Source organism: Gordonia aquimaris (assembly GCF_026262595.1).
GTDB classification, from domain to species: Bacteria; Actinomycetota; Actinomycetes; order Mycobacteriales; family Mycobacteriaceae; genus Gordonia; species Gordonia tangerina.
Window position 1 is genome coordinate 56967 of the sequence record NZ_JAPKFM010000012.1, and the last position, 89896, is coordinate 146862.

An 89896-nucleotide genomic window follows, 5' to 3' on the forward strand; every position below is an offset into this window, starting at 1 on the left:
CCGAGTGGACCGATGGATGGGATGCGCACGCATGACCGAGACCGAACCCCACGACGCGGGGTATCACGAACCGATTCGGCCGCGGGTCGGATTGATCATGGGCAGCGATTCGGACTGGCCCACCATGGAAGCCGCCGCCGAGGCGTTGGCCGAGTTCGAGGTGCCCTTCGAGGTCGGTGTGGTGTCGGCGCATCGCACGCCGCAGCGGATGCTCGACTACGCCTCCGGCGCAGCCGATCGCGGGATCTCGGTGATCATCGCGGGCGCGGGTGGTGCGGCGCATCTGCCCGGGATGGTCGCCTCGGCTACCCCGCTGCCGGTGATCGGCGTGCCGGTGCAGCTGCGCACCCTCGATGGTCTGGACTCGTTGCTTTCGATCGTGCAGATGCCGGCGGGTGTGCCGGTGGCCACCGTGTCCATCGGCGGGGCGCGCAACGCGGGGCTCCTGGCGGTGCGGATCCTGGGTTCGTCGGACGCCGGATTGCGGTCGCGCATGGTCGATTTCCAGCAAGGGCTCCAGGCCATGGTGCTGGAGAAGGACGAGGCGCTGCGCACCAAGCTGCTCGGGGACGACTGAGCGGTCACCGACGGCCACAAGTGCCGTAGATCGGTGTCGCCAGGTGACTCAGATCTACGGCACATTCCTGTCCGCAGCCCTAGTGGCGCAACTTCTCGGCGAAGAAGTCGAGCACCTGTTCCCGTGCGTCATACGTGGGCTGCCCCGGCTCGTCGATGAGGTCCTCGGTCAGCACCGAATGTGGCTGCGGCAACATGGAATCCGGGCTGGCCGAGGAGTCGGGTAGCTCGACGGCCAGGAACGCGTCACCGAGTTGGTCCCGGAGGAAGTCGAAGCGCGACCGCGGGGCCAGACGATCACCCTCGAACCGTAGGCCCATCACCTGCAGCCCGGCGGCGCACCGACTCTTCACCCGCGCCAGGTCGGCGTCGCTGAGATCGATGGACCGGTTGCGTGCCGGTATCACACCGAACGGTAAGGACGGCTGGGACAGCACCGGGGCAAGCAGACGGTCGTCGGTGGCCATTGCCAGTGCGAAGCCGCCGGTGAAGCACATCCCGACGGCGCCGACGCCGGGTCCGCCGCACCGATCGTGTTCCTGGGCCGCGAGTCCACGCAACCAGTCGGCGATCGGTGAGGTCTTTCCGGTGGCCAGCACGGTGAACTCCCGGCTGATGCACGCCCGGGTGATCGTCTCGGCCATGTACCGCGTGGATCCGACGCGGCCGAGCGCGTCGGGCCGCGGATCTCGGCCGTCGACACCGAACAGTGAGGGCATGACCGCGGTGAGTCCGCGTGCCGCCACCTTCCGGGCGAAGTCGGCGACTTTTGGGCTGATGCCGGGCATCTCGGCGATGACGATGACCGCTGGGCCCTCACCCTTGGCATACACCGTCTTCGTGGCCGTTCCGACGGTGACATCGCGCGCGGTGAAATCGTCGAGAGCATCGTCGGGCACCGCGGTCACCCTTCGACGAGAGTGCCGATGAGGACGGACTCGAACATGCGGGCCGGGATGCGCGCACCGGACGCCACATCCGGGGAGTCCGACGGGATGATGCGCGGCCGAACCACCTTGTAATGCTTGGATTTGCGCACCAAACCGAATTCATTGGCAGCCTGCACGTTGCGTACCCAGTCGGTGTGGCGTCCGTAGGTCAGCACGATCGAGAGCCGGTCGTCGTCGACCCAGGCGAGCACCGGGATCGAGTACTCCTTTCCAGACTTGCGCCCCACGTGTTCCACCATCGCCCACGGCGCCAGCCGCGGAGCCCATTGGCGCTGGATCGGATTGGTCACCTTCTTGTTGAATCGCGCAACTGCCTTGGGGATCTTCACGCCTACGAGGATGCCCCACGCGAGCGGACTTGAGGGCCCTCTTCGGACGAATCCGCACGCGTCAGCGCAGTGTGATGTCCGCACGTTCGGTGTCGGCGAGTCCGGCCAACCGGTCGTCGTCGGGATGCGACACGGTGACGAGAGAGGCGCCAACGGCCAGCGGCGCAACGAGATTGCCGATGACGCCGCGAGCATCGTGCCACCGGCGGGCGGTGAGGACACGTGTCCCGGCCGAGACGCCGTCGGCGGCTGCGGCGCGCCGTGCGGTGGCGAGCACCGTGGCGGTGTCGTCGTCGTCGAGCACCGGTCCGGCGGGGACGTCGGTCGGGGAGTACTGGTCGCCGTGGACGCGTACCGCGGTCGCGAAGTCGGTGACCCCAACGGGCAGGTCGCGCACGCCCATCGCGAACGGGTCTAGTGAGGCGACGAGCAGCTCATCGACATCGTCGTGAGCGTCGATGCGTTGCGCCGACGTCACGGCGACGCCGACAGCGCCGGTGTCGCCGGAGCTGCCCGGCAAGCGGACGCGCGCACCGGCCCACCACGCGCCGAGCAGGATCGCTGCGGTCTGCCAATGCTCCGGAAGGTCGACAACGACCTCGTCGCCGGGCGCGAGGCCGAGTTCGTCGACAAAGAAGTTCGCCGACTTCGCGGCCCAATTCCCCAGGGTGGCACCAGAAAGCTCGGTACGTTCACCGCTTCGGTGGTCGTAGTAGGTCAGCAACGGTTGCGACCAGTCGGCGACGGCGGCGAATACGGCGGCAGTGATGGTGGTGTCGGTCATCGATCAGTTCACACAGGTCGGGCCGTCGGTGCCGGCCGTGATGGGTGGGCGGTTGTTGCCGACGCGCTCGCTGGCCGGGACGTTGTCGACCTGGGTTCCGGTGTCGAGGATCGAACCCGGGCCCTCGTAGGTGTTGGTGAGCACGGCCTTCAGATGCTTCTCCGGTAGTGAGGAATCCACGCGCACCTCGGCGCCGCCGAGATCCTTGGCCAGTTGGCGGGCCCCGGCGTCCTCGGCGTGGGTGTACACGACCGTGTCGCGGTCGTCGGCACTGCCGCTGAGGGTGTCGCCGGACTGGAACCCCTTGGTGGTCAAGATATTGGCGACGTTCGATGCGAGACCGTCGATAGTGCCGGCGTTGACCACGTCGACAGTGTAGTCGGCGCGTTCCGGTGTGCCGTCGTCCTGCTTGCGGTTGAGGAGGTTGTCGGTGAAGGTCCGCACCTGGTTGGGGTCGACCTCGACGACGCTCTGCTGGCCGTCCTCGCTCCACCCTTGCTCGGTGACCACCGGGATGGTGGCGAACTTGACGCGTCCGCCGCTGAGGTCCTTCAGTTGTTCGGCGAGTTTCACGACATCCCAGTTGTCGTCGATCACGACCGACCGGGAGACCGCCCGCTGCAGTTCGGACAGCTTGCCGGGGTCGGCGAGCATGTTGGCCGACAGCATCTTGTTGGCCAGCGAGGCCATGAACACCTGCTGCCGAGTGATGCGATCGAGGTCGCCGCGCGGCAGCCCGTGGCGTTGCCGGACGAAACTGAGTGCCTTGGGGCCGTTGAGGGTTTGTTCGCCGGCGCGGAACCGTGCCCCCGAATACGGTTCGTTGACCGCGTCTTTCAGGCAGACGTCGACGCCGCCCACGGCATTGGTCAGCAGCACGAAGCCGAGCAGACCCACCTCGGCGTAGTGGTCGACGTGCACGCCGGTCAGGCCGGTCACGCTGTCGATGAGGGCCTTGCGTCCGGCCTGCGTGCCGTCGTTCTCGGCCGCCGCGGGCGTCGCACCGGCCTCGACCGCGCGCTGGCGCACACCCTCCTTGGTGGTGCCGTATGCCGCATTGATCTTCGACATCCCGATGCCGGGAACCTCGACGTAGGAGTCGCGAGGGATCGAGATCGCCGTCGCCGACGATCCGTCGTTCGGGATCCGGATCAACAGGATGGTGTCGGTGTTGGTGGCGACTTCCTCGCCCGAGCGCAAGAGTTTGAGTTCGTCCGCCGACAGCGGATTGCCCTTGGCATCGGTGCGTGAATCGGTGCCGACGAGCAGGATGTCGACCGCGCCGTCGTCGGCGCCGCCGAGACCCAGGCCACCCAACTGGGTGATGTTGGAGTTGAGATTGTTTACGTTGTTCCACGCGTAGCCGGTGCACAACAGCACCGACACCGAGAGCAGCGCGACGAGCCCACGACCGATGCCGGCCCGGCTGGTCTTGGCCCGCCAGGACGGGCGCGACGGCGGGGTCGGGCCGGTTCCGTCTGGACGCGGTTCGCGGGGGCGCCGATTGGAACCCGATGTCGCGGTCGCTGCTGCTGCCGGCCGATCCGGTCGGTCTCGCCGTTCGGGCTGCGCCGCCCGACGTCGAGAGCGCGGGTGTCGGGGGTCGGAGGGGCCGCCACCACGTTGATCGGCCTCGGCTGCCGGGCGTCGTCGCCGCCGCGGTGAATCTGTGGCGCCGTCGGTGTGGATTTCGTCGGATGCGGTCGAGACGACGTCGGGCCGGCGGCCCCGGACACCTCGGCCCGCGGGAGGTGAGGACACGGGTCGCCGGCGTGGCGGAGGTGCCGACACATCATCAGGGCTCGGTCGGCGGCGCTTCGGCTGCCCGGACGCGCGCGGGTCGACGCGGTCCTCCGGAGAGGGCCTGCGGCGGCGTTGCTCGGGTCCCGACCCCGGGGCCTGTTCCGGCGGCCGCCGGCGAGGTGTGCGTGGCTGCTCCCGGCCACCTGTCATCCTCCGGTCATCAGCCGGCGCCCCCTCTGGCCTCTTTCGGTCGGTTGGCTTCCGGTCCGTCGATGACATGGGACGTGGCGTGGACTCGTCGGGGCGTGTGCGACCACCGTGACGTCGGCGTGCATCACCAGGTCGAGACTCCACGAGCGGGTCATCACCTTTCGTCGTCGGTCACCACGGCTCTGCTTGCCTGCCGGTCACTGTTGGGTGTGACGCATGTGTGTGCAGATGTCGGTGATGTTGGCGTTTCAGATGTTGCAGTTCTGACGCCAGGCTATTGAAGTGGCGTAGGAAATCCGGGAACGCCACGCCGTATCAGTCCCGCGAGACTCACATCACCGACCGCCATCGCGTCCCGGCGGCCCGCGTGCGGCACGATGGCAGCCATGAGTCCGACGTTCTTCGTCATCGGTGCGACCGGACAGCTCGGCACCGCGCTGCGGGCCGACGCGGATGCGCCCGCCAACATACGTGCGCTGGGGTCGGCTGACGTCGACATCGCCGACGCGGCGTCGGTGTCCACGGCGTTGTCCGATCTGGGGCCGGGTGATGTGGTGCTCAACTGTGCGGCCTACACCGACGTAGACGGTGCGGAGTCCGACACCGCCCGCGCCTACGCGATCAATCGCGACGGACCGGCGAATCTCGCGCGAGCAACGCGTGCGGCGGGGGCCTGGCTGATCCACGTCTCGACCGACTACGTCTTCGCCGGCGCGGCGGCGACCACCACCGCCCCACGCCGCGCGCAGCCGTACCAACCCGGCGACGCCACGGGTACCCCGGAGACGGTGTACGGCGCGTCCAAACTCGCCGGCGAGCAACTCGCCGTCGAGCTCGATCCGGCCACCACGATCGTGCGGACCGCGTGGGTCTACACCGGCGGTCCGAACAGTCGTGACTTCGTCGGCACCATGCGGCGCCTGGAGGCGTCCCGCGACACGGTGTCGGTGGTCGACGACCAGACCGGATCGCCCACCTACGCCGCAGATCTGGCGGCCGGGCTCTGGGAACTCGCGGCGCGCGGCCGCGACCGGAGGGTGGCCGGCGCGGTGCTGCACGCCACCAATTCCGGCAGCGTCACCTGGTTCGCCGTGGCACGCGCGGTGTTCGCCGAGGTGGGGGCCGATCCGGACCGGGTGCAACCGTGCACCACCGCGCAGTTCCCTCGTCCCGCGCCGCGACCGGCGTACTCAGTGTTGTCGCCGACCGCGTGGGCCGAGGCGGGCCTGGCCCCATTGCGTGACTGGCGGGCAGCCCTGCATGCCGCCGTGACGCTCGATCACGCTTCGGTGGACTGACACGTGTCGCAGCCGCGCAGGACATCCGTCGACGTTGGTTACCCTTACCCGGTGACCGCTGAGTTGGCCGTCGTGACGGTGACGTATTCGTCGGGGAGGCATCTCTCGACCTTCCTGGAGAGTTTGGCGAAGGCCACGTCGGCGCCACCGCCGCGAGTCGTCATCGCCGACAACGGTTCCACCGATGGCGCGCCGGAGACGGCAGCCCGCGAACACGACAACGTGACGCTGGTCCACACCGGCGGCAACATCGGCTATGGCGGCGGCATCAATCGGGCCGTCGCCGAACTCGACCCGTCCGTCGAGTTCATCGCAGTGGCCAACCCCGACGTCGAGTGGTCGCCCGGCTCGCTCGACGAACTCCTCGCGGCGGCCCGACGGTGGCCCCGTGCCGGTTCGCTTGGTCCGCTGATCCGCGAACCGGACGGCTCGGTCTACCCATCCGCGCGCCGGGTACCCGATTTGATCTCCGGCGCCGGACACGCCGTTTTCGGCTCGATCTGGAAGTCGAATCCGTGGACGACGGCCTATCGCGCCGACAACGCCGAGCCCAGCGAACGGTCCGTCGGGTGGCTGTCGGGGTCGTGCCTGCTGGTGCGGAGGGCGGCGTTCGACTCGGTGCAGGGCTTCGACTCCCGGTACTTCATGTACATGGAGGACGTGGATCTCGGCGACCGGCTCGGTCGGGCCGGTTGGCTCAACGTCTACGTGCCCGGCGCGGAGGTCGTGCACACCAAGGGGCATGCGGCCGGACGTGATCCGGACGCCATGTTGCCCGCCCATCACCGCAGCGCGTACCGCTTTCAGGCAGACCGACACCCCGGGGTGTTGCAGGCGCCGGTGCGGCTCGCGTTGCGGATCGGACTCGCACTGCGTTCGCGGGTCGCGGTCATCGCGGCCCGCAGGTCTGGGGAACGACACCGAGGAGGAAGCCATGACCAGTGACAACCCAGTCGACGCGCCGTCGGGAGGCGACGGCGTGCAGGCCGTGGTACTCGTCGGCGGGAAAGGCACGCGGTTACGTCCGCTGACATTGTCGGCACCCAAGCCGATGCTGCCGACGGCCGGCGTGCCGTTCCTCACGCATCTGCTCTCCCGCATCAGGGAAGCCGGCATCGTCGACGTGGTGCTGGGCACCTCCTTCCAGGCCCACGTGTTCTCCGAGTACTACGGCGACGGATCGAAGCTCGGACTGAACCTGACCTATGTCACCGAAACCGAGCCGCTCGGCACCGGTGGGGCCATCCGCAACGTGCTCGACCAACTCACCGCCGACACCATCCTCGTGTTTAACGGTGACGTCCTCGGCGGCACCGACGTCCGTGAGGTCCTTGCCACACATCGGCGCAGTGGGGCCGACGTCACCATGCACCTGGTGTCGGTGAGCGATCCGCGCGCCTTCGGCTGCGTGCCCACCGACGACACCGGCCGGGTCACCGACTTCCTGGAGAAGACCCAGGACCCGCCGACCGATCAGATCAACGCCGGTACCTACGTTTTCCGGCGTGCGGTGATCGAGGAGATCGAACCGGGCCGACCGGTGTCGGTGGAGCGCGAGGTGTTTCCCAAGCTGCTCGCCGACGGTCGGCACATCCAGGCTCACGCCGACCACGCCTACTGGCGGGACATGGGTACGCCGGAAGACTTCGTCCGTGGGTCGGCCGACCTCGTCCGCGGCATCGCCCCATCGCCGGCGCTCGGTGACCGCCGAGGTGAATCGCTCGTGCACGAAGGTGCCGGCGTGGCACCCGGCGCGGTGCTGATCGGCGGCACGGTGGTCGGCCGCGGCGCCGAGATCGGTCCGCGCGCCCGCCTCGACGGCGCCGTCATCTTCGACGGGGCGGTCGTCGAGGCCGGGGCAGTGGTGGAACGCAGCATCGTCGGCTTCGGTGCCCGGCTGGGTCCCCGCGCGCTCGTCCGCGACACCGTGATCGGTGATGGTGCCGACGTCGGCGCCCGTTGCGAACTACTCCGCGGCGCCCGCGTGTGGCCGGGGGTCCAGCTGCCCGACAACGGAGTTCGGTTCTCGACCGACGTCTGATCGACAGGACCGAGGGGCGACTCTAGCGCGCTTTGGCGGCAGCCAGCACACCCGCCCCGAGCGGGATCACCACCGGCAGTAGGCGCTCGTCGTCGGCGATCAGCAATGCGGCCTCGCGTGCGGCGACCGCGGCGGGTTCCGTGCGGGTGGGGTCGGCGACGGCGCCACCCGCGGTCGCATTGTGCACCACCACCACGCCGCCGGGCCGCAGCATGCGCACCGCCTCGGTCACGTGCCGGGGGTGGTCGATCAGTGGCCCGTCGACGAAGACCAGGTCATAGGACTCGTCGGCGAGTCGCGGCAGCACGTCGCGCGGGGTGCCGTTGATCAGCCGAGTGCGGCCCGAGGCGATGTCGGCGCCGGCGAACGACTGGCGGGCTGCGCGATGATGCTCGGGCTCCGGGTCGATGGTGGTCAAAACACCGTCCGAGGCCATGCCGTTGAGCAACCACAATCCGCTCACGCCGACCCCGGTCCCGATCTCGACGACCGCATGGGCGTCGCAGCTGCGCGCCAACAGCGCCAGCAACGCACCCACCGCCGGCGCGACGGCCGCGGCACCCAGCTCGTCGGCCCGGGCGCGGGCCGCCAGCAAGGCGTCGTCCTCGACGATCGCAGATTCGGCATAGTCGATCAGCGTGTTGCCCGCCGAGGCGGCCGCATCGTCGGCGCCTCCTTCTGAATCCGTCACCCTTCGAGGTTATGTCCCCGCGTGGCCTTTCCGTGCGCGGCGCGCCACTCGTGGTACAGAACGGCGTGGTCAGGCCCCATTTGTCGACCGGCCAGACATCCTCAGCGAAACCTCAGGTCTCTCATACGGCGACCACAACACGATGGGAGAGGGTTTCAATCAGCGATGTCCTCGCCCGGCGGAATAGTTTGGCGAGGGTCCTGGTTTACCATCGTGAACATCCGTCATCCGATGAGATGACCGGGGAAGGGAACTGGCCACTCAACATGACTGATCCCCTGGGGTCTGCAGACGTCGTCCCCGCCGGCACTGCCGGCTTCGACGCAACCGGCGACGGCAATCTGATGCCGTCATGGGACGAACTGGTGCGCGAACACGCCGATCGTGTGTACCGGCTCGCCTATCGGCTGTCCGGCAATCAGCATGATGCCGAAGACCTCACGCAGGAGACGTTCATCCGGGTCTTCCGGTCCCTGTCCAACTACAAGCCCGGCACATTCGAGGGCTGGCTGCACCGCATCACCACCAACCTGTTCCTGGACATGGTGCGCCGGCGGAGCAAGATCCGGATGGAAGCCCTGCCCGAGGAGTACGACCGGGTGCCCGCGGACACCCCCGATCCGCAGCAGATCTTCCACGACGCCAACCTCGACCCCGACTTGCAGGACGCGCTCGACGCGTTGCCGCCCGAGTTCCGCGCCGCCGTGGTGCTCTGCGACATCGAGGGGTTGTCCTACGAAGAGATCTCCGCGACGCTCGGTGTGAAACTGGGTACGGTGCGCAGCCGCATCCATCGTGGCCGCCAGGCGATCCGTGACCACCTCAATGCCCGCGGTCACACCAGCAGTCGCTCGGTCGCCGTCGGTTCCTCCTAGCGGCCTCGTCCCTGACACCTGCGGACGCCAGGCATCTGCAGATCCCGGGAACCGCGGCCGCCCGGGCTTCGTTGTCATCTTCGGATAGGCTGGGTGGCCGCGCGTTGTCACACTCCGCGCGATTGCCATCGGAGTATCGGTGGCGGCGCCGCCGATCAGCAGGTGACGTGAGGCACAGGGCGAGAGAGGTGAACGTCAGATGGAGATGAGCCGAGGAAGGCCAACCTCGGGGCAACCGGACTCGCGGCAACCGGGATGGGGCATCGATGGCCCGCTTCCCACATCCGATCTCCGACGACGCCGACGATCCTCATGGAACCCCGCCACCTGGACTCCGGTGACCGCCTCGTTGGCGCCCAATCGCGACTATCGAGCGCCGGGAACGGCCGGGGGACGCCGATTCGCCTCCACCGAGCATCTCGCCGCGGAGGCGGTGGCCGCCTTTGTCGACGCCGAACTCGGGATGACAGCTCACCTGCGCGCCACGCAACATCTCGCGCAGTGTCGCGAATGCATGGCTGCGGTCGACGCGCAGGTTTCCGCTCGCACCCGGCTGCGGGCCGCCGGCGACGTGTCCATGCCCGCCGGGCTGCTCGGTCAGCTGAGCCAGATCCCCACTCGCGAGATCGACGTCACCGCCATGTCGTCGGATACGCCGACCGATCGCGTCGGTTTCGATCCGGCCGACGGCGGATCGGCGCAGCCGAATATGCCCACCGATGCCTTCGAGTCGGGTCCGACGCGTGCGCGGATGAGCCGTTGGCGGGGCCGCTGACAGGTGGACGGTAGTAGGGACGACGCAGTCGATCAGGCGAACGGGGCCGCCGAGGACGCCACGACTGAGCAGACGGCCGGCGCGCAGCCGACGAACGACGCGCTCAGCGAAGCCGACGACTCCGTGTGGGGCGACGACGCCACCGGCGACATATACGGCGAGACCACCCACACATCGGCCGGCGGCCCATCCGGTCCGCATCGCGCCGCGGTCTCACCCCAGACTGCAGCGGTGTTCGGCCGGCCCGACGGGGTGGCGGGTTCCTTCACGGAGTCACCCGAGTCGCCCAACGATCGGCCGGTCCCGGAGATCTCCGCGCCGGATCCGGTACTCGCAGAGGCGTTCGGCCGTCCGGCCGGGGAGACCGAGACCCTGCAGCGTGATCCGCTTGCGTCCTATGGCCGGGACGAGGCTCCGTCGGCCCCGCCGGATCCCTGGCGTGACCCGGAGTCCATGGTGGCCCTGGCCGATCCGGCGCTCACCGCACCGACGAGCGCCGAGCCGACCGAAGCCGGACCCAGGCTCGGTATCCGGGACATCCTCTTCGGCCGACGTGTGAGTTGGCATGTGCTCGCGACAATGGCGGTGCTGGCATTGTTGGTGGGCCTGGTCGGGGGCCTGATGGGTCGATGGACGGCCGAGGTCGTCTCACCACTCAACTCCGACTCCGTACGGCTGTCCACCGGCGAGTCCGACGATGACGCCGAACCCCGGTCTCCGGTCGCGAATGTTGCGCGGGCGGTGGAGAAGTCGGTGGTGGCACTCGATGTCCGGACCTCGAGTTCGGTGGGCACCGGATCCGGCTTCGTGATCGACGAGAACGGCTACATCGTGACCAACAACCACGTCATCGCGATGGCCGCCAACGACCGCAACGCGAAACTCGAAGCCGTCTTCTTCGACCGTCGGCGGGTGCCCGCGCGCATCGTCGGCCGTGACACCAAGACCGACCTGGCCGTGGTCAAGGTGGACAATGTCGACAACCTGACGGTGTCGACGATCGGCAATTCCGACGATCTGCAGATCGGGCAGGAAGTCGTCGCCTTCGGCTCGCCGTTGGGTCTCGACCGTACTGTGACCAGTGGCATCGTCAGCGCCTTGCACCGACCGGTGCCGCTGCGACCCGATGCGGAGTCCGACACCGACGCCGTGATCGATGCCATCCAGACCGATGCGGCGATCAACCCGGGTAACTCCGGCGGCCCACTGGTCGACGACGACGCCGAGGTGGTGGGTATCAACACCGCCGGACTGGTGCCCGGCGGCGGGTCGATCGGCCTCGGCTTCGCGATCCCGATCAACCAGGTGGTGCCGATCGCGCAGACGTTGATCCGCAACGGCGAGGTCCGTCATCCGCAGATCGGTGTCAACGCCAGTTCGGTGCGCAACGACCGGGTGTTGGGGGCACAGGTGCGCAACGTGGTCGCCGGCGGACCGGCCGACCAGGCCGGTGTGCGCGAGGACGACGTGATCACCTCGTTCAACGAGCGGACCATCGAGAGTGCCGACGAATTGACCGTGGCGGTCCGCACCGCGAAGATCGACGACACGGTGCCCTTCACATACTGGCGCAACGGGCGGACCTTCACCGGTACGATGACGCCCGCCAGTGATTGACCAGACCGCCTGACGGTACGGCAGCGGGCACGAGCGATGGGGAAGCACAATGTTCAGCAGCATCGGTTGGGGTGAGATCGCCGTACTGCTGGCCGCCGGTCTCATCATCCTCGGGCCGGAACGGCTCCCGGGTGCAGTGTCCTGGACGATGAAGTCGTTGCGGCAGGTCCGTGATTACGCGACCGGCGCCACCGACCAACTCAAGAACGAACTCGGCCCCGAGTTCGACGACCTGCGCAAGCCGTTGTCCGATCTCAACGAACTGCGCGGCATGACTCCGCGCGCCGTGGTCACCAAACACCTGCTCGACGGCGACGACTCGGTGTTCAACCTCGGACTCGACGCGACCACGGTGGACCGCACCACCACCGAGACCCCGCAGATCAAACCGGTCTCCCGGCCGCTGCCGGATCCTGTCACCGATGCCAGGTCATCGACGGACGGTGACGCAGACTCATCGGCGCCGACGGTGCGCGGTCACCGCGTCAGCGACTGGGACGCCACCTGACCCGTCTGTTGCCGGTCAGGCGTGCCGAGTGGTGTCGATACCGAGACTCATCCCGGCGAGCCCACGGCGCCGGACCGCCAGTTTTTCGGCGATGGCACGCAACGCCGACCCCGACGTCGAGTCCGGGGACGAGAGCACAACCGGCACACCGGAGTCGCCGCCTTCGCGCAAGGTCGTCTCCAGCGGAACCTGTCCCAGCAGCTCGACCTGGGCGCCGACCGCTCGGGTGAGCCGTTCGGCGACCTTCTCCCCGCCACCGGACCCGAACGGCTCCATCCGGGAGCCGTCCGGCAGCTCCATCCAGGACATGTTCTCCACCACGCCCAAGATCTTCTGGCGGGTCTGCAACGCGATGGCACCGGCACGCTCGGCGACTTCGGCGGCGGCCTGCTGCGGCGTCGTCACCACCAGGATCTCCGCCCCGGGGATGAGCTGAGCGATCGAGATGGCCACATCGCCGGTGCCGGGTGGCAGATCGAGCAGCAGGACGTCGAGGTCGCCCCAGTAGACATCGGCGAGGAACTGTTGCAGTGCGCGATGCAGCATGGGGCCACGCCAGGTCACCGGGGTGTTGCCGTCGGTGAACTGGCCGATCGAGATGAACCGTACGCCGTGACTCTGCGGCGGCATGATCATCCGCTCGACCTGGGTCGGCTTGGCATCGCTGCCCAGCATGCGGGGTACCGAGTGCCCATAGATGTCGGCGTCGAGGACACCCACGCTGAGACCGCGTTCAGCGAGTGCAACGGCGAGATTGACCGTCACGCTCGACTTGCCGACGCCGCCCTTGCCTGAGGCGACCGCGTAGACGCGGGTCAGCGAGCCGGGCTGCGCAAACGGGATCACCGGCTCGGCCTTGTCGCCTCGGAGCTTCTTGCGGAGCTCGGTGCGCTGTTCGTCGTCCATCACGCCGAGCTCGACGCGGACCGTACCGACGTCGGGCACGTCGGCCACTGCGCTTTCCACCCGGCCGCTGATCTCGGTACGCATCGGGCAGCCCGAGGTGGTCAACAGGACGACGATGTCGACACTCGCATCGTCGTTGACCGCGACGGACCCGACCATCCCCAGGTCGGTGATGGGTTTGCCGATTTCGGGATCATTGACCTTGCTGAGCGCGGCGCGAACCGCCGATTCGGTGGGTACAACTCCGGTAGTCATCACCTGCCAGCTTAACTGTCGGGCAGACGGGCATCGGCAGACGTCCACGTCCACCGGTCGGATACCGCAGGGCGGTCGGTCAGCGGGGCGCTCCGGGGGCAGGGGTGGTGCTCGGAGCGCCGGGCTTGCGGTTGGTGCCCGAATCGCGCGGGCCTGCCGGTTGCTGCGGCGCGGTCTTGGGTCGTAGTTCGGGCGGCAGCAGTTCCGGCGGCACCAGATCCGGTGGCAGACACAGCTGGCCGAGACAGGTCGGTGCCGGCGTCGTCGTCGACGGCGGGCTCGACGGGGCAGACGAACGCTCGCTCGGGGTGGATGGCGTCGAGGACGTCTTCGACGACGACGACTTCTTCGGCTTGCGCTTGGGTTCCGGGATGGGATTGGTCGGCATGACGCCGGTGGCGTAGGCGCCTGCCCAGCTCAGTACGTTCGCCACGTACTCCATCGAATGGTTGTAGCGCAGCACCGCCGACACCTTGTTCTTTTCGGCCATGATGTCGCTGACGCCCGCACACAGGTAACGCCCGGCCGAGTACGTCGCGTCGAAGACGTTGTTCGGATCCGACTTGCCGTCGCCGTTGGCGTCGGAGCCCCAGCTGGCCCACGTACTGGGGATGAACTGCATCGGGCCCATCGCGCGGTCATGGGTCGCATCGCCGTCGATCCGACCGCCGTCGGTGTCTCGGATGACGGCGTTGCCGGCCAGTGAGCCGTCCAGGACGGGTCCGGCGATCGGATTCATGGTGGTGCCGTACTGATCCACCGAACCGTTTGATGCGTGATTGGACTCGATGCGTCCGATACCCGCGAGCAGGAACCAGGGCAGTCGGCACTGGGGAGATTCCGCGGCAACCCGGTTGGCGGCCAACTTGTACGCCTGCAGGACGACTCCCGGGATGCCGAGCGGACCGCTCGGCAGGGCCGCGGTGATCCGGAACTGCGGCGCCACGGCCGGCTCGGCCGCCTTGGGGGGCGGGGCGAAGCCGAGCAAGGTCACCGGCGCGCCGGGAACGATCTCGGCTGAGGTCGGGGGAGCGGCTGCGGCGACGGCTTCGGATTGGGCGGAGATCGCACCACCGGATGCGCTCGACGTCGCCGCACCGAGGAGCATCGCGCCCACCAACAGGCCGCCGCTTCCGACCGTCAGGGCGCGACGAGGTACGTGTGCGCGCCGCGGGCCCCGGGCGCGACGGAAAGGACCCGGGCTCATCGGCGCAACCTCGGTGACGCCGCCCCGTTCATCGTCGGCGTCCGCATCTGCGTCACCGATATCGCCTGCCTGTCCACACCCACTCCGATGGTCCACCGCTCATGCATGTCCGCCCCGAACCCTCGCGGCTTGGTGTCGGCATCGACCCTGTGTGTGCCGGGTGTCCCGGACGTCTCCCCGGGGCCGGCCGACGTGTGACCCACGATACATATGGGTCGACCGCCCCAATACCGGAACCCGACAATTCTTGGCCACGCCCATCTGATCGGTGGGTGAACGGTCGGGCGTTACCGACGCGCGTCGTTCCGAGCGCCGCTGTCGGTCTGCTCGCCGTCCTCCTCGTCGGCCGACGGCGCCAAGCGTTCGGTGAGTTCGGTCAGCAGGTCATCGAGTTCGCGGCGCAGGTAGTCGCGGGTGACGGTGTCGCCGACCGCGAGCCGCACCGCGGCGAGTTCGCGTGCGAGGAACTCGGTGTCGGCCTTGGTCTGCGCCGCGCGCATGCGGTCCTCGTCGAGCGCGACCTTGTCGCGGTTCTCCTGACGGTTCTGCGCGAGCAGGATGAGCGGCGCCGCATACGCCGCCTGCGTGGAGAATGCCAGGTTGAGCAGGATGAACGGGTAGGGATCCCACCGCCAGGACACCGCCACCAGGTTCAGGGCGATCCACACGATGACCACCACGGTCTGGATGGCCAGATAGCGTCCGGTACCCAGGAACCGGGCGATCCGTTCGGCGTGGACGCCGACCACGTCGGAGTCCAGATTGAACGAGAATCGCCGGCCCCCGCGGGGTGTGTCGAGGCGGCGACCGCTCTGTTCGGGGCTCACGCACCTGCTCCTGCGGTGTCGGCGCCGGTGATCCGGGGGATGGGTCCGGTGTCGTCGGTGTCGGTCTCCCGCCAGTCACGGGGCAATATCTCGTCGAGCAGGTCGTCGACGCTGACGGCTCCGACCAGGTGACCTTGGTCGTCGACGACGGGCCCGCACACCATGTTGTAGGTCGCGAAGTACCGGGTGACGGTCTCCAGTGAGTCCTCGGGGTGCAGCCGGGACAGATCGGTGTCGATGATCCCGCCGACGAGGTGGGCGGGGGGTTCGCGTAGCAACGCCTGCACGTGCGCGCAGCCGAGATACTTGCCGGTCGGTGTCGACGTCGGCGGGCGGACCACGAACACCAGACTCGCCGCCGCCGGGGTGACATCCGGATCGCGTACGCGGGCAAGCGCTTCGGCGACGGTGGTGGAGGCGGTGACGATGATCGGCTCGGGGGTCATCAAACCGCCCGCGGTGTCGGGGGAGTGGGTCAGCAGGCGGCGGACGGGCTCGGAGTCCTCCGGGTCCATGCGTTCGAGCAGCGACTCGGCCTCTGCGTCGGGGAGCTCGCCGAGCAGGTCGGCCGCGTCGTCGGGATCCATCGCCTCCAGCACGTCGGCGGCACGCTCGGGCTCGAGATTCTTCAGCACTTCGGTCTGGTCGTCGGGTGGCAGTTCCTGGAGCACGTCGGCGAGGCGCTCGTCGTCGAGGGCGGCCGCGATCTCGTCCCGGCGCTTGCCGGGGAGCTCACGCAGCGCGTTGGCGACGTCGGCGGCCCGCATGCCCTCGAACTGTTGCAGCGCCTGAGCGACGCCCTGGCCGGGCAGGTTGAGGTCGGTCGGGGTGAGTCCGTGCACGTGGGTCCAGTCCACCACGTGGGTCTCCCCGCGCCGCCGCAAACCCCGACGCCCGGTGCGAACCGCCACCCGCGACACCACCCAGTCGCGGGTGCGGGTGCGTTCGATGCCCAGGTCGACCACGGTAACGTCGATGCCTGCCAAGTCGGTCAGGTCCGGATCATCAACGCGGACACGGGAATCCAAAATCTGACCGACTGCCAACGCCTCGCCCGGGCGTAGGTGGAGCCGACGGAGACTGACCGTTCCGGTGTTGAGTGTGACCGCCTGGGGCTCGATGGTGGTGACCCGCAGCATGGGGACGAAGATCCGTCGTCGGGTGGTGAGTTCGACCGCCAGGCCGAGCGCTCGCGGCTGTTGTCCGGTCAGGCGGACCGCGACGACGACATCACGCACCCGGCCGATCGACTCGCCATCGGGTCCGAGCACGGCCAATCCGACCAACCTGGCCACGTACACCTTGCTCACCACCGCCATGGGAGTAAGGGTAGTGGTATCGGGATGCGCCCTGCGCGCGTCCCGACCCGCCGCAGTGCCTCCGCGGCGGGGCCGATCCTGCCCGCCGCGGTGCCGAATGAGTGTGTCGCGGGCGCCTGACGAACGCGCGCCGCAGGCGCCGAAGAAAGAAGGACGCGAGATGACGAACCCGATGCGCCCCGGTCGCGAGACCCCGGGTCTGCCGACGCCGCCGACAGGATGGCCGATCGGATCCTATGGCACCTACGCCGAGGCGCAGCGCGCCGTCGACCACCTTTCCGACCAGAACTTCACCGTGCAGGATGTGACGATCGTCGGCGTTGACCTGATGCAGGTCGAGCGCGTCATCGGGCGTCTGACCTGGGGAAAGGTGATCGGCGGTGGCATTGTCTCCGGTGCCTGGCTGGGCTTGTTCTTCGGTCTTCTCGTGTCGTTGGTGGTAACCGGCGCCGGCTTCGCGCCGATCGTGTTCGGCTTGATCGGCGGCATCATCTTCGGTGTGATCTCGACGACCATCCCGTATGCCGCGACCCGGGGGCAACGCGACTTCGCGTCCACCATGCAGCTCGTCGCGGGCCGCTACGACGTGCTCTGCGACCCCCGTACCGCCGAGCGGGCGCGGGATATGCTCAGCCGCCTGTCCAACTGACCCCGATCCGGTGGGAAATGGGCGCGGGCCAGATCACGATTCTCCTACGTTCTGGCACGCCCTTACCGAATGTGTTGCATGTCACGAACTGTGACGGCTAACGTAGCGCCTCAGACGCTGACCGGTGCGGCCTCGAAGTCTTGCACCGCGAACGACATCGAGGAGGCTGCGTGCGGTTCCGGGCTGGCAGTTCCGAATCCGGTCTATCGACAACCCATCTGAGGCGGCAGCGCGGGCTGCGGCGAAAACTGGTGGTGGCGGCGGCCGCGCTGGCGACTGCGCTACCCATCGTGACCGCCTGCGGCTCGGGCTACACGCCACGGGTGATCAACATCTATCCACCCGCCGACGGCGCGTCGTTCATCGACAAGGTCGGGCAGAAGTGCTCGGCCGAATCCGACGGCGCCTACCAGATCGTCACCACCCCGCTGCCCAAGTCCGCCGACGACCAACGCCTGCAGCTGGCACGGCGGCTCGCCGGCAACGACCACGGTCTGGACCTGATGGGCATGGACGTGGTGTGGACCGCCGAATTCGCTGACGCGGGATGGATGGTCCCGGTGCCCGATGACCTGGCCGCCGACGTGGAGCGCGACACCCTGGGGGGCCCGCTGGAGACCGCGACGTGGAAGACCGACGATGACGCGGAGAAACGGCTCTACGGAATCCCCACCTGGACCAACACCCAGTTGCTCTGGTACCGGCCGGACGTGTTGCGTGAGTACCTGAACAAGAACCGTCCACCGACCACGTGGGACGAGATGCTCGCCGACACCCAGGCGGTGCTGGCCAAAGGCGGGCCGAGCTACATCATGGTGCAGGGTCGTCAATACGAGGGCCTCATGGTGTGGTTCAACTCGGTGCTGGCCAGTGCCGGTGGGGAAATCGTCGATCCCGACGATCCGAGCAAACAGACACTCAACGACACCCCGGCCCATCGTGAGGCAACGCTGCGGGCCCTTCGGACACTCAAGGCCGTGGCCACCGCGCCCGGACACGACCCGTCGCTGACCAACTCCGACGAGTCGGCGGCCCGTCTGGGTATGGAGAGCGGCAACGCCCTCTACCAGGTCAACTGGCCGTTCGTCTTCTCATCCATGCGCAGCAATGCCGCGGCGGGCGACGTGCCGTTCTTTCCGGAGATGACGGAGTTCGGACCGATGTTCGCCGATCCGGACAATCCGCCTGCGGACAGCGATCTCGCTCCGGTCAATCGGGTGGTGCGAACCAAGTTCGACTTCGCGCCCTATCCAGGTGTGAGTCCGGATATGCAGACCAAGACGACACTCGGCGGTATCAACATCGCAGTGGCCAGTACCTCGCAACAGCAGGACCTGGCATTCGAGGCCGCGGCCTGCCTGACCAATCGTGATGCGCAGCGCGTGTATTCGATCGAGGGCGGCACCCCGCCCACGATCGCGTCCATCTACGACGACCCGGACTTCCAGGACGCCTACCCGATGGGCGACGACATTCGAGACCAACTCAGCGATCAGACCGCGGCGTTGCGTCCGGCATCGCCGGATTACCAGGCCATCTCGACACTGGTCACCGCCACGCTGAGTCCGGTCGGAGCGTGGGATCCGGAGACGATGGTCGATGAACTCGCCGACCAGGTCCAACGCGCGATTGACGGGGAGGGGCTGATCCCATGACCACGGGAGACAACGACGATCCGCGGACCCGGCCGGGTCGGCATTCGATGCCCGACGACGCGACCCCGCGTGAGCCCTCGGTTCGGCCGCCCGAGGTGACGCGCCGTCCGGACTCGGGCGCACCGGCATCGGGGGGCTGGGTCCCGCCGCAATCGGGTGCCGCGGCAGGCCGTGCGCCGGAGTTCCCGGCAGCGGCCTCGACCGCGCCGCAGGGTGCGGTCGCGACGGCGACCCGTGACCCGGCAGAGCCGTCGCGGCGCAAGAGTGCGATCAGTGAAGGCAAATCCGCCGAGCGTCGGCTGGCGTTCTGGCTGGTGGCGCCGGCCGCGCTGATGATGCTGCTGGTGACCGGGTACCCGATCATCTACGCGTTCTGGTTGTCGCTGAACAAGATGAGTCTGTCGGCGCCAGGCGAGCGCGAGTTCGTCTGGTTCAGCAACTATCTGACGGTCCTGAGTTCGGATTACTGGTGGACCTCCTTCTTCGTGACACTGGGCATCACCGTGGTGTCGGTGGCCATCGAGCTCGTGCTGGGTATGGCGATCGCGCTCGTCATGCATCGCACCATCTTCGGGCGCGGCACCATCCGGACGGTGGTGCTGATCCCGTACGGCATCGTGACGGTCGCCGCTGCCTTCAGCTGGTACTACGCATGGACGCCGGAGACCGGGTATCTCGCCAACCTGTTGCCCGACGGCAGTGCACCGTTGACCGAACAGTGGCCTTCTCTGGCCATCATCGTGCTGGCCGAGGTGTGGAAGACGACGCCGTTCATGGCACTGCTGCTGCTGGCCGGTTTGGCGCTGGTACCCGACGATCTGCTCAAAGCCGCCCAGGTGGACGGCGCAGGAGCGTGGACGCGGCTGTGGCGCATCATCATCCCCTTGATGAAACCCGCCATCCTGGTGGCCCTGTTGTTCCGCACCCTGGATGCGTTCCGGATCTTCGACAACATCTACGTGTTGACCAGAGGGTCCAACAACACCTATTCGGTGTCGATGTTGGGTTACGACAACCTGTTCAAGGCATTCAACCTCGGAATCGGTTCGGCCATCAGCATCCTGATCTTCATCTGTGTGGCGCTCATCGCGTTCATCTTCGTCAAGGGCTTCGGCACCGCCGCGCCCGGCTCTGACAACGAGGGGAGGTAGGGCCGGACATGTCGCAGAGTGTGTCCAATCGGGTCTGGTGGACCGTCGCCAACGTTCTGGTGGTGCTGTACGCCGTCATCCCGCTGCTCTGGATCATCAGCCTGTCCTTCAAGCCGCCGGGCAGTATCAAGGACGGCAACTTCATCCCGCAGCAGTGGACCTGGGACAACTACAAGGGAATCTTCGAGACCAGCGCGTTCACCAGTGCGCTGCGCAACTCCATCGGTATCGGGCTGATCACCACGCTGATCGCGGTGATCCTCGGCACGATGGCCGCCTATGCCGTTGCCCGGCTGGACTTCCCGGGTAAGCGCCTACTCATCGGTGCCGCCCTCCTCATCGCCATGTTCCCGCAGATCTCGCTGGTGACCCCGTTGTTCAACATCGAGCGCAGTATCGGCCTGTTCGACACCTGGCCCGGCCTGATCCTGCCGTACATCACCTTCGCGCTCCCGCTGGCGATCTACACGCTGTCGGCGTTCTTCCGGGAGATCCCCTGGGAGCTGGAGAAAGCGGCGAAGATGGACGGAGCCACGCCGTGGCAGGCGTTCCGTAAGGTGATCGCTCCGCTGGCCGCACCGGGTGTCGTGACCGCCGCCATCCTGGTGTTCATCTTCGCCTGGAATGACCTGCTGCTGGCGCTGTCGTTGACCTCCACCGAGCGGGCCATCACCGCGCCGGTGGCGATTGCGAACTTCACCGGCGACTCACAGTTCGAGGAACCGACCGGGTCGATCGCTGCGGCCGCCGTGGTCATCACGATTCCGATCATCATCTTCGTCCTCTTCTTCCAACGTCGAATCGTTGCCGGCCTGACCTCCGGCGCCGTGAAGGGATAACCCGTGGCCGAGATCACCCTGAGCAAGGTAACCAAGCAGTACCCCGACGGGTCGACGGCGGTCCACGGGGTCGACATCGACATCGCCGACGGCGAGTTCATCATTCTGGTCGGGCCGTCCGGATGTGGAAAGTCGACCACGCTGAACATGATCGCAGGACTCGAGGACATCACGTCCGGCGAGCTGCGGATCGGCGGGGAGCGGGTCAACGAGCGCGCGCCCAAGGACCGCGACATCGCGATGGTCTTTCAGAGCTATGCGCTCTACCCGCACATGTCGGTACGGGAGAACATCGCCTTCCCGCTGACGTTGGCGAAGATGAACAAGTCCGAGATCGCCGCCAAGGTCGATGAGGCGGCCAAGATCCTCGACCTCGGACCGTATCTCGACCGCAAGCCCGCCAACCTCTCCGGTGGGCAGCGTCAGCGCGTGGCGATGGGCCGTGCGATCGTCCGCTCGCCCAAGGCGTTCCTGATGGACGAGCCGTTGTCGAACCTCGATGCCAAGCTGCGCGTGCAGATGCGTACCGAGATCGCGCGACTGCAGAACCGGCTGAACACCACGACCGTCTATGTCACCCACGACCAGACCGAGGCGATGACTCTCGGCGATCGGGTGGTGGTGTTGCGCGGCGGATACGTGCAGCAGATCGGTACCCCGCAGGAACTCTACAACGAGCCGGCCAACCTGTTCGTCGCTGGATTCATCGGCTCTCCGGCGATGAACTTCCTGCCCGGGCGGCTCGGTTCCGACTCCATCGAAACGCCGATCGGCTCGATCTCCGTTCCCGATCACCAACAGGTGGTCGCCAATGCCCAACGCGCGCAGAGCAATGGCGAGGTACTCATCGGCATCCGGCCCGAGCATCTCGAGGATGCCGCACTCGTCGAGACCTCGGTGCGGGAGAAGGGCGCGACCTTCAGCGCATCCGTGGATGTCATCGAGAACATGGGGTCGGACAACTACGTCTACTTCTCGGTGGACACCCCGCACGCGACGAGTGACGCGCTCAGCGAGTTGTCCGCCGACGCGGGCGGTGTGGACATCGGTGGCGGGCAAATGATCGCGCGGGTGTCCCCGGAGTCGTCGATCAGTCGCGGCAGCAACGCCGAACTCTATTACGACACCTCGCGTGTCGCGGTATTCGACCAGTCCTCCGGCGCGAACCTGCGTCTCGCCTGAGGGGGAGTCACTCTTACCGCTCAGCAGGTAGCTTCACCTGGTCGGTGAGGAGCGAGCGTGCGGCGTCACGAAGGGCGTTCACCGGCGCCGACGATGCCCCTGTTCGTGCAGCTTGCGGATGATCTCGTCATCCCAGATGTGCTTGCGCACCAGGCGATACCGTTCGCATGCGAGCCACATGTACAGTTCCGCGTCGCTCTCGAGGTCGGTGCGGATCTCGGCTCGGCGCGCCATCCGCACCACCGGTAGGAACTCCTCGCCGAACCAGCGGCGGGCCACCTCGGCTCGCCCGAGATACTCGCCGAGTTCCTGGCTGAGGCGAAACCCCCACGCCTCCACGTTCTCCGCGAGTTCCGCATAGTCGAACGGGTCGGCGAGCCTGATCGCCTCGGCCTGCGCGCTGGGCAGTGGAACCCGCGACAGGAACAGCCGCCGATGATCCTTGAGCAGTAGGTCCGAGGTGACGTTGATGCCGTCGGCGGAGATGCGGGTGTGGATCTCGGTCACATACGCGTCGATGGTGCGGAAGTGCCGCGCGATGGCGATGGACACACGGTGATGGCCGTCGAGGACGAAGTGCATCGACCCCACCCGGTACAACTGCACCGGCGGCACCGATTCGCCACGGCGCTGCGCCGCGGCCAGTCGCTGCCAACGCTCCCGGATCCGGGACGACGTGGGTCGGAAGTACCGATCGAAATCCCTGGTACGGTCCACGCTTCCGACGATCGTACTGACCTCGACCTGTTGTAGGCCCAACGCCGTCTCGCCCACGCGGCCGAGTGCGGCGACGACCTCGTCGAATGGCAACACGGTGTTGACGTCGGCCGGTTGGCGCGTGAACCACGCCATCAGCCGCGACATCTCGGCATGCCTGCGCATGCGGGTGAAGTCGTTCTCGGCGTCGGCGTCGGGAAAACCGGTGTCACGAGCCATGTCGTCGCCTCACGACCTGGAATTCCCGGCTGCCCGGCTCGATGTCGAACTCGCAGTAGCCCACGACATTCATGGAGATCGTGTCGTCGCCGATCATCTTGTCGGCCGGCCGCATTCCGTACGGATGCACATGCCCGTGCACCAACAGGGTGGGGCGCAACGACCGCACGAGGCCGTGATAACAGTCGAATCCGCGATGCGGGGCGTCGTCGCCGTCCCCGACCCCACGTGCCGGGCTGTGGGTCAACAGAATGTCGGGCGTCGGCCGCGAGCAGGTCAACCGCCAGGAGCGCAGCCGCTGATGGACATCGGTGTATTGGTTGGGGCCGCTGTTGTAACGCCGACAGCCGCCGAGCCCGCTGATCCGCAGACCGGCGACGGTCGTGGTGCGGCCGTCGACGTTGATCGCGCCACGTGGCCCGGGTTCGGCGGCCGGTAACCCGGCACGGACCCAGCCCGCGCGTGCCTGCCGGTAGCCCGACAGATCCCGATCGTGATTGCCGGGTACGAAGACGCACGGCGCGTCGCAGAGCGTGGCGAGCACCTCCAGGTATTCGAACGGAAGGTCGCCGGCACCGAGGATGACGTCGGGCCGACCTTCGATACCCACACCGAAGGTCAGCGACTCCACGACCTCGTCGGCCACCGCCAGCACACGAACCACGCCTGTCAGGTTACGGGGCCGGTCAGCGCGGCGACTACGGTTGGAGCCGTGAGCGATGCAGTCACCGACCGGATCAGTGAGTTCCTCGGCGAGCGTATGTCCACGCAACCGCAACGTGCCTCGGTCACCTTCCTGGGAGTGGAGCCGATCGAGGTACTGCGGTTCGCCGGCGGCGACGATGTCGTCTACGTGACCCTCGGTTGCGCCCGGCACCCGATGAGCGAACCCAGCGATCTCCACGCCGACCCCGTCACGGGGCCACGCGCCGAGGTCGTGGTGCGATTGCACGCGTCGACCCCGTTGCCCGGCCTGCACAAGCGGATGGCGACGGTGGCCGCGGCGCCGGCCGTCGAAGGCCTCATCCTGGCCCCTGATGCCCTCGTCGACCTGTCCGAACCGGTCTGGGACGGGGCGGCACCGACGGCGCTGCTCCTCGAACCCGATGACCTCGGCGACCTGGTGTTACCGGAGCCGATGGATCCGGTTCGATTCCTGCGTGCCGTGCCGATCACCGCGAACGAGGCCGCATGGGTACGGCTCAAGGGCGCCGACGCCCTGCGTGAGGCCTGGCGTGAAGCCGGAATCGACGTGATGTCGCCGGAGCGAGCCGCCGCGAAGCTCTGAGCGGTCCTAGGAGGAAAACGCCGGTCGGCGTCCGGCGCTACAGCCAGTGGTGTCGGCGCAAAATCACCCACAGCGCGGAGCACGCGACGAGCAGTCCGACGATCACCGTCGGATAACCCCAGCGTTCGTCGAGTTCTGGCATGTACTCGAAGTTCATGCCATAGATCCCGGCCACCAGGGTCGGCACGGCCGCGATCGCGACCCACGACGAGATCTTGCGCATGTCGGTGTTCTGCTGGATGCCCACCTTCGCCGCCGCGGCACCGAGCAACGAGGTGAGAACCTCGTCGTACTCCACGACCCGGTCGATGACAGTGGTGAGATGGTCGGCGACGTCACGGAAGTGCCGCCTGATCTCCTTTGGCACCATCGGATTGTCGGCGGTGAGCCGGGCCAACGGCCCGGTCAACGGGGTCACTGCGCGTCGCAACTCCAGAACCTCGCGTTTGAGCAGGTAGACGGGGTCGATGTTGAGGGAGCGCTGGGTCCCGAACACCGAGCTCTCGATGGCGACGATGTCGGTTTCCATCCGATCGGTGACCGCGAGATAGCTGTCCACGACGAGGTCGGAGATCGCGTGCAGCACCGCGGTCGGTCCCAACGCCAGTCGTGTGGGCCGGGCCTCCAGCCGCCGACGCAATCCGGACAGGTGCGTGTGATCGCCGTGGCGGACGGTGATGACGAAATCCGGACCGACGAAGATCATGATCTCGCCGGTCTCGACGACCTCACTGGCCTTGTCCATCGACTCGTGCTCCACGTACTTCACCGTGCGCAACACCAGGAACTGGGTGTCGTCGTAGACCTCGAGCTTCGGTCGCTGGTGGGCGTTGACGGCGTCTTCCACCACCAACTCGTGCAGCCCGAAGACCCGCCCGACGTCCTGCATCTGTTCGTCGTCGGGGGAATGCAGGCCGAGCCAGACGTACCCCTCGCCACTCGCGCGCACCTCGTGCAGCGCTTCGCGGTAGGACACCCGCCCGGGGCGGCGATCGCCGTTCACGTAGACGGCACAGTCGACCACCGCGCGGGCCGCGGGCACCGGGATACGCGGCAGCGGACGCTTGTCGCGGCGCGGCGTGACGAATCCGCCGGGCCGCAGATGCGGCATCGAGGGCACGAGGTGGATGCTACTCGTAGGATCACCGCGTGCCCTTCGACGTGACCGTCTACACCACCACTTTGATCACGCTGATCGTGATCATGGATCCGCCCGGCCAGGTACCGGTGTTCCTCAGCCTGGTGGGCCACCGATCGGCGGAGTACCGGCGCCGCGCCGCCTGGCAGGCTCCGCTGGTCAGTCTGCTGGTGATCAGTGTGTTCGCGATCGGTGGCAAGGCGATCCTGAACTATCTGCACATCGGGATCCCGTCCCTGCAGGGTGCGGGCGGGCTGCTGTTGCTGCTGGTGGCGCTGCAGTTGCTGACCGGATTGGGCTCTGCGGGCAAACCCGAGGCCAGCGACGATGTCAACGTGGCATTGGTGCCACTGGGGACCCCGCTGCTGGCCGGACCGGGCGCCATCGCAGCGGTGATCGTGGCGGTGAGCGCCGAAGCGGGTAACGCCGGGGGCTATGTGGCGATCGCCGCGGCCATCATCAGCGTCCACTTGATCGTCATGATCGTGCTGCGCTATTCGACGATCCTGATCCGCCTGCTCGGCATCGGCGGTATCACGTTGTTGGCGAAGATCGCGGGTCTGTTGCTCGCCGCCATCGCGGTCCAATTGATCGCCGACTCCGTCGCCGGGTTCGTCGCCGCGGGCGGCTAACGTGGGGCGCGTGATGAAGCGCGCACTGACGGCTGTTTTGACGGTCTGTGCCCTTGCGGCGACCCTCCTGGCGTGCTCTGAGGACACCTCGCCGGGCCGAGAGGTGACGTTGGGCGCACCGGACTCATCGGCGATGATCGTGATGGCCCAGGTCTATGCCGGCGCACTCCGACATGCGGGTAGCCCGGTGTCGACAGAAATACACACCGGTGACTACCGGCAACTCCTCGACGAGATGGACACACTCGACGTCGACCTGTTCCCGGCATTCAGCGGAAACCTGCTCAGCCGGCTCGCGCCGCAGCTCGAGCCACGAACCGCCGAGGAGGTCTACACCGATCTCAACCGGTCACTCCCGCAGGGGGTGTCGGTGGGTGACGCGACGATGGTGACCGCCACACCGCAGGTCTTCGTCGCTGCTTCGACGGCCGACGACGGGCAGGTGAGCGACCTCGCCGACTGCGGCCGGCTGCCCGCCGACCTGCCGGTGGTGATGATCGGTGCGCCACAGCAGGGTGTGGTGGCGGCGTTCGCTGCGGCCGGATGTCGCTTCGGTCCGGTGGAATCGGTGGACTCGGTGTCTGCGGCCGCCGACCGGATCGCCTCGGGGCAGGCGGTCGGCGTCCTGACCCCGCTCGACGTCGCGGGTGACGACGCGGAGGGGTCGGTCGGTGACATTCGTGCGCTGCGGGTGTCGGTGCCCGACGCCACCGCATCGGCGACAGCCTCGGCCGCGCCGTCGGCGACGGCCGTCGTCGACGTTGGGCCGCGACCCGAGGAACTGGTGCCGGTCTATCGCAGCGCGGCTCTCACCCTCGACGAGGTCAAGACGATGAATGTGGTCGCCGGCGAGATGACCACGGCGGATCTGGCAACGCTGGCTCGCGCCGTGGACACCGGCGCAGACCCGGCCGAACTCGCGGGCGAGTGGTTGGCCGAACACGGTCTGTGAACCGGTCCGGCCAATCGCCTGGTCAGCGGGCCTTGGACAACGCCCAGCCGGCGATCCGGGCGACGACGCCCTGATAGCCCGAGGCGACGACGCGGACCCAGAGGTCGAGCAGTTTGGCGTCGGTACCGACGAGCACGCGGGCGCGGTTGCGGCGGACGCCGTTGATGATGACGTCGGCGGCGTCGGCCGACGTCATCCGGGCGAGGTAGCGGTCGAAGAACTCGGCAGTGGACTTCTGGTTGTGCTCACCGGACGTGGTGGCGTTGCGCGCGATCGCGGTCTTGATACCGCCGGGGTGCACGCAGGTGACCTTCACCGGGTGCTTGGCGACGATCATCTCTTGGTTGAGGGCCTCGGTGAAGCCGCGGACTGCGAACTTCGCCGAGTTGTAGGCGGCCTGCCCGGGTTCGGACAGTAGCCCGAACAGCGACGAGGTGTTGACGATGTGGCCGTCTCCGGACGCGATGATGTGTGGCAGGAAAGCCTTGGTGCCGTTGACGACTCCCCAGTAGTCGACGTCCATCACCCGCTCGATGTCCTTGAACTCGGTGCGCTCGATCTCCCCGTGATGGGCGATGCCGGCATTGTTGAAGATGACGTTGACGATGCCGTAATGGGCCACCACGGTGTCCGCGTACTCCAGCACGGCCTCCCGCTCGGCGACGTTGAGCAATTGCGCGTGCACGGGTGCCCCCGTCTCGGCGACCAGCTTCTCGGTGACCGCCAGGCCTTCCGGGTTGAGGTCGGAGATGGCGAGTTTGGCGCCCATCCGGCCCAGCTTCACCGCGAGGTCGCGGCCCATTCCCGAACCGGCGCCGGTGATGACGACGACCTTGTCACGAAAGTCCTTCATGGTGTGTCTCCTTCGACGGCATTCAGGCGGTGACCGAGGCCGGCCGCTTGTCGGTGGTGTCTGTGGTTGCCGGGGCGTTGCGAGTGCGCTCCACATCGTAGGCGGCGATGTCGAAACGCTTGGTGACTCGTCGGAAGTTGAACGTGAAGCCGGGCCACAGCGTGGTGATGTTGCCGTGGTGATCCTTGTACCAGGACGCACATCCGCCGTTGACCCACACACTGTTGCGCAGGCTGTGCTGGATCTCCGCGTTATAGGCGCGCTGAGCGTCGAACTTCACGTCTGTGCGTGTGATGCCCTGCTGGCGAACCGTTTTCACGTAGTCGACCAAGTAGTTCAGCTGCGACTCGATCATGTACACCATCGAGGTGTGGCCCAGACCCGTGGACGGGCCGATCATCAGCATCATGTTGGGGAACCCGTTGACGAACGAGCCCTTGTAGCCCTGCATGCCGATCTCGTCCCAGACCCCGGCCAGGCTGCGGCCGTCGGTGCCGATGATCTTGCCGAACACCGGGGAGTCGGTGACGTGGAACCCGGTGGCCACCACGATGACGTCGACGTCGCGCACACGGCCGTCGGCGGTGCGGATGCCCGAATCGGTGACGCCCGCGATCGGATCGGTGACCAGGTCGACGTTGGATCGGGCGATCGCCGGGTACCAGTCGTTGGAACGCAGAATCCGCTTGCAGCCGACCTGGAAGGTGGGGGTCACTTTTCGCTTGAGCTCGCGGTCGCGGATGGACCGGGCGATGTTGGCGCGGCAGATGAGCTCGACCGGTTTGAGTGACTTGGGGGAGTAGGTGAGTCCGAACGCGGTGACCTCGTTGGCCGCGTAGACGACGCCGCGCATCGCCGTCTGGAACCCCGGCACGTTCTCGAACGCCCAGTGCTCTGCTGCGGTGTACGGACGTTCCGTCCGCGGCACGATCCACGGTGCGGTGCGCTGGTAGACGTCGAGGCGGCCGGCGACCTTGGCCAGTTCGGGCACGAGCTGGATCGCCGACGCGCCGGTGCCGATCACCGCCACCCGCTTACCGGTGAAGTCGTAATCGTTGTCCCACCGAGCCGAGTGCACGATCTTGCCGTCGAAGTCGTCGAATCCGTCGATGTCGGGCAGGTTGGGCTCGCACAGCGGGCCGACCGCGCCGACCATGATCTCAGCGCGCACCTGCTCGGTCTGCCCCTCGCGGACGACGTCGAGAATCCAGCGTTGCTGGTCCTCATGCCATTCGGCGCGCTCGACCTCGGTACCGAAGCGGGTGTGGCTGCGCACCCCGTGTTCATCGGCGACACCGTTGATGTACCGGTGGATCTCCGGCTGATGTGAGTACGAGCGCGACCACCGCGGGTTGTGCGCGAATGAGTAGGAGTAGAGCTGCGACGGGACGTCGCAAGCGGCCCCCGGGTAGGTGTTGTCGCGCCAGGTGCCGCCGAAGTCGGCCCCGCGATCCAGGATCACGAAATCGTCGACACCGTTCTGCTTGAGCTTGATGGCTGCGCCCAGGCCGGAGAAGCCTGCCCCGACGATGGCGATCTGTACATCGATCATTGTCATGGTCTCACCGTAGCGTTCTACTGAATGAGCGTCAATAGTTTGTTGAACTCTGATCAATAGCGGCCTACGGTGGAGTGGACCAGCACGAATACGCGGAAACGAACGCAGGAGAGGACACGTAAGCTGTGACGGTGACCCGAGGTTCTGCGACACAACGTTCCGCCGAGACGGCGAAACGGACCCGGATGAGTCCGGAAGCGCGGCGCGACCAGTTCATCGACCTCGGCCTGCAGATGGTGCGCGATCGTCCGCTGGAACTGGTGTCGATCGACGCCATCGCCGAGGCCGCAGGCGTCTCCCGCGCACTACTGTTCCACTATTTCGCCTCCAAACAGGAGTTCCACGTCGCGATCGCTCGGGCGCAGGCCGACGAGATGCTCGAGTGCACCGCGCCCGACGAGACCCTCGGCGACCCGCTGGCGATGCTGTCGGGGTCGATGTCGGCGTTCATCGACTACGTCAGCGCCAATCGCGAGGCGTATATGGCTTTCATGCGCGGGTCGTCGAGCGCGGACCCTGCCATGCGCGAGGTGTTCGACGGAACTCGCGCGGTGATGTCGGCGCGCATTCTCGACCACGCGCCCGCCCTGGGCATCGACGTCACACCGGTGGTGGAGATGACTGTGCAGGGCTGGATCTCGTTCGTCGAGGAGACCACCATCAGCTGGCTCACCGATCCGGTCGTCACGCGTGACGAACTGCTGGGCGTCATCACCGCGTCGCTCCCGGCGTTGGCCTCGGTCGTCCAGCACCCCTGATCGCCGACAGAACCCCATATCTCGCCGACAGAACCCGGATTCGCGCCGACTGAACCCTCGGCCCTACCGCGGGCTGTGGATAACGGCGTGAATTGTCCCCAGGCGCACGATTGATGTCGTTGTGGAAGCGCCGGTGCCCTGCAATGTCCTCATGGCACGCAATTCACCGAATGGCGACAAGTACCTTGTCCGACGCAAGAAGGCCGTGGCGTCCACTGAAATGTCGGCGGAGCAGTTCGCTGTCGCGTTCACACGGTTGCATGGTGACAGCTACGTCGAACGATCGGCTGTTCTCGCGCCCCGTGAGAGGATCATCGCGACTGCACGGACTGCGCCCGACGACGTGGTCGTCGGTGGGATCGCTGCGAAAGTCATGCACGGCGGCACATGGCATGACGGGGATTTCACGGTCGAGCTGATCCGCGCTCCTGACGCCGGCAACAAGCGAGGGCGCGGACGGGCGGTTCATCGCACAGACCTCGAGCCCGATGATGTCGTGGACATCGATGGTGTGAGGGTGACGTCGGTGTTACGAACTGCCCTCGACATTGGTCGGGTACCGCCGGAATGGCGCGCGCTCGGTCATCTCGACGACCTCGCATCAGCGACCGGCTTCTGCCCCGAGGACCTGGCCGCCTACATCAAGCAGTTCCCAGCGCGCCGCGGTATCCGCCAACTGCGTGCGCTGATTCCGATGATCGACGGCAGATCGGAATCACCGCCCGAGAGCTGGCTCCGACTCCTGGTGTTCCGAGCCGATCTTCCGACACCGGATCTGCAGGTCGAGGTGGTCGATCCGGTTGATGGGCACGTCTTCGCGCGGATCGACCTCGCCTACGAGCAACTCAAGATAGCGATCGAGTACGACGGTGAGGACTTTCACTCGACGCCTGCACAGAAGGCCCATGATGAGGCCCGTGACGCCAAGCTGAGGGCACTCGGATGGATTGTCATACGTATCAATGCTGAACGGATGCGCACCGATCAGTGGGGAATCGTCATGGAGATCGAGAAGGCTCTGCGTGTGCGTGGCGGGTACTTCTGATCACCAGCCTCGGCGAGCGATTCCGTCGCCGCAATTGTGGGTTCTGTCGGCGGAATTTGGGGTTCTGTCGGCGTGAAACAGGGTTCTGTCGGCGAAGACGCAGCCACCCCACTTCGTTGCGGAAGTGGGGTGGCTGCCGTTCGGTTAACCGCCGCGAGGTGCGGTCAGGAGGCCGTCACATCAGGAGAAGCACTCGTCGAGGATCTCCTGCTGCTCCACGGCGTGCACCTTGCTCGAGCCCGACGACGGTGCCGACATGGCCCGACGCGAGATGCGCCGAAGACCGCTGAGCACGTCCGGCAGCACCTCGGGCAGCCACAGGCCCAGGAACGGCCACGGACCCTGGTTGGCGGGCTCTTCCTGGACCCAGCGGAAGTCCTCGGCGTTCGGGTACTGCTCGAGGGTGTTGCGCAGACGGCGGTGCGGCACCGGGTACAGCTGCTCGATGCGCACGACAGCGACATCTTCGCGCTTCTCCTTGTCGCGGCGCGCGGCGAGTTCGTAGTAGAGCTTGCCGCTCACCAGCAGCACTCGCTTGACCTTGCTGCGATCGGCGCCACCGAGGAACCTCGGGTCGTCGAGTACCGAGCGGAACTTGTCGTCGGTGAACTCCTCGATGGGGCTGACCGCATTCTTGTTGCGCAGCATCGACTTCGGGGTGAACACGATCAACGGACGGCTGATGCCGTCGAGCACGTGGCGGCGCAACAGGTGGAAGTAGCTCGACGGGGTCGACGGCAGCGCGACAGTCATCGATCCCTCGGCACAAAGCTGAAGGAATCGTTCGATACGACCTGAGGTGTGGTCGGGGCCCTGGCCCTCGTGTCCGTGCGGCAGCATCAGGACGACGTCGGAGAGCTGTCCCCACTTGGCCTCGCCGGAGGAGATGAACTCGTCGATGATCGACTGCGCGCCGTTGACGAAGTCGCCGAACTGGGCTTCCCACATCACCAGCGCGTCCGGGTTGCCGACCGAATAGCCGTATTCGAAGCCGACCACCGCGAACTCCGACAGCGGCGAGTCGTAGACCATGAACCGGCCCTCGGCGCTGTCGCCGGCGATGGTCTTCAGGTTGTTGAGCGGGGTGTACTCCGCGCCGCTGTCGCGGTCGATGAGCACCGAGTGCCGCTGGGTGAACGTGCCGCGCCGGGAGTCCTGACCCGACAAGCGGACCGTGCGGCCCTCCAACACGAGCGAACCGTAGGCGAGCAGCTCGGCAAAGGCCCAGTCGATCTTCCCGTGACGCGACATCTCGTGGCGACGTTCCAGCACCGGCTTCACACGCGGATGCGCATCGAAGCCGTCGGGGGTGTGGAAGAACGCGTCGCCGATGGCCTCGAGGACCTCCTTGTCCACGGCGGTCACCAGCTTGGTCGGCAGGGTCTGATCGGCCTGGATCGAGGGGCTCGGTTCGGCGTGATACTTCTCGAGTTCCTTGACCTCGTTGAACACCCGCTCGAGCTGACCTTGGTAATCGCGCAGAGCGTCCTCGGCCTCCTTGGTGGAGATGTCACCGCGACCGATCAGGGCTTCGGTGTAGCTCTTGCGGACGCCGCGCTTGGTGTCGATCACGTCGTACATGGCCGGTTGGGTCATCGACGGGTCGTCGCCCTCGTTGTGGCCGCGGCGACGGAAGCAGACGAGGTCGATGACGACGTCCTTGCCGAAGGCCTGACGGTAGTCGACCGCGAGTTTGGCGACCCACACGCACGCCTCCGGGTCGTCGCCGTTGACGTGGAAGATCGGCGCGCCGATCATCTTGGCGACGTCGGTGCAGTACTCGGTCGACCGGGAATGCTCCGGGGCCGTGGTGAAACCGACCTGGTTGTTGACGACGATGTGGATGGTGCCGCCGGTACGGTAGCCCGGGAGCATCGCCATGTTCAGAGTCTCCGCGACCACACCCTGACCGGCGAAGGCGGCATCGCCGTGCAGCATCAATGGCAGCACCGAGAACTGGTCGTCGTCGTCGAGCAGGTCCTGCTTGGCGCGGACGAGACCCTCGAGAACGGGGTCGACGGCCTCGAGGTGGCTCGGATTGGCGGTCAGCGAGACGTTGATCTCGTTGTCGCCGAACATCTGGTAGTACTTGCCCTCGGCGCCGAGGTGATACTTCACATCGCCCGATCCGTGCGCCTGCGACGGATTCAGGTTGCCCTCGAACTCGGTGAAGATCTTCGAGTACGGCTTGCCGACGATGTTGGCGAGCACGTTCAGGCGGCCGCGGTGGGGCATGCCGATGACGACCTCGTTGAGACTGTGTTCGGCACCCTGGTCGATCACGGCATCCATCATCGGGATCACCGACTCGGCACCCTCGAGCGAGAAGCGCTTTTGACCGACGTACTTGGTCTGCAGGAACGTCTCGAACGCCTCGGCGGCGTTCAGCTTCGACAGGATGTACTTTTGCTCGGCGACCGGCGGCTTGACGTGTTTGATCTCCACCCGGTCCTGCACCCAGCGCTGCTGTTCGGGCTCCAGGATGTGGGTGTACTCGACACCCACATGGCGGCAGTACGCATCGCGCAGGATCGACAGCACGTCGCGCAGCTTCATCTTCTCCTGGCCGTGAAAACCGCCGACCTTGAAGCTGCGATCGAGGTCCCAGAGAGTGAGGCCGTAGGTGAGCACATCGAGGTCCGGATGACTCGCACGTGCATCGCTGTCCATCATCAGCGGATCGATGTCAGCCATCAGATGCCCGCGATTCCGGTATGCCGCAATGAGTTCCAGCACGCGCGTGCTCTTGTCCACCAGGCCGGCGGGGATGTCGCGGCGCCAGCGGACCGGCTCATAGGGGATGTGGAACGCGGTGAAGATCTCGTCGTAGAAGGCGTCGTCCAGCAGCAACTGGTGGATGGTCCGCAGGAAGTCGCCCGACTCGGCACCCTGGATGATGCGGTGGTCGTAGGTGGAGGTCAGCGTCATCAGCTTGCCGACGCCGAGATCGGCGATCTGCTCGTCGCTGGCGCCCTGGAACTCCGCTGGATACTCCATCGCGCCGGCACCGACGATGGCGCCCTGCCCCTTCATCAGGCGTGGTACCGAGTGCACGGTGCCGATGGTGCCCGGGTTGGTCAGCGAGATGGTCACACCCGAGAAGTCCTCGGCGGTGAGTTTGCCGTCACGCGCACGTCGGACGATGTCCTGGTAAGCGGTGTAGAACTCCGCGAACCCCATCGTCTCGCAGTTCTTGATGGCGGCGACGACCAGAGTCCGATTTCCGTCCTTGCCGACCAGGTCGATGGCCAGGCCGAGGTTGGTGTGCGCGGGGGTGACGGCGTTCGGCTTGCCGTCGACCTCGGCGAAGTGCCGGTTCATGTTCGGGAACGCCTTGATCGCCTGGACGATGGCGTAGCCGAGGATGTGGGTGAAGCTGATCTTGCCGCCGCGGGTACGGGCGAGATGATTGTTGATGACGATCCGGTTGTCGATCATCAGCTTGGCCGGGACGGCGCGAACGCTGGTGGCGGTCGGGATCTCCAACGACGCCGACATGTTCTTGGCGATCGCGGCGGCCGGGCCGCGCAGGACCTTGTTCTCGTCCTCGCTGGGTGCTGCGGCCGCGGCCTTCGCCGGCTCCTTGGCCTTCTGCGAGCGGGCCGATCCGTCGCGGCTGGCGGTGCTCTGGCCGGAAGCGGCCTTGGTGGCCGTCGATTCCTTGGTGGGTCCGGCCTTGCGGGCGGCAGCCTTTGTCGGCTGCTGGTCGAGGGTCACCTGCTTGCTCTGCTTGGCCGGCGCAGACTTCGAGGTGGACTCTGCCGAGGCCGACGGCGTTGCCGGGGCCTTCGCGGCCGACGAGGTCGCCGGAGCTGCGGTGGCGGGGGCGTCAGTGGTGGCCGCCGCATCGGACGAGCCGTTCGAGTTGGGGTCGTAGTCGGCCAGGAAGTCATGCCAACTCGGATCGACCGACTTCGGGTCCTTCTTGTATTGCTGGTACATCTCCTCGACCAGCCAGGTGTTTTGTCCGAAATCCGAAATCGAACTGCTCACAGCGCCTACTCGCCTCAATTCCCTCTGGTGTCGGGTCGCTTGTCACCACGTAAGTCCCTTGTGAAGACTATCGGTGAACCACCTGCAGATGGTACGCGTGCCGAGTCGGTGGCGTGCGTCTGACCTCACCGAACACAGCATCTTGAGGTGTATGTCACCTGTCACCTGAGGCGGATGTCACCGGCGGTGGCGATACCGTCGGCGTCTGGGGCGACACCGGCATCCCAGAACGCGCGGTACCTTCCGTTCAACGCCAGTAGCTCGCGGTGTGTTCCCCACTCGACGATTCGGCCCCCGTCGACCACGGCGATGACATCGGCCCGTGCCGCCGTGGCGAGGCGATGGGCGACGATGACCGACGTCCGGCGGTGGGTGAGGGCCTCGCCGGCGGCGAGTACGAGCGCCTCGGTCGCCTGGTCGAGGGTGGCGGTCGCCTCGTCGAGCAGGAGCAGGTCGGGGTGAACGAGTTCGGCGCGCGCGAGCGCGATCAGTTGGCGCTGCCCCGACGACAGACCCTGCCCCCGCTCGCCGATCGGGTGGTTCATCGCGCCGGGCAACTCGGCGATCATGCCCGCGGCGCCGACCGCCGACGCCGCCGCGGCGATCTCTGCCCGCTGGGCATCGGGTCGGCCGTACGCGATGTTGTCGGCGACGGTGCCGGTGAACAGATGTGGTTCCTGTGGCACGACTCCGATGCGGGCGCGGTAGGCCTCGAGTTCGTGGTCGCGGATGTCGGTCCCGTCCATCCGGACCGAACCCGAGGTGGGGTCGTAGTAGCGGGCCAGCAACTTGACGATGGTCGACTTGCCCGCGCCGGTCTTGCCGACCAGCGCCAGCGAGGTGCCGGGCGGGACCGTGAGGTCGATCTCGGTCAGCGCGTCGCGATCGGCGCCGGCGTAACGGAAGGACACGTCGGCGAAGTCGACGCGGCCGTCGAAACCCGCTGCCGGTACGGGAGTGTGACTGTCGCGACGGTGCAGCGAACTCGGGGTGCGGATCAGGTCGCCGATACGGCGTAGGCCGACCGCGGCCTGCTGGTATCCGTCGAATACCTGGGAGAGCTGTTGTACCGGCCCGAAGAGCATCGACAGGTAGAGGACGAACGCGACGAGGGTGCCCGCCGACAGCGAGCCCTGGGAGATCTGGTGTGCGCCGACCGCGATTGCGACCGCGGCGGCGAGGTCGGACATGAAAGTGATGAACGGGAAGTAGATCGAGATCGCGGTCTGGGAGACCATCCGGGCGCTCAGCCACTCGTCGGTGCGGCGGGTGAAGCGTGCCGTCGCGGTGGGCGTGTGCCGATAGGTCTGCGTGGTCTTGATACCGGCGATGTTCTCCTGAAAGTCGGCGTTGACCAGGCTGACCAACTCCCGTGACCGGGTGTAGGCCACCGAGGAGATACGGCGGAACACCACGGTGGCGACGATCAGCACCGGAAAGACCGGCAGGATGAGCGCACCGAGTAACGGATCGGTGATGAGCAGGGCCACCGTGACCCCCACCAGGGTGAGCGCTGCGACGACCGCAGTGGACAGGCCCGTCTGCAGGAACGTGGACAGTGCGTCGACATCGGTGGTCATCCGGGTCATGATCCGACCGGACAGTTCGCGCTCGTAGTAGTCCAGACCCAGCCGCTGCAGGTGCGCGTAGCTGCGGACGCGCAGACCGAACAGGACGCGTTCGCCGGCCCGGGTCGAGGTGATCGTCATCGTGGCGGCGGCCAGCCAGCCGACGCCCACCAGTGCCACCCCGACCGCGCTCGCCCACCAGAGCGTCGTTTCGTCGGTGTGTGTCGCGGCGTCGATGACGGTGCGTGCCAGGGAGGGAAAGGCCAACCCGACGAGGGTGTCGATCGCGATGGTGACGATTGCGGCGCCGAGCAGCCAGCGCACCGGCCGCAGGAGTTGAGCCAAGGAGAAGTCCCGGTTGTCCGAGCGGGCAGTGTTCACGTCGATGGTGGGCTGCTCGTCGGCGGGTGGTAGCGCGTCGACTGCGGCGGTGAGTTCGGGCGTCGCCGGCATCGAGCCGAGGGCGCCGCCCATGCCACCGCCGCCCCTGGCGCCGCCGCCACCCGGGCCTCGGGTGGGTGTCACCGGTCGTCGGATGGTGTGATCGGGTGCGGTGACGGGAGTGGGTGGCCACAGGTCGTCGAACGCCGGGCCCCCAGGCACTTCCGGGAGGGTCTCGCCGACCACCTGTTCAGGGTCGGCCGAGGACATCAGGCTGGCGAACAACCCGCACCGCGCGTCCAACTCGTCGACGGTCCCCACGTCGACGATCCGCCCGCCGTCGAGAACGGCGACCCGGTCGGCCAGGGCCAGCGTGGACCGGCGGTGTGCCAGCAGCAGCATCGTGCGGCGCTCGGCGCGCAGCCCGCGCAGGATCCGGACCTCGGTGGAGGCGTCCACCGCTGAGGTCGCGTCGTCGAGGACCAGTACGCGGGACCCGGCGTAGAGCGCGCGGGCCAGGGCCACGCGCTGGCGCTGGCCGCCGGACAGGGTCAGTCCCCGCTCGCCGACGACGGTGCCGAAGCCATCGGTGAGGCCGTCGATGAACTCGAGCGCGTCCGCGCGCTCGGCGGCCGACACCAGTCGGGCGCTCGGTGGCGCGCCGGAGGCGAGGCTGGTGTCGGCGCCGTCGGGCCCGAGCATGATGTTGGCCGCGATGGTGTCGGAGTACAGGAACGGTTCGTCGAAGACCACCGACACCGCGTCGTGCAAGGCGTCGGGTGCCAGTGCGTCGACCGGGTGGACCGTGTCGCCGACGAGCAGCTCGATCGCACCGCGCTCGGGCCGGTAGTAGTGTCCGACCAGATCCGCGAGGGTGGACTTTCCCGACCCGGGGCGGCCGACCACGGCGACACATTCGCCGGGCCCCACAGTCAGGTCGACCCCGTCGAGGACCTGTTGGTCACCGAATGCGAACCCGACGTCGCGTACCCGCAGCCCGATCGGCCCGTCGGGCAGGGTCGCGGTGTTGTGTTCGGCCGGGTCGCGCGGATGGTCGATCACGTCGTAGACGCGATCGACGGCGGCGCGCGCGAGTTGCGCGCTCACCACGAGGTTGGTGAGTAGTCGCGCCAATGCGGTCATCGAGGCGATGTAGGTGGCGAAGGCGAGGAAGGTGCCGGCCGTGATGTGGCCGTGCATGGTGAGGTACCCGCCGAGCGCGATCACGGCGACCATGCCCAGTTGTGGGATGGCGGCCATTGTGGGGGTGAAGCGGGCGTTGATCCGTCCGGCCCGCATCCGCAGCGAGAACAGGCGGGTGCCCAGGCCGACCAGTTCGTCGACTGCACGGCGTTCCTGACCGAACCCCTTGACCACACGGACACCGGTGACGGTTTCCTCGACATGCTGTGCCACGTCGGCGGCCGCCTGCTGGGCAGACCAGGTGGCGGCGAACAGCTTTCGGCGAGTGCGCATCACGACCAGGGCGACCAGCGGGAAGATCGACAATGCGACGCAGGTGAGCAGGGGTGACAGATAAGCCATGATGCCGATGGCGAACACGACCTGGACCGCGGCCCCGATTGAGAGTGGCGCCATGGCCAGCAGGCCCTGCACGATCTGCAGATCCGAGATCGACCGGGAGACGATCTGGCCGGTACGGATCTGGTTCTGCGCGTTGCCATCGAGATGCAGCAGCGTGTCGAGCAACTTGCGACGCAGCCCGTTCTGCACGGTCACCGACAGCCGTCCCGCGGTGAGGCGCCGCCCGAACTGACATCCGTAGCGCACCACCGCCAAGACGACGAGCGCGATGACGATGAGCCGGATCGACAACCCGTCGGAGACGGCGCCGGTCGCGTGGTCGATGGCCGCCTTGGCAAGTAGCGGCGCGATCAGGTCGACCGCGACCGCCACCGCTGTCACCGCCAGTGTGATGGTGACCAGCGCGCGATGGCGTCCACATTCGGCGACGAGTCGCCGGATCCAGCCGCGTCGGGTGGGGGCGTCGTCGGTTGCCGGCGGCGTCCCCTTGTCACCGTGCCGCACTCGGGATTGGAGCGCGGAGATCACCGACGTCCCGGCGGAAGCCCGGTACCGGCGACGACCTCGCCGTCGATCGTCCACGTGGTCGGCGGTGGGCCGAACGCCTCGCGTGCGTTGGCGATGACGCGTTTGCCCAGGGCGCGGTTGCCGACCCCGCCGATCATTGCGCCGATGCCGGCCGGCAGGAGTTTGCCGAACAGCAGTGGCGCGCGCTTGAACGCATACTTCTTGGCCACCTTGTTGACGAGTGTTTTGTTCAGCTTCGCCAGGCCGCCGCCGGGAATGCTCGCGCCGCCCAGCCTTCGCAAGGCCCCGCCCCGGGTGCCGACGAGGCGCCCCAGCGCGACGACGCCCTCCTCGCCGAGCGCGACGGCGAGGACGAGGGTTTTGCGGCGCTCGGAATCGTGCACCGGGATGCCGTGTACCTCGGCGATCGACAACGCGAGCAGGGCCGATGCCTCGAGGAAGAACGCGGTCTCGCCGGTCATCGCGCCCAGTGCGGTCATCGTGCCCACGCCGGGGACGGCGGCGGTCGCGCCGACGGCGCCGCCGGAGCCGGTGACGGCGGTGAGGTAGAGCTTCTCGAGTCGCGCGATGATCTGCGCCGGCGTCTCCTCCGGATTCGCGGTTCGCAGGCTACGCACATATCGGGCAACTGCCGGCGCCTGCAGGCGTTGCGCGCGGTCGAGGAGACCGCCCGTCACCTCCACGGCCTTGCCGGGAGGGCGCTGCTGGTCGCCCGAATCCCCGCTTCCATGGGTCCGGTCGCGATCAGCCATCGGTCGGCACTCCGTCCGCGGCGGGCACGACCTCGCCGGGCTGTGGCGGTCCGGGGGGTGTGCCGTCGCCGAAGGGGCGACCCCCGAGTTCCTCGCGATGATGGGGAGTCAGCCAGTTGTGGAGGTCGGGACCCACCGGGATGACGCCGGTGGGGTTGATGTCTCGATGCACCACGTAGTAGTGGCGTTTGATCTGGGTGAAATCGATGGTGTCGCCGAATCCGGGCGTCTGGAACAGGTCGCGGGAGTATGCCCACAACACCGGCATCTCCGCGAGCTTGCTGCGATTGCACTTGAAGTGGCCGTGGTAGACGGGATCGAAGCGAGCCAGGGTCGTGAACAGTCGGATGTCGGCCTCGGTGATCGTGTCGCCGACCAGGTAGCGCTGGTTGGCCAGGCGCTCGGAGAGTTCGTCGAGCTTGGCGAACAGCCGGTCGTAGGCCTTCTCGTAGGACTCCTGGTCCCCGGCGAAGCCGCAACGGTAGACACCATTGTTGACCTCGGTGTACACACCCCGGTTGACTTCGTCGATCTCATCGCGCAGATGTTCGGGATAGAGCTCCGGTGCGCCTTCGCGGTGGTGGTCGGTCCATTCGAGTTCGAAGTCGATGGTGATCTGCGGGTAGTCGTTGGTGACCACCGCACCGGTCGGGATGTCGACCACCGCGGGCACGGTGATCCCCTTGGGGTAACCGGGGAACCGTTTCTCGTACGCGTCCTTGAGACGGGGGATCTGCAGCACCGGGTCGAGGCCCTCGGGGTCGAGGTCGAAGGTCCACGAGTCGGAGTCATGGGTGGGTCCGCACATGCCCATCGACAGCGCGTTCTCGAGGCCGAGGAGGCGGCGCACGATGATCGTCCGGTTGGCCCATGGGCAGGCCCGGGCGACGACCAGGCGGTAGCGGCCTGCCTCGACGGGGTAACCGTCGCGGCCGTCGCGGGTGATCCGTGTGTCGATGTAGTTCGTGTCCCGGACGAACTCCTGTCCGGTGGTCACATAGACACCCTGCTCGGTCGCCGCTCCCTCGGTGGGGGCGGCCGCGGCGGCGCGGGGGCTGTTGGTGGTCATGTGATCCACAGTAATGACCCCGTCCGACGGTTGGCAGAAGATGGTCGAAACGGTATATTCCATCTGGAATATTTGACTTCGGATAGCGAGCGAGGATCAGCGCATGTCGGCGAACGGGATGTTGCCGCCCCTGGCGGTACTCGTGCTCGGGCTGGTGGCCGAGCGGCCGATGCATCCATATGAGATGTTTCAGACCACGATCGAGCGGCGCGAAGACCGCCTCGTGAAATTCCGGCCCGGCACGCTCTATCACACGGTCGACCGATTGTCCGACAAAGAGCTGATCGAGGTTCACGACGTCGAGCGGGAGGGCAATCGCCCCGAGCGGACGATCTATCGCATCACCGCCACCGGCCGCGCCGCCTTGGCGCGCAGCCTCGAGCAGCTGCTCGAAGGACATCCGACGGAGTATCCACAGTTGTATCTTGCGCTCTCGGAGGCCCATGGTCTGCCGCGGTCGCGTGTCATCGAGCTGCTCACCACGCGGCTGACGCAGATGTGCGCCGAACTCGAGAACCTGCGCGTGGGCGCCGCCGAGGCCGCCGACAGCGGCAAGGCGGAGATGTTCTATCTCGACATCGGCTGTCGCATCACGACATTGAGTGCGCAGATCGACTGGCTCCGTGGCCTGCTCGAACGTTTGACAAACCACTCCATCGCCTGGCTCGACGACCCGGACTTCCGGGCCGCCGCCTCCACCGCACCGCACGAGAAGGACGCCGACGCATGACCTCTCCATCAACCCCCGCCGTGCCGCTGACCACCCGGCCCTGGGCGGCGATGCTGGCGCTGTGTGTCGGCTTCTTCATGATCCTCGTGGACATGACGATCGTCGCCGTGGCGCAGCCGCAGATCCAGACCGCACTCGACACCGACGTGAACGGCATCGTGTGGGTCACCAGCGCCTACCTGCTCACCTACGCGGTCCCGCTGCTGATCACCGGCCGTCTCGGCGACAAGTACGGGCCGAAACGCGTCTACCAGATCGGCTTGCTGGTATTCACGATCGCGAGCGTCTGGTGCGGATTCTCCGACACCATCGGTGAACTCGTTGCCGCCCGAGCCCTCCAGGGTGTCGGCGCCGCCTTGATCACCCCGCAGACGATGGCGCTGATCACCCGCATCTTCCCGCCGGAGAAGCGTGGTGCGGCCATGGGCGTCTGGGGCACCGTCGCCGGCGTCGCGACGCTGGTGGGGCCGCTGCTCGGCGGCATTCTGACCGACGGATTGGGCTGGGAGTGGATCTTTTTCGTCAACCTGCCGGTCGGCGTCGTCGGCCTGGTGTTGGCCGCTGTGCTCGTGCCCGACGTGGAAACGCACGACCATCAATTCGACTGGCTCGGTGTGGCCTTGTCGGCAGTGGGTATGTTCGCGCTCGTCTTCGGAATTCAGGACGGCGAGAAGTACGGCTGGAACGCCTTGATCTGGTCACTGATCATCGGCGGCGTGGTCCTCATGGCGCTGTTCGTGTGGTGGCAATCGCGGATCAAGGGCGAACCGTTGGTGCCGCTGTCGCTTTTCGCCGACCGCAACTTCTCCCTGGCCAACATCGGGATCGCGTCGATGGGCTTCGCGATCTCCGGTCTGATGATCCCCACGATGTTCTTCTTGCAGCTCGTCGGTGGCATGTCACCCACCCGGGCTGCGGTGATGATGGTGCCGATGGCGTTGCTGACCGGTGCACTCGCGCCGATCGTCGGTCGGGTCCTCGACCGGGTGCACCCACGTACGATCATCGCCTCTGCGTTGCTGCTGAACGCCGTTGCGGTCGGCTGGCTCGGCGTGATCGCCCGTCCGGAAACCCCGGTGTGGCTGCTGATCATCCCGATGTGTCTGATGGGCGTCGCGTCGGCCGGGATCTGGGCGCCGTTGGCAGCCACGGCGACCCGCAACCTGCCGTGGCATCAGGCCGGCGCCGGCGCCGGCGTGTACAACACCACGCGGATGATCGGTTCGGTGCTCGGCAGCGCCGCGGTGGGCGCGCTGATGCAGACGCGTCTGGCCACTCTGCTCCCGGGAGTCGACACCGAACACCACAGCGCCGGCGGCCAGCTACCCGACGCGGTCCGGGACGGCTTCGCCACCGCCATGGGTCAGTCGCTCTACCTGCCCGCGGCAGTGTTGTTGATCGGCGTGGCAGCGGCCCTGTTCTTCGTCAAACCTCGTCATCAGGCCGGTGTGCCCGCGCCTGGTGGGCAGGGTGCGCAGGCCGGCGACAGCGCGGCGGCCGGGGCCGTCGCAACGGCCTGATCCGCGCGGCACCGCACCAGCTCACGGCTTCGCCTCCCACAGTGTGTCGGTCCACGCTCGTAGGATGCGGCTCGAGAGTGGGAGGTGAGACATGACCGTGCCGTTGTTCGACCTGCCGGGGTTCGATCCCGACCAGACACAGCCGAACCGGTCCCGGCCAGCGGCGGCGGGCGCAGGCCGGCTCGAGTCGCCGGGATCGGTGGCCGGGTCCGCGCACGAGGTGACCTTCCTGCACACGGCCGATTGGCAGTTGGGGATGACGCGGCGCCACCTCGATGCCGACGCCGCGCATGCCTACACCGCCGCGCGCCACGAGGCCGTCGAACGCATCGGCACACTCGCCGCCGAGGTGGACGCCGAGTTCGTGGTGGTGTCCGGGGATGTCTTCGAAGACCATCGGGTGTCGTCGAAGATCATCCGCCGCACCCTCGACGCTCTCGGCGCCTACGGAATCCCCGTATACCTGTTGCCGGGCAACCATGATCCCTTCGACGCGGCGGGGATCTATCGTTCCCGGACCTTTGCGCAGGCGTGCCCGGACAACGTCACGGTGCTTTCGGGTGCAGGTGTGCATCAGGTGCGCGCGGGTGTCGAGCTGATCGCTGCGCCCTGGTCGCACAAGCAGCCGGGAACCGATCTTGTGGCCGCCCAGGTAGCACGTCTCGCGCCTGCCGACGCCATCCGGGTAATGGTGGGGCACGGCGGTGTCGACGCGTTGACCCCGGGCGGCGACGAGGCGCTCATCGGGCTCGCCGCGGTGGAGGCCGCGGTCGACGGTGGCCTGCTCGACTATGTCGCTCTGGGCGATCGGCACTCGGTCACCTCGGTGGGGACCACCGGACGGGTGTGGTACCCGGGTGCACACGAGGTCACCAACTTCGATCACATCGAGCAGGAGCCCGGCCATGTCCTCGCGGTCACCCTGCGCCGTTCCGGTTCGTCGCGCGATGTCGACGTGGTTCCGCATCGGGTGGGGCAGTGGTCATTTCAGACGGTGTCGGCCGACATCGCCGGACTCGCCGACATCGAGGCGTTGCGCCGGCGACTCGACGACATCGACGACAAACCGAGGGTGGTGCTCGGTTTGCGGCTCGTCGGGTCGGTGTCGGTCACGGAGGGGGCAGCGCTCGACGAGTTGCTCGAGGAGGCCGCCGACCGATTCGCCTCGGTCACCCGGCCGGACGGCGCGGAAGATCTCGTGGTGGTCGCCGACGATGGTGACCTAGCCGACCTCGGGGTCGGGGGCTACGTCCGGGAGGCCGCCGAGGAGCTGTTCGACCGCAGCGGATCCACCGACCTCGACGAGGCGCGCAACGCGCGCGATGCGCTGGCCCTGTTGCATCGCCTCACCGGGAGGATTCGATGAGGCTCCATCGGATGCGTCTGCACGAGTACCGGGGTGTCGCCGACCGGGACATCCGGTTCGCCGAACGCGGGGTGACCGTCGTCGAGGGCGCCAACGAGGCGGGCAAATCCTCGATGATCGAGGCTCTTGAGTTGCTGCTCGACGTCCGTGCCGAGAGCAAAGCGGCGAAGGTCCGTGCGATCATGCCGGCCGGCCGTGAGGTGGGTACCGAGGTCGAGGTCGAGATATCCTGCGGCCCTTGGCACTTCACCTACTCGAAGCGGTTCAATCGGCAGCCGGCGACGAATCTGAGCATCCATCGGCCGCGGCCAGAACAGCTCACCGGGCGCGACGCGCACGAACGCGTACTGGAGATCCTGGGCGGACACGCCGATCTCACGCTGTTCCGCGCTCTTCGGTTGTTGCAGGCCGATGACGCGGCCGGTCGTCCGATGGGCGACAGTGCCGCTCTCGCCCGTGCTCTGGATCGGGCTTCGGAGTCCGACGGTGACACAGCGGATTCCGCGTCGGCGGAGGTTGCCGAACAGGCCCTCATCGACGCCGCCGAGGCCGAGTACCGTCGCTACCGGACCTTGGGTCAGGGCCGGCCCACTGGCGAACTCGCCGCCGCGATGCGGACCGCCGACGAGCTCGACAAGCGTTGCCGGACACTTGCCGACGCCCGAGACGCGGTCGACGCCGATGCGCAGCGCCTTCGCAGCCTCCTCGATCGCCGGTCCGAACTCGCGCGCACCCGGGAGTTGCGTGAGGTCGAGCGCGACGAACTCGCGATCAGCTGGACCGAAATCGAGCGTCTACAGACCGAGCAGGCGGCGGCCGACGCCGAGGTGCGGCATCTGCTCACGGCCAGTCAGCTGGCGCAGCGCGATGTCGTCGATCGGGAGCGGGTCGCGGCGCAGATCGCCGCAGCGACGGCCGATGCCGAACGGCTGGGAGCCGGGATCGCCGACCACGATGCACGGGCGCAACGCGCTGAGACCTCGGCGCGACACCTCGAGGACGAGTTGCATGCCGTCCGCGAACGCTGGCAGATGGTCCAGACCGCGTTGTCGGCGGCGCAGTCCGCGCAGCGCGTTCGAGAACAACGTCGCGAACTGCGCGATCTCGATGAACGGCTCGTTGAACTCGATCGCATCGCCGCCGAGTCGTCGACTCTCGACGAGTCGCTGCGGGCCAACACCGTCGATGCGTCCGCGGTCCACACCGCGGTCGACCTGGCGCGGCGTCGTGCGGTGGCTCAGGCGCGGCTGGAAGCGGTCGCGGCGCGCTTCACCGTCGAACCGACCGGTGCGAGCACTGTCACCGTGGATGGTGAGGCCGTGGCCGACACCGCCGATCGGGTGGCCGTGACCGACGCGGTCATAGAGGTCGCCGGAGTGGTCACGGTCACGGTCCGCCCCGGTGCCGACACCGCCGCTCCGGCACAAGAACTCGCAACGGTAGACCATGAGATAGCGGCGTTCTGTGCCACCCACGGGCTCGCCGGCCTCGACGACCATGCGGATCGGGCGCGAGAGCGCGCGAACCTGGTGGAGCGGCGGGCGAGTTCGCAACGACGGGCACGCGAACTCATCGGTGACCGAAGCCACCGTGCCATGGTCGAACGACGTGACGAGCTGCGCACCATCATTGAGACGGAGTCGGCAGGCGCCGACGTTGACCCCGATGACATCGCGTCGCTCGCGGGGACCGAGCGTGAGCTCTCCGAACTGGTGATGTCGGCGGAACGTGCGGTCACACAGCAGCATTCGGCCGCACGGGAGGCCCGCACCGAGGGGCGTATGGCTCGGGAGGAGCGCGAGCGACTGGCTGGCCGCATGGTCGAGCTGGAAGGACGCCGCGCCGAGATGCTCGCGCAACTCAGCGACGATGATGCGCGACGAACGGTGCAGGCCGCGGCCACGCGGCTCGGTGAGGCACGTGACCGGCTCGGTCGACTCGAGACCGAGCTCGCGCGTCTCGACGTCGCCGAGATCGAGTTACGGCGGGAGCGGGTGACCGCCGACCTCGCCGCGATTGCGCGCGAACATGCCGACCTCGAACGCTCCGCCACCGAACTCCGCGCGCGGATCGAGCTCTACCGTGACGAGTCGCGCCTCGACCTGCTCCAGGACGCGACGGCAGAACTCGAGAGTGCCATCGCAGCCCGGGACCGCGTACAGCGGCGTGCCGACGCGGCCGAGCTGCTGTACCGGACGCTCCTGGACAAACGTCAGCAGACACGCACCCGCTACGCCGACCCCTTCGCCCGGCGCCTGGCGGAGCTGGGTGCCCACGTATTCGGAGCGGGAGTGAGTTTCGATGTCGACGACAACCTGGAAGTGGTGTCGCGCACCGTCGATGGCCTCACCATCGCGCACGAGGCATTGTCCGGCGGGGCGCGCGAACAGTTGGCACTGCTCACCCGGCTGGCCTGCGCCACGCTCGTCGACGAGGCCGACGGAGTGCCGGTGCTCCTCGACGACGCACTCGGCTACAGCGATCCGCACCGGATCGCGGCCATGGGAGAGGTGCTCACCGCGGCCGGGCGCGACGCGCAGGTCATCGTGCTGACATGCAGCCCCGACCGATACCGAGGTGTCGACGAGGCCGAGATCGTCGCCGTGTGACGATCGAGGCCCCTCGCGACGCGCCGCCCCGGTTTTGGGATCACCCCGCCGGGTGCGCTACGCTAGCCCTCGCCCGATGAGCCCCCGTAGCTCAGGGGATAGAGCGTCTGCCTCCGGAGCAGAAGGCCATAGGTTCGAATCCTATCGGGGGCACTGTCACATCCCTGCCGACCTCCGGTCGGTGTGCGCCCACTGTGGTTTGAAAGATTTTTGCGCGGGCGCACTGTCACATCCCTGCCGACCTCCGGTCGGTGTGCGATGCACCTGCACGATGCCAATCAATCTTCGATGAACGTTGCCCGGTTTGCCGCGCCGAATCGGGGTCCGCACCGCAAGATTCACCTATGACTACACAAGCCGCCGCTACCGGACCGGATCGGTACTTCGCGGCCACCGTCGACAAGCAGTGCTGGGGATTCATGATCGGATCCGCATTGTTCGCGCTCGGGTCGGCACCCGGGTTCGTTGCATGGGCGGGTTCGTCAGCCGCAAATGTGAGTTTCTTCGTGGGTGCCTGGTTCTTCACCGGTGCTGCGCTGATCCAACTGGTGCTCAGTGGCGACGCCACCACCGAGGTATCCGGACGAAAACACATTCGCACCGAATGGCTTTCGTCGGCAACGCAGTTCGGTGGAACCCTGTTGTTCAACGTGAGCACCGCAGCGGCCCTGCACGCGGACACCGTCGTGCAGGAGAGGCGGCAGGTCTGGACGCCGGACGCTGCGGGATCGGTCGCCTTCTTGGTGAGCGGGGTGCTTGCAGTGCTGGTGTTCGCCCACGCGGTGCGGATCTGGGCGCCGGGACGACGAGAGTGGTGGGCGGTGCAGATCAACCTGCTCGGCTGCATCGCCTTCGGGGTCTCCGCGGTCGGCGCATACGTGGATTCCACCGGGGTGGTGATCAGCCAGTCGGTGGCCAACACCGGGACGTTCGTCGGGGCGGTGTGCTTCTGGCTGTCCGCCGCCCTGACGCTTCCGCGCTGGGACCAGGATTGACCGTCGGTCACGTCCGATTCAGTTCATCGGCAGGGGCTGTGCGCCACGTTCGCCGATCAGCGCGGTGAGGATCGCGATCTCCTTGGTCTGAGTGCGCTGCATGCCGGCGGCGAGGGCACGAACGTAGTCCTCGGAGACCTGGTCGGGGTCGGTCGCGTACTCCATCATCTCGATCCCGCCCTCGTGATGGCGCAGCATGAGCTGCAGGAAGTAGACGTCGGTGTCGGCGCCCTGTGTCGACCGCAAGCGGTCCATCTCGGCCGGGGTGGCCATCCCGGGCATCGGGGGCTCGGCGGATGGAACTGCGGGCATCGCATCCTCGGGCGCCATGCCTGCGCCGTCGTGCGCCGCGGAATGCTCGTCGGAGGTGCCGTGCTCGCGCCCGTCGGAGGTGCCGTGGCCGCTGTCTGTGCCGTGGTCGTGCGGGGTGCCCGACGACGCCGCCGAGTCGCTCATCTCGTGACCCATCCACGCCATCGGGCTGCTCGGGTTGATCAGAGGTTGACCCCACGTCGTCAGCCACGACTGCATCTGCCCGATCTCGTTGCTCTGCGTGGTCAGGATGTCGAAGGCCATGCTGCGGACCTGCGGGTCGGTACCGTTCTCGAGTTCGATCGCCGCCATCTCGACTCCCTGCTCATGGTGGCGGATCATGTCCTGGGCGAACCCGACCGCAGCGGAATCGGTCGCGGGCGCCGCGTCGGACTCCGCGTCGTCGCTGTGCAGCATGGACGCGATAAGCAGGCCCAGCCCCATCCCCACGAGGAGCACAGCCACCGTGGCCAGGGTGCTCAGCAACATCCTGCGTGATGCGGCAGCTGATTCCGGATCAGGTGCCCGGTCCTCGCGGTCGGTTCCGTGGGCGTCGTGCGCCCCGTCGTTCATACCGTCACCGTCGTTCATACCGTCACCGTCGGTCATGGCGTACCCGTTGCGTCGGTCGGCGCCTGTGCGCCGGTGCCCATGTCCTGACCGGCGCCCGACGTCGCGCCGGTCCCGTCCATCTGCACTGCGTCAGGGCCGGGTTGGCCCTCGTCGGCAGCCGGCGGGTCGCTCGGGTCGAAGGCCCCCGGGATGGCGGCACAGGCGGCCTGCGTCTCGGGGAACGCCGCGGCGGCCGGATTCTCTGAGTAGACGCCGGGCGTGGTGTTGCGTCGCAAGGCGGTGATGAACTGGTCGACGCGCGGATCGTCGGCGGTATCGAGCTTCAGCTGATGTCCCCAGCTCTGCAGTGAGATCGCCTGGTCCAGGCCCGGATACGGCGATATGAACAGGAACTGTTCACCACTGACCTTCTTCGTCAGCACGTCGAGGTCCGCGTCGCTGATCGTGTCCGGGTTGTAGGCGATCCACACCGCGCCGTGCTCGAGCGCATGTACGGCGTTCTCCGAGCGCAATGCGTCCGGGTACACGATGCCGGTGCAGGTGGCCCAGACCTCGTCGTGCGGGCCGCCGAATGGCGGCGACTGGTCGTAGGCCACGCGCTGGTCGGCCCGCACGTGCTGAGCGGCCTGGTAATAGATCTTGGTGACGCCATCGATCGCGTCGGACGGGTCCGGGTTCTGCGCCGATGGCACGAACTCCGCAACCGTCTGCGGTTTGAGTTCTTGGGCTTCCTGCTGGTCGCGGAACTTCGGCAGCAGGTACCAGATCAGACCACCGATCAGCGCGAGCACCAGCACGATGGCCCCGACGATCATCCAGTCGATGCCGCGCCGGGCACCCGATCCTCGGCCGGCCTTGGGGACGTTGGCTCCCGGGGTGCGCGCCATAGCTCTCTTTCACCGATCTCATTCGCCGCCGAACGTCGATCTCCCCGCGGCGGCGGGGAGATCGGCACAGCGACGGCCAGTCTACGCAACGTCGGAAATGCCGGTTTTCGCCCACGCGCACGCCGGGCAGGCGGAGGCGATTATCCCTGCGGGGACATGGGCCAATAGGATGATGTTCCGTGACTCCCGCCGACCTCGCTGCGCTGCTGCGCACGGTGACCGTGACCGTCGTCCGCGACCGCGGGCTCGATGATGCGGCCGTGCCCGAATCCGTCGTGGTCGAGCGGCCGCGCCACGCTGACCACGGCGATTATGCGACCAACATCGCGCTGCGGCTCGGCAAGAAGCTCGGTGTGGCACCGCGCGACCTCGCCGGCTGGCTGGCCGACGCGTTCGCCGCTACCGACGGCATCGCGAAAGCCGAGGTCGCCGGGCCGGGCTTTGTGAACATCTGGCTGGCGGCAGCCGCGCAGAATTCCGTGGTCGCCTCGGTGTTGGACAGTGCCGCGGGCTACGGCCGCGGCGACGATCTCGCCGGACGACGCATCAACCTCGAGTTCGTGTCGGCCAATCCGACCGGGCCCATCCATCTGGGCGGCACCCGGTGGGCGGCTGTCGGCGACGCCCTCGGCAGAGTACTCGCGGCACGCGGTGCCGCGGTCACCCGCGAGTACTACTTCAACGATCACGGCACGCAGATCGATCGCTTCGCCCGTTCACTGGAGGCGTCGGCACGTGGGGAGGCCACCCCGGAGGACGGCTATGCCGGCGACTACATCGCCGAGATCGCGGCCCATGTTCTCGCGCAGGTGCCTGATGTGCTCGACCAGCCCGATGCGCAGCGGCTCGAGACGTTCCGGTCCGTCGGGGTCGAGTCGATGTTCGACCACATCAAGACCAGCCTGCACGACTTCGGCACCGACTTCGACGTCTACACCCACGAGAACAAGATGTTCACGTCCGGGCTGGTCGACGAGTGTATCGGCGAGTTGAAGGCCAACGGCAACCTCTACGAGGCCGACGGCGCCTGGTGGCTGCGGTCCAGCGACTTCGGCGACGACAAAGACCGCGTGGTCATCAAGAGCGACGGCGACGCCGCCTATATCGCCGGTGACATCGCGTACTACAAGGACAAGCGCAACCGCGGCTTCGACCTCTGCATCTACATGCTCGGCGCCGATCATCACGGCTACATCAGCCGATTGAAGGCCGCAGCGGCGGCGCTCGGTGACGACCCGGCGAGCGTCGAGGTGCTCATCGGCCAGATGGTCAATCTGGTCCGCGACGGCACACCGGTGCGCATGAGCAAGCGGGCGGGCACCGTCATCACCCTCGACGACCTCGTCGACGCGGTGGGAACCGACGCCGCACGATATGCGCTGATCCGCTCGTCGGTCGACGTCAACATCGACATCGACCTCGACTTGCTGCGCAAGCAGTCCAACGACAATCCGGTGTACTACGTGCAATACGCACACGCCCGGTTGTCGGCGTTGTCGCGCAACGCCGCCGATCTGGGGTTGACGATGTCGACCTCGCATCTGGATCTGCTCGACGACCCCGCCGAAGGCGACCTGATCCGCACCATCGGCGACTTCGACGAGGTGGTGGCGACCGCCGCGGAACTGCGTGAACCACATCGGATCTGTCGGTACCTGGAGAGTCTCGCTGGCGCCTATCACCGGTTCTACGCCCGGTGCCGTGTGCTCCCGCAGGGCGACGAACCCGCCGCCGACATCCACGCCGCGCGGCTGGCGTTGTGCGATGCGACCCGTCAGGTGATCGCCAACGGGCTCGACCTGGTCGGCGTCAGCGCACCGGAGCGGATGTGAACGCGCACCCCGCCGGACCCCGGCATGCCGAGATGTTGGCCGCACCGCATCTCGCCGAGCGGCCCAACGACCCCGCCGAACTCGCGACGATCCCGGCGCACGTGTGGCCGCGCAACGCTGTGCGTCGCGACACCGGTGAGGTCGAAATCGCCGGAGTCGGCGTGGCGGAACTCGCCGACACCTACGGCACTCCGCTGTTCATCGTCGACGAGGCGGACTTCCGATCCCGCTGCGCCGACATGCTCGCGGCGTTCGGCCCCTACGGCCGCGTGCACTACGCGTCGAAAGCCTTCCTGAGTACCCAGATCGCCCGGTGGGTGGACGAGGAGGGGCTGTCGCTGGACGTGTGCACCGGCGGTGAGTTGGCCATCGCCCGGCACGCCGGTTTCCCGCCGGAGCGAATCGCCCTGCACGGCAACAACAAGAGCGTCGAGGAACTGGCGCTGGCACTCGACATGGGAGTCGGGCACATCGTTCTCGATTCGATGGTCGAGATCGAGCGGCTCGACGAGCTCGCCGGTGCGCGCGGGGTGGTCGCCGATGTACTCGTCCGGGTCACCGTGGGTGTGGAGGCGCACACCCACGAGTTCATCTCGACCGCGCACGACGACCAGAAGTTCGGGTTTGCGCTTGCCGGGGGAGTGGCGATGGCGGCCGTGCGCCGGGTCTTCGCCACCGACAACCTGCGCCTGGTGGGTCTGCACAGCCACATCGGCTCGCAGATCTTCGACATGGACGGCTTCGAGGTCGCTGCCCACCGCGTCTTGGGCCTGCTCAAAGACGTCGTCGCCGAATTCGGTGTCGACAAGACGTCCCAGCTGTCGATCGTCGATCTCGGTGGCGGACTGGGTATCTCGTATCTCCCGGAAGACGACCCGCTGCCGATCGGTGACGTCGCGGAGACTCTCGCGGACATCGTGCGGCGCGAGTCGGCCGCTGTCGGCCTCCCGATGCCCACCCTCGCCGTGGAGCCGGGTCGCGCGATCGCCGGTCCCGGGACGGTCACCCTGTACCGCGTGGGCACGGTCAAGGATGTGACGGTCGGCAAGAACCTCACCCGCCGATACGTCTCCGTCGACGGTGGCATGAGTGACAACATCAGGACCGGGCTGTATCAGGCCGAATACGACATTCGCCTGGTGTCGCGGGTCTCCGAGGCGCCCGCAGTGGTCAGTCGAGTGGTCGGTAAACACTGCGAGAGCGGCGATATCGTGATCAAGGACTGTTGGCTGCCGGGCGATGTCGGTCCGGGCGACCTCGTCGCCGTCGCCGCAACCGGGGCGTACTGCTATTCGATGTCGAGCCGCTACAACATGGTGTTGCGTCCCGCAGTGACCTCGGTGCGCGCCGGATCGGCCCGAATGATGTTGCGCCGTGAGACCATCGACGACTTCCTCGCCTTGGAGGTGACCGAATGAACCCGACCCCAGATCGCACCATCGGCGTGGCCGTGCTCGGCATGGGAAATGTAGGTGCCGAAGTGGTGCGCATCATCGCCGACAATGCCGATGATCTGCGATCCCGCGTGGGTGCGCCGGTGGAGTTGCGCGGCGTGGCGGTGCGCGACCTGAGCAAACCCCGCAAGGTCGCCCAGGAGCTGCTGACCGACGATCCGGACGCGCTGGTGGCCCGCGACGACGTGGACATCGTGGTGGAACTCATGGGCGGGATCGACCCGGCCCGCGGTCTCATCCGTACGGCACTGGAGCACGGCAAGTCGGTGGTCACCGCGAACAAGGCGCTGTTGGCCGAGTACACCGGCGAACTCGCCACCGCGGCAGCCGATGCGAAGGTGGATCTGTACTTCGAGGCAGCCGTCGCCGGCGCGATCCCGGTGGTGCGCCCGCTGATGCAGTCGCTGGCCGGTGACACCGTCGAACGGGTGGCCGGAATCGTGAACGGCACCACCAACTTCATCCTCAGTGCGATGGACGAGACGGGCGCCGACTACGCCGACACCCTGGCCGAGGCCGGCCGACTCGGATACGCGGAGGCCGACCCGACGGCCGACGTGGAGGGCTACGATGCCGCCGCCAAGGCGGCCATCCTCGCGTCCATCGCCTTCCATACCCGGGTCACCGCGGCCGACGTGCACCGCGAGGGCATCACCTCGGTCTCCGCGGCCGACCTGGTCGCGGCCAAGAAGTTCGATTGCACGGTCAAGCTGCTGTCGATCTGTGAGCGCGTCCACGACGCGGACGGGCGGCAGCGGATCTCGGCGCGCGTGTATCCGGCACTGATCCCGCTGACCCACCCGTTGGCCACCGTCAACGGTGCGTTCAACGCGGTTGTGGTGGAAGCCGAGAACGCCGGACGATTGATGTTCTACGGTCAGGGCGCCGGTGGCGCACCCACCGCGTCGGCGGTGTTGGGCGACATGGTGATGGCGGCTCGCAACAAGGTGCACGGTGGCCGCGGTCCGCTGGAGTCGACGTACGCGTCGCTCCCGATCGCGCCGGTCGACGATGTACAGACGCGCTACTACATCTCGATGAAGGTGGCTGACCGGGCCGGCGTGCTGGCGCAGGTCGCCGGTGAGTTCACCAAGCGTTCCGTCTCGATCGCCGCGGTCCGGCAGGAGGGTGCGGGCGACGACGCGCGGCTGATCCTGGTGACCCACCGCGCGCCCGACCGAGCGCAGTCGGAATGCGTTGCCGCACTCGAAGACATGGATGCAGTGCTCAAAGTGTCGAGCGTTCTGCGATTGGAAGGAACCGATGACTGACGTGACCCCGGTGCACCGGCAGTGGCCCGGATTGATCGAGGCCTACCGTGATCGACTCCCGGTCGGTGACGACTGGCGCGTCGTCACCCTGCTGGAGGGTGGGACGCCGCTCATCGCCGCGCCGCACCTGTCGGAGATCACCGACTGCGAGGTGTACCTCAAGGTCGAGGGGCTCAACCCGACCGGGTCGTTCAAAGACCGCGGGATGACCATGGCCGTCAGTACCGCGGTCAACAACGGCAAGACCGCCGTGTTGTGCGCATCGACCGGCAACACCTCGGCGTCTGCTGCCGCATACGCCACGCGGGCCGGGATCACCTGCGCGGTTCTGATCCCCGAGGGCAAGATCGCGATGGGCAAGCTTGCGCAGGCCGTCATGCACGGTGCCAAGATCATCCAGGTCCAGGGCAACTTCGACGACTGCCTGGAGCTCGCACGTAAGGCGACCGCGGAGTTCGGCGAGATCGAACTGGTCAATTCGGTCAACCCGTCCCGGATCGAGGGGCAGAAGACCGCCGCGTTCGAGATCGTCGACGTGCTCGGTCGCGCTCCCGACGTCCACGCGCTTCCGGTGGGCAATGCGGGCAACATCACCGCGTACTGGAAGGGCTACACCGAGTACCACCGCGACGGTGTGAGTGGGTCGGTACCGCGCATGCTGGGTGTGCAGGCCGCCGGGGCCGCGCCGTTGGTCGATGGTGCACCGGTCAAGGAGCCGGAGACCATCGCCACCGCCATCCGGATCGGTTCGCCGGCGAGCTGGAACCAGGCGGTCGCCGCCAAGGAGGAATCCTCCGGACAGTTCCGGGCCGCCACCGACGAGAAGCTGCTCGAGGCCTATCGTCTCATCGCCGGGCGCGAGGGTGTGTTCGTGGAGCCGGCATCGGCGGCCGGTGTCGCCGGTCTGCTCGCCGCACGCGCCGACGGCTGGGTCGCGGCCGGCTCGACGGTGGTCTGCACGGTGACCGGTAACGGTCTCAAGGATCCGGACACCGCGCTGTCCGGGATGCCGGAAGTGGAGGCGATCCCCGTGGACCCGGTGGCCGTGGCCGATGCGCTCGGTGTCCGCTGAGTCCCCGGGTGTGGACACCGCGATGACCGATGAGACGGCCGTCAGTGACGCCAGAGTGCTGATCCCCGAAGGAATTTCGGTGCGCGTGCGGGTTCCCGCGTCGAGCGCGAACCTGGGGCCGGGATTCGACTGCCTGGGCGTGGCGCTGGGGATCTACGACGAACTGATCGTGGAGACGACCGCATCCGGGGTCGAGGTCGAGGTGATCGGCGAAGCCGCCCTGGAGGTCCCGCGTGACGCCTCACATCTGGTGGCGCGCGCCATCTTCCGCGGCCTCGATGCGGCAGGTGCGGTGGCCGGTGGGTTGAAGCTGCGGTGTGTCAACGCGATTCCGCATTCACGCGGATTGGGGTCCTCGGCGGCCGCGGCCGTCTCCGGTCTCGCCGCGGCCTCGGGCCTGTTGGAAGGTGCGGGGGTGCGCGACGCCTTCGACGCCGACGAGATGGTGCAGCTGTCCTCGGAATTCGAAGGACACCCGGACAATGCGGCCGCAAGTGTGCTCGGTTCGGCCGTGGTGACCTGGATCGAACATGGGGCCCACCAGAACCGCTACCGCGCACGACGACTGGTGGTGCACCCGGACATCACTGCGACGGTGTTCGTGCCCGATACCGAGTCGTCGACCTCGGTGACGCGTGGCCTGCTGCCGGAATCGGTGCCGCGACGCGATGCGGTGTTCAACGTCAGCCGTGCGGCGTTGGCCGTGGTGGCGCTCACCTCCGATCCCACGGCATTGTTCGCCGCCACCGAGGATCGACTGCATCAGGACTACCGGGCCGACGCGATGGCCCCTACCGCCGGCCTCGTTGCGCAACTGCGCGCACGTGGCCTGGCTGCGACCGTCTCCGGCGCTGGGCCCACTGTGCTCGTGTTGTCGGCCGGACCGGTTCCCGCAGACGCGCGCGACATCGCGCTTGCTTCCGGATACGTACCGTCGACGGTGGCCATCGCCGGGGGAGTCGAGATCACGCGGCCATCCTGAGGCCCTACATCCGATGCGTGTCCGATCCGACGCGCGTCCGATGCGGTTGTGCCGACACGGACGACTCGGGTCGTCGCGCATGAGCGAGCTCTGGGGCATCGGGAAGAATTGGAACCGTCGGTATGTTGCCCGTATCATCCGGACGAGTTACGATGAACGGGTCTAGCCGCGCAGGCTTGTCTTGCCGTGCTCCTCTCCGATCTACGATCCAGGCTGCTGGCCCGGTGCCGGTCGCATGATCTTCTGTCAGGAGTCGCCGAGCACGTCCATCGGACACACCGGAGCGGACCACATTTCTTCTGACCGTCTTCTGAGGAGAATCCCAGGGACATCTCCGACGGGGACGAAGCCCGCCGAATGCGGCGGGGTGACAAAGGAACCCCGGCGAGCCCACGCTCTGCTCGGGGGAACGAAAGGACATCCGTGACGGAAACGGACCTGATCACCGCACCAGCATCCTCAAACAGCGAGGATTCCTCGCCTGCGGTGAGTTCGACCACACGTGGCTCCTCGACCCGCGCCCGTAGTGGGCTGTCCGGGATGGTGCTCACAGAGCTACGTGCACTCGCCGGTGAACTCGGCATCAAGGGCACCTCCGGTATGCGCAAGGGCGACCTGATCGCCGCCATCAAGGAACGTCAGGCCTCCTCCGACGCAGCCCAGAAGGGTGAGTCGGGTCAGTTGAGCCTCGCCGAGGAAGAGTCGGCGCCGGCCAAGGGGCGGGGACGTCGTCCCAAGGCGGAGGCGCCGACCAGCACCGAGTCCGACTCCGACCAGGTCGCGGTGAAGGACGGCGAGACCCCGGCGCGGGGTCGTCGACGCGCTCGCGCTGCAGCCGAGGAATCGGGTAGCGAGGCCACCGCCGACACGGCGGCGGGCAATGGGGAGGTCGCCGCGAAGTCGACCGACGCCGAGTCGAAGCGACCCAAGGACGCCGAGGCCGCACCCACCGCCGGCGCTGACGAATCCGGTGATGACCAGCGCAATCGCGGGCGCAACCGCAATCAGAACAGCCCCAACCGGAACCAGAACCGGGACTCGCAGGGCGGCCGCGACAACAACAACCAGCGCGACAACCGGGACGGCCAGGGCAACCAGGGTGGTCAGAACAACCGGGATCAGCGCAACAACCGCGACGACGACGGTGACGGAGACGGCAGCGGCCGCGGCCGGCGGGGACGCCGGTTCCGGGAACGTCGCCGCGGGCGTGACCGTGACTCGTCGGGCGGTGCGGAACCCCAGGTCTCCGAGGACGATGTGCTGCAGCCCGTCGCCGGCATCCTCGACGTGCTCGACAACTACGCATTCGTGCGTACTTCGGGCTATCTCGCGGGTGCGAACGACGTGTACGTATCGATGAACATGGTCCGGAAGAACGGCCTGCGCCGGGGTGACGCCATCACCGGTGCGGTCAAGGTGCCCCGCGAGGGCGAGCAGCCCAACCAGCGCCAGAAGTTCAACCCGCTCGTCCGGTTGGACTCGGTGAACGGCACCGACATCGACACCGCGAAGAAGCGCCCCGAGTTCGGCAAACTGACGCCGCTGTACCCTAATCAGCGGCTGCGTCTGGAGACCACCCCCGAGCGGCTCGACACCCGGGTCATCGACCTGATAATGCCCATCGGCAAGGGACAACGTGCGCTGATCGTGTCGCCGCCGAAGGCAGGCAAGACGACGATTCTGCAGGACGTCGCGAACGCGATCACCATCAACAACCCGGAATGCCATCTGATGGTGGTGCTCGTCGACGAGCGTCCCGAAGAGGTCACCGACATGCAGCGCTCGGTGAAGGGCGAGGTCATCGCGTCGACGTTCGACCGTCCGCCGTCAGATCACACGTCGGTCGCCGAACTCGCGATCGAGCGTGCCAAGCGGCTGGTGGAGAACGGCAAAGACGTGGTGGTGCTGCTCGACTCGATCACCCGACTCGGGCGCGCCTACAACAACGCATCCCCGGCATCGGGTCGCATCCTCTCCGGCGGTGTCGACTCGACCGCGCTCTATCCGCCGAAGCGGTTCCTCGGCGCGGCACGCAACATCGAGCACGGCGGATCGCTGACGATCATCGCGACGGCGATGGTCGAGACCGGCTCCACGGGCGACACGGTCATCTTCGAGGAGTTCAAGGGAACCGGCAATGCCGAGCTGAAGCTCGATCGTAAGATCGCCGAACGCCGAGTCTTCCCCGCGGTCGACGTGAACCCGTCCGGTACTCGCAAGGACGAACTCCTGCTGTCGCCGGAGGAGTTCCAGATCGTGCACAAGCTGCGCCGTGTGCTGTCGGGTCTGGACTCCCAGCAGGCCATCGACCTGTTGATCAGCCAGCTGAAGAAGACCAAGTCGAACGTGGAGTTCCTGATGCAGGTCCAGAAGACCGCGCCGGGAGCGATGAACGACGACTAGTCCCACCCGTCGGCGCGAGGGATCACCACAGCTGCCGGTTGACGCGATCGAAGCGTCAACCGGCAGCTGTGTCGTCTAGCCCGTCAGTAGACGTCGCGCACGTAGCGCTTGGTGCGCCGCAGTTCGTCCACGACGCCGTGGGCTGCGGTCGTCGACAGCCCGCCGTGCTCGGCGATGATGTCGAGCAACGCGGTATCGACATCGGGGGCCATCCGGGTCGCGTCTCCACAGACGTATATGTGCGCCCCTTCCGACAGCCACGCGTAGAGCGCCGCGCCCTGTTCCCGCATCCGGTCCTGAACGTAGATCTTGTGCTCCTGATCACGGGAGAAAGCCAGGTCGACGCGGCTCAGCAGGCCGTCGGCGACGAAGCCCTCGATCTCGTCGGCGTAGATGTGATCGTGTTCGCGGTGTCTGTCGCCGAAGAACAGCCAGTTGCCACCGCTGGCCCGGCGGGCCGCACGTTCGTGCAGGAATGCGCGGAACGGCGCGATACCGGTGCCCGGGCCGATCATGATGGCCTTGATGTCATCGGGTGGCAGACGGAAGGCGCGGTTGGCCGAAACGAACACGTCGACCTCGGTGCCCGCCGGTCGGCGGTCGGCGACGAAGGTCGAGCATGTGCCGCCGCGGCGTCGGTCGGCTCCGTCATGACGCACAGTGGCCATCGTCAGGTGGACGGTCGAGCCATGTACCAGCGGACTCGACGAGACCGAGTACTGCCGGTGCACGAGTGGACGCAATTGGGCGATCAGTTCCTCGGGGGCGATGACCACCGAGCGGTCGACCTCGAGCAGATCGAGGACGTCTTTGCCGGCCAGCCAGGCATCGCGGGCATCCCGGGCGACGTCGTCGGCGACAAGGCTGTTCAGCTCGGGGTTGCCGGTCCGGCACGCGATCAGTCGCAGCAGATCTTCCGGCGCGGTGCAGACCTCGTATCCATGGGTCAGTGCTTCGCAGAGCGCTCGGGTGGTGCGGCGATCGGCGACGGGGGTGTCGGGTGCGACGCCCAACCGATCGATGATCCGGGCGACCACGTCCGGGTCGTTCACCGGCCAGACGTTGATGCCATCACCGGGCTGATACTCGATCCCGCTGTCACCGAGCGAGAGCACGATGTGGCGGACCTCCTTGTCCGAACCCGGACCGGACAGCACGGTGTTCGCCACCACCGTCGCCCGATAGGGGTTCTTCCTCGACCACTTCGACCTCACACGCGTCGGTACGTGGCGGGAGCTCGATTCGCGCAGCACCGGGGGAGAAGAACTGTCGAGCGGCATGGGATCCTCGCGGGTTGGCCCGTTCGTCGCGGGCGGTGTGCGATGCCCGGAAGGCATCGTGAGTTAGGTATGCCTAAGCACGGTAGTTCATATGGCGTGCGGGAATGAACGCGGTGGGGGTCGCGTTGGTGCCGAAGGATCGCGCGATGACCGCGTGGATCGTGCAGTGGTGTTGGGTCCGGAACGGATTTCTTCGCTGCGGGATCCGCGTGGCATACTGAGCGGTCGAGTCCGGTTCCGGTTCACACCGTCGATCCCCGACGGTGACCCGGCGACCACAGAAAGGGACAACCAGATGAAGCAGGGAATCCATCCCGAGTACGCGACGACCACAGTCGTCTGCGGTTGCGGCAACACCTTCGAGACCCGCAGCACCGCGGACAACGGACGTATCAACGTCGAGGTCTGCTCGCAGTGCCACCCGTTCTACACCGGTAAGCAGAAGATCCTCGACACCGGCGGCCGTGTTGCCCGCTTCGAGAAGCGCTACGGCAAGCGGACCAAGAACGCCGACGCCAAGTAGCTGTACCGACGACGCCCACCGCGCGCGTGCGATGCACGCCGGGTGGGCGTCGTTGTCATTTCGGCGATCGATGTCGCCGTTTCTCGATTCAGATTCGATCTCAGGGAGAAGTGAGGTCCCGTGACCACGCAGAGTCCGTCGGCGATCGACGACATCCTCGCCGAACATGCGGGCCTGGAGGCGCAACTCGCCGACCCGTCATTGCATGACGATCCCACCGCTGCCCGCCGGGTCGGGAAACGGTTCGCCGAGCTCGCGCCGATCATGGCGACCTATCGTCGGCTCGAGGCAGCCCGCGACGACCTCACCGCCGCGCGGGAACTCGCCGCCGACGACGCCTCCTTCGCCGAGGAGCTGCCGGCGCTGGAGGCGAGCGTCGCCGAGCTGGACGCCACGCTCACCGACCTGCTCGCCCCCCGCGACCCGCATGACGGTGACGACGTGGTGCTCGAGATCAAGTCGGGCGCAGGTGGTGAGGAGTCGGCGCTGTTCGCCTCCGACCTGGCACGGATGTATCTCAAGTACTGCGAGCGACGGGGCTACAAGGTACAGGTCCTCGGGGTCACCGAGAGTGATCTGGGTGGTTACAAAGAGGCGACCATCTCCATCAAGGCCAAAGAGCAGCTGCGCGACGGAGTCTGGTCTCGTCTGAAGTTCGAGGGTGGCGTGCACCGCGTCCAGCGGGTCCCGGTCACCGAGTCCCAGGGACGAATCCACACCTCGGCCGCAGGTGTGCTCATCTACCCTGAGCCCGAAGAGGTCGAACAGGTCCAGATCGACGAGAACGATCTGCGCGTCGACGTCTACCGGTCTTCGGGTAAAGGCGGCCAGGGCGTCAACACCACCGACTCCGCGGTCCGGCTCACCCATCTGCCGACCGGCATCGTGGTGACCTGTCAGAACGAGCGATCCCAGCTGCAGAACAAGGCGCGTGCGATGCAGGTGCTCGCTGCTCGGCTGCAGCTCGCCGCCGAAGAGGAGGCCGAGGCCGCCGCAGCCGAGGGACGCGCCGCGCAGATCCGGACGGTGGACCGTTCCGAGCGCATCCGCACCTACAACTTTCCGGAGAACCGCATCTCCGATCACCGGATCGGTTACAAGGCCAACAATCTCGATGCGGTGCTCGGAGGCGACATGGATGCGTTGCTCGATGCGCTGATCGCCGCCGACCGTCAGGCGCGACTCGAGGCCGAGTGAGTCGATGAGTCAACCGGATGGCGGGTCGGTCGGCGCTCGCCCGGTGGCGGCCGAACTCCGATGGGCGGCACAGCGTCTGGCCGAAGCCGGGGTGGACAGCCCCCGCGCCGACGCCGAGTGGTTGCTGTGCGATGCACTGGGGTGTGACCGCGGGCGCCTGCTGCTCGTCGATGCCGTGTCCGACAACGCCCGGGCCCGATTCCACCACGCCGTTGCGCAGCGCGCGGAGCGAATCCCGTTGCAGCACATCACTGGTACTGCAGCCTTCGGGCCTGTCGATCTCTCCGTGGGGCCGGGCGTCTTCACTCCGCGGCCAGAAACCGAGTTCCTGGCCGATTGGGCGGCCCGCGCGCTGGCGGACACCGCCGGGACGCAACTGGTGGACCTGTGCAGCGGTAGCGGTGCGCTGGCGATCGCGGTGGCGACGCTGGTGCCGAGTGTGCGGGTGACCGCCGTCGAGTATTCGCCACGCGCGCTGCACTGGTTGCGGCGCAACGTCGATGCGGCCGCCGCCGACATCGCCGCGCGGATCTCGGTGTGCTGCGCCGATGTCACAGATGCCGAACAGATGCTCGAGCTCATCGCCCCGGCCGGCGTCGACGTCGTGGTGGCCAATCCGCCCTATGTGCCGGACGGTCACACGATCGCGCCGGAGGTGGCCCACGATCCACCCGAGGCGGTCTTCGCCGGACCCGACGGCATGACGGTGATCGAACCGATGGTGCCGATCGTTGCCGATCTGCTGCGACCCGGCGGATATGTCGGGATCGAGCATGACGACACCACATCGGTGTCGGTGCTGACCGCGCTGGAGTCGACCGGGCAGTTCGTCGATGTGCGCGCACATGCCGACCTCGCCGGTCGTCTGCGCTTCGCGACGGGACGGCGGGCCGACGGTCGCACCCCGCAGGCCCGTGGGAAGATGGCCGGGTGAGCACGGTATTCGATTGCGGTGAACCGGACACCAGGGCGGCGGGCATCCGCGCGGCCGTCGGCGCGGCGAAAGCCGGTCGGCTGGTGGTGCTGCCGACCGACACCCTTTACGGGATCGGTTGCGATGCATTCGACTCCGACGCGGTCGCGTCGCTGCTGGCTGCCAAGGGGCGTGGGCGCGACATGCCGGTCCCGGTTCTGGTCGGATCGTGGCACACGATCGACGGCCTGGTGCTGTCGGTGTCGACCGCCGCGCGTGACCTCGTGGAGGCATTCTGGCCGGGTGGCCTGAGTCTGGTGGTGGCGCAGGCGCCGTCGCTGGCCTGGGACCTCGGTGACACCGACGGCACGGTGATGCTCCGGATGCCGCTGCATCCGGTGGCGATCGACCTGCTCCGCGAGGTCGGCCCGATGGCCGTTTCGAGTGCCAACGTCTCCGGGCGTTCACCGGCCACCACGGCCGACGAGGCGCGCGAGCAACTCGGCGAGGCCGTCTCGATCTACCTCGACGGCGGGCCGGCGGCCGCGGCGCAGGCATCGACCATCGTCGACCTTTCCGGCGCCACCCCGCGGATTCTGCGGGAGGGTGCAGTGCCCACGCAGGCCATCGCCGAGGTGCTCGACCTCGACGCCGATGTGCTGACCGCGCACTGATCCATGGCGGGTTCGCTCTCCGATCCGCAGGTCGCGGATCTGCTGGAACGTGAGACCCGGCGTCGCGATTCGACGCTGCAGCTGCTCGCCGGGGAGACGCCGGCGAGTCCCGCGGTGCGCGCGGCGCTCACCTCCGACCTCGGCGCCAAGTATGCCGAGGGGTACCCGGGCGCGCGGTATCACGGCGGGTGTTCGGTCGCCGATGAGGTGGAGAACCTCGCCATCGAACGCGCAGCAGCACTGTTCGGAGCCGACTACGTCAACGTCCAGCCGCTGTCGGGGAGTATTGCCGGACTGTCGGTGTACGCCGCCTTCGCGCAGCCGGGCGATCCGATTCTGGCACTCGGGTTGCGCTACGGTGGTCATCAGACGCACGGGTCCCGGGCCAACTTCTCTGGTCGCTGGTTCGCGCCGATCCACTACGGTGTGCGGCGCTCCGACGAACGGATCGACTACACCGAATTGCGTGACCTCGCGCTGCTGCACCGACCGCGGATCATCGTCGCCGGCGCTTCCTCGCACTCGCGGTCGTTCGATTTTGCCCTGCTGCGCACCATCGCCGACGAGGCCGAGGCGATCCTGTGGGTGGACGCCGCGCATCTGGCGGGTCTGGTCGCCGGCGGGGTCGTGGATTCTCCGCTACCACACGCCGACGTCGTGACCCTGTCGACGCACAAGGTGCTGCAGGGCCCCCGGGGCGGCATGATCCTCGCCCGGGACGAGCACCGTGCGGTCCTGCAGAAGGCGGTGCATCCGTTCGTGCAGGGAGGTCCCTCGATGAACTCGATCGCCGCGAAGGCGGTGTGTCTGCGCGAGTCGGGCGGCGAGGGCTTCGCGCAGTACGCCGCGGCGACGGTGACCTCCGCGCAGCGACTCGGCGAGGCACTGACCGCCGCGGGACTGCGCGTCGTCAGCGGCGGCACTGACCTGCATCTCGCCGTTGTCGACGTGTCGGAACGGGGACTCACTGGCATCGAGGCCCAACGCAGACTGGCCTCGGCCGGGATCGTGGTGGACCGGGCGGTCCTGCCATTCGACAGCCGGCCCGTGACCGAGGGGTCCGCGATCAGGTTCGGGACGCCGTGCGCCGTACTCGCGGGCCTCGGACCCGATGCGATGGGCGACGTGGCCGACTGGATGACACGCGCACTCGCGGTGGACGTCGGGGCCACCCAACACGCCGACATCCGCCACGAAATCCAGCTCCGGCTCGGCGGGTAGCGTGAAGACGGTGTTCGATACCGTCGCCGGCCTCCCCGGACTGTCGCCGGGCGCCCCGGGGGTCGGCGTCCAGGTGATGGCTTCGTCGGTGGTCGACACCGGTGGTGCCGGTGTGCCGTTGCGTGAGCTGGCGCTCGTCGCGTTGACGGCCGCCGCGGTCACCTACCTGTTGACCTCGTTGGTGCGGGTGTTCGCGATCCGCGTCGGCGCCGTCGCGGTGCCGCGGGTCCGCGATGTCCACGTCATTCCCACGCCGCGGCTAGGTGGACTCGGGATGTTCGCCGGAGTCGTGGCGGCCATCGCGTTGGCCGCCAATCTTCCCGCACTCACGCGTGGCTTCGCCTACACCAGTGACATGAGCGCGGTGATCGTCTCCGGCACGGTGATCGTGGTGGTCGGTGTCATCGACGACCGGTGGGGCCTCGACGCCCTCACGAAATTCGCGGGCCAACTCACCGCGGCCGGCGTACTCGTGATCATGGGCGTCAGTTGGTATCTGCTCTACGTCCCGTTCGCCGACATCGGCACAGTGGTCCTCGACCCGCTGCAGGCCGGCCTGCTCACCGTCGCCATCACGGTCGCGACCATCAACGCGGTCAACTTCATCGACGGTCTGGACGGCTTGGCAGCCGGCCTCGGACTCATCGCCGCGTCGGCCATCGCCATGTTCTCCCTCGGACTGCTCAACGATCAGGGCGGCGATGTCAGCTATTATCCGCCCGCACTGATCTCGACGGTCCTGGCCGGTGCGTGCCTGGGCTTCCTGCCGCACAACTTCTCGCCGGCACGAATCTTCATGGGCGATTCAGGGGCGATGCTCATCGGGTTGATGCTCGCGGCGGCATCGACCAGCGCGTCGGGCCGCATCGCGATGAACGCCTACGGACCGGCCGACGTGTTCACTCTGCTCTCGCCGTTGATCCTGGTCGCAGCCGTCGTGTTCGTACCGATGCTCGACATGCTGATGGCGGTGGTACGCCGCACGCGTGCCGGGGTGGGCTTCTACACACCCGACAAGATGCATCTGCACCATCGACTGCTCGAACTAGGACATTCGCAGCGCCGGGTTGCGCTGATCATCTACCTCTGGGTCGGTGTGCTGGCGTTTTCCGCCGCGGCCAGTACGCTGTTCCCGATATCGGTTGTCGCGCCGATGTTCGGCGCAGGACTGATCGTCGCGTTGCTGGCGACCATGGCGCCACGGCTGCATCGCCGGTACGCCGAGATCCGGACGCGTGGTCATGCCGAGCGTGCCGGGGCCGACGGTCCGGTCACGCCGCGAACCTGACCGCGGGTGCGATAGGAAGTACCCCAAGGTAAGGCTTTGGTAAAAAGCATGTACTATCGCCTGTAGTAGGTGGTTGCCGACGCGGCGCGCCATTTCCGGACGACGTGCCGGCGTGTTCGCCGCCCGCATCGGCCGACCCCTGCTCCGGACCGTGCATACCCCCCGGTGGGCACGGGCGCCGGTGTTGGTAGTGTCACAGAAAACCGTGAGCTTACGTCCGGTGACGAGGGTCGCCGATCGCACGCGCGTTGACCCGTGCCCACGGGCGGGGAGGAGTTGAGGAGAGGCGAATGAGCACAGCAGCCCCTGACTCGACGTCGTATTACCCCGCCGCGCCGACCGGTTTGCGTCGCCCGGCGATCATCGCCGCGGTCGTCGTCGCCGTCGTCATCGGCATCAGCATCGCCGTCGGGCACATATGGTTCGCGGTCTTCTTCGTCGCCGGAACGGTCGCGATCTTCGTGAACGCGATCCTGGTCCGGCGAGCGGTCGAGGTCGTGGCCGCGCAAGAACACCCTCGCAAGCAAGCTCTTGCCGTCAACTCAGCCGTTCGCCTCGGGGCCATCACCGTCCTCGCTCTGGTGGCGGCTTTCCTGGTCCGGCCCGATGGGCTGGGCGCGATGTTCGGACTCGCCATCGGCCAGGTCGTTCTGGTGCTCAACACGGTGATTCCGGTGATGAAAGGACTGCGTAAGCAGCTATGACCTCATTGTTCTTCCTGGCCGAGACTGCGGAACAAGAAGCAGAGAACGAAGCCGCGATCGAGGTTGGTCACCACATCCAGGTCGATTGGCTGGGGATGACCGTCAACCTCGACACGGTGATAGGCAGCAGCGTCGCCGCGGTCATCGTGGTCGCGATGGCGTTCTTCGTGCGAAACCGGATGACCTCCAAGAAGCCGAACTCGGTTCAGCTGTACTTCGAGGTCATCACCGTCCAGATGCGCAACCAGATCGAAGGTGCGATCGGGATGAAGATCGCGGGCTTCGTGCTGCCGCTGGCGGTCACCCTGTTCACCTACATTCTGGTGGCCAACTGGCTGGCGATCGTTCCCTCGCAATACGGCACCAGCACCGGGTCCACCAGCGAATGGCTCAAGCCGCCGGCCAGCGATGCCAACTTCGCGTACGCGCTCGCCATCTTCGTCTTCGTCTGGTACCACGCCGCAGGTGTCAAGCGCCGCGGCATCATCGGCCACCCGGTCAAGCTGATCAAGGGTCACGCCGTCGGTATCGCGCCGGTGAACATCATCGAGGAGATCGCCAAGCCGGTCTCGCTGTCCCTCCGACTTTTCGGCAACCTGTTCGCGGGCACCATCATGCTCGGCCTGATCGCGCTGATGCCGGTCTACGTCATGTGGGCGCCGAACGCACTGTGGAAGTCCTTCGACCTGTTCGTCGGACTGATCCAGGCCTTCATCTTCGCGCTGCTGACCGTTCTGTACTTCAGCCAGGCGATGGAACTGGACGAAGACCACCACTAGTACGACCCGGACGGCGAACGCCGACCGGAGCAAAGACCTGGCACTGAAGTGTCAGTTTCACCCGAAAGGAAAGTTCTCAATGGATCCCAATCTGATCGGTATGGGCGCGTTGATCGGCGGCGGCATCATCATGGGTGGCGGCGCGATCGGTGCCGGTATCGGTGACGGCATCGCCGGCTCGCAGCTGATCGCCGGTATCGCCCGTCAGCCGGAGGCCCAGGGACGTCTGTTCACCCCGTTCTTCATCACCGTGGGTCTGGTCGAGGCCGCATACTTCATCAACCTGGCCTTCATGGCTCTGTTCGTCTTCGCAACGCCGATCTCCGGCCAGTCCTGATCTCGGTCTGACGACCAGATCCTCCAAGGATCAAAGGGAAATATCCGCACCATGAATCTCGCCGCAGAGAACTTCCTCATCCCCAATGGCACATTCTTCGTGTGTCTGCTGATCTTCGTCATCGTCTTCCTCATCATCCGGACGATGGTCGTGCCGCCGATCCTCAAGGTGCTCGACGAACGTGATGCCAGGGTCGCCAAGACCGTTGAGGACAACCGGGCGGCTGCGGCGAGCTACTCAGACGCCGAGACCGAATACCGGGCAGCGCTCAAGGACGCTCGGGGCGATGCCACCGGTATTCGGGACAAGGCCCGTGCCGACGGCAATGAGCAGTTGTCGGAGGCCAAGAAACGTGCCACCGCGGAAGCGGATTCGGTGCTGGCCGACAGCGTCGCGCAATTGAAGGCGGACGGCGACGACGCGGCCGCGACGGCACGCGCCGAGGTCGACCGTCTCTCGGCGGTACTCGCCAGCCGCGTGCTGGGCACCGAGGTGGCGCCGTCCGCTGCCGCGGCACCCGAGTCGACAGGAACGGTGAAGTAAGTGGACATCGTCATTGGAAACCTGATCGGTTTCGCGCTCATCGGCTTCCTGTTCTGGAAGTACGTGCGGCCGCCGCTGTCGCGAATGGTGGAGGCGCAGAAGGAGGCGATCAACCAGCAGGTCGTCGACAGCGCAGCTGCCGAGGAGCGCGTGGCCGACGCCCAGGCCGCACACGAACGTGCCCTCGCCGAGGCGAAGGCCGAGGCCAAGGAGATGCACGAGAACGCGCTCACCGATGCCAAGGGCATCGCCGAGGACTTCTCCGCGCAGGTCGACTCCGAGGTCAAGCGGATCAGTGAACACGGTAAGGCCCAGGTGGCTCTCAACCGGTCGAATCTGATCCGCGAGCTGCGCAGCGACCTCGGCCTGACCGCCGTGGACGGGGCCGGCAAGTTGGTCCGAGATCATCTCGCCGACCCGGGTGCCCAGTCCGACAGCATCGATCGGGTCATCGACGAGCTCGAGGCGATGGCGGCCGGCGGACCGTCCACGCAGGTCCCGCACACCGCGGATCTGATCGGGTTGCATTCGATGCGGGCGTCGAGCCGTGACGCTGCGCTCGCCGTGGCCGCCGAGTTCGACTCGGCTTCGCAGTCACTCGACTCCGCGGCGCTCACGACGGCGGCCACCGAGCTGACCGAGGTGATCCGGGTCATCGACGGCAACCCGGTGCTGCGCAAGCGGCTCACCGAGGACGAGGACAACGTCGACGGGCAGGTCGCCCTTGTGCAGAACCTGTTCGGCGGCAAGGTGTCGCAGATCGTCGTGGACATCCTGGTTGCCGCCGTCAAACAGCGGTGGTCGACCGCGGCAGACCTCACCGCGGCCTTACGCCGACAGAACGCACTGGTCGTCCTGACCGCGGCGGAGCGTGACGGATCGATCGAGCAGGTCGAGACCGAACTGTTCGCCGTCGGACGGCTGCTCGACCAGAACCCACAGTTGGCGTCGTTGTTGTCCGATCACACCCACGACGGTGCGCGTCGCGTCGAACTGCTGCGTTCGCTGGTGGGCGAGAAGGTCGGGTCGCACACCTGGTATCTGCTGTCGCATCTGATCGTGCTGCTGCACGGTCAGCCCTCCGAGGTTGCCGTCGATCACCTGGCCGAACTGGCCGCGGCCCGTCGCGGCGAATCGGTGGCGCACGTGGTGTCCGCGACCCGGCTGTCGGACGCACAGACCGCGCGTCTGTCGACCGTGCTCGGCAAGATCTACCGGCGGACCATCTCGGTGCAGACCGAGATAGATCCGGAGATCATCGGCGGCCTGCGGATCGGTGTCGGCGATGAGGTGATCGACGCCGATGTCGCGACCCGGTTGGCGAAGGCGGCCGAGAGCCTGCCGCGCTGACCTGCACCGAACCCAACCCAGCAACTGACAAACCACCAGCCGGACTGAGCAAGAAAGACGAAAACCCATGGCGGAGTTGACGATCTCACCAGACGAAATCAAGGGAGCGATCGAGCAGTATGTCTCGTCGTTCGAAGCCGATGCCTCCCGTGACGAGGTGGGCATCGTCACCGACACCTCGGACGGCATCGCTCACGTGAGCGGCCTGCCCGGCGCGATGGCCAACGAGCTGTTGCAGTTCGAGGGTGGCGTGCTCGGCGTGGCCCTGAACCTCGACGAGGACGAGATCGGTGCGGTCATCCTCGGTGACTACGAGTCACTCGAAGAAGGCCAGCAGGTCAGCCGTACCGGCGAGGTGCTCTCGGTGCCCGTCGGCGACAAGTTCCTCGGGCGCGTCGTCGACCCGCTCGGCGCCCCGATCGACGGCCTCGGTGACATCGAGGCCGACGAGCAGCGCGTGCTCGAACTCCAGGCGGCCTCTGTGCTCGAGCGCCAGCCCGTCGAGGAGTCCCTGGCCACTGGCATCAAGGCCATCGACGCCATGACCGCCATCGGCCGCGGGCAGCGTCAGCTGGTCATCGGCGACCGCAAGACCGGTAAGACCGCGGTCTGCATCGACGCGATCCTCAACCAGAAGGCCAACTGGGACTCCGGCGACCCCGACAAGCAGGTGCGCTGCATCTACGTCGCGATCGGCCAGAAGGGTTCGACCATCGCCGGCGTCAAGACCGCGCTGGAAGAGGCCGGCGCCATGGAGTACACCACCATCGTTGCCGCCCCGGCGTCGGACTCCGCGGGCTTCAAGTGGCTCGCTCCGTACACGGGTTCGGCCATCGGGCAGCACTGGATGTTCCAGGGCAAGCATGTCCTGATCGTGTTCGACGACCTGACCAAGCAGGCCGAGGCCTACCGTGCCATCTCGCTGCTGCTGCGCCGCCCGCCGGGCCGCGAGGCCTACCCGGGTGACGTCTTCTACCTGCACTCCCGTCTGCTGGAGCGTTGCGCGAAGCTCTCCGACGAGATGGGTGGCGGATCGATGACCGGTCTGCCGATCATCGAGACCAAGGCCAACGACGTCTCGGCGTTCATCCCGACCAACGTCATCTCGATCACCGACGGCCAGGTCTTCTTGGAGTCGGACCTGTTCAACAAGGGTGTTCGCCCGGCAATCAACGTCGGTACGTCGGTGTCGCGCGTGGGTGGTGCCGCACAGACCAAGGGACTGAAGAAGGTCTCCGGTTCGCTGCGTCTGGAACTGGCACAGTTCCGCGAGCTCGAAGCCTTCTCGGCCTTCGCCTCCGACCTCGACGACGCATCGAAGGCGCAGCTCGAGCGCGGTGCGCGCTGGGTCGAGATGCTCAAGCAGGACCAGTACAGCCCCTTCTCGGTGGAGGACGAGATCGTCTCGATCTACCTCTGCGGTGAAGGCCACTACGACTCGGTGCCCGTCGACGACGTGCGTAACTTTGAGACGCAGCTGCTCAGCCACCTGCACCATGAGGCCAAGGGCGTCTACGACTCGATCGCAGGCGGCAAGGCTCTCTCCGACGATCAGGCCGAGGCGCTGGTCGACGAGACCAACAAGTTCAAGAACAGCTACCTCACCCACGACGGCAAGCGGGTCGTGAACGAGGCCGAGGCCAAGGCGATGGACTCGGAGAACGTCGAACACGAGCAGATCACGGTCCGCAAGTCGTGATCGCGTCGTCCGACATTCGTCCGCAGGAAGGGGTGAGAGCTCATGGCCAGCATTCGTGAGCTGCGCTCGCGCATCCGGTCGGTGAACTCGACGAAGAAGATCACCAAGGCCCAGGAGCTGATCGCGACCTCGCGCATCACCAAGGCGCAGGCGCGCGTGGCGGCGGCCAAGCCGTATGCACACGAGATGACCGAGGTGCTCTCGGAACTCGCGAGCAATGCGGGGTCGCTCGACCACCCATTGCTCGTCGAGCGCGAGCAGCCCAAACGCGCCGGCATCCTGGTCGTCACGAGCGACCGGGGCATGTGCGGCGGATACAACGCGAACGTGCTGCGTGCGGCCCGTGAACTGATGGCGCTGGTCCGCGACGAGGGCAAGGAGCCGGTGCTGTTCGTGATGGGGCAGAAGGGCGTCGGCTTCTTCAGCTTCCGCGGCACCGACATCGCCGACTCGTGGACCGGATTCTCCCAGTCGCCCGACTACAACGACGCGGCCACCGCCACCGGCTTCCTGGTGGACCTGTTCCTGGCCGGCTCCGGCGAGCAGGTGGAGCGGCCCGACGGCGAGGGCTCCCTCGAGGGGGTCGACGAGCTGCACCTGGTGTACACCCGGTTCGTCTCGATGTTGACGCAGGCACCCGAGGTGCGCCGGGTGGCGCCGCTGGTGGTGTCGGAGGCGGAGGTGGATCAGGACGCCGAGATCCACAAGCCGTCGCGTAACTACTCGTTCGAGCCGGCTCCGGAGGCGCTGCTCGACGCGTTGTTGCCCAAGTATGTGGCGACGCGAGTGTATGCGGCGCTGCTGGATTCAGCGGCGTCCGAGTCGGCGGCGCGACGCACCGCCATGAAGGCGGCCACCGACAACGCCGAGGAACTGGCCACGTCGCTGTCCCGTGAGGCCAACCAGCTCCGCCAGGCGCAGATCACCCAGGAGATCAGCGAGATCGTCGGCGGCTCCAGCGCTCTGGCCAACTGACCTATCGACCCAAAGAGGAAGTGACCCAACGACAATGACTGCAGCAGTAACCTCCCCCACGGGGGCCGAGACGGGATCGGCCGACGGCCGGGTCGTCCGCATCATCGGCCCCGTCGTCGACGTCGAGTTCCCGCGCGGCTCGATCCCAGATCTGTTCAACGCCCTGCACGCCGAGATCAAGCTCGAAGCGGTGGCCAAGACGCTGACCCTCGAGGTTGCCCAGCACCTCGGTGACAACCTGGTCCGCACCATCTCCATGCAGCCGACCGACGGTCTGGTTCGTGGGGCCGCGGTCAGCGACACCGGCAAGTCGATCGTCGTGCCGGTCGGCGATGTCGTGAAGGGTCACGTCTTCAACGCGCTCGGCGATTGCCTCGACACCCCCGGCCTCGGCCGCGACGGCGAGCAGTGGAGCATCCACCGCAAGCCCCCGGCATTCGACGAGCTCGAGGGCAAGACCGAGATCCTCGAGACCGGCATCAAGGTCATCGACCTGCTGACCCCGTACGTCAAGGGTGGCAAGATCGGCCTGTTCGGCGGCGCGGGCGTGGGTAAGACGGTGCTCATCCAGGAGATGATCACCCGTATCGCACGTGAGTTCTCCGGCACCTCGGTGTTCGCCGGTGTCGGCGAGCGCACCCGTGAAGGCACCGACCTCCACCTCGAGATGGAGGAGATGGGCGTTCTGCAGGACACCGCACTGGTGTTCGGGCAGATGGATGAGCCGCCGGGCACTCGTATGCGCGTGGCGCTGTCGGCGCTGACCATGGCGGAATACTTCCGCGATGTGAAGCACCAGGACGTGCTGCTGTTCATCGACAACATCTTCCGGTTCACCCAGGCCGGTTCGGAGGTCTCCACCCTGCTCGGCCGTATGCCGTCTGCGGTGGGCTACCAGCCGACTCTGGCCGACGAGATGGGTGAATTGCAGGAGCGGATCACCTCGACCAAGGGTCGTTCGATCACCTCGCTGCAGGCCATCTACGTTCCTGCCGACGACTACACCGACCCGGCGCCGGCGACCACCTTCGCCCACCTCGATGCAACCACCGAGCTCTCGCGTCCGATCTCGCAGCTGGGTATCTACCCGGCCGTGGACCCGCTGACCTCGACCTCCCGCATCCTGGAGGCCTCGATCGTCGGTGACGAGCACTTCCGCGTCGCCAACGAGGTCAAGCGAATCCTGCAGAAGTACAAGGAACTGCAGGACATCATCGCCATCCTCGGTATGGACGAGCTCTCCGAAGAGGACAAGGTCACGGTGCAGCGTGCTCGCCGTATCCAGAAGTTCCTCGGCCAGAACTTCCTCGTCGCCGAGAAGTTCACCGGCCAGAAGGGCTCGGTCGTTCCGCTCGCCGACACCATCGAGGCATTCGATCGGGTCTGCAAGGGTGAGTTCGACCACCTGCCCGAGCAGGCGTTCAACAGCTGCGGTGGCCTCGACGACGTGGAGGCAGCCGCCGCCAAGATCAGCGGAAAGTAGCGAACCACCATGGCAGAGAAGTCCTTTCACGTCGAGGTCGTCGCCGCTGACGACAGGCTCTACTCGGGTGAGGCGACCTTCGTGATCGCGCAGACCACTTCTGGTGAGCTCGGTGTGATGGCGAACCACGAGCCGCTGTTGGGCCAGTTGGTGGCCGGCGGTTTCGTGGTGGTCGTCGAGGAGGGCGGCAACCGTCGCACGCTCGCCGTCCAGGGTGGATTCCTGTCGGTCACGGGCGAGGCGGTGACCATCCTCGCCGAGTCGGCGCAGTGGGCCGACGGCATCGATGCCGCTGCCGAGCGCGCGGCCATGGAAGCTGCCGACCCCGGCTCCGACGAGTACAACCGCGCGCATTCCCGGTTGGTCGCGGCCGAACACACCGCCAAGTAGACAGCTCGGCTCAACGGCCGGTCACCGCCAGTTGGCGGTGACCGGCCGTTGTCGTCTTTCCGGATCCGTCTGGCATGCTGGAGGAGGAAAAGACCGCTCGAGTCGCTCGACTCGTTGCCGGTGCGTGACAGCCCGCGCTCTGGCCTCAGCCCCACGTCGGTCGTTTTCGGAGGTTCGCCTGGTGTCGTTGGTAGCGATCTTGCTCGGTGTCCTACTGGTCGCCGCCTTGATCGTGTGTGGCCTGTTGGCGTACCGATTGAGTCAGCTGCGTCGAATGGGCACGCCCGTACTGTTGCGCCCGATCCCGGCCGCCGACGACGAGGGGTGGCGTCACGGCACCGTTCATTACAGTGACGACGCCTTGCGGTATTTCCGGCTCACCGCGCTGCGGCCCGGCCCCACCCGCACGCTGGTGCGGCAATCGATCGAGATCACCGGACGGCGCCGGCCATTCGGTAGTGAGTCCGACATCTTGGAGGGCATGGTGATCGTGGAGTTGGCCGCCGGCGCGGACGCCCACGGTGGAGCCTACGAACTGGCGATGGCGCCCGGGGCGGTTACTGCATTCCAGTCCTGGCTGGAATCGCGCCAGAATGAACGCTCCCAGCGACGCCGTACCGCGTGAGCGACCCACGCGACGCGGGGCACTAGATTCAGACCATGGCTGTTCATCTCACCCGCATCTACACACGTACCGGCGACGACGGCACTACGGGCCTCAGCGATTTCTCGCGGGTTTCCAAGACCGACCTGCGGGTCGCGGCGTACGCCGATTGCGATGAGGCCAATGCGGTCATCGGCATGGCGCTGGCATTGGCCGACCAGGTGCCCGCCGAGATCGCCACCGTGCTGGCGACGGTGCAGAACGACCTCTTCGATGCGGGAGCCGACCTGTCGACGCCGGTGATCGACAATCCGCAGTACCCGCCGCTTCGGATTGAACAGAGCTACATCGGCGCACTGGAGACCTGGTGTGATGAATTCGGTGAGGGACTGCCCGCGCTGGATTCCTTCATTCTTCCCGGGGGCACGCGACTGAGCGCCCTGCTGCACCACGCGCGTACCGTCGCCCGCCGGGCCGAACGCTCCGCGTGGGCGGCCGTCGATGCCGAACCGGATACCACCAGCGTGCTGCCCGCCCGCTACCTGAATCGGCTGTCCGACCTGCTGTTCATCCTGGCTCGCGTCGCGAATCGACCGCCCGTCGGTGGCGGGGACGTCAAGTGGGTGCCGGGTGGGGATCGTGCGCGACCCGGGGCGGGCCGGCGGGGCGGCGGTCCGAGCGGAACGAGCGCCGACGAAGGCTAAGGTGGCACCGTGAGTGATCGCTTTATGGTGTCCGGTGGCGCCCGCCTGTCAGGTGAGGTCTCCGTCGGTGGGGCCAAGAACAGTGTGTTGAAACTGATGGCCGCCTCGTTGCTGGCCGAGGGCACCACCACACTTACGAATTCCCCCGAGATCGCAGACGTGCCGTTGATGGCCGATGTGTTGCGAGGACTCGGAGCCGTGGTGTCGATCGACGGCGACACCGTGATGATCGATGCGCCGGCCGAACCGAAGTTCCACGCCGATTTCGATGCGGTCAAGCAGTTCCGCGCCTCGGTCTGTGTGCTCGGTCCACTGATGGCCCGATGCCATCGCGCGGTCGTCGCCCTGCCCGGCGGCGACGCCATCGGGTCCCGGCCACTCGACATGCACCAGGCCGGGCTGCGCGCACTCGGGGCGCACAGCTCCATCGAACACGGCTGTGTGGTGGCCGAGGCGGACACTCTGGTCGGTGCGCCGGTAGCCCTGGAGTTCCCATCGGTGGGTGCAACGGAGAACATCCTGATGGCGGCGGTGCTCGCCGAAGGTGTGACCGTCATCGACAACGCTGCGCGCGAGCCGGAGATCGTCGACTTGTGTGTGATGCTGCAGCAGATGGGCGCCCAGATCGACGGCGCGGGCACGTCGACGCTGACCGTCACCGGCGTGGAGCGACTCCATCCGACCACCCACCGGGTCGTCGGCGATCGCATCGTCGGTGCGACATGGGGAATCGCCGCGGCGATGACACGCGGTGACGTCACCGTGCGCGGTGTCTCGCCCGACCACCTGCAGTTGGTCCTCACCAAGCTGCGCGACGCCGGGGCCACGGTGGACACGTTCGACGACGGATTCCGGGTGCGTCAGGATCGTCGCCCGACCGCGGTGAACGTCTCGACACTGCCGTTTCCCGGGTTCCCGACGGACCTGCAGCCGATGGCGATAGGTATGGCCGCGATCGCCGACGGGATGTCGGTGATCACCGAGAATGTGTTCGAGGCGCGGTTCCGCTTCGTCGAGGAGATGGTGCGACTCGGTGCCGATGCACGTACCGACGGACATCACGCGGTGCTCCGCGGCATCGAGCGATTGTCCAGTGCCCCGGTGTGGTGTTCGGACATCCGGGCCGGCGCGGGTCTCGTACTGGCCGGGCTGGTCGCCGACGGGGTGACCGAGGTGCACGATGTCGAGCACATCGACCGCGGATATCCGCACTTTGTGGAGAACCTGCGCAACCTCGGCGGAGAGATCGAGCGAGTGGGCGAGTGAGGTGACCGCCGACCACGGTCACCGACCGGGCGCCGCGAACGCCCCGTCCCCGCCTGCCACCGATGTGGACATCGCCGCGTGGTCGACGAGGTTCGACCTGCTGTCCGATCCACACCGACTGGAGATCCTCATCGTGCTGCATCAGCGGCCGGGCATCATCGTGGGTGACCTCGCCGCGGCGGTGGGTCGGACGGAAACGGCTGTCTCGCAGGCTCTGCGGGTGCTTCGACACCAGGGGTGGGTCAGCTCCACCCGGCAGGGCCGTTCGGTGAGCTATCGGCTCGACGACGAAACCGTCCATCAGTTGCTGCATTGGATGGGCGCCGGTCACTCGTAGTGCAGGACCCCACCTGGCCGATCGGCCAGTCTGTCCACTTAAACATCTGAATAAGTGGACAGATGACGGTGGTGTGCTTACGGTTCGACCATGTTCTCGACGACCTCTTCGTCCACCACGGTGGCGATGCACATGAGTGATGGCATCATCGACGCGCCGACGTCTGCGGTGTTCGCGGTGATCGCGGTGGCCGGCCTCGCGCTGTGCACCTGGCGTGCCCGCGCCGACCTAGACGAGAAGACGGTGCCGATGGCGGGTCTGGTCGCCGCGTTCATCTTCGCGGTCCAGATGATCAACTTCCCGATCCTGCCGGGGGTGAGCGGTCATCTGCTTGGTGGGGCGTTGGCCGCGATCCTGGTGGGGCCGTTCACCGGAGCCTTGTGTATCGCCATCGTGCTGATCGTGCAGGCGTTGCTCTTTGCCGATGGTGGGGTCACGGCGCTGGGCGCCAACATCACGAACATGGCGCTGATCTCCACCGTCGTCGGCTATGCGGTGGCAGTCGGGATGATGCGGCTGATCGCGCGCCGAACCTGGACGGTCGGTCGTCTGGGGGTGGTGGCCTTTGTCGCCGCCCTGTGTGGAACGCTCGCGGCCGCAACCGGTTTCATCGTCGAATACGAGATCGGGGGCGCTGCGACGCAGTCGCTGACCGCTGTGGCCGGCTACATGTGGGGTACGCACGCCCTCATCGGTGTGGGGGAGGGGCTGATCACCGCCGTCACCGTGATGGCAGTCGCCCGCACCCGCCCCGACCTGGTGTACCTCCTGCGGGCCCGACCGCAGTCGGTGGCCGCGGACACCACCAGGATGGGAGCGCACGCATGACCACGTCCAACCGCGCGCACCGCTTGGGTCGCAGGGCATTTCTGGTGGGATTCGGCTTGGCAGCGCTCGTCATCGCCGGTGTCGTGTCGTACGCGGCCAGTGCCTCGCCGGACGGACTCGATTCGACGACATTGCGCGGATGCGAGACGATCGTCGTCGACGGAACCGAGAATCTGGCCGGCGACTGTATCGCGCAGCACGCCACCGAGCACGCGCTGGCATCATCACCACTCGCCGACTACTCGGTCGGTGGAATCGGGTACTCCAACGGCATCGCAGGCGTCATCGGCGTGCTCGTGACCCTCGCCATTGCGGTTGCCGTGTTCTGGCTGATCGCTCGACGCCGGACCGACGGTCGCGCCGCGACTCGTGGCGCCGGCCGACGCTGAACCGGAGTTCGCACACCATGGGCGCAGGCCACGCACACCCGCTCTACCGATCCGCGACATCGGTGGTACATCGGGCACCTGCCGAGGCCAAGTTGGCGGCGCTGGTGGTGTTCGTGTTTGCCGTGGTGGCCACGCCCCGCGAAGTGTTCTGGCCTTACGCGCTCTACGCGGCGATGCTGCTGACGATCTGGCGGTTCGCAACGATCCCGCTGAGATGGATGCTGCCGCGCATGCTCATCGAGGCGCCGTTCGTGGTGCTCGCGGTGCTGCTGCCGTTCTCCGAGGGCGGTGAGCGCGTGCACGTCGCGGGTATGTCGCTGTCGGTGGCCGGGCTCTACGCGGCGTGGGGGATTGTCATCAAGGGCACGCTCGGGGTGGCGGCTTCGCTGACGTTCGCGGCGACCACCCCGGCCAGTGCGCTGCCGGTGGCGCTGACGCGCCTCGGCATGCCTGCCACCGTGACGCCGGTGATCGTCATGATGTTGCGGTACGCGGATCTGTTGTCGGCGGAGATCCGCAGGATGCACATCGCTCGGTTGGCGCGCGGTGACTCACCGCGAACCCTGCATCGGGCCGGCGCGATCGCACAGGGCATCGGTGCGCTGTTCCTGCGGTCCTATGAACGTGGCGAACGTGTGCATCTCGCGATGATGTCGCGTGGTTTCACCGGCGCCATTCCGGAGATGCCAGGGGTTGCAGGGTCGGCGCGTGCGAGCGCGCGTCAGTGGCTCGCGGTGACCACGCCCGCGACCATCGCTGTGATCATCGCTGTGATCTCATGGGGAGCAAAATGATAGGTCGGAGGGCCACTGCAGGGCCGGAACCACACCCGTCGACCGGGGTAGCGGTCGAGGTCAGCGGAGTCCGATACACCTACCCCGATGGGCATCGGGCTCTCGACGGCGTCGACCTGCGAGTCCGCGCGGGCGAGCGGGTGGCTCTGCTCGGGCCGAACGGCGCTGGGAAGACGACCTTGATGCTGCATCTCAACGGGGTGTTGACGCCGACCGAGGGCACCGTGTCCATCTACGGGACCGCCGTCGACAAGAAATCGTTACGCGCGGTCCGGCGACAGGTGGGCGTGGTGTTCCAGGATCCCGACGATCAGCTCTTCATGCCGACCCTCGCCGAGGACGTGGCCTTCGGACCCGCCAATTTCGGCGTCGACGGGCAGGCTCTGGCCGAACGTGTCGAGGAGGCGCTGGCCGCGGTCGGGATGAGCGAGCAGGCGGGGCGCAGTCCCCATCACCTCTCCGGGGGACAGCGTCGTCGCGGGGCGCTGGCATCGGTGCTGGCATGCCGGCCCGATGTACTGGTCCTCGATGAGCCGTCGGCAAACCTCGATCCAGTCGCGCGTCGCGAACTCGCCGAGACGCTGATCGGACTGGACACGACGATGATCGTGGTGACTCACGACCTGCCCTACGCCGCGCAGCTCTGTGACCGGGCGGTGATCGTCGACGATGGGCGTGTCGTCGCCGATGGCGCCATCCTCGATGTACTGGCCGACGCGGAGACGTTGGCGCGGCACCGTCTCGAGTTGCCGTGGGGATTCGACGTGGACACCATGCGCGCCCTGTCCGAACGGACAGGGCGCCGGGTGCCAACCGGATAGCACTCCGGCGCCAAGGGCGGGTTTGCACTCCGAGATCTGTTGTCCGCCAGTGTGACGCGCGTAACGTCGCCGGTGTTCACCACCGATGCCGATATCGCGCAGCGCGCGCAGGAGGACAGTCACCATGCAGGTCGACGAGCTACTCAAACCATTCCCCATCAAAGAGTTCCATCCCTTCCCGCGGGCGATGATGGGCCCCGGCGCCCACGAGATGATCGGACCCGAGGCGCTGAAGCTGGGTTTCAAGCGCACCCTGGTGATGACCACCGGCCTGCGGGGAAGCGACACCGTCCACAAGATCGTCGAATCATGCAAGTACCACGGACTGGAAGTGGTGCTGTTCGATCAGGTGGAGTCGAACCCCAAGGACTACAACGTGATGGATGCGGTGTCGCTCTACAACTCCGAGCAGTGTGACTCCTTCATCTCGATCGGTGGTGGATCGGCCCATGACGCGTGTAAGGGAGCGCGCATCTCGGTGGCGCACGACGGACGAAACATCAACGAGTTCGAAGGCTTCAACAAGAGCGAGAACCCGAAAAACCCGCCGCATATCGCGGTGTCCACCACGGCGGGCACGGGATCGGAGACCTCCTGGGCCTACGTCATCACCGACACCACCACCGACCCGGACAAGCCGCACAAGTATGTGGCGTTCGACGACGCGTCGGTGACCACCCTCGCGATCGACGATCCGGTGCTTTACTACGACTGCCCGGTCGCGTTCACCGCACAGTGCGGGTTCGACGTGCTCGCGCACGCCTCCGAACCGTATGTCTCGCGGTTGAACTTCCCGCCGTCGATGGGCAATGCACTGCATGCGGTGCGATTGACCGCACGACACCTGCGTGAGGCCACGTGGAACCCCACCGAACTCGCCGGCCGCGAGGGCATGATGTACGCGCAGTACATCGCGGCGCAGGCCTTCAATTCGGGCGGCCTGGGCATCATCCACTCGATCAGCCACGCGGTGTCGGCTTTCTACGACACCCACCACGGACTCAATAATGCGATCGCGCTGCCGCGTGTGTGGGCATTCAACATGCCGGTGCTCTACGAGCGCTTTGCCGATCTCGCCGAGGCGATGGGCGTCGACACGCACGGTATGACCAAGGTTCAGGCTGCTGATCAGGCGCTCAATGCGGCGATCCGGTTGCTGCGCGATGTGGGTATCCCGGAGAAGTTCACCGACGTGACGCAGGACTCGCACATCAAGAACCGGCTCGGTCAGGGCCCGACCAAGTTCTACGAGAACCGCAAGGAGATCTCGGGTGCGCCGCAGTCCATCGACGCGATCACCAACCACGTGCTCGGCGACGCCTGCACTCCGGGTAACCCGAAAGAGTGCACGTTCGAAACCGTGCGACCTGTCGTCGATCACGCCTTCAACGGCGACCTCGATGACCTGATCTCGTAGGGGCGCCACCCCTACGACGCAGACGGGTGGCGAATCCACTGCCCCCGACCAGGTTTCGCCACCCGTCTGCATTCACCACCCCAATTTCGATCACCTTGACCCGCCCACAGAACCGGAGACACCGATGTCCGTGCAGTTCGCCGACGAGCCCGACGAGTTCGGACCGACGAGCCCCGATCCCGCCCGGTCCATGAGTGGCTCGCGTGGCACCGGTGGGGAACGGCCACCCCGATCTGGGGGTGGCACGGGTGACGGGGAATCACCCCGCGGGGGTGGCACGGATGACGGGGGATCCGCCCGTCCCCTGAGGAGCCCGCGAGGAACGAGCGGGCGTCACGAAGGGTCGCCCCCCTTCACCGACGTCGCCGACGTGATCGAGAAATTCGCCGCAGCAGGCTATCTCGCCGATCAGCGCCTCGCGACGACGGTCTTCTTGCAGAGCCGGCTGGACAAGCCGATCCTGCTCGAGGGGCCTGCGGGAGTCGGCAAGACCGAACTCGCCAAGACACTGGCAGAGGTCACCGGACGCCACCTGTTGCGCCTGCAGTGCTACGAGGGCCAGGACGAGACGACCGCGCTTTACGAATGGGATTACGGCAAGCAGCTGCTCTACACACAGGTGCTGCGCGAGAAGATCAGCCAGGTCGTCGAGGATGCCGCGACACTCACCGAAGCGGTCGACCGGATTGGTGCCGAGGAGAGCGTGTTCTTCTCCGAACGCTTCCTCGCACCGCGGCCGCTGCTGGAAGCCGTGCGCTCCGAAAGGCCGGTGGTACTGCTCGTCGACGAGGTCGATCGTGCCGACGAAGCGCTCGAGGCGGTCTTGCTGGAACTGCTCGCCGAGTATCAGGTCTCTGTGCCGGAGATCGGTACCTTCGTCGCTACCCACCAGCCGATGATCGTGTTGACCTCCAACAACACCCGGGATCTGTCGGCCGCGCTCAAACGACGCTGCCTGCACCTGTCGCTGGACTACCCCGATGCCGACCGTGAACTGGAGATCATCAAGTCCAAGGACACCGGGTTGTCGGAGGCATTGGCCGCACAGCTCGTGCAGATCGTGCGCGGGTTGCGCGAGCTGGATCTGCGCAAGGCGCCGAGCATCTCCGAGGCCATCGACTGGGCGCGGACCCTCGCTGTTCTCGGTGCCGACGACCTCACCGCCGAGATCCTCTCCGACACCGCCAATGTCGTGGTCAAATACGACCGGGACCTGACTCGTGCGATCGATGCCATGCCCAGGTTGGTCGATCCGAATGCCGAAGTGCCCGAACATTTGCACGGGCACTCGCACGACCACGGCCACTCGCACGACCACGGGCACTCCCATGACCACGGGCATTCCCACGATCATGACCATTCGCCCGGGCACGAGACGAACTCGGGGCCGGCGCGGCGGGCCGCCAAAGATCTTCCGGGGCGTCACGGACAGGACTACTACGGATCGCCGGGCGCCCGCAGCGAGGCCGGTACCAAGGGCGGTGTGAGTCCGGGTCAGGGGAGCCGGTCGTTCCAGCGACGAGGCGGCACCGGCAAGCGGCCGTTCTGAGGCGAGCAGGATGGAAGGGGCGCTGCACCGGTTCGTCCGGTTGCTACGACTACACGGGATACGGATCGGTGTATCCGAGGCGATGGATGCCATGCGAGCCACCGCGACGGCGGAAGTCCTCGCCGATCGTGAGCTGCTGCGATCGGCACTGGAGGTATGCCTGATCAAGGACCGCCGCGACGAGGACACCTTCAACGAGGTCTTCGACCGGTTTTTCGGTCTGCGGCCGGTGGTCGACCGCGACGACGGGCATGGGCACTCGCACAGCCACGACGATCTCAGCGACACCGGCGAACTCGAGGAGTACACGCTGTCCGAGGACGTCAGCGAGACTCCGCAGCAGGGACACAGTCACGGACCGCCGTCCAACATCCGGCAGTACTTCGACCCGGAGGATCTCGCCGAGCAGTACAACTTGCATCAGGAGGCCAACAAACTCGATATGGCATCGCTCACGGACGAGATCGTGCTCTCGGCCGACGAGGTCCCGAACTCGGAGGCCGCCGCGCGGGTGCAGCTCACGGTGTCCCGACTGCACAACCCGGGCCGTCCGGGTGATCTCGTCGCCGGTACGCCGACCGAGCTCGACACCGAGCTCTCCGTCGCGCAGGAGATGGCGCTGCTCGAATGGCTCGACACCGACGAGTCCGCGGGTGGACAGCCAGACGCCGAGGAGTTGGCGGCGCTACGGCGCGCGCTGGCCGGCCTACTCGACGGGCTGCCGGAGAAGTTGCGAGATCACCTCGAGCAATTGATGGCCACCGACCACGAACTGGAGAGCCGCGAGATCAAGGCCTCGGTGCGTGAGGTGATCCACGAGCAGGACCGGGCGAGCCTCGAGGAATCGATCCGCCGCCTGATCCGCAGTCTGCACGGAGCTCCGCGCGCCCGCCGCAAACTCGCTGCGCGGGGCACCGTCGACGGCGCTCGCACCATGCGCGCGAACCTGCGCTACGACGGGGTGCCGTTTCGTCCCGTCACGGTCGCCAAGGTCACCGATCGTCCCAGCCTGCTGGTCCTGGCCGACGTGTCATTGTCGGTGCGTGCGGCGGCCCGGTTCACCTTGCAGCTCGTGCACGGGCTGCAGAGCATGGTCGCCCACGTGCGGTCCTTTGCCTTCGTCGCCGACCTCGTCGAGATCACCGACCTGTTCGCCGAGCACCCAGCCGAGGAGGCGTTGTCGCTCGTTGTCTCGGGGCTACCCGCCGGCGGAGTGCTCGACACCGACGCCGACTCCGACTACGGACACGCGCTGGAGACCTTTCTCGAGGAGTTCGGTGGCGCGGTCAACCGTCGCACCACCGTCATCGTCCTCGGGGACGGCCGAACCAACGGCCGGGACCCCAACCTGCCCGCATTCGAGGAGATCACGCGGCGGGCCCGGGAGACGATCTGGATCACGCCCGAGCCGAGCTATTCCTGGGGCCTGGGATCGTGCGACCTTCCCGCCTACGCGACGATGTGCGACCGGGTCCATGTTGTCCACGACCTGTCCGAGTTGGAGCAGGTGTCGGTCGACGCGATCGGGCCAGTACACCGGTGATCGCCCGCGTAGGATCGCGAACAGGCAACCGGCGCTGGGACGGGTGAGGTGACGTGGCAACCGAGGCGGGCGCGACGATGATCCGCACCGGTGTGCGGATCGCCAAATTCCACACCCCGGAGATCATCATCGGGCACGGGTCGTTGGCCGAGGTGCCGCGTGCGGCCGATGGCCTGGGCGTGCGGCGACTGATGGTGGTCTCCGACCGGCCGTTGATGGCGACCCCGTGGTACTCGGAGCTGTGCGATCGCCTGCGCTCGTCGGGGCTGCAGGTGTATTCGTTCACCGGGGTGTCGCCGAATCCGCGCGCTCCCGAGGTGTCCGCCGCGCTCGAACACTACGAATCGGCCCGCTGTGAGGGCATCGTCGCACTCGGCGGTGGATCGGTCATCGATGCCGCCAAAGGAGTTGCCGTGCTCGCCGCGAACGGCGGACACATTCTGGAATACGAGGGCATCGATCGGGCCCGCCGACCGCTGCCGCCGTTGGTCGCCGCACCCACCACAGCCGGCAGCGGTTCGGATGTCTCGCAGTTCTGCATCATCAACGACGTCGACCGCCGCACCAAGGTCACCATCATCGGTCGCGGGCTGGTCCCCGACGTCTCGGTCATCGACCCGAGGGTGCTGGCAACACTGCCCCCGGAGGTCGTCGCGCAATCGGGGATGGACGCCATCACCCACTGCATCGAGGCCTATGCGTCGATCGCCCACAACCGGCTCACCGACATCGCGGCCCGCTCGGCCATCGGTACGGCCTGGCGCAGTCTGGAGCGGCTGGTGGAAGACCCGGGCGACGCACAGGCCGGACTGGACATGGCCTACGCCGCCCTCGAAGCCGGCATGGCGTTCACCAATGCGATCCTCGGTGCGACCCACGCGATGAGCCACCCGGTGGGCGGTCTGTGCGATGCGCCGCATGGGGCGATCAACGCGGTGCTGTTGCCGCATGTCATCAGGTTCAATGCCGAGACCGACCCGCAGCCCTACGCCGAATTGGCAGAAGCGGTGGGTGTCGCCGCCGCGTCGTCGGCCCATACGACCGCCGAACGGTTCGCCGCGCGTGTCGCCGACCTCTCCGCCCGCGTCGGCCTGCCCGGATCGTTGACACCGCTCGGGGTTCGCCGCGAGGATCTCGCCGTGCTCTCTGCCCACGCACTGGCCGACGCATGCATGACCACCAATCCCCGTCAACCGACTGCAGATGACGTACACCGGCTGTATCGGGAGGCATTGTGATGGCCGGGCACCGCGCCCCGGCGCCAGGGCCCGTCGATCCGGTGATGGACGCGCCTCCCGACCACGACGTCGTCGGTGGAATCGACGATCGGTTGGAGTCCCTGGTCGGATTGCATTCGGTCAAGGGATCCCACTATGCGCAATTCCGTGGAGTGGAACAGCGGTTGTCGCGGGTCGTCGACGCGCTAGACCGGATATCGCGGGCACTTGTGCAGACCGCCGAGGGGCCCGAGAACCTGGTGCTGTCGGTCGTGCGCGCCGCCCAAGAGCATCTGGGCGCGGAGTGGGTGGTGTTCGCGCTGTGCGATGGCGAGCTCGATCGCACGGGACCACGGCATCTGATGATGACCCAGGACGGCACCATCCTCGCCTTCGAGGGCGTTCAGATGGCGCGGGCGCCGAGGCACCTGCCCGCCGACGTGCTCAACCGACTCAACGACATCCTGCGCAATCAGATGGATCGTCTGACACGTCCGGTGGTCGACGATCATCACCTGCATGTGCCGGTACATCTCGACGGCCGGGTGGTCGGCGGGTTGTCGGCATGGACGCCGCCCCACACACCGGTGGACTCCTCGGATCTCGTCGTGATGCGGATTCTGGCGCGTCAGGCAGCTGTCGCGCTGCTCAACGCCGCGCTCCTCGAGGAAAGCCGCCATCAGCTGACCCGGGCCGAACACGCGTACGCGCAGGCTTCCGAACAGGCTCGGGATCTTGCGGCGCGCAACCTGGAACTCGAGCGCACACAGCGTGAATTGTCCGCCGCCATGCGACAACGCCTCGTGGTGGAGGAACGCGAGCGCATCGCTCGAGAGCTGCACGACTCGGTCACGCAGTCGGTGCTGTCGGCGGGTATGCAGATCGAGGTGTGCCGGATCGATGCCGAACCGCGTACGGCGGAGCGGCTCGAGGTCGCCGGACGACTCACGCGCGATGCGGTCGAGCAGCTTCGCTCGGTGATCTATGCGCTCAACCAGTCGCCGACGGTCAGCGAGTTGAGCCTGGGGGAGGTTCTCGACGGGCTGTGTTCGATGCACATGCCGGCCGACCTGGAGACCGAGGTGCGTGTGGTGGGGAGACCACGAGACCTGCCCGACGACGTTCAACACGCCATCCTTCGGATCGCCGGGGAGGCACTGTTCAACACCGCCGTGCACGCCGAGGCGTCCACGGCCCGACTGACCCTCTCCTACGGCGATCACGTGATCTCGCTGAGCATTGACGACGACGGCGACGGGGACCCGGCGCACATGCGCAAGGTGTTGCGCGCCGCAACGCTCGGCGACCTGGCCGGGCGGCATCGCGGTCTGGCCAATATGGCCACCAGGGCAACCGAACTCGGCGGTGGCCTGCGCATCCGACGATCACGCCTCGGCGGTGTGCGCATCGGCGTCGAGATCCCGGTGACCGGGGCCACGGGTTCGGGGACGAGGGAGGCAACATGACAGCACCCGAGACCACGGCGGTTCGCACGATGCTGGTGGACGACCACGCCCTGTTGCGTGAGGGCATCCGATCGCTGCTCGACCGAGAGTCGTCGATCGCGGTGGTCGGCGAGGCGGACTCGTATGAGAACGCACTTGCCGAGGTGACCCGATGTCGACCCGACGTGGTCGTGGTCGACCTCAAGCTGACCGCCGGCACGGAGTATGAGGGCCTACGGCTGATCGGCGAGATCGCGCAGCGTCACCCCGGTGTGGCCGCGCTGGTGTTGACCACATTCCTCGACGACGACCTCGTGGTCCGCGCGGTCAAGGCCGGAGCCCGCGGCTACGTCGTGAAGGACGTCGACACCACCGAACTTGTCCGTGCGATCCAGGCGGTGTCGGGGGGTGGCAGCGCCTTCGACCCGCGCAGCGCCGCGATCGTGCTGCGTACGGTGTCCGGGGAGGGAGGGGTGTCGGAGGGTTTGACCGAGCGTGAGCGCGAGGTCCTGCGCCTGCTCGCCGACGGATTGTCGAACAAACGCATCGGGCAGACGCTTTACATCTCCGAGTCGACGGTCAAGTTCCACATTCGCAACATCATCCGCAAACTCGGAGTCTCCAAGCGCACCGATGCCGTGTACATCGCCAGCAAACGAGGATTGATCTGATCATGCGACGTTCTATCGCGGGGTGAGGACCATCCAGCCGCCGTGATCGTCGAAGAACTCGACGGTCGCAGGCTCTACGAGCTCGGCCCAATGACGCAGGTGGCTTGCAGTCAAGCGCAACAGATGTCCGAAGTGCTCACTGGGGTGGTCTTCGTAGGGCACAGCGACAACGACGCGTCGGCGCGCCACCCGCAACGCCTCGGACAACGCACGACGAGCCGAGCCATCGTCGAGGTGTTCGAGCAGGTGGATCAACGTCACCGTGTCGACCGAGTCGGCACCGAACGGGAGTGCGGTCGCGTCGCCGACAACCGCCGACACGTCGTCGCCACGTCGGCGCGCGGCAGACTTCAGCAGCGCGGTGGCACCGAGGGAGATATCACAGGCGTGTACCCGCCGGCCATCGCCGGCGCACTGCAGTGCGAGGAAACCGAAACACGAACCGACCTCCAGAACGCTCTCGCCGACGACCAGAGACCTGGCCCGTAGATGAATCGGGGCAAAAGGCGAGCGTCCGTCGGCCAGTTCGGCGAGGGAATTGTCGTAGAACGCCGCCCACGCGCGGTCATCATCGGGCGCAGAAGTTCGGATCACACCCAGCGCGGCCTGCTCGAAAGCATGCCGACCGGCGAGGATCCCGAGGTTCACGAGATGAAGTAGTCCGTCCACCATCGACGCGTCGCTGATCGTCGATGCGTCCAGCCGGTGGATGATCTCGACTCCGTCGATGCCCGGACGCCAGGCGAACGGACCGCAATTGACGAAGCCGGCGGGGACACTCAGGGTGCGACGCACCGCTACGCGAGTCGGCGGCGGGTCGACACAAGCGAGCGCTGTCATGCCTTCACGCTATGGACGGTGTTGACCTGCAGTAACTGCCCATCGAGGTCCGGTGACTGTCCAAAAGGACGGGATCAATGGCGCAGATCACACAGAGATTCGCACGTCTCAGGCCGGGTAGTGCGCAGTCATCGCGGCCGGACGCACGTCTATGACCTGCGATGATGCGGCGGAACCTAGCTCCTGACCAGGCGATTTGGATATGGCCGCGAAGGTGCGTAACTTTCTTCGAGTCAGCGCGCCACGGCGCCGCCCCGGACGCCCCAAGAGGGGCCACGGGGAAGGGAAACCGGGTTCTGCGCTGACCGCCCCGAGAAATCGACCGGGTCGCTTCATGCGCCAGGTACGACATCTGGGACTGCCAGACACTCCGGACCGGATCACGACCGAGAGTTGCGAGCCGCGAATAGCGTCTGGTAGGCTGGAAGAGTTGCGCCGGAGACGGGCAGCAAATCCAATATGAACGAAAGCTCGCTGGTGAGCGCCCTGTCATGGGGTGGTGCTGGTGGGTGTGTGTTCTTTGAGAACTCGATAGTGTGTTGATGGATTGTCTGATGCCATTTGTTTGGCATCGTGTGTCCAAGTGTTTTTGGATATGGATGATTTTTGTTTTTGTGGCATCTGCCCTGTGGGGTGGGTGTTGCTAGTTTTTGTTTGGTCAGGTTTTTGTCTCTCTGGCTGAGATTGTGTTGAAGATGCCGGCTGTTGCTGGTTGTTTTCGATAGG

General features: G+C 67.0%; 82 protein-coding genes and 1 tRNA gene (1 of these 83 running past the window's edge). 60 read left to right on the forward strand and 23 right to left on the reverse strand.

Annotation, left to right across the window (positions count from 1 at the left end; all coding sequences use genetic code 11):
* On the forward strand, nt 1–35 hold the 3' end of the coding sequence (locus tag OSB52_RS12825) for a 5-(carboxyamino)imidazole ribonucleotide synthase (protein WP_372512412.1). It extends 1183 nt beyond the left edge of the window; 35 of the gene's 1218 nt are visible here — the last part of the coding sequence; its start codon lies beyond the left edge, outside the window; its stop codon occupies nt 33–35.
* A complete protein-coding gene (gene purE, locus OSB52_RS12830) occupies nt 32–577 on the forward strand; it encodes a 5-(carboxyamino)imidazole ribonucleotide mutase (protein ID WP_266062034.1) in 546 nt (181 codons plus the stop codon). Before OSB52_RS12825 ends, purE begins: the two co-directional genes overlap by 4 nt.
* A 79-nt stretch (nt 578–656) precedes the next feature.
* Here purE and OSB52_RS12835 read toward each other — a convergent pair whose 3' ends face one another.
* From OSB52_RS12835 to OSB52_RS12850, 4 genes are all read right to left on the reverse strand, one after another.
* A complete protein-coding gene (locus OSB52_RS12835; protein ID WP_266062036.1) occupies nt 657–1475 on the reverse strand; it encodes a dienelactone hydrolase family protein in 819 nt (272 codons plus the stop codon).
* A gap of 5 nt (nt 1476–1480) precedes the next feature.
* Nucleotides 1481–1855 carry a nitroreductase family deazaflavin-dependent oxidoreductase gene (locus OSB52_RS12840; protein WP_235723843.1) on the reverse strand — a complete coding sequence of 125 codons (375 nt, stop codon included), beginning with the start codon at nt 1853–1855 and terminating at the stop codon, nt 1481–1483.
* A gap of 61 nt (nt 1856–1916) precedes the next feature.
* Nucleotides 1917–2639, reverse strand: coding sequence for a TIGR03089 family protein (locus OSB52_RS12845; RefSeq protein WP_266062039.1), 723 nt, complete (start codon nt 2637–2639; stop codon nt 1917–1919).
* A gap of 3 nt (nt 2640–2642) precedes the next feature.
* On the reverse strand, nt 2643–4592 hold the full coding sequence (locus OSB52_RS12850) for an LCP family protein (protein WP_266062042.1): 1950 nt from the start codon (nt 4590–4592) through the stop codon (nt 2643–2645).
* A 377-nt stretch (nt 4593–4969) separates the two neighbouring features.
* Here OSB52_RS12850 and rfbD point away from each other — a divergent pair, with 377 nt between their 5' ends.
* From rfbD to manB, 3 genes are read left to right on the forward strand one after another with little or no spacing between them, the layout of a single operon-like run.
* Nucleotides 4970–5890, forward strand: coding sequence for a dTDP-4-dehydrorhamnose reductase (gene rfbD, locus OSB52_RS12855; protein ID WP_266062044.1), 921 nt, complete (start codon nt 4970–4972; stop codon nt 5888–5890).
* Between the two features lie 51 nt (nt 5891–5941).
* Nucleotides 5942–6835, forward strand: a complete 894-nt coding sequence (locus tag OSB52_RS12860; RefSeq protein ID WP_235723839.1) for a glycosyltransferase family 2 protein — start codon at nt 5942–5944, stop codon at nt 6833–6835.
* Nucleotides 6825–7931 carry a mannose-1-phosphate guanylyltransferase gene (gene manB / locus OSB52_RS12865; RefSeq protein WP_235723838.1) on the forward strand — a complete coding sequence of 369 codons (1107 nt, stop codon included), beginning with the start codon at nt 6825–6827 and terminating at the stop codon, nt 7929–7931. The genes OSB52_RS12860 and manB overlap by 11 nt, the downstream gene beginning before the upstream one ends.
* Before the next feature lie 22 nt (nt 7932–7953).
* On the opposite strand, the gene OSB52_RS12870 is transcribed toward manB, so the two are convergent.
* Complete coding sequence (locus OSB52_RS12870) at nt 7954–8622, reverse strand: O-methyltransferase (RefSeq protein ID WP_235723837.1); 669 nt, start codon at nt 8620–8622, stop codon at nt 7954–7956.
* Between the two features lie 266 nt (nt 8623–8888).
* On the opposite strand from OSB52_RS12870, the gene sigE reads away from it, so the two are divergent.
* The 4 genes from sigE (at nt 8889) to tatB (ending at nt 12397) form a co-directional block, all read left to right on the forward strand.
* Entirely contained in the window at nt 8889–9497 is a 609-nt protein-coding gene (gene sigE, locus OSB52_RS12875; RefSeq protein ID WP_235723836.1) for an RNA polymerase sigma factor SigE, read from the forward strand.
* 199 nt (nt 9498–9696) lie between these two features.
* Entirely contained in the window at nt 9697–10272 is a 576-nt protein-coding gene (locus OSB52_RS12880; RefSeq protein ID WP_266062048.1) for a hypothetical protein, read from the forward strand.
* A gap of 150 nt (nt 10273–10422) precedes the next feature.
* Nucleotides 10423–11889, forward strand: coding sequence for a S1C family serine protease (locus tag OSB52_RS12885; protein WP_266062124.1), 1467 nt, complete (start codon nt 10423–10425; stop codon nt 11887–11889).
* Nucleotides 11890–11938: 49 nt separating this feature from the next.
* Nucleotides 11939–12397 (forward strand): Sec-independent protein translocase protein TatB, encoded by a 459-nt coding sequence (gene tatB, locus OSB52_RS12890; RefSeq protein ID WP_235723834.1) that lies wholly within the window; start codon nt 11939–11941, stop codon nt 12395–12397.
* Nucleotides 12398–12412: 15 nt separating this feature from the next.
* On the opposite strand, the gene OSB52_RS12895 is transcribed toward tatB, so the two are convergent.
* From OSB52_RS12895 to OSB52_RS12910, 4 genes are all read right to left on the reverse strand, one after another.
* Nucleotides 12413–13558 (reverse strand): Mrp/NBP35 family ATP-binding protein, encoded by a 1146-nt coding sequence (locus OSB52_RS12895; protein ID WP_266062050.1) that lies wholly within the window; start codon nt 13556–13558, stop codon nt 12413–12415.
* A 79-nt stretch (nt 13559–13637) separates the two neighbouring features.
* A complete protein-coding gene (locus tag OSB52_RS12900; RefSeq protein ID WP_266062052.1) occupies nt 13638–14765 on the reverse strand; it encodes a lytic transglycosylase domain-containing protein in 1128 nt (375 codons plus the stop codon).
* Between the two features lie 287 nt (nt 14766–15052).
* On the reverse strand, nt 15053–15592 hold the full coding sequence (locus OSB52_RS12905) for a DUF1003 domain-containing protein (RefSeq protein ID WP_235723831.1): 540 nt from the start codon (nt 15590–15592) through the stop codon (nt 15053–15055).
* Nucleotides 15589–16911, reverse strand: a complete 1323-nt coding sequence (locus tag OSB52_RS12910; RefSeq protein ID WP_266062054.1) for a magnesium transporter MgtE N-terminal domain-containing protein — start codon at nt 16909–16911, stop codon at nt 15589–15591. The genes OSB52_RS12905 and OSB52_RS12910 overlap by 4 nt, the downstream gene beginning before the upstream one ends.
* Before the next feature lie 160 nt (nt 16912–17071).
* On the opposite strand from OSB52_RS12910, the gene OSB52_RS12915 reads away from it, so the two are divergent.
* The 5 genes from OSB52_RS12915 to OSB52_RS12935 all read left to right on the forward strand — a co-directional run bounded on the left by OSB52_RS12915 (nt 17072) and on the right by OSB52_RS12935 (nt 22387).
* Nucleotides 17072–17560 carry a YflT domain-containing protein gene (locus OSB52_RS12915; protein ID WP_266062056.1) on the forward strand — a complete coding sequence of 163 codons (489 nt, stop codon included), beginning with the start codon at nt 17072–17074 and terminating at the stop codon, nt 17558–17560.
* Between the two features lie 170 nt (nt 17561–17730).
* Complete coding sequence (locus OSB52_RS12920) at nt 17731–19215, forward strand: ABC transporter substrate-binding protein (RefSeq protein WP_372475007.1); 1485 nt, start codon at nt 17731–17733, stop codon at nt 19213–19215.
* Nucleotides 19212–20366: an ABC transporter permease subunit gene (locus OSB52_RS12925; protein WP_235723828.1), complete on the forward strand. Its 1155-nt coding sequence runs from the start codon at nt 19212–19214 to the stop codon at nt 20364–20366. The genes OSB52_RS12920 and OSB52_RS12925 overlap by 4 nt, the downstream gene beginning before the upstream one ends.
* Before the next feature lie 8 nt (nt 20367–20374).
* Nucleotides 20375–21205, forward strand: a complete 831-nt coding sequence (locus OSB52_RS12930) for a carbohydrate ABC transporter permease (RefSeq protein WP_235723827.1) — start codon at nt 20375–20377, stop codon at nt 21203–21205.
* A 3-nt stretch (nt 21206–21208) separates the two neighbouring features.
* Nucleotides 21209–22387 (forward strand): ABC transporter ATP-binding protein, encoded by a 1179-nt coding sequence (locus tag OSB52_RS12935; RefSeq protein ID WP_266062058.1) that lies wholly within the window; start codon nt 21209–21211, stop codon nt 22385–22387.
* 78 nt (nt 22388–22465) lie between these two features.
* On the opposite strand, the gene OSB52_RS12940 is transcribed toward OSB52_RS12935, so the two are convergent.
* A complete protein-coding gene (locus tag OSB52_RS12940) occupies nt 22466–23323 on the reverse strand; it encodes a chromosome partitioning protein ParB (RefSeq protein ID WP_235723825.1) in 858 nt (285 codons plus the stop codon).
* Nucleotides 23313–23987, reverse strand: coding sequence for a metallophosphoesterase family protein (locus OSB52_RS12945; protein WP_266062060.1), 675 nt, complete (start codon nt 23985–23987; stop codon nt 23313–23315). The genes OSB52_RS12940 and OSB52_RS12945 overlap by 11 nt, the downstream gene beginning before the upstream one ends.
* Nucleotides 23988–24035: 48 nt before the next feature.
* Between OSB52_RS12945 and OSB52_RS12950 the strand changes: the two genes are divergently transcribed.
* Complete coding sequence (locus OSB52_RS12950) at nt 24036–24611, forward strand: suppressor of fused domain protein (protein ID WP_235723823.1); 576 nt, start codon at nt 24036–24038, stop codon at nt 24609–24611.
* Between the two features lie 37 nt (nt 24612–24648).
* Here OSB52_RS12950 and OSB52_RS12955 read toward each other — a convergent pair whose 3' ends face one another.
* Nucleotides 24649–25722, reverse strand: coding sequence for a magnesium and cobalt transport protein CorA (locus OSB52_RS12955; RefSeq protein WP_266062126.1), 1074 nt, complete (start codon nt 25720–25722; stop codon nt 24649–24651).
* A 38-nt stretch (nt 25723–25760) separates the two neighbouring features.
* On the opposite strand from OSB52_RS12955, the gene OSB52_RS12960 reads away from it, so the two are divergent.
* Nucleotides 25761–26381 (forward strand): MarC family protein, encoded by a 621-nt coding sequence (locus OSB52_RS12960; protein WP_235723822.1) that lies wholly within the window; start codon nt 25761–25763, stop codon nt 26379–26381.
* Nucleotides 26382–26394: 13 nt separating this feature from the next.
* On the forward strand, nt 26395–27333 hold the full coding sequence (locus tag OSB52_RS12965; RefSeq protein ID WP_266062128.1) for a glycine betaine ABC transporter substrate-binding protein: 939 nt from the start codon (nt 26395–26397) through the stop codon (nt 27331–27333).
* Between the two features lie 22 nt (nt 27334–27355).
* On the opposite strand, the gene OSB52_RS12970 is transcribed toward OSB52_RS12965, so the two are convergent.
* Complete coding sequence (locus tag OSB52_RS12970) at nt 27356–28186, reverse strand: SDR family NAD(P)-dependent oxidoreductase (protein ID WP_235723821.1); 831 nt, start codon at nt 28184–28186, stop codon at nt 27356–27358.
* A 22-nt stretch (nt 28187–28208) separates the two neighbouring features.
* Nucleotides 28209–29744: a flavin-containing monooxygenase gene (locus OSB52_RS12975; RefSeq protein ID WP_266062064.1), complete on the reverse strand. Its 1536-nt coding sequence runs from the start codon at nt 29742–29744 to the stop codon at nt 28209–28211.
* 185 nt (nt 29745–29929) lie between these two features.
* Between OSB52_RS12975 and OSB52_RS12980 the strand changes: the two genes are divergently transcribed.
* Together OSB52_RS12980 and OSB52_RS12985 are read left to right on the forward strand one after the other, a co-directional pair.
* Nucleotides 29930–30502, forward strand: a complete 573-nt coding sequence (locus OSB52_RS12980; RefSeq protein WP_266062129.1) for a TetR/AcrR family transcriptional regulator — start codon at nt 29930–29932, stop codon at nt 30500–30502.
* A gap of 151 nt (nt 30503–30653) precedes the next feature.
* Entirely contained in the window at nt 30654–31547 is an 894-nt protein-coding gene (locus OSB52_RS12985; protein WP_266062066.1) for an endonuclease domain-containing protein, read from the forward strand.
* A 180-nt stretch (nt 31548–31727) separates the two neighbouring features.
* Here OSB52_RS12985 and OSB52_RS12990 read toward each other — a convergent pair whose 3' ends face one another.
* The 4 genes from OSB52_RS12990 to OSB52_RS13005 all read right to left on the reverse strand — a co-directional run bounded on the left by OSB52_RS12990 (nt 31728) and on the right by OSB52_RS13005 (nt 41383).
* On the reverse strand, nt 31728–35489 hold the full coding sequence (locus OSB52_RS12990) for a multifunctional oxoglutarate decarboxylase/oxoglutarate dehydrogenase thiamine pyrophosphate-binding subunit/dihydrolipoyllysine-residue succinyltransferase subunit (RefSeq protein ID WP_372512419.1): 3762 nt from the start codon (nt 35487–35489) through the stop codon (nt 31728–31730).
* Between the two features lie 212 nt (nt 35490–35701).
* Nucleotides 35702–39538: an ABC transporter ATP-binding protein gene (locus OSB52_RS12995; protein WP_266062130.1), complete on the reverse strand. Its 3837-nt coding sequence runs from the start codon at nt 39536–39538 to the stop codon at nt 35702–35704.
* A 20-nt stretch (nt 39539–39558) separates the two neighbouring features.
* Nucleotides 39559–40314 carry a hypothetical protein gene (locus tag OSB52_RS13000; protein WP_266062069.1) on the reverse strand — a complete coding sequence of 252 codons (756 nt, stop codon included), beginning with the start codon at nt 40312–40314 and terminating at the stop codon, nt 39559–39561.
* The gene (locus OSB52_RS13005) at nt 40307–41383 is read right to left on the reverse strand and encodes a glutathione S-transferase family protein (protein WP_266062071.1); all 1077 of its coding nucleotides are present in this window, start codon (nt 41381–41383) and stop codon (nt 40307–40309) included. The genes OSB52_RS13000 and OSB52_RS13005 overlap by 8 nt, the downstream gene beginning before the upstream one ends.
* A 103-nt stretch (nt 41384–41486) precedes the next feature.
* On the opposite strand from OSB52_RS13005, the gene OSB52_RS13010 reads away from it, so the two are divergent.
* From OSB52_RS13010 to OSB52_RS13035, 6 genes are all read left to right on the forward strand, one after another.
* A complete protein-coding gene (locus OSB52_RS13010) occupies nt 41487–42113 on the forward strand; it encodes a PadR family transcriptional regulator (protein WP_266062072.1) in 627 nt (208 codons plus the stop codon).
* Nucleotides 42110–43633 (forward strand): MFS transporter, encoded by a 1524-nt coding sequence (locus tag OSB52_RS13015; RefSeq protein WP_266062073.1) that lies wholly within the window; start codon nt 42110–42112, stop codon nt 43631–43633. The genes OSB52_RS13010 and OSB52_RS13015 overlap by 4 nt, the downstream gene beginning before the upstream one ends.
* A 220-nt stretch (nt 43634–43853) precedes the next feature.
* Entirely contained in the window at nt 43854–44999 is a 1146-nt protein-coding gene (locus OSB52_RS13020; protein ID WP_308203672.1) for a metallophosphoesterase family protein, read from the forward strand.
* An 11-nt stretch (nt 45000–45010) separates the two neighbouring features.
* A complete protein-coding gene (locus OSB52_RS13025) occupies nt 45011–47608 on the forward strand; it encodes an AAA family ATPase (RefSeq protein WP_266062076.1) in 2598 nt (865 codons plus the stop codon).
* A gap of 80 nt (nt 47609–47688) precedes the next feature.
* Nucleotides 47689–47761: transfer RNA gene (locus OSB52_RS13030), tRNA-Arg, on the forward strand.
* A gap of 191 nt (nt 47762–47952) precedes the next feature.
* Entirely contained in the window at nt 47953–48603 is a 651-nt protein-coding gene (locus tag OSB52_RS13035; protein WP_266062079.1) for a hypothetical protein, read from the forward strand.
* An 18-nt stretch (nt 48604–48621) separates the two neighbouring features.
* Here OSB52_RS13035 and OSB52_RS13040 read toward each other — a convergent pair whose 3' ends face one another.
* Nucleotides 48622–49506, reverse strand: coding sequence for a DUF305 domain-containing protein (locus OSB52_RS13040; protein WP_372512413.1), 885 nt, complete (start codon nt 49504–49506; stop codon nt 48622–48624).
* A gap of 14 nt (nt 49507–49520) precedes the next feature.
* Nucleotides 49521–50375 carry a thioredoxin-like domain-containing protein gene (locus OSB52_RS13045; protein ID WP_266062080.1) on the reverse strand — a complete coding sequence of 285 codons (855 nt, stop codon included), beginning with the start codon at nt 50373–50375 and terminating at the stop codon, nt 49521–49523.
* Nucleotides 50376–50554: 179 nt separating this feature from the next.
* On the opposite strand from OSB52_RS13045, the gene argS reads away from it, so the two are divergent.
* The 6 genes from argS (at nt 50555) to rho (ending at nt 59389) form a co-directional block, all read left to right on the forward strand.
* Nucleotides 50555–52207, forward strand: coding sequence for an arginine--tRNA ligase (argS, locus tag OSB52_RS13050; RefSeq protein WP_266062082.1), 1653 nt, complete (start codon nt 50555–50557; stop codon nt 52205–52207).
* Nucleotides 52204–53625, forward strand: a complete 1422-nt coding sequence (gene lysA, locus OSB52_RS13055; protein ID WP_266062083.1) for a diaminopimelate decarboxylase — start codon at nt 52204–52206, stop codon at nt 53623–53625. The genes argS and lysA overlap by 4 nt, the downstream gene beginning before the upstream one ends.
* On the forward strand, nt 53622–54932 hold the full coding sequence (locus tag OSB52_RS13060) for a homoserine dehydrogenase (protein ID WP_266062084.1): 1311 nt from the start codon (nt 53622–53624) through the stop codon (nt 54930–54932). The genes lysA and OSB52_RS13060 overlap by 4 nt, the downstream gene beginning before the upstream one ends.
* The gene (thrC, locus tag OSB52_RS13065; protein WP_235723791.1) at nt 54925–56004 is read left to right on the forward strand and encodes a threonine synthase; all 1080 of its coding nucleotides are present in this window, start codon (nt 54925–54927) and stop codon (nt 56002–56004) included. Before OSB52_RS13060 ends, thrC begins: the two co-directional genes overlap by 8 nt.
* Nucleotides 55985–56986, forward strand: a complete 1002-nt coding sequence (gene thrB / locus OSB52_RS13070; protein ID WP_372475005.1) for a homoserine kinase — start codon at nt 55985–55987, stop codon at nt 56984–56986. The genes thrC and thrB overlap by 20 nt, the downstream gene beginning before the upstream one ends.
* Nucleotides 56987–57409: 423 nt before the next feature.
* On the forward strand, nt 57410–59389 hold the full coding sequence (gene rho / locus OSB52_RS13075) for a transcription termination factor Rho (RefSeq protein ID WP_266062087.1): 1980 nt from the start codon (nt 57410–57412) through the stop codon (nt 59387–59389).
* An 83-nt stretch (nt 59390–59472) separates the two neighbouring features.
* On the opposite strand, the gene OSB52_RS13080 is transcribed toward rho, so the two are convergent.
* Nucleotides 59473–60726, reverse strand: coding sequence for a diflavin oxidoreductase (locus OSB52_RS13080; protein WP_372512414.1), 1254 nt, complete (start codon nt 60724–60726; stop codon nt 59473–59475).
* Nucleotides 60727–60964: 238 nt separating this feature from the next.
* On the opposite strand from OSB52_RS13080, the gene rpmE reads away from it, so the two are divergent.
* The 29 genes from rpmE (at nt 60965) to OSB52_RS13225 (ending at nt 88330) form a co-directional block, all read left to right on the forward strand.
* Nucleotides 60965–61192 (forward strand): 50S ribosomal protein L31, encoded by a 228-nt coding sequence (gene rpmE / locus OSB52_RS13085; RefSeq protein ID WP_007624933.1) that lies wholly within the window; start codon nt 60965–60967, stop codon nt 61190–61192.
* Between the two features lie 120 nt (nt 61193–61312).
* Nucleotides 61313–62389: a peptide chain release factor 1 gene (gene prfA, locus OSB52_RS13090; protein ID WP_235723787.1), complete on the forward strand. Its 1077-nt coding sequence runs from the start codon at nt 61313–61315 to the stop codon at nt 62387–62389.
* A gap of 4 nt (nt 62390–62393) precedes the next feature.
* Nucleotides 62394–63323: a peptide chain release factor N(5)-glutamine methyltransferase gene (prmC, locus tag OSB52_RS13095; RefSeq protein ID WP_235723786.1), complete on the forward strand. Its 930-nt coding sequence runs from the start codon at nt 62394–62396 to the stop codon at nt 63321–63323.
* A complete protein-coding gene (locus tag OSB52_RS13100) occupies nt 63320–63976 on the forward strand; it encodes an L-threonylcarbamoyladenylate synthase (RefSeq protein ID WP_235723785.1) in 657 nt (218 codons plus the stop codon). Before prmC ends, OSB52_RS13100 begins: the two co-directional genes overlap by 4 nt.
* A gap of 3 nt (nt 63977–63979) precedes the next feature.
* Nucleotides 63980–65197: a serine hydroxymethyltransferase gene (gene glyA, locus OSB52_RS13105; RefSeq protein WP_266062093.1), complete on the forward strand. Its 1218-nt coding sequence runs from the start codon at nt 63980–63982 to the stop codon at nt 65195–65197.
* 76 nt (nt 65198–65273) lie between these two features.
* Nucleotides 65274–66485: an MraY family glycosyltransferase gene (locus OSB52_RS13110; RefSeq protein WP_235723890.1), complete on the forward strand. Its 1212-nt coding sequence runs from the start codon at nt 65274–65276 to the stop codon at nt 66483–66485.
* 290 nt (nt 66486–66775) lie between these two features.
* Complete coding sequence (locus OSB52_RS13115) at nt 66776–67189, forward strand: ATP synthase subunit I (RefSeq protein ID WP_266062095.1); 414 nt, start codon at nt 66776–66778, stop codon at nt 67187–67189.
* Complete coding sequence (gene atpB, locus OSB52_RS13120) at nt 67186–67968, forward strand: F0F1 ATP synthase subunit A (protein ID WP_235723782.1); 783 nt, start codon at nt 67186–67188, stop codon at nt 67966–67968. Before OSB52_RS13115 ends, atpB begins: the two co-directional genes overlap by 4 nt.
* Nucleotides 67969–68047: 79 nt before the next feature.
* Nucleotides 68048–68305: a F0F1 ATP synthase subunit C gene (locus tag OSB52_RS13125; protein ID WP_266062098.1), complete on the forward strand. Its 258-nt coding sequence runs from the start codon at nt 68048–68050 to the stop codon at nt 68303–68305.
* Nucleotides 68306–68356: 51 nt separating this feature from the next.
* Nucleotides 68357–68848, forward strand: a complete 492-nt coding sequence (locus OSB52_RS13130) for a F0F1 ATP synthase subunit B (RefSeq protein WP_235723781.1) — start codon at nt 68357–68359, stop codon at nt 68846–68848.
* Nucleotides 68849–70198 (forward strand): F0F1 ATP synthase subunit B/delta, encoded by a 1350-nt coding sequence (locus tag OSB52_RS13135; protein WP_235723780.1) that lies wholly within the window; start codon nt 68849–68851, stop codon nt 70196–70198.
* A 67-nt stretch (nt 70199–70265) separates the two neighbouring features.
* Nucleotides 70266–71897, forward strand: coding sequence for a F0F1 ATP synthase subunit alpha (gene atpA / locus OSB52_RS13140; protein WP_235723779.1), 1632 nt, complete (start codon nt 70266–70268; stop codon nt 71895–71897).
* Nucleotides 71898–71939: 42 nt separating this feature from the next.
* On the forward strand, nt 71940–72872 hold the full coding sequence (locus OSB52_RS13145) for a F0F1 ATP synthase subunit gamma (RefSeq protein ID WP_235723778.1): 933 nt from the start codon (nt 71940–71942) through the stop codon (nt 72870–72872).
* 34 nt (nt 72873–72906) lie between these two features.
* The gene (atpD, locus tag OSB52_RS13150) at nt 72907–74355 is read left to right on the forward strand and encodes a F0F1 ATP synthase subunit beta (protein WP_235723777.1); all 1449 of its coding nucleotides are present in this window, start codon (nt 72907–72909) and stop codon (nt 74353–74355) included.
* Between the two features lie 9 nt (nt 74356–74364).
* Complete coding sequence (locus tag OSB52_RS13155) at nt 74365–74745, forward strand: F0F1 ATP synthase subunit epsilon (RefSeq protein WP_235723776.1); 381 nt, start codon at nt 74365–74367, stop codon at nt 74743–74745.
* A 181-nt stretch (nt 74746–74926) separates the two neighbouring features.
* Nucleotides 74927–75370, forward strand: coding sequence for a DUF2550 domain-containing protein (locus tag OSB52_RS13160; protein ID WP_235723775.1), 444 nt, complete (start codon nt 74927–74929; stop codon nt 75368–75370).
* Nucleotides 75371–75405: 35 nt separating this feature from the next.
* On the forward strand, nt 75406–76053 hold the full coding sequence (locus OSB52_RS13165) for a cob(I)yrinic acid a,c-diamide adenosyltransferase (RefSeq protein WP_266062103.1): 648 nt from the start codon (nt 75406–75408) through the stop codon (nt 76051–76053).
* Nucleotides 76054–76062: 9 nt separating this feature from the next.
* Nucleotides 76063–77319 (forward strand): UDP-N-acetylglucosamine 1-carboxyvinyltransferase, encoded by a 1257-nt coding sequence (murA, locus tag OSB52_RS13170; protein ID WP_266062104.1) that lies wholly within the window; start codon nt 76063–76065, stop codon nt 77317–77319.
* 1 nt (nt 77320) lies between these two features.
* Nucleotides 77321–77656: an ArsR/SmtB family transcription factor gene (locus tag OSB52_RS13175; protein ID WP_372512416.1), complete on the forward strand. Its 336-nt coding sequence runs from the start codon at nt 77321–77323 to the stop codon at nt 77654–77656.
* 90 nt (nt 77657–77746) lie between these two features.
* On the forward strand, nt 77747–78484 hold the full coding sequence (locus OSB52_RS13180; RefSeq protein ID WP_266062106.1) for an energy-coupling factor ABC transporter permease: 738 nt from the start codon (nt 77747–77749) through the stop codon (nt 78482–78484).
* On the forward strand, nt 78481–78873 hold the full coding sequence (locus OSB52_RS13185; RefSeq protein WP_266062108.1) for a PDGLE domain-containing protein: 393 nt from the start codon (nt 78481–78483) through the stop codon (nt 78871–78873). Before OSB52_RS13180 ends, OSB52_RS13185 begins: the two co-directional genes overlap by 4 nt.
* Before the next feature lie 17 nt (nt 78874–78890).
* Nucleotides 78891–79667: a cobalt ECF transporter T component CbiQ gene (gene cbiQ / locus OSB52_RS13190; RefSeq protein WP_266062109.1), complete on the forward strand. Its 777-nt coding sequence runs from the start codon at nt 78891–78893 to the stop codon at nt 79665–79667.
* Complete coding sequence (locus tag OSB52_RS13195; protein ID WP_266062111.1) at nt 79664–80488, forward strand: energy-coupling factor ABC transporter ATP-binding protein; 825 nt, start codon at nt 79664–79666, stop codon at nt 80486–80488. The genes cbiQ and OSB52_RS13195 overlap by 4 nt, the downstream gene beginning before the upstream one ends.
* Nucleotides 80489–80612: 124 nt before the next feature.
* On the forward strand, nt 80613–81905 hold the full coding sequence (gene mdo / locus OSB52_RS13200; RefSeq protein WP_266062114.1) for an NDMA-dependent methanol dehydrogenase: 1293 nt from the start codon (nt 80613–80615) through the stop codon (nt 81903–81905).
* A gap of 304 nt (nt 81906–82209) precedes the next feature.
* A complete protein-coding gene (locus OSB52_RS13205) occupies nt 82210–83454 on the forward strand; it encodes an AAA family ATPase (RefSeq protein WP_268900244.1) in 1245 nt (414 codons plus the stop codon).
* Between the two features lie 10 nt (nt 83455–83464).
* Nucleotides 83465–84997, forward strand: coding sequence for a VWA domain-containing protein (locus OSB52_RS13210; protein WP_235723765.1), 1533 nt, complete (start codon nt 83465–83467; stop codon nt 84995–84997).
* A gap of 77 nt (nt 84998–85074) precedes the next feature.
* On the forward strand, nt 85075–86235 hold the full coding sequence (locus OSB52_RS13215; protein WP_235723888.1) for an iron-containing alcohol dehydrogenase: 1161 nt from the start codon (nt 85075–85077) through the stop codon (nt 86233–86235).
* Nucleotides 86236–86279: 44 nt separating this feature from the next.
* Nucleotides 86280–87680: a MadS family sensor histidine kinase gene (locus OSB52_RS13220; protein WP_266062138.1), complete on the forward strand. Its 1401-nt coding sequence runs from the start codon at nt 86280–86282 to the stop codon at nt 87678–87680.
* A complete protein-coding gene (locus OSB52_RS13225; protein ID WP_235723764.1) occupies nt 87677–88330 on the forward strand; it encodes a MadR family response regulator transcription factor in 654 nt (217 codons plus the stop codon). The genes OSB52_RS13220 and OSB52_RS13225 overlap by 4 nt, the downstream gene beginning before the upstream one ends.
* Before the next feature lie 12 nt (nt 88331–88342).
* Here the strand turns inward: OSB52_RS13225 and mftM are convergent, their stop codons facing one another.
* Both mftM and OSB52_RS13235 read right to left on the reverse strand, forming a co-directional pair.
* Entirely contained in the window at nt 88343–89170 is an 828-nt protein-coding gene (gene mftM / locus OSB52_RS13230) for a mycofactocin oligosaccharide methyltransferase MftM (RefSeq protein ID WP_266062116.1), read from the reverse strand.
* Between the two features lie 489 nt (nt 89171–89659).
* A partial coding sequence (locus OSB52_RS13235) for a hypothetical protein (protein ID WP_266062119.1) occupies nt 89660–89896 on the reverse strand: 237 nt, incomplete at its 5' end.

What these genes read in the sequence shown, in the direction of transcription:
- purE (WP_266062034.1), top strand. Translation starts at nt 32, where the DNA reads ATGACCGAGACCGAACCCCACGACGCGGGGTATCACGAACCGATTCGG.
- OSB52_RS12845 (WP_266062039.1), bottom strand. Translation starts at nt 2,639, where the DNA reads ATGACCGACACCACCATCACTGCCGCCGTATTCGCCGCCGTCGCCGAC.
- OSB52_RS12850 (WP_266062042.1), bottom strand. Translation starts at nt 4,592, where the DNA reads ATGACAGGTGGCCGGGAGCAGCCACGCACACCTCGCCGGCGGCCGCCG.
- rfbD (WP_266062044.1), top strand. Translation starts at nt 4,970, where the DNA reads ATGGCAGCCATGAGTCCGACGTTCTTCGTCATCGGTGCGACCGGACAG.
- manB (WP_235723838.1), top strand. Translation starts at nt 6,825, where the DNA reads ATGACCAGTGACAACCCAGTCGACGCGCCGTCGGGAGGCGACGGCGTG.
- sigE (WP_235723836.1), top strand. Translation starts at nt 8,889, where the DNA reads ATGACTGATCCCCTGGGGTCTGCAGACGTCGTCCCCGCCGGCACTGCC.
- OSB52_RS12880 (WP_266062048.1), top strand. Translation starts at nt 9,697, where the DNA reads ATGGAGATGAGCCGAGGAAGGCCAACCTCGGGGCAACCGGACTCGCGG.
- tatB (WP_235723834.1), top strand. Translation starts at nt 11,939, where the DNA reads ATGTTCAGCAGCATCGGTTGGGGTGAGATCGCCGTACTGCTGGCCGCC.
- OSB52_RS12895 (WP_266062050.1), bottom strand. Translation starts at nt 13,558, where the DNA reads ATGACTACCGGAGTTGTACCCACCGAATCGGCGGTTCGCGCCGCGCTC.
- OSB52_RS12900 (WP_266062052.1), bottom strand. Translation starts at nt 14,765, where the DNA reads ATGAGCCCGGGTCCTTTCCGTCGCGCCCGGGGCCCGCGGCGCGCACAC.
- OSB52_RS12910 (WP_266062054.1), bottom strand. Translation starts at nt 16,911, where the DNA reads ATGGCGGTGGTGAGCAAGGTGTACGTGGCCAGGTTGGTCGGATTGGCC.
- OSB52_RS12915 (WP_266062056.1), top strand. Translation starts at nt 17,072, where the DNA reads ATGACGAACCCGATGCGCCCCGGTCGCGAGACCCCGGGTCTGCCGACG.
- OSB52_RS12925 (WP_235723828.1), top strand. Translation starts at nt 19,212, where the DNA reads ATGACCACGGGAGACAACGACGATCCGCGGACCCGGCCGGGTCGGCAT.
- OSB52_RS12930 (WP_235723827.1), top strand. Translation starts at nt 20,375, where the DNA reads ATGTCGCAGAGTGTGTCCAATCGGGTCTGGTGGACCGTCGCCAACGTT.
- OSB52_RS12940 (WP_235723825.1), bottom strand. Translation starts at nt 23,323, where the DNA reads ATGGCTCGTGACACCGGTTTTCCCGACGCCGACGCCGAGAACGACTTC.
- OSB52_RS12955 (WP_266062126.1), bottom strand. Translation starts at nt 25,722, where the DNA reads ATGCCGCATCTGCGGCCCGGCGGATTCGTCACGCCGCGCCGCGACAAG.
- OSB52_RS12965 (WP_266062128.1), top strand. Translation starts at nt 26,395, where the DNA reads ATGAAGCGCGCACTGACGGCTGTTTTGACGGTCTGTGCCCTTGCGGCG.
- OSB52_RS12970 (WP_235723821.1), bottom strand. Translation starts at nt 28,186, where the DNA reads ATGAAGGACTTTCGTGACAAGGTCGTCGTCATCACCGGCGCCGGTTCG.
- OSB52_RS12975 (WP_266062064.1), bottom strand. Translation starts at nt 29,744, where the DNA reads ATGACAATGATCGATGTACAGATCGCCATCGTCGGGGCAGGCTTCTCC.
- OSB52_RS12980 (WP_266062129.1), top strand. Translation starts at nt 29,930, where the DNA reads ATGAGTCCGGAAGCGCGGCGCGACCAGTTCATCGACCTCGGCCTGCAG.
- OSB52_RS12985 (WP_266062066.1), top strand. Translation starts at nt 30,654, where the DNA reads ATGGCACGCAATTCACCGAATGGCGACAAGTACCTTGTCCGACGCAAG.
- OSB52_RS12990 (WP_372512419.1), bottom strand. Translation starts at nt 35,489, where the DNA reads ATGTACCAGCAATACAAGAAGGACCCGAAGTCGGTCGATCCGAGTTGG.
- OSB52_RS13000 (WP_266062069.1), bottom strand. Translation starts at nt 40,314, where the DNA reads ATGGCTGATCGCGACCGGACCCATGGAAGCGGGGATTCGGGCGACCAG.
- OSB52_RS13005 (WP_266062071.1), bottom strand. Translation starts at nt 41,383, where the DNA reads ATGACCACCAACAGCCCCCGCGCCGCCGCGGCCGCCCCCACCGAGGGA.
- OSB52_RS13010 (WP_266062072.1), top strand. Translation starts at nt 41,487, where the DNA reads ATGTCGGCGAACGGGATGTTGCCGCCCCTGGCGGTACTCGTGCTCGGG.
- OSB52_RS13015 (WP_266062073.1), top strand. Translation starts at nt 42,110, where the DNA reads ATGACCTCTCCATCAACCCCCGCCGTGCCGCTGACCACCCGGCCCTGG.
- OSB52_RS13025 (WP_266062076.1), top strand. Translation starts at nt 45,011, where the DNA reads ATGCGTCTGCACGAGTACCGGGGTGTCGCCGACCGGGACATCCGGTTC.
- OSB52_RS13035 (WP_266062079.1), top strand. Translation starts at nt 47,953, where the DNA reads ATGACTACACAAGCCGCCGCTACCGGACCGGATCGGTACTTCGCGGCC.
- OSB52_RS13040 (WP_372512413.1), bottom strand. Translation starts at nt 49,506, where the DNA reads ATGAACGACGGTGACGGTATGAACGACGGGGCGCACGACGCCCACGGA.
- OSB52_RS13045 (WP_266062080.1), bottom strand. Translation starts at nt 50,375, where the DNA reads ATGGCGCGCACCCCGGGAGCCAACGTCCCCAAGGCCGGCCGAGGATCG.
- OSB52_RS13060 (WP_266062084.1), top strand. Translation starts at nt 53,622, where the DNA reads ATGAACCCGACCCCAGATCGCACCATCGGCGTGGCCGTGCTCGGCATG.
- thrC (WP_235723791.1), top strand. Translation starts at nt 54,925, where the DNA reads ATGACTGACGTGACCCCGGTGCACCGGCAGTGGCCCGGATTGATCGAG.
- thrB (WP_372475005.1), top strand. Translation starts at nt 55,985, where the DNA reads ATGCGCTCGGTGTCCGCTGAGTCCCCGGGTGTGGACACCGCGATGACC.
- OSB52_RS13080 (WP_372512414.1), bottom strand. Translation starts at nt 60,726, where the DNA reads ATGCCTTCCGGGCATCGCACACCGCCCGCGACGAACGGGCCAACCCGC.
- rpmE (WP_007624933.1), top strand. Translation starts at nt 60,965, where the DNA reads ATGAAGCAGGGAATCCATCCCGAGTACGCGACGACCACAGTCGTCTGC.
- prmC (WP_235723786.1), top strand. Translation starts at nt 62,394, where the DNA reads ATGAGTCAACCGGATGGCGGGTCGGTCGGCGCTCGCCCGGTGGCGGCC.
- glyA (WP_266062093.1), top strand. Translation starts at nt 63,980, where the DNA reads ATGGCGGGTTCGCTCTCCGATCCGCAGGTCGCGGATCTGCTGGAACGT.
- OSB52_RS13110 (WP_235723890.1), top strand. Translation starts at nt 65,274, where the DNA reads ATGGCTTCGTCGGTGGTCGACACCGGTGGTGCCGGTGTGCCGTTGCGT.
- OSB52_RS13115 (WP_266062095.1), top strand. Translation starts at nt 66,776, where the DNA reads ATGAGCACAGCAGCCCCTGACTCGACGTCGTATTACCCCGCCGCGCCG.
- atpB (WP_235723782.1), top strand. Translation starts at nt 67,186, where the DNA reads ATGACCTCATTGTTCTTCCTGGCCGAGACTGCGGAACAAGAAGCAGAG.
- OSB52_RS13125 (WP_266062098.1), top strand. Translation starts at nt 68,048, where the DNA reads ATGGATCCCAATCTGATCGGTATGGGCGCGTTGATCGGCGGCGGCATC.
- OSB52_RS13130 (WP_235723781.1), top strand. Translation starts at nt 68,357, where the DNA reads ATGAATCTCGCCGCAGAGAACTTCCTCATCCCCAATGGCACATTCTTC.
- atpA (WP_235723779.1), top strand. Translation starts at nt 70,266, where the DNA reads ATGGCGGAGTTGACGATCTCACCAGACGAAATCAAGGGAGCGATCGAG.
- OSB52_RS13145 (WP_235723778.1), top strand. Translation starts at nt 71,940, where the DNA reads ATGGCCAGCATTCGTGAGCTGCGCTCGCGCATCCGGTCGGTGAACTCG.
- atpD (WP_235723777.1), top strand. Translation starts at nt 72,907, where the DNA reads ATGACTGCAGCAGTAACCTCCCCCACGGGGGCCGAGACGGGATCGGCC.
- OSB52_RS13155 (WP_235723776.1), top strand. Translation starts at nt 74,365, where the DNA reads ATGGCAGAGAAGTCCTTTCACGTCGAGGTCGTCGCCGCTGACGACAGG.
- OSB52_RS13165 (WP_266062103.1), top strand. Translation starts at nt 75,406, where the DNA reads ATGGCTGTTCATCTCACCCGCATCTACACACGTACCGGCGACGACGGC.
- OSB52_RS13180 (WP_266062106.1), top strand. Translation starts at nt 77,747, where the DNA reads ATGTTCTCGACGACCTCTTCGTCCACCACGGTGGCGATGCACATGAGT.
- OSB52_RS13185 (WP_266062108.1), top strand. Translation starts at nt 78,481, where the DNA reads ATGACCACGTCCAACCGCGCGCACCGCTTGGGTCGCAGGGCATTTCTG.
- cbiQ (WP_266062109.1), top strand. Translation starts at nt 78,891, where the DNA reads ATGGGCGCAGGCCACGCACACCCGCTCTACCGATCCGCGACATCGGTG.
- OSB52_RS13195 (WP_266062111.1), top strand. Translation starts at nt 79,664, where the DNA reads ATGATAGGTCGGAGGGCCACTGCAGGGCCGGAACCACACCCGTCGACC.
- mdo (WP_266062114.1), top strand. Translation starts at nt 80,613, where the DNA reads ATGCAGGTCGACGAGCTACTCAAACCATTCCCCATCAAAGAGTTCCAT.
- OSB52_RS13210 (WP_235723765.1), top strand. Translation starts at nt 83,465, where the DNA reads ATGGAAGGGGCGCTGCACCGGTTCGTCCGGTTGCTACGACTACACGGG.
- OSB52_RS13215 (WP_235723888.1), top strand. Translation starts at nt 85,075, where the DNA reads ATGATCCGCACCGGTGTGCGGATCGCCAAATTCCACACCCCGGAGATC.
- OSB52_RS13220 (WP_266062138.1), top strand. Translation starts at nt 86,280, where the DNA reads ATGGACGCGCCTCCCGACCACGACGTCGTCGGTGGAATCGACGATCGG.
- OSB52_RS13225 (WP_235723764.1), top strand. Translation starts at nt 87,677, where the DNA reads ATGACAGCACCCGAGACCACGGCGGTTCGCACGATGCTGGTGGACGAC.
- mftM (WP_266062116.1), bottom strand. Translation starts at nt 89,170, where the DNA reads ATGACAGCGCTCGCTTGTGTCGACCCGCCGCCGACTCGCGTAGCGGTG.